Source organism: Variovorax sp. RA8, assembly GCF_901827175.1.
Lineage (GTDB): Bacteria > Pseudomonadota > Gammaproteobacteria > Burkholderiales > Burkholderiaceae_C > Variovorax.
Window position 1 is genome coordinate 224,873 of sequence record NZ_LR594662.1, and the last position, 110,211, is coordinate 335,083.

Sequence of the window (110,211 nt, forward strand, 5' to 3'; positions counted from 1 at the left end):
TGCGTTTGGGCTGCACGCTCTCACCGCGGGCGCCGAGCGCGTCGAGCTCGGCCAGCCGCTCCTCTGCTGCCGCGGGGAGCGTGAGCTCGCGCGCCAATACGCGGCCGAGCACCCGCGCGATGAGATCGCCGTTCATGCCGCCCTCGACGGGGAACAGCTCGCTGCCGTCGGCATCGTGCTTGCCGAGCACCTGGACCGGACCGATCTCGCACAGTGCGTGCCCGAGCTGGCGCTCGATGAAGTCGCGCTTCTCCTCGACGACGATGATGCGCGGCAGGCCCTGGCCGAACCTGCGCACGAATGCGCGCTCGAGCGGCCAGGACATCCCGATCTTGGCGAGGCGAATGCCGGCGGCGCGCAGGCTGTCGTCGTCGAAGCCCATGTCATGCAGCGCCTGGCGCGTGTCCGCGTAGCTCTTGCCGGCGCTGACGATGCCGATGCGATCGGTCGGCGTGGAAACGACGACGCGGTTCAGCTCGTTGAGCTCCGCGTAGGCGCGCACCGCCGCATGCCGTTCCACGTAGAGCTGGCGCTCGGTGGCGATGTTCTTCACAGGAAAGAACTGGAAGTTCGCAATCTTCCTGAAAGGCTTGCCGTCCAACGAGAGCTGCGGGATCCGGGGAAGCGCAGGTTGCGGCGAGAAGCGAACCACCTCGCCGCCATCGCACAGCGGCCCTACCAGCTTGAGTGCGACCCAACAGCCGCTGTAGCGCGACAGCGCGGCCGCGTGCAGCCCGTACTCCACGAACTCCTGCACCGACGACGGATACAGCACGGGAATGCCGTGGTGCTCGAAGGCGTGCTCTTGCTGGTAAGGCACGGTCGAGCTCTTCGCCTCGTGGTCCTCGCCGCTCAGGATGACGACCGCGCCGTGCGTGCTGGTGCCGGCGAAGTTGCCGTGCTTCAGGGCGTCGCCCGAACGGTCGAGGCCGGGCCCTTTGCCGTACCAGTAGGCGACGACACCGTCGAGATCCGGGTGCGGATGCTCATCGAGCATCTGTGTGCCCATCAGCGTGGTGGCGGCCAGTTCCTCGTTCTGGCCCGGCCGGTGCATGACCCCGTGCGCTTCAAGCGCCGAGGCGGCGCGGTTCAGCGCAAGATCGTAGCCGCCGAGCGGCGAGCCCGGATAGCCGCTGATGAAGGCGCGGGTGCGCAGGCCGGCCTGGCGGTCTCGCCGCATCTGCTCGATCGGCAGGCGCACCAGTGCCTGGATGCCGCTGAGAAAAACAGCGCCGTCTTCGATCTCATAACGGGCGTCGAGGGAGGGCGTGGAGGGCACGGGGATCCCGAGTGTCGTCATCGATGGCCGTCGCTCTCAGTCCGCCACGATCGAGGTTCTGTCCACGACGGCCTTCCACCGCGCCAGATCGGTCTTCAGCAGTTCGGTGATGTCGGTCGTCTGCCCGGGCTTCACCTGGATCCCCAGTTCGCGCAGGTTCTCGGCAAAACCGGGCTGGGCGATGGCGGCCCGGCTCGCATCGCGCAGCTTGCGCACCACCGGTTCGGGGGTGCCCGCCGGCGCGAACAACGCATACCAGATGTCGTATTCCATGCCTGTCAGGCCCGTCTCGGGTACCGCGGGCAGGTTGGGCAGCAGCGGGGAGCGCTCGGCGCTGAGAACGACCACGCCGCGCAGCTTTCCCGACCGGATGTGGGGGGCGACGGCGCTCGCGGGCGCGACCACCATGTCAATCTGGCCGCCGATCGCGTCGGTGATCGCGAGCCCCGTACCGCGATAGGGGATATGGACGAATTTGGCCTTGTTCGAGAAGCTCACCATCTCGGCCAGCAGGTGCGGCGAAGTGCCGATGCCCGGAGTGCCGTAGTTCAGCGGCGTGGTCCGCGACAGCGCCAGCAGCTCCGGCAAGGTCGCGGCCTTGACGTTGGGGTTGACGGCGATCGCGATCGGAATGGTGGCGACCATGCCCAGCGGAACGAAGTCCTTCAGCGGGTCGTACTTGATGTTCCTGTAGACATTCGGGTTGGTGGCAAGGTTGTCGTTGCCGAACAGCAGCGTGTAGCCGTCGGCTGCCGAACGCACGACCGACTCGGCGCCGATGTTGCCGCCTGCGCCGGCGCGGTTCTCGACCACCACGGCCTGGCCCAGTGCGCCGCCCAGCTTCTCGGCGAAGGGGCGAGCAATGGCATCGAAGCCGCCGCCCGGCGGGAAGGGCACGACCATCTTGATCGGCTTCGAGGGATAGGCATCGGCCAAGGCCGCGCCTCCAACGCAGGCCACGATCGCGACCACTGCCGGTGCGATGGCCCGCCCCACTCTGTGCTGAAAGAGTCGCATCTTGGTTCCTTGGTGCTGTCGTGTTGTCGGTTCAGTGGCGGGGCAGCTGCACTTCGAGCAGCTCGCAAAGGCTGTGCGCCGTGATGCGCGAGCCCGACGCGCCGCTGTACATCGCCGAGTGAGTCTCCCAGGCCTTTCCCCCCGCGCGGCCTTCGCCACCCAGAACAAACAGCACGGTGCGGTCCCGGACGTCGCAGCTGACGTCCGAAGCCAGGCGAAGCATTGCGATCTGCGTACCGCCTTCGGAGAAAGTGCCCAGGTGCTTGCGTTCGACGCCGGCAGTGTCGGTCGGCCGCCACCGGAACGCCGAGGGGCGCATGAACAAGGGCGTCAGGTAGCGGTCTTCCGGATAGTGCAGCGGCCTGCCGTTGACGTGTTCCCACACGGCCTCATAGCCGTCCTGGTTGCGCTTGGTGGCATTGCGATCGTGGGTCTTGTACACGCCCTTCTCGAAGGTGCCGGTTTTCCTGAGTTCGGCCATGCCCTGCTGCAACCTGGCTTCCGCCACGTAGCCGCTGCCGCTGGCGCCGCCGTATTGCAGCACCAGCACCTTCGACTTGCCCTTGGGCACGCTCTGCGGACCGTAGTACACGCCTTCGGGAAAGTACCCGACCGTCCCCGGCGCCATCACGCCATTGCGGGCGAAGTCGACCTCGCCCTCGAGTTGCAGTCGCACCTGGTCGAAGTTGTGCCTGTGACGCGGCGAGTCGAAGTCGCCGTACGTGCTTGCCAGCTGCAGGTAGAAATTCTCCGGGGTGCCGTCTTCGCCGTGCAGCAACGAGTAGTTGTGGAACAGGCCGCCTCGCGCGTGTGGCCGATCTTCCAATGGAACATCGCGCAGATTGGTGACGTGGTGCATGGCTTTCCGGGTCTCCTGTGGAACATGGAAGGGAAGTATGGGGAGCGCTTCAAGCCAAGTCGATTAACATTTCTGCACCGAGGCATTGCCCAAACGTCACGCCCGGAAGATCCTTGAAAAGCACGGCCCGGTACCAGATGCGACCCTGCCAGTTTCCCGCTGCGACAGCCGCGTGTTTCCAACCTCAGAGGATGCAATGAAGCGAGCAGCCCCTTCCCGGCTCTATGACGTGTTGAGCCTCAGGGTTCTCAAACTGATCGCCGCGCTGGAGGCGGCAGGCAGCTTGGCGGGCGCTGCTGCGCAATCGCACATCGTGCCCTCGGCAGCGAGTCGACGCGTACGCCATCTCGAGGAAGCGATTGGGTTCGAGCTGCTCGACAGAGTCCCGCGCGGCGCCGTTCTGACGCCAGCCGGCCGCGCGGTAGCCCGCTATGCACACAAGATCGTCGCGGATGTGCAGGCGCTGGACTGGGAGCTGCAGGACCTGCGCCATGGAGTGAGCGGGCATGTCACGCTGCTCGCGTCCGCCTCGGCCATCGTGCAGCATCTTCCGGAAGACCTGGCGCGCTTCCTCCGCGCGCAACCCAACATCCGGGTCGACCTGCAAGAGCACTCGAGCGACAGCATCGTCGAGAAGCTGCTGCAGGGCGGCGCTGACGTCGGCGTGCTGGTGGTGCCCGATCAGGTGCCGGGTCTGAAGATGCAGAACTATCGACACGAGCGGCTGGTTGCGGTATTGCCAGAGTCGCATCGGCTGAGCGCCAGCGCGAGTGTGCGTTTCGATGAGCTGATCGATGAGGACTGGGTAGGCCTCCCCGCCGGCACGGCCCTGGCCGAACTCCTCGCACGGCAGGCGCAGTCGCGCGGCGTGCATCTGCGGCAGCGCCTTCAGGTGAAGGGGATGGACTCGACCCGCCGCATGGTGCAGAACGGTCTCGGCGTCAGCGTGCTGCCGCAGGCGAGCCTCGAGCAGCAGGGCCGCTTTCAGGGCTTGGTCGCGATTCCCCTGGACGAACCGTGGGCCGAGCGAATCAGCAAGATCGCCTGGAACAGCAGGGTGCCTTTGTCGGCTGCCTCGACCGCGCTGATCGACGCGCTCGTCGGTCCCCATGGACAAAAGGGGGAGCTAGATGGTGCACACCAGTGAAAGGTCGAAGGTGATTGCTCCCGGTGTTGATTTGCCGGTAGCTGCCAAGGTTTAGCGCAGGTCGGACCTTTCGACATTGCGGCATCCTCCAGGGATGCCCCTCGAATACCTGCTCTTCGACATGACCGACGAGGAGACCGGCGCCTGCAGCTTCGACGCGATGGCGTCCGTCCTTGCCGATCGCTTGCCGGCCCTGATCCATGAGGTCGAAACCGTGCTCGCTTGGGCCTGTCGCAACTTCGGCGCACCATCTTCTGTCGAAGAAAGCGGCGAATGGGACTTCGAGTTGCAAGCAGTGGCCGAGCATGATGTCCCGCTTGAGGTCACCTACGACCGCGAGCGCGCAACGGTTTCCATCCCGCGCGTGCCTGGGCGAGTGACCCTTGCCCTCACCCTGACTGGCTCCCGTGCCTTTGCGGCAGCCTTCACGGAAACCTTTCCTGATCCGGATTGACGGGGCCGCGACCACGCAAGCTAATCAGGCACGAACTTCGCCTTGAACCTCGCGATGTCATCCGCCTCTTCGAGGGTGACGAGCTGGCCCATCTTGCCGTCGGAGAGCCGGCAGGCGGCGAACAGGCTGTAGCGGCCCTTCAGGCCGTAGCTTGGCAGGTCGATCAGCGCGTACGGCTGCGGCACGAACACTTGATGTTCGAACACGACCCGGTGCACGTTGCGTGGCGAAGGGAAGAGCTTGTAGTCGGTGGTCTCGAAAGACCTTGCGGTAGCCATGCCCCATTCTCGCTGCAACGTTCGCCATGGAGGCCTTCCGCCATCCGAAGAGCAGCCACGCCTTGGCCTTCACATCGCGGGCCCACCCGGCAGGCAGGCAGAATGAGCCATGAAAGCACCCCCTCGACTACAGACGCTGATCGACGAAGGATTGATCGACAGCGTGGTTCGCCAGCTCATGAGCGGCAAGGAAGCAATGGTCTACGTGGTGCGCTGCGGGGACCAGACGCGCTGCGCCAAGATCTACAAGGAAGCGACCCAGCGCAGTTTCCGCCAGGCGGTCGATTACACCGAGAACCGCAAGGTCAAGAATACGCGTCTGCAGCGCGCGATGGCCAAGGGCACCAAGTTCGGCCGCCAGGCCACCGAGGCAGCTTGGCAAAGCGCCGAGGTCGATGCGCTCTACAGGCTGGCGGCGGCGGGCGTGCGCGTGCCGGAGCCCTACAACTTTGCCGACGGCGTGCTGCTGATGGAACTGGTCACCGACGAGCACGGCGATGCCGCACCGCGCCTCAACGACGTCATGTTCACCCCAGAGGACGCGCGGCTGCATCACGCAACGCTGCTGGTGGAGGTGATTCGCATGCTCTGCGCGGGTGTGGTGCACGGCGACCTTTCCGAGTTCAACGTGCTGCTCGCTGCCGACGGCCCCGTCATCATCGACTTGCCGCAGGCCGTCGATGCCGCGGGCAACAACCACGCGCGGCGGATGCTGTTGCGCGATGTGGGGAATCTTGCGGACTTCTTCGGGCAGTTCGCGCCCGAGCTGCTTTCCACCCGCTACGGCGAGGAAATATGGAACCTCTACGAGCGTGGCGAGCTTCACACGGGCTCGGCGCTCACGGGCAGCTTCGCACGTCCGAGCGGGCCGGTGGACTTGGGCGGGGTGCTGCGCGAGGTGGAAGACGCGCGCGCCGAAGAGGCGGCGCGGCTTGTGCGCATGGCCGTGCGCTGATGCGGCTGCCGGCTTGCAGTGCCTTCAAGTGTCGAGGCTCGACACCAAGGCAGGAAGCCCCACGCCTGCCTCGATCTGCCAATCCATGGCGCAGCGACCCGTCATGCTGGAGGCATCAGGATTGATGACCGACACAGCGCAGCCGCGGCTGCGCGCAGCGTCTGGCAGGCCCGCTGCCGGGTACACCAGGCCGGATGTTCCGACCACCAGCAACAGGTCCGCACGCTCGATCGCGCGACGTGCCTCGAGCCAGACCGCCTCCGGCAAGCCTTCGCCGAACCAGACCACGCCAGGACGGATCAGGCCGTTGCAAGTGGCGCACCGTGGAGGGGCCAAGCGCGTGGTGACGTGCTCGGGTTCATTCCCCAATGTGTCCGCGAGGCCGACGCACGCGCGTCCGCAGTCGAAGCAACGGGGCGCGAACAGGCTCCCGTGCAGATGAAGGACAGCCTTGGCGCCCGCGCGTTCGTGGAGGTCGTCGACGTTCTGCGTCACGATGGTGAACGCCTCTACCTCTGGCCGGGCGGCCAGTGCGGTCAGCGCGAAATGGCCCGCATGCGGTACGGCGAGGGACGCATGGCGGCGCCGCCACTCGTACCACGCCCACACCGTTTCGGGATCGCGTGTGAACGCCTCTGGCGTCGCAAGCGCCTGCGGATCGAAGCGCGACCACAGCCCGCTCCCCTGGTCCCGGAAAGTGGGGATTCCGCTTTCCGCCGACATTCCGGCACCGGACAAGACCACGATGCGTCGTGCGGTGCGCAGATGCGTAACCAGCGATGCGGGCGGAACAGCTTGGCGGTTCATGGCGCGTCTTCAGGAGGGAAGAGATGGGTCTTGGTTCATGGTTCGGGGGGGCCGGCACGCAGCTCGCTTACGCTCCTGTGAGCCACAGCCCTACTCGGTCATGCCGACCACTGCGAACAATACAAGGTTCCAACAAGGAAGCCTCCATGCTCAAGTGGGCCATCATCTTCGCCATCGTTTCGGTCGTCGCAGGGGTCTTTGGTTTCACCGGGATCAGCGCCGGTGCGGCAAAGATCGCGAAGATCCTGTTCTTCATCTTCCTGATCGTCGCCATCGTGTTCGTAGCGCTGGCGGTCCTGGGTATCGGCGCCATCGCGTCGTAGGCTGGGTGGTTTGGCCGGCTGCCTTGATGGCACCGGACAAGACCACGATGCGGCGTGCGGTGCGCAGAGGACGCCGGCTGCTTGGCAAGCAGGACCTTCCGCTGCCCTCCGGATGGCGTCAGAATTGAGGCGAACGCTCGCTTCCAGGCGATGCGATTCGGAGCCGAAGCCATGAGACGCTGGTTGATCGCCCTCTTCGTGCTGCTGCTCGCCGGCTGCACCATGCTGCCGCCGCGCATCGCGCCGCCTGCCAGCAGCGCCATCGCCGATACCGGCGACACGCCTCTCGGGCGCATTGCTGCGGCGAGTCTGGCTGAGGCACCCGGTGGCAATTCGGGCTTCATGCTGTTGCCGAGCGGCGAAATGGCCTTCGATGCGCGCCTCGCGCTGGCCGAGGCCGCCACACGTTCGATCGACGCGCAGTACTACCACATCCATGACGATACCGCCGGCGCAGCCTTCCTGGCGGCGCTGCGCGATGCCGCGGTGCGCGGCGTGCGTGTGAGGCTGCTGGTGGACGACTACCACGCCGGCGATCTGTACCCCATGCTGCGGGGCCTGGCCGCGTTTCCCAACGCCGAAGTGCGCCTGTTCAACCCGCTGCCCGAGCGCTACGGCACGCCGATCCGTCGCTTGCTGCTGTCGCTGCACGATTTCACGCGCGTCAACCGTCGCATGCACAACAAGCTCTTCGTCGCCGACAACCAGTTCGCCGTTTATGGCGGGCGCAATATCGCCGACGAATATTTCACGCGCCACGGCGAGGCCAACTTCATCGACCTCGACGTCCTCTCCGCCGGGACCGTCGTGCGCGATCTGTCGGCAAGCTTCGACCGCTACTGGAACAGCGAACAGGTGTGGGCGCTGGAGCAGAGGCTGCACGCCTTGGAACGCGCCGCCAAACCCGCCGAGCGGCGCGCCGACTTCGACGTGCAGCTGAAAGGAATCGCCGGCCCACCGCCGGTGGTGCCACCGCGGGACTACCTGGGCCAGAGCACGGTCCGCGTGCAGATCGCGCAGGGCCGGGTGCGACTGCTGGGCGGCAGTGCCCGCGTGCATGACGACCCGCCCGACAAGGTGCTCCAACCCGTGGACCCGAACAAGGCCAGCCCGGCGATGCGCGCCAAGCTCGACGTGATCGCCGCCGCGCGCGAGGAAGTGGTCATCGTCAATCCTTACTTCCTGCCTGGCCCGGTGGGCCTGCGGATGATGGGCGAGGCCCAAAAGCGCGGCACGCGTGTGTTGATCGTCACCAACTCGCTCGGCTCCACCGACGAACCTCTGGTGTACCGCGCCTACTCACGCTACCGCGCCGACATGCTGCGGCTGGGTGTGCAGGTGTACGAGTTCGGTCCCGACCTGGTGCGGCGGTCGAACACCTTCGGGGTCTTCGGCAAATCCACGCCGCGCCTGCACGCCAAGGTGGCAGGCGTGGATCGGCGGCGGATGGTGGTGGGTTCGGTCAACCTCGACCTGCGCTCGGCGACGCTGAATACCGAACTGGGCGTCACCATCGACTGCGCGGCGCTCACGCAGCAAGCGCTCGGGCTGCTGCGCGCCGATGCCTTCGGCAGCATGTACCGGCTGCAGCTCGGCGAAGACGGCGCGCTCGAATGGCATTTGCGCGGCGACGACGGCAAGACACAGGTGCGGCGCGACGAGCCGCACGCGAGCCTGGGGCTCGACTTTTCGCTGTGGCTGCAATCGTTATTTGTGTCCGAGGACGACTTGTAGCGGCCCTTCAGCGCGCGATGCACACGATGCGCGCCGCGCCGTTGGCGGTCACTGCCATCGCCTGCTTCGTATCAAACAAGGCGGGCGCGCGCACGATGGTCGATGTGCCGGCTTGCTCGACCTGCACGTTGCCCAGCAGCACGAGCAGCATCTCCCCGGCGCTCACTTCGGCGCGCTCGCCCGCGGCCAGCAGCCGGTGTTGCCCCGCGTCGACGACCGCCAGCCGCGCCGCGCGCTCCAACGTCTTCCACGCCGGCAGGCCGCGCACGCAGTCGTCGAAGCGCCGCGCCGCGAAGTTCTTCCAGAGGACCTCGCTCAGTTTCGGGTGCGCTTCGAGGATGGAGAACAACGCCTCGCGCGAAATCTGGATGAGCAGCGTGGCGGTGGCGGTGCGCAGAGTGGCACTGCGCCGTTCGCCGCTGAGCATGGCGATCTCGCCGAACATGGCGCCGGTGGCCAGCTGGTCGATGATGTGGTCTTCGCCTTCGCTCTCGCTGCCGGCCAGCACATAGGCGGCGCCGCGCGCGATCACGTAGAGCTCGTTGCCGGGGTCGCCGGCACGGAAGATTGTTCTTCCCGCGGGGAGCGCAACGATCTGCGCGCTTTCTGCCAGCGTGGCGAGGCTGGGTGCGTCGAATGAGCCGAACAGTGCGGTCGCCTTGAGGCGCCGGATGACCTCGGCGGGGCGCAGCAGCTGGCCGCCGATCGGCAGGCGGTACAGCGTCACCATCAAGCCCTCCTTGCGCCGTGTGTAGCGCTCGGCGAAGAAGGCCGAGATCGCGTGCCAGAGGTTGTGCGCATCGACCCTGATCAGCGTGACGAGTCCATCGCCTTCGCTGTAGCCGGGGTTGGCTTCGATGAAGAAGCGCGCCGCGGGCTTGTCGCAGTTGCGCCAATAGCTGCGCTCGACCTCGGAGTCGCGCGTGATCCAGTGCACTTGCCGCGTCAGCGGGTTGTCGGGGCTCACGCGCTCGAGGCCGAACGAGTTCGCCAGCTCGTCCATGAAGGAGAGCACGGCCGGCGGCGGCGGATGCCGGGTGCTCGGCCAGACCACGTCGAAGTGCTTGGCAAACAGGCTATAGCTCGAAGGGTGCACCAGCGAGCCGAGGTAGTAGACGCGCCGCCCGGGGTAGCGCAGGAGGTAAGGCACGCCGAGCTTGAGACCGAAGCGTGTGTTGGTATTGCCACCCCGGTAAGCGCGCAGCGTACCGGCCTCGGCGCGAAAGATGGCGCTCGCCTGGCCGGCCAGTTCACGCTCGAAGATGTGCAGCGCGAAGTAGCCGACGATCTCGCCTGCGTGGTTGCGGTGCACGTTGATCCAGGTGTGCTCGGCCGGGGACTCGACCACGTACTTCGCGAACGAGTCGCGGCTGACGCCGTCGAACACCTCGCAATGGACCCTGTAGAGCGCATCGATGAACTCTTGCCGCGCGGCGGGGTCGAGCCTGCTCGGGACGACGATGGCGGATTTGGCGATCTTCGGCATGGGTGTCGGGTGCGAAGGCCGGCGGGTTGCAAGCGTGGCGGATGGGACGAACGATTTTGCCCCACGGCACGCCCGACCCGATCACCCCGGCGCCCTCGCGCCGCGGCATACTGGCGGCCATGCTCGCCGAACCGCCGCCCGAGAACGTCGCGCGCCGGGACGCCCTGGTGCCCGGCCTGGCACGATGACGCCTGCGCTCGCCCTGCACCCGCTGTTCGCCGGCATTTCGTCCGAGGCGCTCGCCTCCCTTGAACGATGCCTGCAAACGCGCCGCTTCCAAGCGGGCGACATCATCCTGCGCGCCGGCGTGCCGTCGGCCGAGCTGTTCGGGCTGATGGACGGCGCTGTGCGCGTCGATCTGGCCGGCGGTGGCCGGCGGCTGCTGCTGTTGCCGCCCCAGTGCTTCGGCGAGCTGTCGGCGCTGACCGGAGATCCGGTCTCGGCCAACGTCGTCGCCCAGCGCGATGTGAGAACCTGGGTCCTCTCGGCCCCCGTTCTCCTGGAGGCGATGGCGCAGGAGGTCGCGTTCTTCCGCAACGTCGCGACCTTGCTGGGGCTGCGCCTTCGCGAGCGGACGCGCCGTGCGCCGGCGGCGCGGCCGCGCGTCGTGCTAGTGCCGACGGGGGAGGAAGGCAACCCGATCCTGCTGGCGGCGCTTGCCCGCGGTTTGCAGCACTACGCGCCCGGCTCCGAGCACGACGAGTCGCGCGACGACGCGGAAAGCGGCGCGCAGCGCATCCGCCGCTGGCGGGACGTTGGGCCGAGCGACGCAGTGCTGCTGCTCGGTACCGGCCAGGCCGGCAGCGCGGCGTTGCTGGCGGAGCTCGATGCCGATGACGCGTTGCTGGTCACCGCAGAAGATCTGCGCCGCCTCCCGGATACGCACGCCGACCCCGTCATCTGGCGCCCGGGTGCGCTCTCCGGGGCGGCGGCACTGCAGCGCTGGTGCCACGCGGTGCCGCGCGACGAGGTCGACGCTGCGGCATCGGGCGGCGACTGGTCGCGGGCGCGCCAGCCGGCGCTCGATCACCTCGTGCGGCGGCTTTGCGGCCGGGAAGTGGGCGTGGCCATGAGCGTGGGCGCGGCTGCCGGGCTGGCGCACCTGGGGGTGCTCGAGGTCCTGGAAAGCGACGGGCTGCCGATCGACTTCCTTTGCGGCTCGAGCATGGGGGGTGCCGTGGCACTGGCCTTTGCCCGATTCGGCAGCGCGCGCGCGGCGACCGAGAACGTCCTGCGCGTAGTCGCGGACTTCGCGCGCGCCAGGGGCATGCAATGGCTGCCACGCGCCTCGCTCATCTCCGCATCGCGCATGACGACGCTCACCCGCGAGCTGTTTGGCGATGCCACGTTTGCGCAGTTGCGGTTGCCGGTCGCGGTCGTCGCGGCCGACCTGACGATGGGCAAGCGTGTCGTGCTCGACAGCGGCGCCGTGGCGCCGGCGGCACGGGCCACGGCGGCCATCCCGGGCGTGTTCGCCGCGGTCCGGCTCGGCGACTCGGTACTCGTCGACGGTGCGGTCGTGTCGCGCCTGCCGGTCGACCTGCTCGCCGCGCGCGGCTGCGGCTTCAGGCTCGCCACGCTGGTCCGACCCACCTATCCCGAGGCGCCCTCCGATGCTGCGCGCGCCGCCGATCGCTTCGAACAGCGACTGCGTCGCCCGTTCGGCCTGCGCGCCGCGATGGGCGGTGCCTGGCGCTTGCAGGGCTGGTGGGACGCCGCCGCCCAGGCCAATCGCGCCGACCTGTCGCTGACCGTGCCGATCCCGGTCGGCGAAGGCTTCAACTTTGCGGCGGCCGAGGCCATGGTCGACTGTGGCCGGCGCACGGCGCTGGAGCGTCTGCCGCAGATCCGCCTTGCGATGCAGCAGGTGCTGGCGCCAGGGGTGCCTTGACCCTCTCTCCTCGACCAACGAGATCTCGGCCCTCAGGGCGGTCTGGCGGCGGACAGGCTGCCGGCCGCTCTCCCCACATACTCCCGACATGACCGACGCCTCTACTTCGCCTCCCGTCCGGAAGCGCTCTTCGCGCTGGTTACGTTGGCCGCTGATGTTCCTGGGCCTGGTCGCACTGTTGATGCTCGGCCCGGTGGGTGTGCTGGCGTCCGGCGACCTGGACTTGAACACGCCTTGGTACATGATGAGTCGTGAGAGCACCCAACAGGCGCCCGACCCTGCGTCCGAACGCGGTGCGGTCGTGCAGGTCTACGGCGCTCGCATCGTGCGGTGGCGCGGCGCCTTCGGCATCCACCCCTGGATCGCGGTCAAGCGCGCTGGCGCGGAACGCTACACCACCTATCACATCGTCGGCTGGCGGGCCCGGCGCGGCGGTGATGCCCTGGTCACCAGCGAAGTCGACGATCCGAGCGTTCAATGGTTCGGTGCCAATCCGCAGCTGCTGGCTGACCATCGAGGTGCCCGGGCAGAAGCCATGATCGACCAGATCGAATCTGCAGTGGCGGCTTATCCTTGGCGCTCGTCCTATCGCCTGTGGCCGGGCCCTAACAGCAACACGTTCGTGGCTTGGGTGGCCCGACAGGTGCCCGAGCTGCGACTGGACCTGCCAACTACCGCCATCGGCAAGGACTACCTCGGGATGACCACCTTCATCGACCGCGCACCTAGCGGCACCGGGTGGCAGCTGTCGTTGCTGGGCTTGGCGGGGGTGACGGTGGCACGCGACGAGGGCCTGGAACTGAATCTGCTGGGGCTGGGCTTCGGCGTCGATGTGGACGACAGGGCCTTGCGGGTGCCGGGTTTTGGCCGGCTGCCTTGACGAACGGACCCGCCGACCACCGGAATTGTGAACCCGCACCAGGCTGCCAACGCCCCCAAGCCAACCAGGGCCCGGCCCGCCCGATGTCGAAGTGGCAGCCGCACGCGTTCAGCCCGGTTTGGGCCGGGAGAATTCATCCAGTAGCGCAGGGTCGCGCTTGTCAGCCCATTACATTAGCCACGCGCTGCACCCCCGGCAGCCTTCGACGACCGGCCAAGGTCGCGTGTATCGATCGAGTTTGGAAGGAAGCAACCATGGGCCTACTTGACGGAATGCTTGGCAACGCAGCCAAGATCGACCCGGCGAAGATCCAGCAGGAGTTCAGCCAGATCCTGGCGAAGGGCGAAGTGGTCGAGCACGCCTACCAGCTCATCCGCGACTACTTCGTGTTCACCGACAAGCGCCTCGTGCTGGTCGACAAGCAGAGCATGACAGGGAGCAAGATCGACTACCACTCCATTCCCTACAAGAGCATCACGCACTTCAGTGTGGAGACGGGGGGCACCTTCGATCTCGATGCGGAACTCAAGATCTGGATCTCGGGGACTGCTGCGCCGGTACAGAAGCAGTTCAATAAGAGGCTTAGTATTTATGAGGTGCAGAGTGTGCTGGCGAGCTATGTGCTTCGGTGAAGTGGTTTCGTCGAACATGCACGTGCGCTTCGTGCCTGCTCCCGCCTCAATGGGGCGGGCCGAACTTCGGCTCCGCAGCGTTTGCCGCCCTTCGCATCGCCGCGACCTACGACTCAGATCGGCCATATCCAGTCATTCGCCACTAGCTGCTTTCTGGTGCCAGCTTCCCGTTGAGCGAGACGATCGTACCGCTAGTGCTGCTGGCCTGCCGGCCGGCTGTAGACGGTACCCTGAACCGTTTCGAGTAGCGATCTCGACCATCAAAATCTTCAAGCTGTGCCCCAATAGAGACGTGCGGGATTCGATACAAGGATTCGGTCTAGCGAGGCCTGATCCTCGACCCACGAAAAGAGCTTCTCCATCAAGAGAGCTGCGTCTGGTGGTTGTTTCAACGAGGTATGGGGCCAGTCGCTTCCCCAGACGACACGCTCGGGCGCTACCTTGATCCAATGCCTGGCTGCGCAATCCACATCCGCGTAAGTCCCATCGCTGCCGACGAGCGAATCCAGGTATGGAGCCGAAAGTTTCATCCATGCGCGACAGTCGCGCATCAACCTTTCGATGATCGCCGCGGCAGGGTGATCGAGCCCACGCGCAACAGGCAGCCTGCCCAGATGATCAAACACGATGTCCACTGGGAGCCGGTCAAGCAGTTCCTCATGCGCAACGACCTGATCAGCGGTCCAATGGAGTTGCACGTGCCAGCCAAGATCTTTGATCCGCGCCGCAATTGGCTCGATCATGTCGAACGAGGTCGGCGCGTGCTCTGGCGTGTAGAGGGTGAAACGGACGCCACGAATGCCCTGCGCGTTGAGTCGGACAAGCGTGGAATCATCTACGTCCGGACGCAACACCGCGACACCACGCGCACGGTCAACGCCGATTTGGGCGATTGCGTCCAAGGTGACGGCGTTGTCCGTGTCGTAATTTCTGGGCGTGACCACTACGGCGCGATCGACCTTCAGTGCTCGTTGCACCCTTGCATAAGCAGACGCAGTGCACGAAATTGCGCCCATGTCGTCTGCAGATAGGATTTCTCTGAACCGAGGATCGAAGATGTGAAGATGTGAATCGCAGGCGTGAGGCGGAACCGACAACTGGGTGGCCATGATTGAGTTGATGTCAAGTGACTGCTTGTTATGAAAGACGCCTCGCACTCAGGATCGCCAGGGTCAGCAATCGTTCGCGCGCAAGTGGTTTGGATGAAGGCATCGCCAGTCCGCTGCAGCGCACCTAATCTACTTTGATGTTCCGCGCCTTCACCAAAGCATTGGCTCGACTTGTTTCGTTCTGCACGAACTTGGAGAACTCTTCGGGCGTAGTGTTGCCCGGCTCTAGGCCGAGTTGCAAAAGCTTTTCCTTGACCTTCGGGTCGTTCAACGCCGATTGAAGAGCCTTGCCCAGGCGCTGCACGACGTCAGGCGGCGCTCCCTTGGGCAAGAACACGCCGTTCCACTCCGACGTGTTGAAGCCCGGCAGACCCTGTTCAGCCAAAGTGGGAACCTCGGGTAGCAACGCCAGACGCATGGGAGAAGTGACGCCAATGGCCCTCACCTTGCCGCCCTTGATGTAGCTCAGGCTAAAGGCCACATTGCTGATGCGCTGCCCCCGGAAATTCGTAGAGCTTAGGTCTAGAGTCCGATCAACCCGAAATGGAGATCGGACCGATGAAGAAGCGATACACCGAGGAACAGATCATTGGCTTCCTGCGTGAGGCCGATGCGGGCATGCCGGTCAAGGAGCTGTGCAGGAAGCATGGCTTCAGCGAGCCGAGCTACTACGCCTGGAAGGCTAAGTTCGGTGGCATGAACGTCTCGGACGCGCAGCGCCTGAAGTCGCTGGAGGCAGAGAACACTAAGCTGAAGAAGCTGCTGGCCAACTCGATGCTCGAGATCGACGCCATGCGCGAGGTGCTCAAGGGAAAGTGAAGGCCGTGGCGGCGCGGCGCGAGGTCGTGCGGCAGTTTCGGGGTCTGGGCCTGAGCGAACGCCGGGCCCTCAGGCTGGTGGGCATGAGTGCCAGCACGCTGCGCTACGAACCCCGCGACGACGGCAATGCGGCCTTGCGCGAGCGCCTGAAGGAGCTCGCGGGGCAGCACCGCCGCCACGGCTACCGCATGCTGCACAGCCGGCTGCAAATCGACGGTTGGGCCATCAACGTGAAGCGCACCTACCGGATCTATCGCGAAGAGGGCTTGATGGTGCGAAAGCGGCGGCGCAAGAAGCTGCCGGTGCCAGAGCGCCAGCCACTGGTACGCCCGACACAACCCAACGAGGTGTGGAGCATGGACTTTGTGTTTGATGAGCTGGCCAATGGCCGGCGGGTAAAGACGCTGACGGTGGTGGACGACTGTTCCAAGGAGTCGGTGCAGATCGTTGCCGACACATCGATCCCCGCGCTGTACGTGACGCGCGTGCTAGACCAGGCCAAGGCCGAGCGGGGCTTGCCCAAGGTGATCCGCACCGACAACGGCCCGGAGTTCGCCGGACGCACGATGCAGACCTGGGCGGCGAAGAACGGCGTGGAGCTGCGCTTCATCCAGCCCGGCAAGCCGGTGCAGAACGCCTACATCGAGAGCTTCAACAGCCGCTTCCGCGACGAGTGCCTGTCGCAGCACTGGTTTGCCAGCTTGAGCCACATGCGCAGCGTCATCGACAACTGGCGCGAGGACTACAACCATCGCCGGCCGCACAGTACCCTGGGGTACGTGCCGCCGGCCGTGTTCGCCGCGCGTTGCTGCCAGCTCGCTGGCAGCAACGCGCAAACAGTCGCATCAACTACGATGCAAACCCCTGGACTCTAGATCGAAGTGCTACGAATGCCGGGGGCAGCGCACTGAAGTACATCGACACCCGTTCGCCCATCAGGTCGGTGATCGCAGGCGCACCCCCTTTGTACGGCACGTGCATCACGTTGAGCTTGACTTGCTGGTTGAACGCTTCTGCGGCCAAGTGCGAGCCGGAGCCGGATCCGGCCGATGCGAAGTTGAACGCGCCGGGATTCTTGCGCGCGAAATCAAGCATTTCGGGCACCGTCTTATATGGCGCAGCGGCAGGCACCAACAGGACTTGCGGCGCCGTGGCAACCAGTGACACCGGGATGAAATCCTTGGCGGCGTCGAACGGCAACTTGTAAAGCGACGGGTTGACCGAGAAGGCTGACGCGTCGTACAGCACGGTGTAGCCGTCGGCGGCCGACTTGGCAACGGCGTCGGCGCCGATCACTCCCCCTGCGCCCGGCTTGTAATCGAGGACGATCGGTTGGCCCAGCACAGCGCTCATCTCCTGCGTCACGATGCGCGCGGTGATGTCGGCGCCCCCGCCGGCAGCGTAGGGCACCACCATGCGTATCGGCTTCTCTGGCCATGCGGCCCAACCGCAAAGAGGAAGGCTGACGGCCAGCGCCGCGATGGTTCCAAGGATTTGTTTTTTCATGGGTAACTCTCGATCGGGGGGTTGAGGGAACATTGCTCTTCTCATGAGCGATTTGCCTAGTGGGGGAGGCAGATTGAGTTGGATGGCGGCCAGCCAAAAGGCTCGAGTCCTTCCAATGCGGCGACGGCTACCCTCACGGGTTTACTTGGTGATGCGTTCGATCTCACTCATCTCAGACCTGAACACGTTCTCGAACTGCTCGCCTGGAAGACCGAGCGACATGTCCGTGAGGTTGTTCTTCTGGATGTAGTCCGTCATGGCCGCCCCGCTCCTGGCCTTGAGGAATGCCTGCTGCAATGCCTGGTAGCCGTTCGGGTCCTTCTTCACGAACTCGGCGGACACGACGTAAACACCGTAGCGCGAGAGGAAGTTAGGCGACGGCATGGAGTGGCCCAGCTTTGCGAGCTGGCTTTGCAGGGTCTGCGCCTCGTCCCATCGGGGGCTCTTGCGGTCCGAGCCGATGAAGAGCGCCGTTGTCTTCGGGCGCAGCACCGAGCGCACGAAGTCGTCGCCCAAGTTGGCGGTGACGTCGCCTGCCAGAAGAGCGGTGGCACTTTCGGCGCCGCCCTTGTAGTTGACGACGAGAACGTCGATCTTCAGCGTGTCGACGAGCCACTTGGCCAGGACCTCCTGAGCCGTCCCGCCTGTGACCGAGATGGAAAGCTTTCCGGGGTTGGCCTTCGCCTTGTTGACAAAGTCCACGAAGTCGCGGATGCCGGAGTCATTCTTGACGAGGAAGACCCGCGACTCGTGCAGGTCAGCCATCATGACCCGAAAGTCGGTCCCCTTGAACCCTGCGTTTCCGCGGGCAATGGCAAGGTTCAAGTCCGGCTGGTTGATCGCCAGCACCGCCGAGCCGTCGCGGCCCTCACGAAGCAATGCACTGGCACCCAACTGACCACCGGCGCCCGGTTGATTGCGCACCACGACAGTCCGGTTCATCACCTGCTGCAGCGGAACCGAGATCAGCCGCGCGAAGGCATCGGTGCTGCCTCCTGGCGGGTAGCCGACGATGATCTGCAATGGCTTGTCGCCCTGGGCAATGGCGATGCGAGGCAGTGCCACGCTTGCAGCCGTCATTCCGAGGGCACGGGAGAACAGGCGGCGGGACATTTGAGGACAGGGCATGTTCAGAACTCCAGGGTTGGTTGAAGGTGTGACCGGCGTGGCGGTCCGCAAGAGCAAGGGTTTCCAGCCCCGGACTCGAGCTTCCCCGGTTGGCTTAAAGGGCATCAGCCCAGCAGACGTGCGTCGTAGGGCGTGGTGTTGAGTTGCTCGCAGCCGGTTGCGGTCACCACCACCACGTCTTCCAAATGGGCGCCGCCCACGTGCGGCTGGTCGGGCAGAACGATGCGTGGCTCCAGGCACATCACCATGTTCTCCTCGACGACGAAGTCGACACGGCGGTCCACGAGAGGCTCGCCGTGCAGTCCGTAGCCGAGTTGGTGGCCCGTATTGCCGGTGTAGGTGTAGTCGCCCCAGCCGCTGTCCGCGATGACCTCACGCGCGCGCGCATCGATGGCCTTGCCCGTCACACCAGGGCGAATCATCTTCTTGGCCTCCTGCAGAGCAAGGTAAGTGGCCTTGTAGATGGACCGCTGCGTTTCCGTCGGCTCGTCGCCGCACAGGACAGTGCGGCCAAGGTCGGCGGTGTAGCCTTTGACGACCGCGCCGAGGTCCACGATGACCATCTCGCCGGAGTTGATGACCTTCTCGGTTGCGATGCGCTCGAACATCGAGGCATTCGCGCCGGAGGCGATCAGCGGGATGAAGGGCTCGAACTCGGATCCTGCGCGGCGCATGGCGGTCACCGCGGCCGCAGAGACCGACTGCTCGGTCACTCCGGGCCGGATGGCATCAATGGCGGCCAGCGCGCCCAGGTCGGCCACACGCAGCGAATTGCGGATGAGCTCGATCTCGATGGGGTGCTTGACCGCCGTCAGCTGCAGCCACATCGGCGTGACGTCGCCAATCTGCAGCGCGGGGCAGCGCTTCGTGAGCCCCTGAAACACCATGTGCGGCATGATGTCCGTGGCGATGCGTCCTTCGCTCACGCCGTAGTCCGCGAGCATCTTTTCGATGACCTCATGCCACTTCGATACGTGGGGCAGCCGGCGAGCGTCCTCGATGTCCGACTTGAAGCGGATGCGCAGGTCGTCGCTGCCGGAGATGTAGCCGACCACAGGCGGCCGGCCTTTGACGACCAAAGCTACGTACTCTGGCTCCAGGAAGGGGCGAAAGCCTTTGACGTAGAAGTCGGTTGCCCATCGCACCGCTTCGGCCTTGAAGAAGAGGAATGCGTCGAAGCCTGACTTCTCCAGTGCGTTCTGCAGCTTTTGCTGCTTGATGGCATGCAGTTCGTCGCCTGCGTAGTAGCTGGGCGGTTGTTTGGCGAAGTTGATGTCCTTGTTCATGGCTGAGTGGTCCGTTTGGTGGTGGTGGGGCGCGCGCTTTCAGGAGCCGCGTACGTGGGTGCCGCGTTCGGCGGCAACAGCTTTGAAGACTTCCACGGCAGTTCTGATGCCGCTTTCCGAGACATGACGATGGGTGACACACCGCATCAGGGTGGGCCCCCACGGGCGGACCAGGACACCTTGACTGCGCAGAGAGGCCTCCCATTGCTGGGCAGTGCGCCCCGTCGCCAGCACGTCCACCTGGACGATGTTGGTCTGCGGGTGCTTGATGCGCAAAGTTGCAACGCTGGCCAGCCCGTCAGCCAACAGCCGTGCGCAGGCATGGTCTTGCGACAAGCGGTCCACCATCGACTGCAGTGCTTCCAGGCCTGCTGCCGCGGCAATGCCAACCTGGCGCTGGCTTCCGCCCAGCAGCTTGCGCAGCCAGCGCGCGCGCTGGATAGTCTCGACAGGGCCGACAAGAACGGCGCCCATGGGCGCGCTCAGTCCTTTGGATAGACAGACAGAGACCGTGTCGGCCTGCGCGGCAATGCTCGATGCAGGAACGCTCAGCGTGAGAGCCGCGTTGAACAGGCGCGCACCGTCCAAATGGACGCGAGCGTCCGCAGCGCGCGCCAACTCGAAGACCTGGCGCATGTGGTCCAGGGAAGCCACCGCGCCACCTTCGTTGTTGTGCGAAGTTTCAACACACACGAGGCGGACCTTCAGGCCTCCCTTCGTGGACGCAAGCGTTGCTTGCAGTGAGGCCAGGTCAAGCGCGCCCTCAGGGTCAGGGATGGGCTGGTAGAACGCCCCCGTGATGGCTGCTGCGCCGCGTTCGGCGGTGTAGATGTGGGAACCGCTGCCTGCGATGACGACGTCCTGCCGGCTGGCTTGCGCCAGGATGGCCAGCAGGTTGGCCATCGTGGCGCTCGGCGCATAGAGCCCGGCGGGCTTGCCCAAGAGCTTAGCGGTGTACTGCTCAAGCTCAACGGCAGTCGGGTCGCCGTCCAGTCCATCGTCGCCCAATGGCGCCTGGCGCATGCGGTCGTACATCGACTCGGTCGGCAGCGTGACGGTGTCGCTACGCAGATCGACGGTATTGGAAAAAGCGGTGATGCTCATGGACTTGATTAGTTGCGTTTGGTGACTGGTACGTGAACGCCGCGTCGCCGTGGAAGTAATTTATGCAGTTCACGCTGTGAAGGGAATTGATAAGATCCGATTTCAGTTTTGAGAAATCCTCGTGAATCTTTCCGCTCTGAACACCCTTCGCGCCATCCTGGTGCACGGAAATTTCACGGCCGCGGGTGTGGCGGTCGGGTGTACGCCTAGCGCCGTGAGCCTGCAGATCAAACAGCTGGAGCAGTTCTTCGGACAGCCACTGTTCGACCGCAGCACACGTTCCGTGAGACCCACACCGTTCGCCTTGGAGATCGCGGGAGCGGCCACGGACTTCATCGCCAAGGTGGAGTCGCTGCGGTCGCGGCCGTCGATGACAGTGGAGGGCCTGTTCCGCCTCGGCGTCATCACGAGCATGCAAAGCGATGTTCTGCCGCTCGCGCTTCGCACGCTGCGCTCCCGTCACCCTTTGCTGAGCGTGCGCATCCCGCCGCTGAACGACTCCGACGAGCTGCTGACTGAATTGCGGGCAGGACGCATCGATGCCGCGCTACTCGTGCGCCCTGACAACGGGGGCTCCACTCGGATGGTCTGGCGCGAGGTCTATCGGCAGCCCTACGTGATGCTTGCGCCTGCAGACGCAAAATCGTCAGACCCGAGGGTGCTGCTGCGCACCTACGGCTGGATTGCCTACGACATGAGCTTGGCTGGTGGCAGGACGGCAGCCAGACAGGTGCGCGGCTTGGAGCCCAACATTCAAAGCACCATGGAGCTGCGCTCGGTCGATGCCATCGTCTCGATGGTCTCCGAAGGGATGGGCGTAACGGTCTTGCCGCTGCCGCGCCGCCCGATGCTGCAGGCGTACGAATTGAAGGAAATCGGGCTGGGCCGCACCACGCCCTTCCGCCGCATTTCGCTGGTCTGGCGGCGTGCTGATGATGACAACAGAAAAGTCGCAGCCGTAGCGGATGCGTTCAACAGCCATCAGTCGCCGCAGCGCTGAGCCATGGCATCCCGGCACGCACGGTTTTGGCGTATGTGGCGCAGCGCATGCAGCGCCATGAGCCAAGGCCCCGGCTCATACCAACTTGCGATAAGCGACTCCCGTGTTGCGCAAGTCCGCGCAGCAATGGAGTGTGGGTTGGCCACGTCGGCGCTGCTGTCATTTAATGCAGCTGCGGCTGCACGCCAGCGCGGATGGTCGGTCCACCACGGACTATCCATGCACTAGCTAAATGACCGCTTGCCGGCGCCGAAAAGTGGCGGTCGTCCGTCAGCATTGGGCCCTGAACCGCCTTGCGGCCGATCACGCCGAAGGTCCGAGATCAGTCTTAAGCGGGTATTCACGAAGCCTTAGCTTCCCGATCCGGAAGGCGCCAGTCCCAGAAGCAAAGAGCAAGCGCGCAGTTTGTGACTCAAACGCGGCTGACATGAGAGAGTCGGGCGAAGAGACTGGTGAATCCGCCTTTCCCGCTCTCATGCCCCTCACACTCCTCCACCGCATCGCCCACCACCCCCTCCCCCTCGTCCTCACCTCCGACCCCGACATCCAAGCCATCCTCCCCCTCATCCACGCAGGCCACGTCAAGGCCGCGATGCAGGTGACGCTCGATCCTTGGGGCGGAGGTCCGCAGCCGGGGATCGTGGTGACGGAGCTCACGGCGGCGGGGAGGGCGGCGTTGGAGCGGTTGGCCAGGGAAGGAGAGTGAGGGGCGACCTCTGGGCAGGGCGCCGGGCGATCGGGTGCCTTGAAGCAGGCTCCTCAACACTTCAGTTCGAAGTACCTCTTCGCGCAAGCTCCCCCTGTGTTGCTTGAAGCGTGCAACGCCATGAGCCGGCAGCCAAGCGCCTCGAGTGCTTGAGGGCGGCGCGCGCGCGCAAAGAGCCAGCTGCGACGTACATGGGGCTGCAGCGCGCCCAGCCTGCCGGGTCCGATCCGCTAACGGACGCCGGCAGCCAGGCACGCTGCCAACTGCCGCGCGGTTCGCGCGCTGGCGCCCTTGCCGGTAATCGCCAGCGCCGGGGGGTGGGCCAGCATCGTCCCGAAGACCGCCCGCACTTCTTCGGCGCCGATGTCGTCGATCATGGCAATCGCTCCGGCCATCGGCGTCACGGTTCCAGTGGCGAAGAGCTCTTCGACCGCCTGCTCCATCGTTGCGTAGGTCCGCTCTCCGGCGCGCACACGCGACACGGTCAGCTGATTTTTTGCCCGCTCCAGGTGCACAGGATCGATGGCCGTGGCCTGCGCGCGCAGCAGGCCGCCCGTCTCCGTCACCAGCGCCTCGAGCTGGTCCGGGGTCGTGACCGCATGCACCACGAAGTTGGCCCAGACGTCTCCGCTGTCCATCGTGGAATGGGCCGTGTAGGCCAGGCCGAGTTGCTCCCGGATCCTGTCGACCAGGGGCGCCGACATCCCGCCTCCAAACAAGTTGGCCGCCAGCATTGCGGCAAGCCGCCAGCGCTGCTGCGACATCTCTTCTTGCCGCGCGGGCGCCAGCGGGTAGGCGAGGTTGAAAAACACCTGCGACACCTGCGTGAAGCGCCGGGCCATGGCATGACCGACGTACTTCGCGGGCGCCGGCCGTAGCGGCACGTGTGGTTCGGCCGATCGGGGCATCGCTGCAAAGAGTTCCCCGGCGAGCGCCACCCAGGCTTCGACGTCGAAGTCCCCGGCCGCAGCGACGACGGTCTTTTCCGCGACGTAGTGGGACCGCACGTGGCGGACCAGATCGTGCCGTGTAAAGCCTTCGATGTTCCCGACGGTGCCGATCACCGGCATGCCCATCGGGTCGTCGCCCCAGATGGCGCGGTCGAGCAGCTCGCTGGAGCCATCCTCCGGATCTTCCTCGTACTCGATGGCCTCCTGGCGAATCACTTCCAGCTCGCGCTGCAATTCATGGGCGGGAAATGTGCTGTTCAGGACGATGTCGGCCGTCATGCGCAGCAGGTGCTCCGCGTGCCGGCCCAGGCCTGTCATGAAGTAGCCGGTGGTGTCCTTGCCGGTGAAGGCGTTGACCTCCGCGCCCAGCCGCTCCGCATCCAGATTGATGGCCTGCACGGAGCGGGTGGTGGTCCCCTTGAACGCCATGTGCTCCAGGACATGGCCGATGCCGTTTGTGCCCGGCGTTTCGTCGCGGGAGCCGACGCGCAGGAACACGCCCACACTGGCGCTCTGCACGTGGGGCATTGGGATGGCGAGCAGCCGCACCCCGTTGGCAAGCGTGTGAAGGGCGAAGGTGGCGCGCTTCGCCGGCAGCCGGCCCATGGCTCAGCGGCCTTCAGGCTGCTGCAGCCTGACGCCGATGCCGTAGAGCGCGAGCAGGCCCAGCACGTGCCCGATGGCCACGCCGGGCTCACCCGCTTCGATGCGGCCGATGGTCTGGACATGCACGCCCAGGCGCGCGGCCGCGGCGGCCTGACCCTCCCCGGCCGCCGTCCGGGCCAGCCTTGCCGCTGCCCCCAATTCACGGATTGAACGCAAGGCGTCGCCGCCGATGTCTGCCGAAATTCTCTTGCCTTGCGCCATGGCAGCATTGTCGCCGCGCCCGCCGCTCGGCTCGCGTCAGGGCCCGGTGCCCACGAGCGATCCGCGGTCAGACCTCTCCTGCTCTCCTGCTCTCCGCATGCGCAGGACATCTGGCGCGCCAACCCTCTCGGTTGAGCCTAGCGCCAGCTCTCGTCCACGCAAGCCTTGGGCGCCTCGCCGCGCTCCTGCGCCAGGCTGGGGTAGTCCGTGTAGCCCTTCTCGCCGCCGCCGTAGTAGGTGGACCCGTCGTCCGGATTCAAAGACGCGTGCGCGCGCAGCCGTTCCGGAAGGTCCGGGTTGGCGATGAACTTGCGGCCGATGGCAATGAGGTCGGCTCGGCCCTCCCTCAGCCATTGTTCGGCCGTCTCGGCGTCGAAGCCGCCGGCGAGCATGAGCGGGCCGCTCCAGGCCTGGCGAATGCGCTCCAGCATCTGCATGGCCGCCGCACTGGGAGTCGACTTGCTGTCCAGCGCGGCCATGGCCGGGTTGACGACGTGCAGGTAGGCCAGCTTGCGGGAGTTCAGCTCGCGCGTGGCATGGGTGAAGGTGGTCAGGGGATCGTCGTCGCGGATGTCGTTGGCCGTTGCCATCGGCGACAGGCGCACCCCGACCGCGTCGGCGTCCCAGACCTGCGTTACCGCGTCGACGACTTCCAGCAGCAGGCGCACGCGGTTCTCGACCGGACCACCGTACGCGTCGGTTCGGCGGTTGGTGCCGCTGCACAAGAACTGGTCGAGCAGGTAGCCGTTGGCAGCGTGGACCTCCACGCCGTCGAAACCAGCCTTGATCGCGTTGCGCGCCGCGCGCTCGTACTGGCGCACGAGGTAAGGCATTTCCTCGAGCTGCAGCGCTCGGGGCGTCACGAAGGGCGCCAGCTGGCCTTCGCCCTTGTCGTTCTCGATGAAGGCCATCCCCTCCGGCCGCACGGGGGAGGGCGCAACCGGTGGCATGCAGTCGGGTTGCAGCGAAGGATGAGAGATCCGGCCCACATGCCACATCTGCAGGACGATGCGTCCGCCGGCTTCGTGCACCGCATCGGTGACCAGGCGCCACCCCTCTACCTGCTCACGGCTGTGGATGCCCGGAGTCCAGGCGTAGCCCTGCCCCTGCATCGAGATCTGCGTCGCCTCGGAAATGAGCAACGCGGCCGAGGCGCGCTGCTGGTAGTAGCAGGCGTTCAGCGCCCACGGCACGTTCCCCGGTTGGCGTGCACGCGACCGGGTCAGCGGGGCCATGACGATGCGGTGCGGCAACTGGAAGCGACCGACTCTGATGGGCTGGAACAACAGCCGCTGCTCCGCGTCCGGGGGCTCGGCGGCCTGGTTTGTCGCGGCGGGCGACTCGATGGTGGCGGACATAAAGAACTCCTTCTTCCGGGGGGCATGACGAGAGTGTCGACCCTGGGCCGGCGGCGAAACCGGGCGCCGCGTGTCCAGGCTCCAATATCAGCCGGCGGCCGCCATGGACAGCAGGAAAACGGAATAAACGCCCGCGGCGCGGGGCTAACTTCGGTGGATGAACAAACTCACCATTCCCATCAACGAGCGCGACCATCTGCGCGGTTCACCGGACGCACCGGTGCTGCTGGTCGAATACGCCGATTTCGAGTGCCCGTACTGCGGTGCGGCCTACCGGGTCGTGAAGAAGCTGGAGCAGGACCTGGCGGACACGCTGGCCGTCGTGTTCCGCCAGTTCCCGCTGGTCAACGTGCACCCGCACGCGCAAATCGCGGCCGAGGCCGCGGAAGCGGCGGGGGCCCAGGGCCGGTTCTGGAAGATGCACGACCTGCTCTTCGAGCACCAGGACGCACTGGCGCCCGCCGACTTGTTGAAATACGCCGCCGCCCTGCACCTGGACCTGGAGCGGTTCGCCAGCGACCTCTCCGGCCACGCGTTCCTGTCCAAGGTCCAGAACGACATGACGGGCGGGCTGCAAAGCGGCGTCCAGGGAACGCCGGCCTTCTTCATCAACGGCGTGCTCCACCGGGGCGGGTACGACGAAGCTTCCCTGCTCGCCTCGATCATGCTGGTCGCGGCGGCAGCCTCCTGAGCTCCGCAACCATGGCGCGCGAAAGGGATACCAGCGGCTGGATGTGGGGGCAGGCCTGCGACCTGATGGACCAGGCCGAGCGGCTGCACCGCCAGTTCTTCCGTCCCGCGGCGGTGCAGCAGGCCCAGGTGGTCTGGGAGCCGCCGGTGGACCTGCTGGAAAACGAGCGCGAGATCGTCCTTGTGGTCGCCATGCCGGGCGTGAGCGCCGAACGCATCCAGGTGGCCGCCGAGCCCGGCGCCATCGTCGTGCGCGGAACGCGCCCGGTGCCGCTGGTGCCCGGCTTGTCTGTGCGGCGGCTGGAAATCCCGTACGGCATCTTCGAGCGGCGCATCCTCCTGCCCTCCCGCGGCCTGGAGCTCGAGCCGCCCGAAGTGCAGCAGGGCTGCCTGATCGTGCGCCTGCGCAAGGTGGGAGGAACATGAGCGAAGCGCCGCGCCCGATCCCGGAGGACGCGCTCATCGTCCTGCCGATGCGCAACCTCCTGTTGTTCCCGGGCACGCTGCAGCCGCTGGCGATCGGCCGCCAGCGCTCGCAGGCGGCGGCGCAGGAGGCGGTGCGGCTGGAGCGGCCGCTAGGCGTCCTGCTGCAGAACAAGCCCGAGGTCGAGGATCCCTCTGCCGAGGACCTGCATTGGGTGGGCACCAGCGCCGCGGTGCTGCGCTACGTCACCACGCCCGAGGGCGTGCACCATGCCATCGTCAAGGGACTGCGGCGCTTTCGCGTGCTGCAGTTCCTGGATGGCTATCCCTTCCTGATGGCGCGCGTCGCATACGTCGAGGAGACCGGGCAAGCCGACGCCGAGATCCAAGGACGCGCGCAGGCCCTGAAGCAGCAGGCGCTGCAGGCGCTGCAGCTGCTGCCGCAGGTGCCCATGGAAGCGGTGGCCGGCATCCAGGGCCTGGAAGAGCCGGGAGAGATCGCCGACGTGGTGGCCAGCGTGCTGGACCTCCCCAACGCGGACAAGCAGGCCCTGCTGGAAACCTTCGACCTGAAGCTGCGCCTGGAGCGGCTGCTGGAAAAGCTGGCGCACCGCATCGAGGTGCTGAAGATCCAGCGCGAGGTGAGCGACCGCACGCGCGAGTCCATCGGCGACGTCAACCGCAAGCACCTGCTGCGCGAGCAGATGCGCACCATCCAGAAGGAGCTGGGCGGCGACGACGAGCAGGCGGCAGAGATCCAGGAACTGGAGGGCGCGATCGCCGACGCGGGCATGCCGCCGGAAGTCGACGAGGCGGCGCGCAAGGAGCTCAAGCGGCTGCAGCGCATGCCCGATGCGGCCGGCGAAGGCTCGATCATCCGCACCTACCTGGACTGGCTGGTCGGCCTGCCCTGGAAGTCCGAGGCGGAGCCGCAGGTCGACCTCACCGAGGCCAGGCGGATCCTGGACGAGGACCATTTCGGGCTGGAGAAGATCAAGAAGCGCATCCTCGAATACCTGGCGGTGCGCAAGCTCAACCCCTCCGGGCGCAGCCCCATCCTGTGCTTCGTCGGGCCGCCCGGCGTGGGCAAGACCTCGCTCGGGCAGAGCATCGCCAAGGCCACCAGCCGCAAGTTCGTGCGGGTCAGCCTGGGCGGCGTGCACGACGAATCCGAGATCCGCGGCCACCGGCGCACCTATGTCGGCGCCATGCCCGGCAACATCGTCCAGGCCATCCGCAAGGCCGGTACGCGCAACTGCGTGATGATGCTGGATGAGATCGACAAGCTGGGCGCGGGCGGACAAGCTCGGCATCGCGCCCGGCGTGTTCGACAAGACCGACATCCACATCCACGTGCCGGCCGGCGCGACGCCGAAGGACGGCCCGAGCGCCGGCGTCGCGATGTGCGTGGCGCTGACCTCGCTGCTCACGTGCAGGCCCGCCCGGGCCGATGTGGCGATGACGGGAGAGATCAGCCTGCGCGGGCTGACGCTGCCTATCGGCGGGGTCAAGGAGAAGGTGCTGGCCGCGCAGCGTGCCGGCATCAGGACCGTGATGCTGCCGGCGCGCAACCGTCGCGACCTGGAGGACATCCCGGCCGATGCGCGCGCCGGGCTCACCTTCGTGTGGCTGGAGACGGTGGACGACGTGCTGGAGGTGGCGCTGGCGCCGGAGCCGCAGTTGCAGGAGGCGTGACAGCCGTATCAGGAGACAAGCCATGAGCGACACAGCAAGTTCTCTCGCCACGATGCGTGGCTGGAGCATCCGGGCCTATGGCGAAGAGATGGTGCTGAGGGACGACCTGCCCATTCCGACACCGGGTCCGCACGACATCCTGATGCAAATGCGCAGCGCCGAAGTCGGCGATTGGGACGAACTGGTGCGCACCGGCGAATGGGACATGCAGCGGCCGTTTCCGTTGATCCTCGGCCTGGCCGGTGCGGGCAGGATTGCCGCGGTCGGCGCCGCGGTCACCGATTTCTTCGAGAACCAGCAGGTCTACGCCTACAGCTATCCCTTGCACGACAACGGCGCCTGGGCCGAGTTCATGCTGGTGCCGCAGACCTATGTTGCGCCGATACCGGCGTCGCTCACGCCGATCGAGGCAGGCGGCGTGCCGATCGCCGGCCTGACCGCCCATGAAACCCTGATCGACGTCCTGCGCGTGACCCGGGACGATGTGGTGCTGATCAACGCGGCCGCCGGCGGCGTTGGCCACCTCGCCGTGCAGCTCGCTTCCGGCCTCGGCGCCCGGGTGGTGGCCGTCGCCAGCTGCCGCAACCATGACTTCGTGGCCAGCCTCGGCGCCGCCGCAGTGATCGACTACGACACCACCGGCGACGTGATCCAGGCCATCCGTGAGAAGTATCCGGGCGGGGTCGACAAGGCCCTCAACTGCGTGACGGGCAAAGCGGCGAACGACTATGTGGCGGCGCTCAAGGATGGCGGAAGGATGGTCGACCTGCCGGGCGCCGTATCGGTGCAGCGACCTGGCGCGGAAATCATCTCGGACTACGTCGTGCGCGGGAGCCGCGCGCGGCTGGCCGACCTGACCCAGCGGTTCGATACTGGTGCGCTGCGCCTGGTCGTTCACGAGATCGTCCCGTTCGACGAGGCGCAGCGCGCGCTCGACCTGGTGCTTGGCCGTCACGTGCGCGGCAAGGTCGTGCTGAAGATCGTGTGAAGGTCACTTGCGCAACAACCCCAGCAGCGCCGCCGCGGCCGCTTCGGATGACTGTGGATTCTGCCCCGTGACGAGCAGCCCGTCCGTCACTGCATATGAGCTCCAATCTGCGCCCTTCGAATAGATGCCGCCTCTTTCCTGCAGCATGTCCTCGACGAGGAATGGCACGACCTTGGTCAAGCCGACGGCTTCTTCCTCGGTGTTGGCGAAGCCGGTCACGCGCTTGCCGCGCACGAACGGTGTGCCGTCGGCGCCCTTGACGTGACGGAACACGGCAGGCGCATGACACACGGCACCGATCGGCTTGCTCGTGGCGGCGGCGCGCTCGATCAATGCGATCGAGTTCTTGTCTTCGCTCAGGTCCCACAAGGGGCCGTGGCCGCCCGGGTAGAAGACGGCGTCGTAGTCGTCGATCGAAACCTCAGACAGCTTCTTCGTCGTGGCCAGCTGCGCCTTCGCTGCGGCGTCGGCCTCGAAGCGACGGGTGGACGCTGTCTGGGAGTCGGGCTCATTGCTTTTGGGATCGAGCGGCGGCTGGCCGCCCTTGGGCGACGCGAGCGTGACCTCGACCTCGGCATCCTTGAAGTGGTAGTACGGCGCTGCCAGCTCCTCGAGCCAGAAGCCGGTCTTGCGCCCAGTGTCGCCGAGTTGGTCGTGAGAAGTCAGGACAAGCAGGATCTTCATGTGGATCTCCTCAGGTGATAGGGCCGTTCACTTTCGAAAGCCCGCCGTGGCTTGGCCGAGGTGCTTCTCTATCTCACACGGCGTCTGCAAGCCGCGAGCGATCGGAGAGCATTGTGCGAACGGTCGCGAGGTTTTTGCAAATCAAGCGTCGGGCGAGTTGCCGCGCGCGCGGCAAGCCCGACAGGTCGAAGCTGGCCCACCAGCCGCTCGGCGGCTGCATACTCCCCAAAAACACCTCGCCAGCCGATGCCCACCCCACTCCCCGACCCCAAGCAGAACCGCCTGCTCGCCGCCCTCCCGGACGCCGAGTGGCAGCGCTGGCTGCCCCAGCTCGAATGGGTCCAGATGCCGCTGGGCCAGGTGCTGTACGAATCCGGCGGCACGCTCGGCCACGTCTACTTCCCCACCACCGCCATCGTCTCGCTGCTGTACGTGCTGGAGAACGGCGCCTCGGCCGAGATCGCGGTGGTCGGGAACGAAGGCATCGTCGGCGTCTCGCTGTTCATGGGCGGCGAGTCGACGCCGAGCCGGGCGGTGGTGCAGAGCGCGGGCGAAGGCTTCCGGCTGAAATCCCAGCTGATGAAGGACGAGTTCGACCGGGCCGGGCCGGTGCTGCATCTGCTGCTGCGCTACACGCAGGCGCTGATCACCCAGATGGCGCAAACGGCGGTGTGCAACCGGCACCATTCGCTGGACCAGCAGCTGTGCCGCTGGCTGCTGCTGAGCCTGGACCGCCTGCAGGGCAACGACCTGGTGATGACGCAGGAGCTGATCGCCAACATGCTCGGCGTGCGCCGCGAAGGGGTGACGGAAGGCGCGCTGAAGCTGCAGCAGGCCGGGCTGATCCGCTACGCACGCGGCCGCATCTCGGTGCTGAACCGCGCCGGGCTCGAAGAACGCACCTGCGAGTGCTATGGCGTGGTCAAGAAGGAATACGACCGGCTGCTTCCGGCGAAGCTGGCGACCTGAGAAGGCTCGGCAGCGGGGGCGGCCCAGGTGGATCGGGTATCGAGCGCAAGCCTAGTTTGCCGCTCTGTGCGCTAGCAGACAGTCGAGGCGCGGCGCTTGCCGCAGACTGGCAGCGCGGTCGGACAGGCGTTCGATGGCAAAAGCGATCCTGCGTCACCTGAAAGTGGCCGCAACACGCCGGAGAACCCGTGGCCACCGTCGAGAACCATCTCATCGAACTGCTTCCCCGCCACGATCGGCGAAGCCTGCTGGCCCTGTGCGAGCCGATCCAGCTGAAGATGGCCGAGGTCCTGTGCGAGCCCGGCGAGCCGACCCGGCATGTCTACTTCCCCATCGATGGCTTCATCTCGCTCGTCGCGCAGATCGGCGAGCATGCATCCCTGGAGGTCGGGTTGGTCGGCCGCGAGGGCATGGTGGGTGCGCAGCTGGCGCTGGACGTGTCCACGGTGCCGCTGCACGCGGTGGTGCAAGGTCCGGGCGCGGCATGGCGCATCGCCGGTGCGGATTTTCGGCGGGAGCTTGTGCGCAGCGCGGCACTGCGACGCAGCCTGAACCGCTACATCTACGTGTTGATGTCGCAACTGGCGGGCACGGCCGCATGCCTGCGCTTTCACCTGCTCGGGCCTCGCCTGGCGCGCTGGCTGCTGATGAGCCAGGACCGTGCGCATTCCGACAGCTTCCGCGTGACGCACGAGTTTCTCGCGCTCATGCTCGGCGTGCGCCGGGTCGGGATCACGACGGCCGCCGGTGCCCTGCAACGCAGCGGGCTGATCCAATACCACCGCGGCGACCTGAAGGTGCTCGACCGCGGCGGGCTCGAGGCGATGGCGTGCGGGTGCTATGCCGCCGACCGGCGCACCTACGCCGAGCTGCTGCGCTGACCCGGCGCCCTCGCGCTCAGATCGTCAGCAGCAGGCGGTGCGGCTGGCCGTCCAGCGGCACACGCACGCCGTGCTCGCCAAGCGGGACCAGCTCGTCGTCCAGGAGCATCCTGGAGATGCCGCGGCCGCGACGCGACGGGTGGAGCACCCGGATGGCGTAGACGGTGGCTTCGATGGTCACGGTCGCCTCGAAGCCTGGCCAATCGGCCGGGATGCACGGGTCGATCAGCAGGCACGCGCCTTGGCGGCGGATGCCCAGGATGCCCTCGATGCCGGCGCGGTACATCCAGCCCGCCGACCCGGTGTACCAGGTCCATCCGCCGCGTCCCGTGTGGGGCGCGGTGGCGTAGACGTCGGCCGCGACGGCATAGGGCTCGACCCGGTAGCGGCCGACCTCCTCGGGGGTGCGTGCGTGGTTGATCGGGTTGAGCAGGCTGAAGAGCGACGCGGCCCGCTCGCCGTCGCCCAGCTGCGCAAAGGCAAGAATGGCCCACATCGCGGCATGGCTGTACTGGCCGCCGTTCTCGCGCAGGCCGGGCGGGTAGCTCCTGATGTAGCCCGGGTCGGGGTTCATCTTGTCGAAGGGGGGCGCCAGGAGCAGCGCGAGGCCGTCGTCCTGCCGGACCAGGTGCTCCGCCAGCGAGTCCATGGCGGTGGCCGCACGGGTGGGGTCCGCGGCGCCGGAGAGCACGGCCCACGATTGCGCGATGGCATCGATGCGGCATTCCTCGTTGGTCTGCGCGCCGAGCCAGGTGCCGTCGTCGAAGGTGGCGCGGCGGTACCAGGCACCATCCCAGGCTTCGCGCTCGATGGCGGCGCGCACCGATTCGGCATGCGCGCGCCAGCGGGCGGCGCGCGCGTCGTCGCGCCCCTCGGCGAGCGGCGCGAAGAGGGCGATGGTGCGCAACAGCAGCCAGCCCAGCCACACGCTCTCGCCCCGGCCGCCGGCGCCGACGCGGTTCATGCCGTCGTTCCAGTCGCCGGTGCCCATGAGCGGCATGCCGAGGGGGCCGGTGAGGGCCAGGCACTGGTCCAGGCCCAGCGCGCAATGCTCGAACAGCGTGGCCGAATGGCTTGACGGCTCGGGCAGGAAGAAGGCGTCGTGCTCGCCCGGCCGCAGCGCCGGTCCTTCGAGGAAAGGCACGCTCTCGTCGAGGACCGCCGCGTCGCCGGAGGCGGTCACGTAGGTCGCCGCGGCATAGGCCAGCCACACCCGGTCGTCCGAGATGCGGGTGCGCACGCCCTGGCCTGAATGCGGCAGCCACCAGTGCTGCACGTCGCCCTCGGTGAACTGCCGGCCGGCCGCGCGCAGCAGGTGCGCCCTGACCTGGTCGGGGTGGGTAAAGCTCAGCGCCATGCCGTCCTGCAGCTGGTCCCTGAAGCCGTAGGCGCCGCTGGCCTGGTAGAAGGCCGCGCGTGCCCACAGCCGGCAGGCGATGGTCTGGTAGAGCAGCCAGCCGTTGAGCATGATGTCCATGGCGCGGTCGGGCGTGCGCACCTGCACCGCGCCGAGCGTCTTGTCCCAGTAGGCGGCTACCTCGGCCAGCACGGCATCGAGGTCCGCTGCGCGGTAGCGGGCGATCAGCGCCTGCGCTTCTTCCTTCGAGGCGCCCTGGCCGAGCAGGGCGACGACCTCCACCGATTCGCCGGGGGCCAGCTCCACGACGCACTGCAATGCGCAGCAGGGGTCGAGCCCCGCGCCGGTGGTGTCCGACAGCGGCACCGGGCCGGTCAGCGCCGCGGGGGCGCCCGGGTCTCCGTGGCGTCCGAGGAACTCGGTGCGATCCCCGGTCCAGGTGGTCTGGCGGCCGCCGAGGTCGGCAAAGGCGACCTTGCCCTGGAACGCCGTGGCCCAGGGCTTGGTGGCCAGCATCGCGCCGGTGGCCGTGTCGATCTCCGTCAGGATGAAGGGGGCCGATGCGCCGCGCGAGGTGCCGAGCACCCATTCCGCATAGGCGGTCACCGTCAGGCAACGCACCTCGTCCGAGTTGTTGCGCAAGCTCAGGCGCGAGATCTTGACCGGGTCGGCCAGCGGCACGTACTGCAGCAGCTCGAGCACGATGCCATGGGCGGTGTGCGCGAAACGGCTGTAGCCGCGGCCGTGCCGGGCCTCGTAGCGGCCGGTGCCGCGCATCGGCTGTGCGGTGGGGGTCCACAGCTCGCCGCTCGCCTCGTCGCGCACGTAGAAGGCCTCGCCGGGCGCATCGGTGACGGGGTCGTTGGACCAGGGCGTGAGCTGGTTCTCGCGGCTGTTGCCGCACCAGGTCGCGCCGCCGCCTTCGGCCGGCACCTGGAAGCCGAAGCCGGGGTTGGCGATGACGTTGATCCACGGCGCGGGCGTGGTCTGCCCGGCATGGAGGCGCACGACATACTCCCGGCCGTCGTGGTCGAAGCCGCCCAGGCCGTTGAAAAATTCCAGGTCCTGCGAGGCCTGGGCCGCCGGCACGGGCCGGACCACGGCCGGCGGCGGCGGCGAGCGCTCGTCGGTCGAGCCGAGACGCGGAGGCGCCAGGCGGGCGAGCCGGTCGGCGATGGCGCCGTGGCGGGCGATGAGCTCGATCCGCGCGACCGATCGCAGCAGGGCGCTCGATGGGGCGCCGATCAGGTCCGCGCGCAGCGCATGGACGGCGCCCTGCGCGAGCTCCGCATTGAGGCGCGGACGCGACTGGCTGCTGCGCACGGCGGTCTCGATGGCAACCTGGAGATCCTGCACATAGGAGAACGCCCGCTCGTTGAGGATGACGAGGTCGACCCAGAGCTGCTTCATCCGCCAGTATTCGTGGGCGCGCAGCAGCTGGCGGACCTGTTCCATGTCCTCGATCTCGTCGATGCGCAGCAGGACGATGGGCAGGTCGCCCGACACCGCGTGCGGCCACAGGCCGGACTGCGGCCCCGCCCCGCGCAGGATGGCATCGGGCGATGCGCGCAAGCGCCGGTCGGCATACAAGAGGGGCGCTGCGAGGCGCTGGAAGTCGGCGGCCTCCTGCGCATCGGCGCCGATGTGGCGCAGCTGCACCTGGGCCTGCGTCCACGCCAGCGTCGCCGCGCGGTCGAAGGCGTTGCGGTCATGATGCTGGTCGATCAGGTCCAGCAGCTCGAGGCGCGACCGCGCGACCACGGTCCAGAACGAGACGCACACCAGCCCGCCCGGCGGGACCAGCACGCGCTGGCGCAGCGAGAACACCGGGTCGAGCACGGTGCCCGCCGTGTTCGACAGCGGCTGGCCGTCCAGCACGGCGGCGGCCGAGCCCGCATGCCGGCCGCGGCCCAGGAAGCGCGCCCGGTCGGATTCGTACTGCGGCTCGGCCGTGATCTCGCCTTCGACCACCGCGAAATGCGCGGCCCATGCCTGCGGCTCTTCGGGCGTGCGGGTGCGCCGGCTCGCGATCAGGGCGCCGAACTCGGGCAGGTACTCGGTGATGACGAAGAGCTTGGAGAAGGCGGGATGGGCTTCGTCGGCCGACTGGGCGGCGAGGACCACCTCGGCGTAGGAGGTGAGGTCGATCTCGCGCGCACGCCGCCCCGCGTTGGCGAGCGACACGCGGCGCACTTCGCCGTCGTTCTCGCCGGAGACGAGCACTTCGAGCGTGGTGCTGAGGCTGCCCTCGCGGTGGGTGAAGGTGGCGTGGTCTTCGCTGAACAGCACCTCGCACTGGCGCGCACCGACCGACAGCGGCTGCGCGGTGGCAGACCAGGCGCGGCCGCTGCGCACGTCGCGCAGGTAGACGAAGGCGCCCCAGGGGTCGCGGGTCACGTCCTCGCGCCAGCGGGTCACGGCCAGGCCGCGCCAGCGGCTGTAGCCGCCGCCCGCGGCCGTCAGCATCACGGTGTAGCTGCCGTTGGACAGCAGGTGGGTGGCGGGCGCCGGGCCCGGCACCGAGGCGAAATGGCGCCGCACCGCCGGTGCCTGCGTGCCGCTCTCTTCGCGCGATGCATGGACCTCCTCGGCGCGCGGATGCTCGATCGCGATATTGCGCGGCAGGCGCTCCTGCAGCAGCAGCTCGCAGGACTGGATCATCGGCTCGCGGTGGAAGCGCGCACGCATGATGCCGCCCTGCAGGATGTTGGCGATGGCCACGATGGTCATGCCCTGGTGGTGGGCCATGTAGCTGCGCACGATCGCCGCCGTCTGCCCTTGCGGCACGCGCGCGGGCGTGAAGTCGAGCGCTTCGTAGAAGCCGTGGTGGCCGAGCGCGCCCATCGCGGCCAGGCGGGCGTAGTTGCGGCAGGCAGCCTGCGGGTCCACCATGGCCGCGAGGCCGGTGGCATAGGGCGCAATGACGCGGTTGTCGGCCAGCCCGCGCTTGAGTCCGAGGCCGGGTACGCCGAAGTTGGAATACTGGTAAGTGAACTCCAGGTCGCGCGCGTTGTAGGCCGACTCCGAGATGCCCCAGGGGATGCCCAGCGAGTCGCCATAGGCCTCCTGCCGCTGCACCACCAGGCGGTTGGTCTGTTCGAGCAGGCTGCCGGCGGGCGCGCGCATCACCAGCGATGGCATCAGGTACTCGAACATGGAGCCCGACCAGGAGATCAGCGCCGAGCCGCTGCCGATCGGGGTGGCGGCCCGGCCGAGGCGGAACCAGTGGCGCGTTTGCGCATCGCCCTTGGCGATGGCGAACAGGCTCGCCAGGCGGGCTTCGGAGCCGAGCAGGTCGTAGCAATTGAGGTCGAGGCGCTGCTCATTGGGCGCATAGCCGATGGACAGCAGCTTGCGCTCGGGATCGACAAGAAAGGCGAAATCCATGGCGAGCGCCATCTCGCGCGCCGTGTCGGCGAGCGCCTGGAGGCGGGCCGCGAGCGCCTCTGCCTGCGGTGCATCCCTGTGGAGCCGGTCGCGCGCATGCGCGGCGGCGCAGCGGCCCAGCGCTGCGATCCAGAACACCAGCTCGTCCGCCGCGTGGTCTTCTTCCGTCTCCCGCAGGCCGCGGGCCGAGGCGGCGGCCTTGTCCGCCAGGCGACCCAGCGCCGGCGCGATGGCGTCGATGGCGAGCGGCCCGGCAAGCTGCGCAGCCATGTCGTCGAGCAGCGCGACGATGCGCTTGCCCCGGCCGCTGTGCGCGGCGGGCAGGTTGCCGGCGGCCTCGCGGGCCAGCTGCAGGGCATCTTCCATGCCGGCCCTGGCATCCATCACGGGCGCGTGCTGCCGCCACTCCTCGCAGGCATTGGCCAGCGCGATCAGGTGGCCCGCGAGGTTGCCGCTGTCGACCGACGAGACATAGGGGGGCTCGAGCACGCGAAGATCCTCGGTGCCATACCAGTTGAAGAAGTGGCCCTTGACGCGCGGCAGCGTGCGCAAGGTATCAAAGGTCGCCTCCAGGCGCTCGACGGTGTCCACCATGCCTGCCCAACCGAAGTCGCGGGCCGCCGCGGCAGCCAGCAGGTAGAGCCCGATGTTGGTGGGCGAGGTGCGCCGCGCCAGCACCGGCCGGGGATCTTCCTGGAAATTGTCCGGCGGCAGCATGTGGTCCGCGGGGGTGACGAAGGTCTCGAAGTAGCGCCAGGTGCGCCGCGCGATCAGGCGCAGCGCGTGGGCGTCGGCTGGCCGGAGAACGCGCCGCCGCGCAACGGCTGGCGGCGTGCTCGCCCAGAAGGCCAGCGCCGGCGCCGCCCCCCACAGCAGCATGAAGGGCAGCACCCATGCGAGCGCAGCGGGCGGGGAGGGCGCGAGCAGCAGGGCGCCTCCACCGAGGACCAGCCCGAGTGCCGTGCCGCCGGCCATCTGCCGGTAGAAGCCCGGCAGGTCGGGCCGCGGGCACCGGGCCGACTGCGCGGCCGTCGTCCATTCGAGCAGGTGCCGCCGCGTGACGAACAGGCGCGCGAACGTGCGGACGATGGCGTCCACCGCGCGCCACGCCTGGTCCGGCAGCAAGGCCAGCGTCGCGCCTGCCTGGAGCACGGCCAGCTTCAGGTCTGCCGCCAGCGCAATGAAGTAGCTGCGCAGGTGCACACGGAAACGCGGCGGCCACAGGGCGAGGACCGCCGGCAGCAGGACGGGGATCGCCAGCGCCGCGAGCACCAGCAGCACGGCCGTGGGCGCAGCGGGCGCGGGCATCAGCCAGGCCGCGCACAGGGCCACGAGTGCGGACGGCGCTACCAGCGAGCGTCGCAGGTTGTCGAGCATCTTCCAGCGGCCGAGGGCGGGCACGGCCTGCAGGCCTGCGCGATGCCCGACGATCCATGGCAGCAGCTGCCAGTCGCCGCGGGTCCAGCGGTGCTGGCGGCGGGCCGCGACGTCGTAGCGCGCGGGCGCTTCCTCGACCAGTTCGACATCGCTGGCCAGGCCGGCGCGCGCGTACACGCCCTCGAACAGGTCGTGGCTCAGCATGGCGTTGTCGGGCACGCGCGCGCGCAGCGAGGCCTCGAAGGCATCCACGTCGTAGATGCCCTTGCCCGTGTAGGAACCCTCGCCGAAGAGATCCTGGTAGACGTCCGAGACCGCCATCGCATACGGGTCCATGCCGCCGCGGCTGGAGGAGATCTGCTGGTAGACGGAGCCTTCCCGGCCCACGGGCAGGGCCGGCGTGATGCGCGGCTGGAGAATCGCGTAGCCGCCCACGACACGCTGCAATGCGCTGTCGAAGCGCGGCCGGTTCAGCGGATGCGCCATCTTGCCGACCAGCCGCAATGTGGCATCGCGCGGCAGGCGCGTGTCGGCGTCGAGCGTGAGCACGTAGCGTACGCCGGCCGGCACCAGCGATGCGCCGCCGTGCGACACGAAGGTGGTGTCGGTCGCGCCGCGCAGCAGCCGGTTGAGTTCGTGGAGCTTGCCGCGCTTGCGTTCCCAGCCCATCCAGGTGTTCTCGGCCTCGTTGAAGACGCGGCGCCGGTGCAGCAGCAGGAAGCGGGGGCCTTCGGACGCGGGGCCGTGGCGCTGGTTCAGCGCCGCGATGGCCTCGGTGGCAATGGCGAGCAGCGGTGCATCCGAAGGCAGTTCTTCGGTGTCCGCATCGGGCCCGTCGGTGAGCAAGGCGAAGACGATGTCGCCGCCGCCGCCGGCGAGGTGGTGGACCTCCAGCCGCTCGATCTGCTCCAGCAGGTCCGCCTCGTTCGTCAGCAGCGTGGGCACGGCCACCAGGGTGCGCAGCGACGCGGGCACGCCGCCGGCGAGCTCCAGGCCCGGCAGGGGAGTGGCGCCGAAGCGCCAGGTCGCCGCGCGATTGACCAGGGCCGTCGCCAGCTCCGTTGCCGGCAGCAGGAGCCCGAGCATCCACAACGCCAGCACGCCGGCGCTGCTGCCGCCGGGAACCAGGAACAGCGCCAGCCCGAGCAACGCTGCCGCACTCCCGAGGATCGTGCCGGCATAGGCGCCGACGCCCATCTTGCTGTGCCAGCGGCGGATGCGCAGGTGCGGCGGCGGGCGGAAGCCGATGGCTTTCTCGAGCGCGCGCCGGCCTTCCGCGATCAGGTGGTAGCCGGGGTCTTCGACCCTCGCGCGTTCGTGCGCGTCGGCCTCGCCGGCCGAGGCGGCCCGCGCCGCCGCCAGCGCATGGCCCGCGATGTCGAGTTCGGAGCAGGACGAGCCGCGCGCCAGTTGTTCGATCGCGCTGCGGTAGAGATTGCGGGTCTGGAAATCCATGGCCGCGAAGCCGCTGTCCGCACGCAGCCGCGCGTCGACGAGGCTGACGCTCTCGAAGAGGTCGGCCCAGTCGATGTCCGACATCAAGCGCAGGCTGGTGATCACGTTGCGCACCGTGACGTTGGAGGCCCCCTGGCGCTGCTGGGCATGCGCGACCGCGTCGTCGATGGTGGCGCCCTGCCGTCCGAGCCGCTCCTCCAGCCAGCCGAGGGCCGGCATGGTGTGGGGGTCGTGGTCCCTCAGTCGCTTGGCCAGCTGGGCGGCGAAGAGCTCGGACAGCGCCAGCGGCGAGCGCGCGACGATGTCTTCCTCGAGTGCGGCACGCGCCGAGCCCGGCAGCGTGAGGCGAGTTGCAAGCAGGTCGGCATCCGCCCGCGCCGTACGCCCGACCGTGATCTGGTCGGCCAGCCGGCGCAGGTTCTCGATGAGCACGATGCGCAGCGTGATCGCGACGGCCCACAGCTCGCCGATCGTCAGCGGCTGGACCCGCTGGTAGGCGGCGACGAAGCGGCGCAGCACGGCCGCGTCGATGTGGCTGTCGGTGTGCGCGACGAAGGCCCAGGCCAGGCCGAAGACCCGCGGGTAGCCGGCGAACGGTCCCGTCGCGAGCTTGGGCAGTTGCCGGTAGTAGTCGGCGGGCAGGTCGCTACGGATCTCGCGGATCTGCTTCTCGACCAGGTGGTAGTTGTCGAGCAGCCATTCGGCGGCGGGTGCGACACGCCGGCCCGCCTCGATCTCGGCGGCGCTGGCCCGGTAGGCTGCGAGCAGCACCCGGGCGTTTTCGTCCAGCCTGCTGCGCAATGGGCGCGCGGCGGTCGGCTTCGGCGTGACGGTCTGCGCCACGGCCAGGCTTTGCGCGTGCTGCTCCAGGCGCTCGATGCCGAAGAGCTCTTCTCGAACCGGTGCCCTGTCGGCCCATGGGGTGGATGGGGAGCCACGCCAGAAGGCGAGGGGGGAAAGAATGAAGTCCATGAACGCCTTTCCGCGAACTCGGGTGCGCGGGGGCGACCCCTTGCATAGCTTGACAGGCCCTAGGCCACAGGAAGGTCGAACTCTCGCAGCATCACCGGCTCCTTGGCGCCTTGAGCCACCCTGCGGCGCACGGCGGCCTCGATGTCCGGTGCGTGGCTGTGGTAGGTCTCCATCGGATCATCGTCCTGGCCATCGGGACGGTAGCGGTAGTGCAGGGTTTCCTTGCCGACGCTGGCACCGATCCACTGCGTATCGACTTGGACCCAGAAGCGCACGGTGCGGGACGCCTCGTGGAAGAAAGGGGGCTGTGACATGACTGAACTCCAGAAGGAACGGATCGACCGCCCGCCGTCGGTTCACGCCTGGAAGCGGCCCTGTGGCGAGCCACGAAGGCGCCTGCACTCGAATCGCCTCGCCGGCATTCCGGTGGTGCGCCCTTTGCGATCGAGGGTAGGGGCGGGCAGGTTGCGCGTCTGTGCGGTAGCGCACGTACGCCTCGCGCCGCCGGACGGACGACAGGGACAGTCGCCGGCATCGAGGAACCGCCCATCGCGGGCGAGTGCCGAAGCGACCTCTACCAGCGCCGGCAGACTGCCAACCCGGAGCATGGGGCGATCCATTGCCCCCGTCCGTGCGCCACCGCACAGTGCAAATCGTTCCCGGGCGGTACCGTTGCAGCTCTGTATACCTCCCTGACCGAGAGGACTGCCATGACTCCCTTCGAAAATACCGCCGAATCGCTGGTTCGCATCTACCTGGACGGCCGCACGATGCCTCGGGTCCTCCAGGACGCCGTGGTGTGGGTCGTCGCCTCACGACTGACCAGGGGCGAGGATCCGGTTCTCGACGAAACCTTGCGAGGCGACATCGACAACCAGGCCATTGCCTCTCCGGTTGGCGTCGAGGCTGCTGCAGCGCAGCCGGCGTTGTGCGCCCTGCTGCAGCGCTGGCATCCGGCCGCGCTCAGCGCCCGCGCAGGTTCATCCGAAACGCAATCAACGCCACGTCGTCTTCCACAGGCGCCAACCCAAGGATGGCCGTGGCACGCAGGTCATGTTCGGGGCAGCGGATGAAGCCCATGCGGTGGTACAGCTTGCACGCCGCCGTCATGAACGACGAGCTGTGGATGCCCAGTGTCAGTGCGCCGAGCTCGTGCGCGCGTTCCACGCAGTGCCGCGCGAGCCGGCGCCCGAGCCCGCGGCCGCGGGCGTCCGGGTGCACCGCGAGCTTGCGGAAGCCGGCCCAGCCCTTGGGCAGGCCCAGGCCCTCCAGGCCCGCGTCGGGGTAGAACACCACGCTGCCGACCACCCGGCCCTGCCATTCGGCAACCAGCAGCTGCGTGCCGTCCCCCGGCTTCTCGACATGGCGCAGGTCGTCGAGGTAGGCCTCGAAGACGGCCGGCTGCACGCTTTTTCTGTACTGGGAATAGGCGGCCATGCGGATCGATGCGATCGGCGTGGCCTCGTGGCGCGCGGCGGCGCGGATGCGGCAGCCCGCGGCCGTGGCAATGGCCCCATCGAAGTCGTGCATGGCTCTCTCCTTCATTCCTTGGGCGGTCGGATGACCGGTGAAGGAGCCCAGCTTAGGCGCGGGAGCGTGTCCCATATTGAAGGAACGCGACATCTTGTCCGACACGGGCATAGGCCATGCGGCCGATGTCCGCGGCCGTGCTCGGTGGCTAGATTGCTGGAGAAATCGCAGACTAAAGAGGATCTCCATGCTCGACACTGCCCAGAAGGCCAGCCTGCTGCGCTGCAACGGCGTTGCCGTCCCCGGGTTGCCGGCGGAGGGCACGCAGCCCTGGCGGGCAGCGGTCGATGCGCTTTTCGATGAATACGTTGCCTTGCGTGCTGCCAGGAGCCTGCGCGAAGCGGAAGAGGCGCGCGAGCTCGAGCTGCTGAGCCGCCTGGCCGCCACGTCCTACCCGCGACGGCGCATCACGAACTACGCCTGATGGTCATCGCACGCTTTTGCGTCGCGCGTCCTTGCCTCGCGGCAGTGGCGCTGGCCTTCGCAGGCACCGCGCATGCGGTCGGCTGCGAGGAATTGGCGGCCGAGATCGACGCGAAGATCCGCGCGTCCGGCGTCGCAGAGTTCACTCTCACGACGGTGGATGCCGCGGCCGATGCCGGCGGGCGCGTCGTCGGCACGTGCGAGCTCGGCACGAAGAAGATCGTGTACGAGCGGGGGGCCACGCATGGCGCGGTCTCGGCTACGCGTCCGGCGCAGCAATCGGCCCCGGCGCCGGCGCGGTCGCGCGACGAGCAGATGCTGACCGAGTGCAGGGACGGCACGGTGAGGATGGGCGGCGACTGCCGCAGGTAGCGCAGCGATCCAGGCCGCCGCAGCGTGGGCGGAAGCAACGTGGCGGATCACGTGGCCTGTGCCTGCGCGGTCCCACCCGCTGCCCGCGCGCTGCGCCGGATGCTCTGCGGCGGCTGCCCCAACGTGCGCAGGAAGGCCCGGCGCATGCGTTCCGGATCGCCGAAGCCGGCTTCGCGCGCGACCACGCCGAGCGCGAGCTCGCCAGCTTCGATCAGCGTGCGGGCGGCTTCCACGCGCAGGCTCTCGATCGCCTGCGCCGGCGACTGACCGGTCTCGGCCTTGAAGGCGCGGCTGAACTGGCGCGGGCTGAGGTGTGCGACTTCGGCCAGGTCGTCGACCGACAGCGGTTCGCGCAGATGCGCGCGCGCATGGGCCAGCGTCTTCTGGATCCGGTCCGACCGGGGCTCCAGCTCCAGCATCGCGGAAAACTGCGACTGGCCGCCCGGCCGGCGGTAATAGACCACCAGCTTCCTGGCGACGGCGCGGGCGAGTTCGGCGCCCAGGTCCTGCTCCACGAGCGCCAGCACGAGGTCGATGCCGGCCGTCATGCCGGCCGAAGTCCACACCGGGCCGTCGCTGATGAAGATGCGGTCGGGCTGCACCTGGACCTGCGGATGGCGGCGCTGCAGCTCCTGCGCGAAGGCCCAGTGCGTGGTGGCGCGCCGGCCGTCGAGCAGGCCGGCCTCTGCCAGGGCGAAGGCGCCCGTGCAGATGCTGGTCACGCGCCGCGCATGCCGCAAGCCCGAGCACAGGAAGCGGCACAGCCTGGGAGTGGTGGGGGCGGGAGCCAGCGCGCCGGTCATCACCAGGGTGTCGAAACGGGCGGTGGTGAAGCGGCGGGAATCGACCGCCGCGCCGCTGGAGCTCGCGACCATGCCGCCATCCTCCGACAACAGCTCGACGCGGTAGTGCGGCTCGCCGAGCAGCATGTTGGCCAGCTCGAAAGCGGCGATGGCCGCCAGGTCGAGGATCTGGAAACCGGGAAAGACGAGGATGCCGATGCGACGCATGGCGCGCAGGGTACGGGCAGCGGTGCGGATGGTCAATGGATTCGGATGTCCTGAAAGGTGGGATATACGTCATTCGGGACAGGAGGCCACGGCGCACACTTCGATGGACCGTCGGCCCTGCGACGGGCCCGCATCCACCGAAAAAGGACTCGACGCCATGACTTCAGCAAACACCCGGGGCACCGCCCTCATCACCGGCGCTTCATCCGGCATCGGCGCGCTCTACGCCGACCGGCTGGCACGCCGCGGCCATGACCTGGTCCTGGTCGCGCGCAACCGCGAGCGGCTGCAAGCGCTGGCCGACCGGCTCGTCCGCGACACCGGGCGCCGGGTCGAGACGCTGGCCGCCGACCTGACCGACAAGGCCGACCTGGCGCGCGTCGAGGAGGTGCTGCGCAGCAACGAGAAGATCAACATGCTGGTGAACAACGCCGGCGTCGGGGCGACCGCGCCGCTGCTGGCCTCGGACATCGGGAAGATGGAAGCCATGATCGCGCTGAACGTGAACGTGCTCACGCGGCTCACCTACGCGGCGGTTCCGGCCTTCGTGAAGCGCCCGGGCGCGACGCTGGTGAACATCGCCTCCATCGTGGCCGTTTCGCCGGAAACGCTGAACGGGGTCTACGGCGCCAGCAAGGCCTATGTGCTTGCGCTGGGGCAGTCGCTGCAGCACGAGCTGGCGGGCCAGGGCGTGCGCATCCAGACGGTGCTGCCCGGCGCGACCGCCACCGAGTTCTGGGATACGGCGGGGCTGCCGGTGCAGCATCTCCCGAGCGAGATCGTGATGACGGCCGAGAACCTGGTCGACGCCGCGCTCGCCGGGCTGGACCTGGGCGAGACGGTCACGATCCCCTCGCTGCCGGACCAGGCCGAGTGGGATGCCTATGAGGCGGCGCGGCGGGCGATGTCGGGGCGGCTGTCCAGCTCCCAGGTCGCGGCGCGCTACGCCTAGTTGCCCCCTTCCCGGGGAGGGCGCAATGCCTCAGGACGACGCGCGGCATGCGCGGTCGACATGGAGCTCGATCCGCGCCGCCCCGAGCCGGCTGCCCGCCGTGTGGATCAACAGCGCCCCCACCACCATCCCCATGCCCAGCAGTTCGCTCGCCGAGGGCAGCTTGCCCAGCGCCACGCTCATCAGCAGCGCCGAGACCGGCACGAAGTTGATGAAGGCGGTGCCGGTCACCGGCCCCAGCTTGCGCACGCCGAAGTTGTAGGCCAGCACGGCAACGGCGGAAGGAACCAGCCCCACGTAGAGCAGCGCGTGCCAGGACGATTCCAGCCCTTGCACCTGCGGAAGCTCCGCCAGGCCAAGCGCGGTCGCACCCAGCGCGCCCATCAGCAGCAGGGGCCAGGCGGCCAGCACGGTCAGCGCGCTGTATTCGACGACGTCCAGCCGGCCCGCGAACTGCGCGGCGCCGCGGGTGTACCAGACCCAGCCCAGGGTGCCGGCCAGGGCGATGGCGTCGCCCCACGCGGTCGATGCCGCATCGCCGTTCGATGAAACCAGCACGCCCGAGACGACGACCACGCCCGCCAGTGCGAGCGCGCTGGTCAGCAGCGTGATGCGGGTGGGCCGCACGCCGTCCAGCAGCCAGCGCAGCAGCTGCGTGGTGATCGGGGTGGTGGCCATGATGATGGCGCCGTGCGAGGGCACCGAATGGGCCAGGCCGGTCAGCACCATCACGCTGAACACGCCGAAGCCGGCCACGCCGCGCAGCGCGAGCGGGCCGGCGTGGCTGCGCAGCTGGTGCCACGGCGCGGCCCCGCGCGGGACCAGCAGCGCGGCGAGGAACAGGGCGGAGAGGCTGTAGCGGATCAAGGTGAACCAGAAGGGGTCGACGTGCTGAAGCACCTCCTTGCTGACGAGGAACATGGCACCCCACGAGGAGGTGGCGGCGAGCAGCGCGGCGATGCCGAGCCAAGGGGAAGACGTACGCATGAAAACAGGTCCTGAAGATGGGTGGATGCCCGGAAGAATGGGCGCCGGCGCCGCGGAAAACCATTCGTTTCTTTGGACGGGGGCCTCAGGATTTGCGAATGGCCTCGCGCGCGCGGGACGCTCACAATCGCCGCCATGGAGCTCTACCAACTCAAGACCTTCGTCGCCATCGCCCGCGAAGGCAGCCTGACCCGGGCCGCCGAGCGGGTGTTCACCAGCGCGCCGGCGGTGAGCGCTCAGCTCAAGGCGCTGGAAGACGAGCTCGGGGTCAAGCTCTTCGAGCGCACGCCGCGCGGCATGGTGGCGACCGAGGCCGGCCAGACCCTGCTCGAGGAAGCCGAGCGCACCCTGGCCTCGGCGATGCGCATGCGCTCGGCCGCCGAGCAGATCCGCGGCGCGGCGCAAGGGGTGGTGCGCTTCGGCACGGTGGTGGACCCGGTGGCGTTGCGGCTGGGCGAGGTGCTGGTGAAGCTGGCGCAGCGCCATCCGCAGGTCTCGCTGCAACTGCAGCAGGGCTTGTCGCACCAGACGCTGGCGGCCGTGCAGCGCGGCGAGCTGGACTGCGCCTATTCGCTCGGCGACGCCGAGGCGATCGACGGCCTGTCGTTGCATCGGCTGGGCGCCGTCGACCTGGTGGTGACGCTGCCGGTGCCGCTGGCCGAGGCGCGGCCTGGGCTCCAGCTGGAAGAGCTCACCGAGCTGCCGTGGGTGGGCACGCCCACATCCTGCGTGATGCGCAGGCACCTCGACAGCCTGTTCGCCGGCGTCGGCCGCGAGTACCGCCCGAACCGCACGGCCGACAGCGAGAGCGCGATACGCAGCATGGTCGCCAGCGGCCTGGGCCCGGGCCTGCTGCGACGGGACCAGGCCGAGCAGGCCGAGCGCAACGGCGAGCTGCGGATCTGGCCGGGCTGGCGCTCGCACACCTGGCTGTGCTGGGTGGAACCCGAGGGCCGGCGGGCGCCCGCCGTCGACGCGGTGCGCGCAGCCGTGCTGGAGACCTGGGCCTGACCTGCCGGGACTGACAGCGTCCGCCTTTGGCGGGTAGGACGATGCAGGCTTTTCCTACGAGCCCGGGGTGCGGGCGAGGGCACGCTCTGATCCAAGATCCACCTTCACCCACCATCTCCATGCCCGAAGTCGTGACCTCCCCCGCCCGCTTGTTCATTCCGTCCGTCGCCGACGCGAATGTGCGCCTCATCGACGTGACCGACCCGAGCGACGTCGACCACTGGACCGAGGCGCTCTGCGTGAGCGAGACCGAGCTGCGGCTCGCGGTGGCTGCGGTCGGCAGCTCAGTGCAGGACGTGCGCGACCACCTCGGCAAGTGAGGCCTGCTGCGCCTTGGGCGGCTGCGGCTTGGGGTCGCAGCCGGCGAGGGCCGCGAATGCCAGGGAGGCCAGGAGCAGGCAGAGTGTCCGAAGCTTCATGATCGTCTCCTTCAGGTGGGCCGGGCGGGTGCGCACGCGGGGGGGGCCGGTGAATCATTTTGTTGCCGTTGGCGCGAAGCGCTTGTCAGCCGACACCGCGCGCCGACACCTCGCGCCTGTCACAGCGCCGCCGCGGTCAGCTCCAGCTGCGTCAGCCTTCGCGCCATCCGCCCCACGAAGTTCTGCGTCACGTGCGGCAGCGCGCGCTGGGTCGGCACCACGATGCCCACCTGCAGCTGGTTCAGTGCCGGCAGCGCGAAGGGCCGCCACAGCAGATCGCCGCGCCGAAGCTCCTCGATGAAGGCGATCTTCGAGAAGCAGGAGATGCCCTTGCCACCCATGATCAGTCGCTTGAGCAAGGGGGTGGAGTTGCAGGTCGCGGCCGGCTCCATGTCGTCCCAGAACGCCGCGAACTCGGCCGACAGCGTGGCGCTGATCACCGGGTGCGAGCTGGAGCGCAGGAAGGGATAGCCCGCGCAGTCCTTCAGCGCAATGCGCTCGTGCTTGGCGAGCGGATGGCCGGGCGGCAGCACGATGCCGATCGGCAGGTTGGCCAGGCTCACCGCTTTCACGCCGCCCGGCAGCCGGCTCACGAAGCTGAGGCCCACGTCGGCCTGGCCCGACATCACGAGTTGCGGCACCTCCATCGGCTGGGTCGAGGTGATGGTGTACGTCACCGCGGGGAAGATCTGCAGGAACTCCTCGACGGCGGCCGGCAGCAGCTCCTCGAAGAAAGAGTCCATCGACGCGACCTTCACATGGCCGGTGCGCTCGCCCTTCAGCGCATCGAGTTCGGTGCGCATCACCTGGAACTGGTGCAGCGTTTCCTGGGCATGCTTGAGCAGGCGTTCGCCGGCGGGGTTGAGGCGCAGCCCGTTCGGCATGCGGTCGAAGAGCTCCACGCCCAGCTCGTCCTCCAGCTTGTGGATCTGGCGGTTGACCGCGCTGGCCGCGACGAACAGCCGCTCGGAGGCCTTGCGCACCGAGCCGCAGCTCGCCACCTCGATGAAGTACTTCAGGACGCTGGCGTGCATGGCTGCACCCTCCCGGAGAAGAAGCCGCCGGCGTTCTTATCCCGCGGCGGCCGCGTCCGGCACTTCCAGCGCGATGCGCGGATGGTCGCAGGCGACGCGCCGCCCCTCGGCCCCGCCGGGGGAGCCGAGGCCGCTGACCTCGGCACCGAAGAACTCGCGGTTGATCGCGATATAGCGGGTGAGCTCGGGCGGCAGCCGATGTTCCTCGTAGATCGCCTGGACGGGGCAGGCGGACACGCAAACGCCGCAGTCGATGCATTCATCAGGCTGAATGTACAGAGTGCGCTCGCCCTCGTAGATGCAATCGACCGGGCAGCACGGCACGCAGGCGCCGTCCTTGCAGTCGATGCAGGCGGTGGTGATGACGTGGGCCATGGCGGCTGCTGCGCTGCCCAGGCTCAGCGGCCCAGCCACTGCGGCTTGCGCTTCTGCTGGAAGGCGAGCACGCCCTCGTTGGCGTCTTCCGATCGCAGGGCCGCCATCAGGGCGGGCAGGCGCTGGCCGTGGGCCTGCGTGGGCGACAGCGTGCCGGTTTGCCGCACCACCTGCTTGATGGCCTTGAGCGAGAGCGGCGCGCAGGCCAGCAGCTGCTGCACCCAGCGCTCGACGGCGGTCTCGAGCTCGGCGCGCGGCACCACTTCGTTGATCAGCCCGATCTCGAGCGCACGCCGGGCGTTGACGCGCTGGCCGGTGAGCATCATCCCCATCGCATGGCGAAAGCCGATCTGGCGCTGCAGCAGCACCATCCCGCCGTCCAGCGGCAGGCGGCCCACCAGCGGCTCGGGCAGGCCGAAGCTCGCTTCCTCGCAGGCCACGACGAGGTCGCAGCCCAGCACCATCTCGAGCCCGCCGCCGAGCGCGAAGCCGTTGACGCGCGCGATCACCGGCACGTCGAGCGTCTCGCGCAGCGCGATGCCGCCGAAGCCGCCGGGGCGCGCTGCGCCCCAGTACTCGACGCCCTTCAGGTTCGAGGTGTTCTTGAGGTCGGCGCCGGCACAGAAGGCGCGTTCGCCGGTGGCTGTGAGTACCACCACGCGCACGTCTTCGCGGCGCTCGATCTCGTCCCAGATGCGCAGCAGCTCGGCCTCGGTGGCCATGTCCACGGCGTTGAGCACCTCGGGGCGGTCGATGATGACGGTCGCGACGTGGTTCGCGACTTCGAACAGAACACCACTCATGCGTCGGCCTCCTCGATCAAGGCCCGCGCCTCGGCGAGCAGCTCGGCGGTGTGCTCGCCCAGCCTGGGCGGCGCGCGGCGCAGTTCGGCCTGTGCGCTCGACATCTGGATCGGGCTGGCGATGAACTTCAGCTTGCGGCCGGAGGGGGAGTTGCCCTCCAGGATCATCTCGTTGTGCAGCGTCTGCGCATCGACCAGCGCCTCGCGCATGTCGCGCACCGGCGCCGAGAGCAGGTCCTGCGCTTCCAGGCGTGCCAGCCAGTGTTCGCGTGTGTGGCTCGCGAAGCGCTCGCGGAAGATCGCGTGCAGCTCGGCCTTGTGCGCGAACTGCGCGGCGAGGTCGGCGAAGCGCGCATCCTGCGACAGGTCCTCGATCTCCAGCGCCGCGCAGATGTCGCGCAGCGGGTTGGCCTTGAAGGCGCCGACCAGCACCAGCGGCCCGGTCTGCGTCTCGAACACGCCCGACAGCGGCATCGCGGCCCAGTTGACCTCGGAGTCCTCCATCATGACCATGGCCGCTTCCTGCATCTGCATGGCGAGCATGGAGTTGTAGAGCGAGACGGCGATCTTCTGGCCTTCGCCGGTGCGCTCGCGCTGCAGCAGCGCGAACAGGATGCCTTGCACCATGTGCATGCCGGCGGTGTAGTCGGCCAGCGCGGTCGGGTAGATCGAGACCGGCACGGAAGCATCGGCGCGGCGCGCCATCACGCCGGTCAGGGCCTGCGCCAGCACGTCCTGTCCACCCTTGTGCGCGTAGGGCCCGGTCTCGCCGAAGCCGGTGCCCACGGCGTAGACGATGCGCGGGTTGATGCGCCGGCAGTCCTCGTAGCCCAGCCCCAGGCGCTCCATCACGCCGGCGCGGAAGTTGTTGCAGACCACGTCGGCATCCGCGATCAGCGCCTTCACCAGCTCCATCTGGGCCGCGTCGCGCAGGTCGATCTCGACGCTGCGCTTGTTGCGGTTGAGGCTGCAGAAGATCGGGTTGTCCTCGCCCGCGACCGGCGCGAAGGTGGAGCGGCTCAGGTCGCCCGCGCCCTTGCGCTCGACCTTGATCACGTCGGCGCCGTGATCGGCCAGCATCTGGGTGCAGACCGGACCCATCATGACCTGCGTGAAGTCGATCACGCGGATGCCGGCCAGCGGCAGGTTGTTGCCATTCGTCATGCGGCCTCCGCGAAGGAACGGGCAAGGGCGGGGGTGTCGGCGTTCGGCCCCTTCTGGTCGCCGGGGTCGGCGCCTTGCGCGCGCAGGGTGCGCTGCAGCTTGGCGATGTCCACGTCGCGCACCGCGACGCCGGCATCGAGCGACAGTGCGGCGGCGGTGCCGGCGGCCTCGCCCATCGCCATGCAGGGCGGGATCTCGCGCGAGATCTTCTGCGCGGCCGAGGTCGACGAGTAGTGACGCCCCGCCACCAGCAGGTTCTCCAGGCTGCGCGGCACCAGCGTGCGGTAGGGGTAGTAGTAATCGCGGCCGCGCGCCACGCTGTCCTCGAAGCGGGCACGCTGCGCCACGTCTTCCTTGGTCATCACGTACTCGCCCTCCAGCAGGCGCGTCTGGCGGATGCCGGTCTGCGGCGCCAGGTCGACGAGGTAGCAGTCCTTGAAGCCGGGCAGCCTGGCGCGGATGAACTCGATCACCTTGTGGATGGTGGCGCGGCCCTGTATTTCGGCACGCGTCAGGTCGGCCACCTTGAGGCCGTCCAGGCCCGACATGTGCGGGCAGTTGCACCACACCACGCCGGGCAGCGGGGTCTTGAGCCACCACGAATCCCAGGCGCCGCCCAGGATGTGCTTGACCTCGCGGTCGATCGCCGCGAAGGCCTCCGGCTCCTCGTGCTCGAAGCGCTCGGCCTCGTCGGTGTCGACGCCGCCGAGGCGGAACACCGTGGTCACGATGTAGGCGCCGCTGATGTGCGGCGCACCGGCCGAGGCCGCGACGTCCAGGTCGCCGGTGGCATCGATCACCACCTTGCCCAGGATGGCTTCGCGCCCGCTCTTCGATTCGACCACCACGCCCTTGACCTGCCCGTCTGCCACCAGCGTGCGCGAGAACCAGGAGTGCAGGCGCAGGTTGATGCTGGCCTGCTGCACCATCTCGAGCGAGGCGCGCTTGAAGGCGTCCGGGTCGAAGGCCGCGGCAAAGCAGATCGGGTGCGGCTTCGACTTGCTGTGGAAGTCGAAGGTGCCCCAGCGCTTCCAGCGGCGCACCGACTCGGGCAGGGTGCCCCAGTCCTTCTGCCTGGGGTATTCGGCCAGGCCGCGTTCGGCCATGCGCTCGATCATCTCCAGGCAGATGCCGCGCACCGAGATCTCCCGCAGGTGGCTGTCCCACATGTCGTCGAGCACCAGCACCATGCCGCCCGAGGCCAGGCCGCCCAGGTGGTTGTAGCGCTCCAGCAGGGTCACGCTGGCGCCGTTGCGCGCAGCAGCCACGGCCGCCGCCTGGCCGGCGGGGCCGCCGCCGACCACCACCACGTCCGATTCGGCTGCGACGCGAATGTCGTGCGCAGGTTCTTGCATCCAGTCGCCAATACGGCTCATAGGGGTCTCCTAGTGAAATCTGACAGTTCGGGAACACCGCGGAACTGGCTTCGCCAGGCCGCTGGTGTTGCCCCCTCGAGGGGGTACTCGGCTACACGAAGTGAGCCGATACGGGGGTGGTCTCAATTCGTGCTCTCGGGGTGCCAACGGATGACCCAGCGCTCGGCCAGGGTGACGAGCAGGAAGAACAGGCCCGAGAGACTCGCGCTCATGACGATCGCGGCGTACAGCAGCGGCGAGTCGAAGTTGAAGGTGGCCTGCAAAATCATCGCGCCGATGCCCACCGTGGCGCCGACCCATTCGCCCACCACCGCGCCGATCACGCACATCGAGGCCGCGATGCGCAGCGCCGAGAACAGGTAGGGCAGGGCGTTGAGCAGGCGCAGGCGGAAGAAGATCTCGGTCTTGCTCGCCGACAGCACGCGCATCAGCTCCATGGCCTGCGGGTTCACCGACTCGAGGCCGCGCACCATGTTCACCAGCGTGGGGAAGAAGCACACCAGCGCGGCGATGGTGATCTTCGGCTCCATGCCGTTGCCCATGATCAGCACCAGCACCGGGGCCTTGGCGACCAGCGGCACGGCGTTGAACATCAGCACCACGGGGAAGAAGATGTCCTGCAGCGTCTTGTTGTGCACGAAGACGGTGGCGATGGCGATGGCCGCCAGGTTGCCCAGCAGGAAGCCGCCGGCCGCCTCCATGGCGGTGGGCAGCAGGTTGTCGAGCAGCACCGCGCGCTTGGCGTAGAGCGTCTCCAGCACGGCCCAGGGCGTGGGTGCGATGAAGGGCTTGACGTCGAAGGCCGCGATCACCGCCCACCACAGCACGATCAGGCCGGCGATGCCGGCCGCGGGCAGGATGCGGCGGCGCCAGAGGCGCCGCTGGCGCGCGGTGGCCCAGGCCTGGTACTCGGTGTCCGGGGCGGCAAGGGTGGCCGCGGATGCGCTGCTCACGTCGATGGAAGATGTGTTCATGGCTCGGGCCTCGCTCAGCAGGTTTCCAGCACGCGCCGCAGATGGGCGGTGAGGCGCACGAACTCGGGGGTCTCGCGGATGTCGAGGGTGCGGTCCTCCGGCAGCTCGACCGGGACGATCTCGCGCACCCGGCCCGGGTTGGCCGCCAGCATCAGCACGCGCTGGCCCAGGTAGGCGGCCTCGTGGATGCTGTGGGTGACGAAGAGGATGGTCACGCCGGTTTCCTTCCACACGCGGCGGATCTCCTCGTTGAGGCGGTCGCGGGTGATCTCGTCGAGCGCGCCGAAGGGCTCGTCCATCAGCAGGATCTTCGGGTCGCTGGCGAGCGCCCGCGCAATCGACACGCGCTGGCGCTGGCCGCCCGACATCTCGTGCGGCCAGGCGTTGAACTTGTCCTTGAGGCCCACCAGCTCCAGCAGCTCCTTGGGCGAGCGGCGGCCCTTGCGGCTGGCGCCGCCGCCCACCTGCAGCGGCAGCTCCACGTTCTGCAGCGCGGTGCGCCAGGGCAGCAGCGCCGCGTCCTGGAAGACGAAGCCGATGTCGCGGTTCCTGCGTGCGGCCTGCGGGCTGGTGGAGAGCACTTCGATGCGGCCGCGGCTGGGCTCCAGCAGGTCGGCCACCACGCGCAGGAAGGTGGACTTGCCGCAGCCCGAGGGGCCGAGCAGGGTCAGGAACTCGCCTTGCGCGACGTCGAGGTCCAGGCTCTTGATCGCGGTGACATCGCGGCGCTCGGTGAAGAAGCGCATGCCGATGTCGCGGCAGGAGATCGCCGGCGCGGCGTTCATGACGGCGGCCATGGGGTCAGGCCTTTCCGATGCGCGAGGCGGAGGTGGCTTTCAGCGCGTCGAGCGTGATCACATCCTCCACCTTCGGCGTGCGCGCCGTGAACTGGCCCAGCTCCGAATAGGTTGCGATCTGCTGCTGCCACACGGCGGGGTCCATCGCGCCCCAGCCCTGCGTCTGCGCGAGGCCGCCGAAGCTGTAGTCGAGCATGACGTCGACCGCCACGCGCTCGTCCTCCGCCTTGAGGTTGGGGTACTCCTTGACCAGCAGCTCCACCGCCTGGTCGCGGTTGGCGCGCACGTGCTGCCATCCCTTCGCCGTGGCGCGTACGAAGGCCTCGATCACCCTGGGCTGCGACTCCAGCGTCTTGGTCGAGGCGTAGTAGGGCAGGGCGTAGAGCTGCACGCCGGCGTCCCACAGCGTGAGGTCGACGCGGTCGGGGCCCAGCACCTTGAGGGCGGTGGTGCTGGTGAGCCAGCCCGTGACGACGTCGACCTGGCCGGTCAGCAGCGGCGCCATGTCGGAGCCGACGGTGATGACCTTGACGTCCTTCTCGGCAATCTTGTTCTTCGCCAGCAGCGCGCGCAGCAGGATGGCCGCGGTGGACGGGATGCCCACCTTCTTGCCGACCAGGTCGGCCGGCTTGCGCACCGGGTTCTTGGCCAGGGAGAAGAAGGTGAAGGGATGCTTCTGCGCGCCGACTGCGAAGCACTTGATGGGCAGCCCTTGCGAGACGGCCAGCATCACCGACGGGCTGGAGGACACCTGCCCCACCTCGTAGCGCCCGGACGCGACGATGGCCACGCCGTCGATGTTGGGCCCGCCGGGCTGGATGGCGAAGTCGATGCCCTCCTGCTCGTAGAAGCCCAGCCGCTTGGCCGCCACTTCGCCGATCTGGTTGACGCCGACGATCCAGCCGAGCTGCATGTTGATCTTCGCCTTGCCCTGCGCCAGCGCGTCGATGGACAGCAGCCCGCCGCTGGAGAGGCCGGCGGCCATGAGCGAGGTCTTGAGAAGGCGGCGGCGACCGGGGTCCCGGAGATTGGCCATGGCAGATTCCTTTGAAGGCAAGAAAAATGAGAGCGCGACCTGGGCCTTCGTGTCGCAAAAGCTGCGGCGGTGAAGGCTTTGTGACAGGAATGCTAGGAGGTGAAGGCGTTGCCTCCAAGAACCGTTTTTCGCAACCGGTGGACGAAAAATTAGCTCGCCCGGACACTGGAAAACCCTGTGTGCCAACAAGACAATTGACTGGAATCAAGGCATTTCGGTTGCTTGAATTTCAGTCTTGAGAGGCAGCTTCCCAATGAAAATTGTCAACTGCACTGGGGCTTGGGCGATGGCATGAACTGTGCAAGTTCCAGCCATCGTTTTCCGGAGACACCCCATGGATGCTGGTCAAGCCACCGCAGTCCGCCCCGCGACCGAGTCGCTGCTGGATGCCGACATCGAAGTCCTGAAGCTCTCGCTTCGCACCACGAACGTGCTGCGCCTCAACCAGCTGCACACGGTGCGCGATGTGACCCGCGTGCCGGCAAGAAAGCTCTTCGTGCTCTCGCGGCTGGGCCGCAACTCCCTGCGGGAGATCGTCGAGAGCGTGAACCGCCGGGGGCTCCAGCTCGCGGACTGAGCGCCTTCAGGCGCGACGGAAGAGCAGCACCGAGTTCGTACCGCCGAAAGCGAAGGAGTTGCTGATCGCGGCTTCGAGCTGCGGCGCCGCCACGCCTGGCTGCGGCACCAGGTTCAGCCGGCATTCCGGGTCCATGGCCGTGCAGTGCGCATTCGGCGGCAGCTGGCGCCGGTGCAGCGCCAGCACGGTGATCACCGCTTCGAGCGCGCCGCCGGCGCCGAGCAGGTGGCCGTGCAGGGCCTTGGTGGAGCTCACCTGCAGTTCGTCGAGCGCGGCCTCGCCCCAGACCTCCGCCAGCGCGTTGCGCTCGACCACGTCGCCGATGCGGGTGGCGGTGCCGTGGGCATTGCAGTAGCCGATGTCGCGCGGCGCGAGCCCGGCCGATCGCAGGGCGGCGCGCATCGCGCGGGCCTGCCCCGGCGTGTCGGGCTTGGTCAGATGGGTGGCGTCGGAGCCGATGCCCCAGCCGGCCAGCCGCGCATAGCTGCTTGCGCCGCGGGCGCGGGCGCGCTCGGCCGATTCGAGCACCATGAAGGCGGCGCCTTCGCCCAGCGCGAAGCCGCTGCGGTCGCTGGCGAAGGGGCGGATCGCGCGCGCCTCCTCGCCGGGGGCGAAGGTGGCCAGTGTCTGCATCGCCTGCCACGCGAGCACCACGCCGGGCACGATCAGCGCCTCGCTGCCGCCGGCGATGGCCACGTCGACCTCGCCGCGCGCCACCGCTTTGGCGGCCTCGGCCAGCGCCACGCTGGATGACGCGCAAGCGACCGAGTAGGTGAGCACGGGCCCCTGCGCCTGCTGGCGCATCGCCACCTGTGCGGCCGGCGCATTGGGCATGAAGGAGGGAACGGTGAGCGGCGGCATGCGCGTGCTGGCGCCGCGGTAGGCGGTCTCGACCGCCGCGGCGCCGCCCATGCCGCAGCCGACGTAGACGCCGATGCGTTCGGGGTCGGCATCGCCGAGCGTGCCGGCGTCGCGCACCGCCAGGTCGGCGGCGGCCACGGCCATCTGGCTCACGCGGTCCACCCCGGCCAACTGCAGCTTGGTGAACCAGCGCGCCACGTCGAAGGGTGCGAGCGCGGCGGCAGTGGGCTTGGGCAACTCGGGAAGTACGGGCCGCAGCGCCGACTCGCCGCGCATGAGCGCGTCGAACATCGCGCCGGGGTCGTCGCCGTGCGGGCTCACGACGCCCAAGCCGGTGACCACGACCTCCACGGCGCTCACTTGGCCTGGGCTGCCTGCGCGGCCAGGGTCTTGTCGACCATGGCCGCCAGCTCGGCCAGCGTGTCGACGTTGACGTCCTGGTCGGGCATGGAGATCTTGAAATGGTCCTCGACGGCGAACACGAATTCGACCAGCGTGAGCGAATCGAAACCCTTGTCGCGCATGGAGGCGTTGGGGTCGAGCGCCGCCGGGTCGAGGCCGTACTTTTCCTGGATCAGGTCCTGTAATTCTTTCAGCGAACTCATTGGGCGATGTGCGTCTTCACGCGGGCCATGGGTCATCGATGGGGGATGATATCCGCTCCCCCGAAGGCGACGGCGGCCGCCCGGCCCGGCATGGGGCGCCAGCGCATCGAGGGCCATGCAAAGGCGATGCCCAGCAGCGCACCGGCCAGCGCGTCGAGCAGCACATGCTGCTTGACCGCGAGCGTCGAGTACGCGATGGCGGCGAACCAGAGCCAGTTGGCCAGCCGCAGGGCCTGGGGCGCGCGCGTGCGGCGCAGCACGTCGTCCACCCGGATGGCGGTGAAGATCGCGACCGCCACGTGCATCGAGGGGCAGGCGTTGCCGGGCGCATCGACGCCCTGCAGCAGCGCGAAGCCGGGGAAGTCCGAGCCGCTGGCCATCAGCGGCGGGACCTGGGTCGGCCAGAAATGGAAGAAGCCCAGGCCGGCGAGGCACAGGGCGCCGACCCAGAGGCCGTAGACCACCAGCTCCCTGAAATTGAGCTGCAGCCCCGGCGCGAGCCCCACGTAGAACCACAGCGAGAAATAGGCGACCAGCATCTCGGGCTGGAACGGGACCAGGTGGTCGAGCGCGGTCAGCGGCATCACGGTCATCGGGTAGGCCGGATGGCGCAGCAGCTGGAAGTAGCCGATGAAGAAGAGCCAGGTGAAGACCGTGACGCCGACGATCTTCAGGGCCAGCAGGTGGCGCATGCGGAACAGGAGCTCGGCGCGCCAGTGCGGGGGATGGGAAGGGGGCATGTGAGCGCCGAGCATGCCTGTTTTCGCGCCGGTGCGGAACCCTGGGCCCAGGATTGCCGCTTGCATGACCGGCCCCGGCCTGTGCTTTCCCGCATTGAAGCCACGGGCACCGGCGCGTTAGGCTGCATCCGTGAAACCCATCTCCTCCCCCTTTGTTCCCCAGATCCGCCTCTACCAGGACTGGCTGCGCGAGCAGCACGGCCTGGACTTCGATTCCTACGATGCGCTGTGGCGCTGGTCGGTCACCGACCTCGAGGCCTTCTGGCGCAGCGTCTGGGACTGGAGCGGCGTCCGCTCGCCCGTGCCGCCGACGGTCGCGCTGGCCGATGCGCGAATGCCGGGCGCGCGCTGGTTCCCGGGTACGCAGGTCAACTACGCGCACGAGGTGCTGCGCCACGTCGATGCCGCGCACGCGGCCGGCATGCCGGCGATCGTCAGCGAGAACGAGTTGGGCGAGGTGCGGGAGATGTCCTGGCCCGAACTGCGCCGGCAGGTCGCGTCGTGCGCGCTCACGCTGCGCGCGCTGGGCGTGCGGCGCGGCGACCGCGTCGCGGCCTACCTGCCGAATGTGCCCGAGACGATGGTCGCCTTCCTCGCCTGCTCGAGCCTCGGCGCGGTGTGGAGCGTTTGCGCGCCCGACATGGGGACGGCCGCAGTGGTCGACCGCTTCCGCCAGATCGAGCCCAAGCTGCTGATCGCCGCCGACGGCGTGCACTATGGCGGCAAGGCGCTGGACCGCAGCGCCGTGGTGCAGGAACTGCGCGCTGCGCTACCCAGCGTCGAGAAGCTGCTGCTGCTGCGCACGCCCTTCGCGGCGCAGCAGATCCCCGCCGAGGCCGAATGGACCGGCGCCATCGCGCGCGACGACGGCGAGACCGCGGCCTTCGAACCCGAATGGCTGCCCTTCGACCATCCGATCTGGATCGTCTATTCCAGCGGCACCACCGGCCTGCCCAAGCCGATCGTGCACGGCCAGGGCGGCATCCTGCTCACGATGTACGCCTGCGGCCTGCATCACGACCTGGGCCCCAGCTACGGCGCGAACAACTTCGGCGAGCGCTACCACTGGTACAGCTCGACCGGCTGGGTGATGTGGAACTCGCAGTTGTCGGGGCTGGCCTTCGGCACGACCGTGTGCATCTACGACGGCAATCCCTCCGGCAGCAAGGAGAAGCCCGACTGGGGCGTGCTGTGGCGCTTCGCGGCGCGGCACAAGGTCACTTTCCTCGGCGCCGGCGCGGCCTATTTCGCAAACTGCATGAAGGCCGGCATCGAGGCGAAGGCCTGCGGCGATCTCTCTCGCGTGCGTGCGCTCGGCAGCACCGGATCGCCGCTCTCCGAGGAGGTGCAGCGCTGGGGCACGGCGCAGTTGCTCGCGGCCGGCTCGCCTGCGGTGTGGTGGTACAACATTTCGGGCGGCACCGACTTCTGCGGCGCCTTCGTCGGCGGTAACCGCGAATTGCCCGAAGTGCCGGGGCAGATGCAGTGCCGCTTCCTCGGCGCCGCGGTCGAGGCCTGGAACGAGCAGGGGCAGCCGGTGATCGGCGAAGTCGGCGAGCTGGTGTGCACGAAGCCGATCCCGGCCATGCCGCTGTACTTCTGGGGGGACGAGGGCAACGCGCGGTACCTGTCGAGCTATTTCGACACCTATCCGGGCGTGTGGCGCCACGGCGACTGGCTCAAGATCGGCGAGGACGGCGGCTGCATCATCTACGGCCGCAGCGACGCCACCATCAACCGCCAGGGCCTGCGCATGGGCACCAGCGAGATCTACAGCGCGGTCGAAGGCCTGCCCGAAGTGCTCGACTCGATGGTGGTCGACCTGGAGTACCTGGGCCGCGACAGCTACATGCCGCTGTTCGTGGTTCTGCGGCCAGGCCTCGCGCTCGACGCGGCGATGCGCGCGAAGATCAACGACGCGATCAAGACCCGGCTGTCGCCCCGTTTCGTGCCCAACGACATCTTCCAGGTCGCGGAGATCCCGCGCACGCTCTCGGGCAAGAAGCAGGAACTGCCGATCAAGAAGCTGCTGCTGGGCCAGCCGATCGAGAAGGTGGTGAACCGCGAGGCCATGGCGAACCCGGGCAGCCTGGACTGGTACGTGGACTTCGCCGCGCAGCGGGCGCAGGGTGGGGCGCCATTGTGATGGACGTGGCGGGCGACGCGCAGCCCCTGGCCGCGGCGCTCGAGCCCTCTGCCGCGCTTACAGCCAGTTGCCGCCGTCCGGCATCTGGATTGTCGTGGCCGGGTCGCCGCCGCCGACCAGCGCGCCGAACACGATGCTCAGAAGCGAAACGAAGAGGCTGGCGAACAGGGCGGTCCAGAAGCCCGAGACCTTGAAGCCCTTAACCAGCGCCGCCACCAGCAGCAGCACCAGCGCGTTGATGACCAGCAGGAACAGGCCGAAGGTCAGCAAGGTCAGCGGCAGGGTGAGCAGGACCAGGATCGGCTTGACGATCGCGTTGGCAAAGCCGAGCAGCAGCGCGGAGACCACCAGCGCCGAGGTGCTTTCGAAGCGGATGCCGCTGAAGATGTGGCTGGCCACCCACAGCGACAGGGCGATGATGGCCCAGTGGAGGAGAAAGGGCGCCAGGGTGCTCAGCATCGGATCGGCCTCAGCGCTCGGTTTCGCCGGTGCCGGTGCCGGTGCGCGGCGCAGCGCCGGTAATGAAGCGCCGCACCCAGGCGCCCAGGCCCGGGCGCCGTGCCTGCTCGGCGTGCGCAGGTCGCCCCCCGTAGTAGGTGTCGCGCTCGTGCTGCAGGACGGAGACCAGGGCCTCGAGGTTCGCGGGGTTGTACTCCCACAATCCACTGACGATGAAGTGGCCCATGTGCTCGGCGTTGGGCTTCGGCGCGATCACGATGTTGCTCGCGCCCAGGCTCTGCAGGAAGGCCGAGCGGGCGCCGGCGAGCCGCATGCCGTCGCCGTAGCCCTCGACCTGGCGGCTCAGCGACAGGCTGATGGCCTGTACCGAGGTGAAATTCTCGGCGATGAAGTAGACCATCTCGACCAGCGCGAGCTTGCTGATTTCCAGCTTCTGCTGCGTGACGGTGGCCGTCGGCGCGAAATGCTCGATGTGGACCTCAGTGCCTTCGCGATTGACCGGGACCGGGTCCAGGGTCGCAATGTGCAGCGAACCGTCGTACAGGTACATCGGCTCGCCCAGCACATAGGGGCTTGATTTGGGTCCAGTGATTCGCAGTTTCGCTCTGGTCATGATTCCCTTGAGTGCCCCACTGTAGATCGGCGCGTTGCTTGCAGGCGCACTGTTTCATCGATTTAGTCGATTTTTGCGGGCAATTGCGGATGATGGAGGGCCAATTAAACGGCGTCTTCCGCCATATGGCGTATGGCGCCGGCGGCCATGTATGGCTTTGCCTACAAGCTGGGGGTTTACGCCGTTGCCGGCGCCGCGATGCGGACATGACTGACGGCTGCGCCGGGTCGCACGGCGTACGTTGGGGCTCCTCCAAGGCGCACAAAAGTACTACCACGAATTCGGCAAGTACAAAAATGTGATTACTTCACGTAACACTTTGTACTATTTGCCCCACTGGTTTTTGGACGAGCGTCACATACAACTTGCGTCGTAGCTGCGCAAGTGGAGTAATGCGCAATCTGTCGTCGGAATGCTCCAGGGCACCCTGGCTGCGAATGAACCAGACCAACTAATGCCATCACCTGAAGGACCCGTCATGCAACTCTCGGAGATCAAGGAATACCAGGATCAACTCGTGCAGCAGCTGGAGGAATCCGGCCTGACGGTTAGTTTCGGCGACGATCTGTCGGTGCTCCTGAAGACCTACGAGGCTGCGACCGGCACCGGCTATGTGCAGCTGCCCTTCGTACTGGACGATCCGAAGGACGCCAACCCCTACAACTTCTGGGTCTGCTTCGACGACGGCACCGCACCCGTGGCGCTGAGCGGCTTCCGGACCATGCAGAACGACCACACGGTCCGCCGCGTCGGGCAGGCCTACGACCAGGGGGCGCTCTACCGCTGCAAGCAGAAGGAAGGCTGGCTGCCGGACACGGGCCCGAAGCTCAACGCGCACGCGCTCTTCGGCTACATCGGCGCGGGCTGGGTGCATCCGCGCTATCGCGGCCACAACCTCGCCGGCTTCATCGCCCGGATCACGCAGGCCGAGGCGCTGCTGCGCACCCGCGGCACGCTGGCCATGTCCACGGCCATGACGGCCGAGGCGCTCTATCTCTCCGGCATGAACCTGCGCGCCAGCGGCCTGCATCACCTGCATGTCGAGCTGGTGCTGGACGGCTACCTGGGCATCGCCGAGCACGACATGCGGCTGTATCTCTCGCACAGCACGGGCACCGAGCTGATGAGCTTCTACGAGCGCGAGCTGGCCATGCTGCGCAACGACGAGACCATTCCCTGGCTCCATGGGCACGACAAGATCCACGCGGCGGCGGTGCTGGCAGGCGCGGAGAGCGCCCTCCCCGACGCCGACGCGCCGACGAGCAGCATGGCTGCACTCGCCTGAGCCCGGGGGCTCAGGGGCTGCCGAGCAGGTGGTGCAGCAGCAGCTGCGCATTGGCCGGCAGCGACTCGCGCCGGCGCATGCAGACCACCAGGTTGCGCAGCGCCCAGGGGTCGGTCAGCGCAATGCGCGCGATCGCCATCGACTTCGCGCAGCGCATCGCCACCGCTTGCGGCACCACGCCGACGCCCACGCCCTGCTCGACCATGCGGCATACCGCTTCCAGGTTGCGCACACGGACGCGGTAGGCCAGCCGCCGCCCCAGCCGGCGGGCGTTGTGCGAGACCAGCTCCTGCAGGGGGCTGGTGCCGCCCAGCCCGACGAACTCGCGCTCCAGCACCTCGTGCAGCCCGGCGCGCCTGCGCCCGGCCAGCGCATCGCCCTTGGGCACCACCAGCACGAGATGGTCCTGCCGGAAGGTGAAGGCTTCGAGTCCGGCCAGGTCGACCGCATCCGAGACGATGCCCAGGTCGCCGAGTTCATGGCGCAGCGCCTCCACGATGTCGGGGCTGGTGCGCTCCTCCAGGTCCACCGAGATGCGCGGGTGCCGCGCCAGGAAGCCGCTCAAGGCCTCGTACAGGTGCTCGGTGAGGGCCGAGGTGTTGCACATCAGGCGCACATGGCCCTTGAAGCCCGCGCCGTACTCGCCGAGCTCGCGGCGCATCTGCTCCATCTGCAGCAGCACCGTGCGTGCGTGATGCAGCAGCGTGCGGCCGGCCTCGGTGGGCTGCACCCCGCGCGGGTCGCGCAGCAGCAGCGCGACGCCGATCTCGGCCTCCATGGCACGCACCCGCTCGCTGGCCGATGCCAGTGTCATGTGCGTGCGTTCCGCGCCGCCGGTGATCGTGCCGGCTTCCACCACGTTCAGGAAGAGGCGCAGGTCGATGAGGTCGAATCGCATGGCGCCCGACCGTAGCACGCAGGCCTGAGGCGTGGCCTGGGGCGGGGTTCGGGAGGTCCGGATCTCAGCCGCGGCCCGGCGCAGCAGGCTGCGGTCGATCGGCCACGTGCCGGCGGTGGCCCACCTCGAAGTCGTTGCGCCCGCTGCGATCCACGCCCCGCAGGAGCCACAGCGGCCGCTGCGCGAAGTTCACCGCGACCCCCGTCTTGCCGTCGGCCGGCCGCAGGTCGCGCTCGAATACCGAGGTGGACGGCATGTAGCGCAGCGCGACGCCGGTACGCCGCTGGTTCGAGGTGTTGGCGCGGGCGCCGTGGATCATGTAGACATCGTGCAGCGACATCTGGCCCGGCTGCAGTTCCAGGTCCACGGCCTCGCTTTCGTCGAAGCTGCCGGCTGCCATGCGCTGGTTGAGCGTGAGATCCTCGCGCTCCTCGTGCAGGTGCGGATGCAGCACGCCGCCGCGGTGCGAGCGCGGGATCACGCGCAGGCAGCCGTTGGCGCGCGTCGACGGCTCCAGCGCTACCCACACCGTGCAATTGGCCAGCGGCCGGATCGGCCAGTAGTGGCCGTCCTGGTGCCAGGGCGTCTCGAAGCCCTCGCTGGCCGGCTTGCAGAAGACGTGGCAGCCCCAGAGGATCACGTCCTCGCCGACCACGCCGGAGACCAGCTCGACGATCTCCGGGTCCATCGCCAGCTCGAGGAACTGCCTGCTGCCGCGCACGCCCTCGCCGTTGTCGCCCTCGATATGGGCCGAGACCAGCTTCTCGGGCCGCACGCCGGGGTTGCGGCGGATCAGCTCGCCCAGCGCGTCGTGCATTTGCGCCACGCGGCGCGGCGGCAGGCGGAACTCGGGGATGACCCAGCCTTCGCGCTGGTAGTGGGCGATCTCGCCGGGGGAAAGTCGAGCCATGTCTGTTGTCTCTGGTTGTCGTGGGCTGCGCGCGGCGCCGGGTCGCCGATGGACTAGGGTTCCTTGCCGACCTTGAGTGGGTAGCCCGCCTCGCGCCACGCCTTCATGCCCCCGTCGAGCGCGACCGCGTGTTGGAAGCCCATGTTGCGCAGTGTGGCGGCGGCCAGTGTCGAGATGTACCCCAGCTCGCAGCAGCTGAGAATGCGGCGCGTGGGATCGGGCAGGTCCTGGTTGACGCGCAGCTCCAGCTGGCCGCGCGGCAGCAGCCGTGCGCCGGGCACATGGCCGGCCTCGTAGGCTTCGCGCTCGCGCACGTCGAGCACGATCAGGTCGTCCTCGCCGGCCTCCACGCGCGCCTTGAGTTCGGCGAGCGACATGAAGGGCACCGTCGCGGCTGCCTCGGCCAGCAGCCGCGCCACCGTCTTGCCGCCGCTCATGTTGGTCCGCAGCGCCTCGGTGACGTGGGTGGGCATCGTGAGGTTCAGGCTCCTCATCATCTCGACGAACTCGGCGCGCTCGCGCTTCTGCAGCCGCGGGTTGTTGGCCAGCTCCTCGCCGATGGTCGAGTGCGTGCGTCCCTTGTAGTCGTGCGCCGGGCAGACCTTGAGCGCGGGGTCCAGCCGCAGCACGCGGTTGAACAGGCTGTCGTAGAGCGCCTCGGGGTCGCCGCCGGGCAGGTCGGTGCGGCCGGTGGCGCCGATCAGCAGGGTGTCGCCGGTGAAGAGCCGGTCCTCGACCTGCAGGCACATCGAATCCGCCGTATGGCCCGGCGTGTGCAGTACCGACAGCCGGAGCTTCCCCAGCACCAGCATCTCGCCGTCGGCCAGCCGTAAATCGACGAAGGGCGCCGGGCTGGCGCGGTGCATCACCACCGGCACCTGGAGCTGCCGCGCGAGTTCGCGCGTGGCCGAGAAATGGTCGGCGTGGGTGTGGGTATCGATCAGGTAGCGGATTCGCACGCCGTGGCGCGCGGCCAGGCCGAGGTAGTGGTCGATCTGGCTCAGCTCCGGATCGATCAGTGCGGCGGCACAGCTCTGCTCGCAGCCGATCAGATAGGACTGGCAGCCACCGGTCGCGACCTGCTCGAAGACCATGCGGCTGCCGGGCTCACCCGGGCTGCTTGACCACGCGCAGGTAGGGCCTGGGCGCCTCCCAGCCGCCGGGGAACAGCTTCTTGGCATCCTCGTCCGAGACCGAGCCGGCGATGATCACGTCCTCGCCCTGCTTCCAGTTCACCGGCGTGGCGACCTTGTGCTTGGCGGTCAGCTGCATGGAGTCGAGCACGCGCAGGATCTCGTCGAAATTGCGGCCGGTGGTCATCGGGTAGGTCAGCATCAGCTTGATCTTCTTGTCGGGACCGATGACGAAGACCGAGCGCACCGTCGCGTTGGTGGCCGCGGTGCGGCCCTCGGAGCTGCCCGGCTCCTCGGCCGGCAGCATGTTGTAGAGCTTCGCCACCTGGAGGTCGGTGTCGCCGATCATCGGGTAATTGGGGCGGGCACCCTGCGTTTCCTCGATGTCGTCGCACCAGCGGTCATGCGCGTCGACCGGGTCGATGCTCAGGCCGATCAGCTTGGCGTTGCGCTTGGTGAACTCCGGCTCGATCTTGGCCATGTAGCCCAGCTCGGTGGTGCACACCGGCGTGAAGTCCTTGGGATGCGAGAACAGGACGGCCCACTGATCGCCGATCCATTGGTGGAAGTCGATGTCCCCCTTCGTGGTCTTGGCCTTGAAGTTGGGGGCCTCGTCGTTGATGCGCAGTGACATGGTCGCTCCTCGAAGAAAAGAACTGAGTGACAACAAAAGCTGCCGGTGTCGCCCGTGCGGCGAGAACGACAGCATAGAAGACTGACGCGCCGGATGCCAGCATCGGAAACGCGGCCCGCGCTGCCCCGTCTTTTGCCGCGGCGCACCATCGCGCCCAGGCCCGGGCCCGGACCGTTCAGCTCTTCTTGGAAGTCTTCGCGAAGAACTGCGTCGGCTTGTGCTCGATCGACTCGCTCCCGCATTTGGGACAGCGCAGCTGGACGGTCGCATGTTCGGCGATGTGCTCGGCGTGCTCGAACACCTCGCCGCACTTCTGGCAACGGTACTGGTAGGTAGGCATGGCGCGCGTCTCCATCGTGACGGCCGGAAGCGGCGCTGCGCCCCGCGGGCGAGCCGGCTCCGATGCCGGGGGGGAATGCTAAACCCAAAGGCCCTTCGCGGGCCAGCCGTTCAGCGGCGTTCCGCGGGGGGTGCTTCGCCCGAGGCCTGCGCGACCAGCCAGTCGCGGAAGGCCGAGAGCGCGGGCCGCTCGTCCGCGCTCGCCGGGGTGACCAGGAAGTAGCCCCGCTGCGCGCGCAACGGCCGGTCGCAGGCCACCGCCAGCTCGCCTCGCGCCAGCTCCGGCTCGATCAGCATGCGCGGCATCAGCGCCACGCCGAGGCCGTGCGCGGCGGCCACCGCGATCATGGAGAACAGCTCGTAGCGCGGCCCGCTGCGCGCGCGCGGCGCGTCGACCTGCTGGGCGTCGAACCACTGGCGCCAGCCATCGGGCCGGGTGCTCTGCTGCAGCAGCGGCATGCGTGCAACCGCGGCCGGCGACAGTTGCGCCCTCGCGCCGAGCAGCGCAGGGCTGCAGACCGGCACCACATCCTCGTTCAGCAGCAGCACCGAGCGCGTGCCGGCCCAGTTGGCCGCCTGGGCGGGCGTGCCGGTGTAGACGGCGGCGTCGAAGGGCGTGTCGTTGAAGAGAAAGGGACGGGTGCGGGTCTCGATGTGGACCGTGATGTCGGGCTGGCGCCGGGCGAAGTCCGGCAGGCGCGGGATCAGCCAGCGGGTGGCGAAGGTGGGCACCGCAGCCAGCTGCAGCGAGCCGCCCACGCCCTGGCGCGCCATCGCGTCGAGCGTGTCGCGCTCCATACTGTCGAGCTGGCGCGCGATCTGGCGTGCGTAGTCGGCGCCGGCCGGCGTCAGCGCCACGCCATGGCGGGTGCGGCGGAACAACGCCATGCCGAGGAAGTCCTCCAGCACCGTGATCTGGCGCGAGACTGCGCTCTGCGTCAGCGCGAGTTCCTGCGCGGCGCGGGTGTAGCTCTCGTGGCGGGCGGCGGCCTCGAAGCAGATCAGGGCCTGGGTGGAAGGCAGTCTACGGCGCATGGTATGCGGGGCTTACATGGATTGACGAGCGACCTTCCCAATGAGAATTGGTGGGGCATTGTGCGATGAAGTGAGCAAAGCGCATAACTGGTTGCCGAATCTTCGTTTGCGCTCGAAGGGGCGGCAGCTTAGGATCGCACTCAGCTTCCCCCGCCACCTACACCGGAGACCGCCATGGCCCACGCCGCATTTCATTGGGACGACCCGCTCCTGCTCGACCAGCAGCTCACCAGCGAAGAGCGCCAGGTGCGCGACGCTGCGAATGCCTACTGCCAAGGCCAGCTCGCGCCCCGCGTGCTCGAAGGCTTCCGCACCGGCGAGACCGATCCCAAGATCTTCCGCGAGATGGGCGAGCTCGGCCTGCTCGGGCCGACCATCCCCGAGCAGTACGGCGGCCCGGCACTCAACTACGTCTGCTACGGCCTGATCGCGCGCGAAGTCGAGCGCGTCGACTCCGGCTACCGCTCGATGGCCAGCGTGCAGAGCTCGCTGGTGATGGTGCCCATCAACGAGTTCGGCACCGAGGCGCAGAAGCAGAAGTACCTGCCCAAGCTCGCCACCGGCGAATGGATCGGCTGCTTCGGCCTGACCGAGCCCGACCACGGCTCCGACCCCGGCAGCATGGTCACCCGCGCCAAGAAGGTGCCGGGCGGCTATGCGCTCACCGGCGCCAAGATGTGGATCAGCAACAGCCCGATCGCCGATGTGTTCGTGGTCTGGGCCAAGGAAGTCAGCGAGGGCGGTGCGGTCGGCCCGATCCGCGGCTTCGTGCTCGAGAAGGGCATGAAGGGCCTGTCGGCCCCTGAGATCCACGGCAAGGTCGGCCTGCGCGCCAGCATCACCGGCGAGATCGTGATGGACAACGTGTTCTGCCCCGAAGAGAACGCCTTCCCCGAGGTGCGCGGCCTGAAGGGCCCCTTTACCTGTCTCAACAGCGCCCGCTACGGCATCTCCTGGGGCGCGCTGGGCGCCGCCGAGGACTGCTGGCACCGCGCGCGCCAATACACCCTGGACCGCAAGCAGTTCGGCCGCCCGCTCGCTGCCAACCAGCTGGTCCAGAAGAAGCTGGCCGACATGCAGACCGAGATCACGCTGGGCCTGCAGGGCTGCCTGCGCCTGGGCCGCATGAAGGACGAGGGCACCGCCTCCGTCGAGGTCACTTCGCTGCTCAAGCGCAACTCCTGCGGCAAGGCGCTGGACATCGCCCGCCTGGCGCGCGACATGATGGGCGGCAACGGCATCAGCGACGAGTTCGGCGTCGCGCGCCACCTGGTGAACCTCGAGGTGGTCAACACCTACGAGGGCACGCACGACATCCATGCGCTGATCCTGGGGCGTGCGCAGACCGGCATCGCGGCGTTCTCGAACTGAAGGCCGGGTACGGACAGCCCCCAAGTCAAATGACCCCAGCAGCACTCGACGGCATCAAGGTTCTCGATCTTTCGCGCGTCCTCGCCGGCCCGTGGTGCACGCAGATCCTCGCGGACCTGGGTGCGGACGTGGTCAAGATCGAGCGGCCCGGCGTCGGCGACGACACGCGCACCTGGGGCCCGCCCTTCCTCAAGGACGAGCACGGCCGCGACACCGACCAGGCCACCTACTTCACCTCGTGCAACCGCAACAAGCGCTCGGTCACGATCGACATGGCGACGCCCGAGGGTCAGGACCTGCTGAAGAAGATGGCGGCGCAGGCCGACATCGTGGTCGAGAACTTCAAGACCGGCGGACTCAGGCAATACGGGCTGGACTACGAGAGCCTGCGCGCCATCAACCCGCGCCTGGTCTACTGCAGCGTGACCGGCTTCGGCCACGACGGGCCGCATGCCTCGCGCGCCGGCTACGACCTGATGATCCAGGCGACCAGCGGCATGATGAGCATCACCGGCCGCCCCGACGGCGAGCCCGGCGGCGGTCCGCTGCGCGTGGGCGTGGCGCTCACCGACCTGTTCACCGGCGTCTACGCGGCCACGGCCATCCTGGCCGCGATCGAAGTGCGTCACCGCACCGGCGAAGGCCAGCACATCGACATGGCGCTGCTCGACGTCGGCATGGCCATCCTCGCCAACCAGGCCAGCGCCTTTCTCAACACCGGCGTCGCGCCCCAGCGGCAGGGCAACAGCCATCCGAGCCTCGCGCCCTACCAGGACTTCCACACGAAGGACGGCGCCATGCTGCTTGCCATCGGCAACAACGGCCAGTTCACGCGCTTCTGCGAGGCTGCCGGCCAGGCCGAGTGGGCGAGCGACCCGCGCTTTGCCACCAACACCCTGCGCGTGCGGCACCGCGAGGTGCTGATCCCGATGATGGAGGCCGTCACCCGCACCCGAACCACCGCCGAGTGGATCGCGCTGCTGGAGGACAAGGCCGTGCCCTGCGGCCCGATCAACAACATTGCCCAGGCCTTCGAGGACGCGCAGGTCAAGGCGCGCGGCCTGGCGGTGACGCTGCCGCGCGACGCCGGCGACGGCATCTCGCAGATCGCCGGCGTCGCCAGTCCGCTGCGCCTGCAGGGCACGCCGCCGGTACTGCGCCGGGCGCCCCCCGCGCTGGGGCAGCACACCGACGAGGTGCTGGCCGAGATGGGGCTCGGGGAGTCGCAGCGCGCAGCGCTGCGCGATGCGGGGGTGATCTAAGCGGTCCTGCGGCGAATGTGGCGCTATTCACCGCATTACTTGCGGCAAATGAGGCTCCCACTTGCGGCGAATAGGCGCACAATCTCCGCATGAACAGCGGAGAAAGCGACGAGGGCCTTTACATCTGGGAGAACCCAGACTGGCCGCGCCTGCGTTACGACCTCTCGGTTCTCGCCGCGCCGCTCGCCGCGGTCCATGCCGCGCAAGGCTACCTGCTGGGCCGGATGGCGGACCTGGGGCTGTCCCAGCGCGACGCGACCACGCTGCGGGTGCTGACGGACGACGTCGTCAAGACCAGCGAGATCGAGGGTGAGAGGCTCAACTCCGAGACGGTGCGATCCTCCATCGCACGCCGGCTGGGGCTGGACATCGGCGCGCTGGCGCCCGCGGACCGGCATGTCGACGGCGTGGTCGACATGGTGCTCGACGCCACCGGTGCGCATGGGCTGCCGCTCACGCGTGAGCGCCTCTTTGGCTGGCATGCGGCACTGTTTCCCACTGGCTACAGCGGGCTGGCGCCGATCCGCACGGGCGCGTGGCGCGACGACGCATCGGGGCCGATGCAGGTGGTCTCCGGCCCGATAGGCCGGCGAACGGTGCACTTCGAGGCACCGCCTGCGGCGCGGCTCGAGGCGGAAATGGCTCGGTTCCTCGAATGGTTCGAGCAGTCCACCGAAGGCGATCGGCTCGTGCATGCAGGCCTTGCGCACCTCTGGTTCGTCACTCTGCATCCGTTCGACGATGGCAACGGCCGCATCGCACGCGCCGTCGGTGACATGGCGCTGGCTCGCGCCGAGCGCTCCGGGCAGCGCTTCTACAGTCTCTCGGCCCAGATCCAGCGCGAGCGCAAGGACTACTACGAGATGCTGGAGCGTACCCAGAAGGGTCCGCTGGACGTGACACCCTGGCTGGACTGGTTCCTGGGCTGCCTGCTGCGCGCCGTAGAGGGGGCGGAAGCGTCGCTGTCCGCGGTGCTGCTGAAGTCCCACGCCTGGCAGCGCTGGGCAGAGTTGCCGCTCAACGAGCGGCAGATCAAGCTTCTCAACCGCCTGCTCGACGGCTTCGAGGGCAAGCTCACGAGCAGCAAGTGGGCTGCCATCGCCAAGTGCTCTGCCGACACGGCCTTGCGCGACATCGGCGACCTGGTGGAACGCGGGGTGTTGAAGAAGTCCGCGTCCGGTGGGCGCAGCACCAGCTACGAGCTGGTCACGCAGCCCTGAGGCGCGACATCAGAAGACGCGCCCGACGATCGCCAGCGCGAACACCGCCACGCCCAGCGCGAGGTTCAGCTCCACCAGCCGGCGGATCATGTTGAGCTGGGCCGCTGCCACCGGCCATTCGCGGCCGGCCACGGCGCGCAGCAGGCGCGGGTAGGGCGCGAAGCGGATGTGCAGGAACACCGCCATCATCACCAGCCCGAGAACCAGCATGCCATGCACGCTCCAGTGCACGCGCGCGAAGCCGCCCGCCAGCCAGACCATGCCCAGGCCGCTGGCCAGCAGCACGGCGATGGCGGCAGAGACGCCGGCGAAGAAGCGCGACAGCGCCTGCGCCATCAGCGGCAGCCGCAGCGGCGGCTCCAGCACCGCGACGGCGGAGGGACGAACGGCGAAATGCATCACCGCCATGCCGCCCACCCAGAAGGCGGCGGACAGCAGGTGCAGCAGGAGCAGGACGGCTTGGGTCATGGCGGCGCAGCTTAGACCACAAAGAGCGCATCGCGCAGCCTGGCTACGAGAAGATGCGCCTCGGCTTGCGAGGCGATGTTGGTGAAACCCATGAGCAACCCCTCGATCCCGGGCTTGCCGGCGTAGCGCTCCGACAAGGCGCGGCAGTGGAGCCCGGCTGCCTGCGCGCGCCGGCTCAGCGCGGCGTCGCTGCCCAGGCCTTCGAAGCGCGCAATGAGGTGCATGCCGCCGCTGCGCAGTTCGACGTGCACCGCCTTGCCGAAGGCCTGCTGCAGTTCGGCCGCGAGCATTGCGCGCCGGCGCGCGTAGAGCAGCCGCATCTTCTTGATGTGCCGCGCGAAATGGCCTTCCCGGAGGAAGTCGCAGACGATCGCCTGCGAAAGCTGCGGGCATCCGTTGGACGCGACACCCGCGGCCTGCGTGCAGCGCTCGACCAGCGGCTCCGGCACGACGAGGTAGGCCAGCGCCAGGCCCGGATGGAGGACCTTCGAGAAGGTGCCGGCGTACAGCACCCGGTCCTGCCCGTCCAGGCTCTTCAGCGCCGGCAGTGGATGCCCGGCGTAGCGGTACTCGCCGTCGTAGTCGTCCTCGACGATCCAGGCCTTCGCATCCTCGGCCCACGCGAGCAGCTCGAGGCGGCGCGCCATGCTCATCGAATAGCCCAGCGGTGACTGGTGCGAGGGCGTGACGACCGCCAGCTTCGCACCGGCCGCGCGGCGCCGGCCGTCGGCGACGCGCAGGCCCTGCGAGTCGACCGGGACCGAGACCACGCGCTGGCCGGCGGCCTGCAGCACCTCGCGCGTCGGCGGAAAGCCCGGGTCTTCCACCCAGGCGCTGTCGTTGCGGGCAAGCAGCGCGCGCGAGACCAGCGCGATGCTCGCGCGATGCCCGGCGGTGACGAACACCTGGGCCGGGCTGCAGGCCACGCCGCGCGACACCCGCAAGTACGCCGCGATGGCCTCGCGCAGCGGCGCGTAGCCGGCCGGGTCGCCGTAGTTCATGTCGGCGATGGTGGTCGCGCGCATCCGGCGGGCCGCCAACCGCGCCCAGAGCTTGCGGGGAAAGGCGTCGAGCGCCGGGATACCGAGCTGGAAGGGCGGTGGCGCGCCGACCGGTGCCAGCGTCAGCAGGCTTGTCGTGCTGCCACGGTCCACGCGCGCCGACGCCCGCGGCGGCAATCGAGGCGAGACCACCGTGCCGGCCTGCCCGCGCGCGAGCAGATAACCCTCGCCGGCCAGCTGACCGTAAGCCAGCTCCACCGTGGCGCGCGCCACGCCGAGCTCGCCCGCCAGGCTGCGGGCCGAGGCGACCCGCGCGCCGGGCCGCAGCAGCCCCTGCTCGATGGCGTCGCGCAGCCGCTGAACGATCTGCCGGTACAGCGGCTCCGATCGGCTGCGATCGAGCTGCAGCAGATCGGCGCGAAAGGCGCTTTCGGTGCTCATCATGGCTTGGTCGTTTTCGCGATTCTTGGATCTTTTGGGCGGTGCATGGTAGCCCTAAGCTGAAGCCTCGAGATCGCAGGAAAGGACACGGAGGACCCATGACCCAGAACAGGATATTCCTCGCCGGCGCCACCGGCGCGATCGGCTCGGTGCTGGCGCCCCTGCTGGTGGACGCCGGCTACGCGGTGTACGGCAGCACCCGCCGCGCCGACCGGGCCAGCGCGCTCGAGGCGCAGGAGGTGGCGCCGGTGGTGGTCGACATCTTCGACGCGGCGGCGCTGGCCTCTGCGCTGAAGCGCGTCGCGCCGGATGTGGTGATCCACCAACTCACCGACCTGCCGCGCGACCTGGACCCCGCGCGAATGGCAGAGGCGGTGGTGCGCAATGCGCGCATCCGCAGCGAAGGCACACGCAACCTGGTGGCCGCGGCGCTCGCAGCCGGCTGCCAGCGCCTGATTGCGCAGAGCATCGCCTGGGGCTACGCGCCCGGCCCGAAACCCTGGCGCGAGGAGCAGCCGCTGGACGTCACGGCCGGGGACTCGCGCGGCATCACCGTGCGCGGGGTGGCGGCGCTGGAAACACTGGCGCTCGAAACGCCCGGCCTGGCGGGGACCGTGCTGCGCTACGGGCAGTTCTACGGCCCCGGCACATCGACGCCAACCCCGCGCGGCACCACCCCGGTCCACGTCGAAGCAGCCGCATGGGCGGCGCTGCTGGCCGTTCAACGCGACGCGCGCGGCATCTACAACATTGCCGAGGAGGGCCCCGAGCTCAGCACCGAGAAGGCACGGCGCGAACTCGGCTGGCATGCGGCGCTGCGCTGGCCGGCGGAGATCCTGCAATGAGCGCCCTGTTCGTTGCCCCGCGCCGCAACGCGGCGATCATGGCCATCGGGCTGGCCGCCGGGTGGATGCTGCTTGCGCCCGCTGCGCCGCGTGCGGCCGCACGGTGGTTCGACGATCTGTGCAGCAGCCTGGGCCGGCCAATGTTCGCCTCGGCCCCCGCCGCCGCCGCCGATGGCGCGGCCGCGCGCCCGGCGACCGTGGTGAAGCCGCTGTCCTGCGAACCCCTGCCCAACGTGCCCGGCAAGTCCCAGACCACCGTGCTGGTCGAGTTTCCGCCGCTGGCCTACTCGCCGGCGCATCGGCATCCGGGCTCCGTCACCGCGGTGGTGGTCGAGGGGACGGTCCGCTCCCAACTGCAAGGCACGCCGGCCGCGGACTACCAGGCCGGCCAGAGCTTCTTCGAGCCGCCCGGCACGCTGCACGTGTTCGCCGAGAATCCGGACCCGGCGCGCACCGCGAAGCTCATCGCCTTCTTCGTCACCGACGAGAACTGCGGGCCGCTGACGCTCTACGAGTGAGCGCCTCGGCCGACTGCCGGCGCATCTCCCGACGGCGTCATGGCCATCAATCGACCTTGATGCCGGCGGCCTTCACCACCTGCTGCGCCTTGGCGGTCTCCTCGACGATGAACTTGTCGAACTGGGCCGAGGGCATGACGAAGGGCTCGGCGCCCAGCTTGTCCAGCCGCTCCTTGAGGTCGGGCGCCGTCATGATCTTCGCGACCTCCGCCTGCAGCCGCTCGATGGCCGGCTTGGGCGTCTTCGCGGGCGCGAACAGCCCGACCCAGAACAGGTACTCCGAGCCCGGCACGCCGGCCTCCACCGTGGTGGGCAGCTGCGGCATCACGCCCGAGCGCTTGCCGGTGCCCACTGCCAGCGCCTTGAGCTTGCCGTCCTTCACCAGCGGCAGGGCCGACACCATGGGCGCGAAGAACCAGTCGATGCGCCCGCCCATCACCTCCGTCATCGCCTCGGGCGTGCCGCGGAAGGGCACGTGCTGCGCCTGCACGCCTGCGGCCAGGCGGAACACCTCGGCGTTCATGTGCGTGGCCGAGCCGTTGCCCGCCGAGCCGTAGTTGAAGCTGCCGGGCTTGGCCTTGACCTGCGCGACCAGGTCTTTCACGTCGGCAAAGCGATTGGGCGCGACCACCAGCATGTTGGGCAGGCTGGCCATCGGCGTGATGCCCGCGAAGTCCTTCAGAGTGTCGTAGCTGAGGTTGGGATAGATCGAGGGGTTGACCAGGTGCCCCGCCGAGTGGACCAGCAGCGTGTAGCCGTCGGCCGGCGCCTTCGCCACCTGGGCGGCGCCCAGCGTGCCGCCGGCACCGGGCTTGTTGTCGATGATCACGTTGGTGCCCAGCGCGGGGCCGAGGCGCTCGGCCACCAGCCGCGCCACGATGTCGGTGCCGCTGCCGGCGGTGAAGGGCACGATCAGCTTGATGGTCTGGCCCTTGGGCCAGTCGCCCTGGGCGTGCGCGCCGGTGAAGGCGAGGGCGGCCAGCGCCCCGGCGAGGAGCCGGCGGCGGGCGTGAATGAATGGCGTCATGGTTGTCTCTGCTTTTCGATGGGTGAAGGGGAAGGAATGAGCTCAGTGCCGGCGGGTGGCGCGTTCGCCATCACCAGCGCGACCAGCACCGGCCGCGGGCTGCGGTTGACCAGCTGCCGCTTCTCGCCCGGCGCGAAGCGGCAGGAGTCGTAGGGGCCGAGCACCTGCTCGTCGCGCTGGCCCTCGAGCTCGGACACGACATGCAGCTGGCCTTCGAGCACCAGGTAGAGCTTCTCGATGGGCGAGCCGTCGAGCCCGGTGTGGCCACCGGGCAGGATCTGGCTCATGCCCATCCACATCTGCGCGCTGGGCCCGGCTTCCTTGCCCTGCAGGCGCAGGCAGCGCATGTCGAAGTGGTTCGGCGCCTCGTAGGCGGGCGCCTGGTCGAGTCGGGTGACGTGCATGGCCACTCCCTCAGGGCCGCAGTACGACGCGGTCGGTGCTGCCGGAGAGCACCAGGCGATAGGCGTCCGCCGCCTGGTCGAGGGTGAAGGCGCGCGCGACCGGGAAGGGCTTCAGGGTGCCGCGCTCGAAGCCCTCCCGCATCGCATCGAGCTGCGCGGTGGCGGCCACGCAGTCCAGCGCCAGCGAGTCGATGCCCACGTAGGTGTGCATGCCCCGGTAGAAGGCAAAGATGTCGAAGGGCACCGCGCGGTCGTGCGTGGCGATGAAGATTTGCGTCGCACCCTTGGCCATCGCCTTGTTGCCGGCCTCGAAGTAGGCGCTGCCGACCGTGTTGTAGACGATGTCGGCGCCGCGCCCGTTCGTAAGCTCGCGCACCTGCGCGGCCACATCGCCCGCGCCGGCGTCGACCACGTCGACCGGTCCGCAGGCGAAGCCTTCGAAGGGCCCCGCGCGCCGCTGCACCGCGATCACGCGCGCCCCCCCTTGCGCGGCCAGCTGCACCGCGGCCTGGCCCACCTTGCCGTTGGCGCCCAGCACCAGCACCGTCTGCCCCGCCTGCGGCATGCCGCTGCGGCGGAAGCCCTCGAAGGCGGTGACGAAGGGCACGCCCACGGCGCCGGCCTCGTCCATCGAGATGCTGCGCGGGCGAGCATGCAGCGCGGCCACCGGCAGCGAGAGGAAGCGCGCGTGCGAGCCGTCGCGCGTGATGCCGATGTCGCCGCCCGAGCCGTAGACCTCGCGGCCCACCCACTCGGTCGGGCCCGCGACCACCACGCCCGCGAAGTCGCGGCCCGGGGTGCGCGGCCACACGGCCTGGGGCATCAGGCCCAGGCTGGCCTTCACGTCGCTGGGGTTCACCGCCGCCGCGCCGACGCGCACCACGGCGAAGCCGGGCCTGGCGGCAGGCTCGGATTGCGCCGCGATGTCGAGCTTCAAGGCGTCGAGCGTCGCGGCCTTCTCGTGCACGCGCACGGCGCGGGCGGCCGTCGCCGTGTTCAGGACTGCGCTCATCGGCCGGTTCCTCCCGCCAGCCCGAGCATCGTGCGAGCCTCGCGCGGGTTCGCGATCTCGCCGCCGAGGCTTTCGATGATGTCGCGCGCCTTTGCCACCAGCTGGGCGTTGCTCTCGGCCAGCACGCCCTTCTCGAGGTAGATGTTGTCTTCCATGCCCACGCGCACATGGCCGCCCAGCAGCCAGGCCTGGGCCACGATCGGGAACTCCATGCGGCCGATGCCGAAGGCACTCCAGAAGGCGCCGCGCGGCAGCATGTCTCGCGCGTACATCACGGTCTGCGGCGTGGGCATGAAGCCGTACTTCACGCCCAGCACCAGCGTCCACATCGCCGGGCCCTCGAGCGTGCCGTCGGCGATCAGGTCCAGTGCCATGTGGATGTCGCCGGAGTCGAAGATCTCGAGCTCGGGCTTCACGCCCGCCTCGCGGATCACCTTCGCCATGCGGCGCACGTTCTTCGGCGTGTTGATGACCACGTCGGGGCCCGAGTTCATGGTGTTGAGGTCCAGCGAGCACACGTCGGGCTTGATCAGCGCGATGTGCTCAACGCGCTTCTCCGGAGGCAGGAGGCTGGTGCCGGGAGCGTAGACCTTGGGGTCGTCCTCGCTCGGGATGAAGCGGCCGCCGGGGCCGGTCGTGAGATTGATGATCAGCTCGCGGTTCTGCTTGCGGATGCGGTCCACCACGTCGCGGTAGAGCTCGACCTGCATCGAGGGCCTGCCGCTCTCCGGATCGCGCACATGGATGTGCACCTGGCCCGCGCCGGCCTCGGCCGCGGCCAGGCACTCGTCGGCGATCTGCGCAGGCGTGATCGGAAGGTGCGGCGTCTGCTCGGGCTTCACCAGGTTGCCGGTGACCGCGCAGGTAATCAAGGTTTTGGCCTTCACAAGTGTCTCCCGCCATCCACCACGATCCGTGTGCCGGTCACGAAGCGCAGGGTGGTCGCCAGCGCCTCGACCGTGGCCGCCACATCCTCGGGCTTGCCGATGCGCCCGAGCGGCGTCGTCGTCGCCATCTTGGCCTTGAAGTCCTCGCCGCGGCCCGCCACGAAGCCGGATTCGACCGCGCCCGGCGAGACCGAGACGACCCGCACCGCGGGCGCCAGCGCCTTGGCCAGTGCGTCGCCCACCACGTCCAGCCCGGCCTTGGCCGCGACATAGGCCAGGTTGCTGCCGACGCCGGTGAAGCCCGCGATCGAGGAAATGTTGACCACCAGCCCGTCGCCGCTGGCCTTGAGCAGCGGCGCGAAGGCGCGGATGGTGGCGAAGACGCCGCGGAAGTTCGCGCGCATCAGGTCGTCGATGAGTTCGTCGGTCAGGCCGTCGAGATCGGCCGCGGGCACGGGCTGGGTGTGGCCCGCGCTGTTGACCAGGATGTCGCAGCGTCCGAGGCGCTCCTTCACGTCGGCTGCGGCCTTCTGCAGGCTGGGCGTGTCGACGATGTCGGCGCGCAGCGCGGCGTGGCGCTGGCCGCTCGCGGCAGGCAGCGCGGCGGTGCGCTGGGCCGCATCGCCGGTGCCGCGGTGCAGCAGCACGCAGCTGGCGCCGAGCGCCGCGAGGCGCTGCGCCGTCGCGTAGCCGATGGCGCCTAGGCCGCCGGTGATGACGGCCACCTTGCCGTCGAGTCGGGGTGTGGGATCGAAGCTCATGCGATGCAGGTGATTAAGAAGGAAGGAATTCAGGGAATGGGCGGACGGGGAAACTTCATTTCGCCGGGTTCCAGCACGAAGTCGTGCGCGAGGGTGGCGGCCTGGCCGTCTCGCTGCGCCTCGAACCGGCCGATCAGCCGGCGCGTGACGCCGAACACCGGGTCGCTCTCGAGGTTCTCGTCGTCGTCGGCGAAGACCTGCGTGATCAGCACCTTGTGGCCGGGCTTGCTCACCATGAAGTGCAGGTGCGCGGGCCGGTTGGGATGCCGCTGCTGCGCGCGCAGCAGGACGCCGCAGGGGCCGTCGGTGGGCACCGGATAGCCCGCCGGGCGGACGGTGCGGAAATGGAAACGGCCCTCGGCATCGGTCTCGAATCGGCCGCGCAGGTTCATGTCGTCCTGCTGCGGATCCTGGTTCTCGTAGAGGCCCACGGGGGAGGCCTGCCAGGCATCCACGATGGCGCCGGCGATCGGGCGGCCCTGCGTGTCGCGCACGACGCCCGTCACCTCCAGCGGTACGCCGGGCGTTTCGCAGCGCGCAATCGACTCGCCGGCCCCGCACAGCGGTGCATTGGCGCGCCAGAAAGGGCCGAGCAGCGCCGCGTGCGATTCGCCCTGCGGGTCCTGGTTGTTCAGCAAGGCGACCAGCGTGGAGACGCCCAGCAGGTCGGCGGCCAGGACCACCTCGTTCTTGTTCTCGCCGGTCGCCTGGCCGATGCCGACGATGAATTCCAGCGCCTGCTCGAACTCCTCCTCGGTCAGGCGCACTTCCTGGACGAAGGCGTGGAGGTGGCGCGTGAGGGCCTCCATCACGGTCCTCAGGCGCTCGTCGGGCGTGCGGGACATGGCGGCGGTCGCCATCCGGAGCACGGAATCGGGGGTGGTCACGATGTTCATGGGGGTGCCTCTGGTGGTCTGCAAACGTTTGCAATTATGGGGGAGGCAAGATTTCCAGCAAAATCGGGGTTTGCGAGAATCCCCAATGACAATAAGGCGATGCTTGCACCAGCCTTTGCATCAATCGTTTGCATGAAATGAGCACCCATTTGTCTTCCCCGGTCACGATCCGCGACGTCGCGCAGGCCGCCGGCGTGCACGTCTCGACGGTCTCGCGCGCCCTCAACCCGGACAAGCGCGGGATGATCAGCGAGGAGGTGCTGCGCGTGGTCGAGGAGGCGGCGCAGCGGCTGGGCTATCGGCCCAACCGTGCCGCTTCGGCGTTGCGCACCGGCCGCACCCACACCATCGGCGTTCTGGTGCCCGACATCACCAACCCGGTGTTCCCGCCCATCCTCCAGGGCATCGAGGCCAGTGCCGCGGCGCGCGGCTACTTCGTGTTCGTGACCAACGTGATGGATCACGCGCTGGCGCGCCCAGTGGTCGAGCGCATGCTGGCGCAACAGGTGGACGGGTTGGTAATGGCGATCGCCACCCGCGACGACCCGCTCGTCGACTACCTGCAGAAGGCCGGCATGCACACGGTCCTGGTGAACCGCGCCGACGAGAGCGGACGCCTGCCGGCGGTGGTCAGCGATGACCGCCTGGCGATGAAGCTGGCGGTGGATCACCTGGTCGGGGCCGGCCACCGGCGCATCGCGCACCTGGCCGGGCCGCAGAACGTGCCCACCGGCGTGGCCAGGCGGCAGGGCGTGGAGCAGGCGCTGCGCGATCGCGGCCTGGAGCTTGCCTCGGTCGTCGAATGCGAGAGCTACAGCCGCGAGGCCGGTCGACAAGCGATGGGGGAACTGCTCGCCCGGCACGAGCGGCCCGACGCCGTGGTGTGCTGCAACGACCTCGTTGCCCTGGGCGCCTACGACGTGCTGCGCGCGCAGGGCCTGCGCGTGCCGCAGGACATCTCGATCACCGGCCACAACGACATGCCGCTGGTCGACATGGTCGATCCGCCGCTCACCACCATCCGCCTGCCGCACCGGGAGCTGGGCTGGCGCGCCGCCGAGATGCTCTTCGACGAGATCGAGGGAAAGTCGCTGTCGGCTTCCACGGTGGTGTTGCGGCCCGAGCTCGTGGTGCGCGAGTCGACGCGGCCGCGTTCGACGTAGCCAGCCGCGCTGGCACCACATTGGTGCGAAATTTCGTGACGGAGATCACGATGCAACTTGCAAGCTATGTAAAAAGACGTACGTGCCATTTCCTAAAGGATTAATACTTTTAGGCATGCAAGAACACGAAACAAATACCGGTTGGTGGACCGAGAAACCTGGAAGGGTCGAGCGGCCTTCCTCGTACGCGTCGTTGGGCGGCAGTTCGATGCGCGCAGACAGGGAAAGGGTATGGCTCAAGGCGCTGCTGGTGATTGCGCTGACGGCGTCCTTCGGCTTCGCACTTCTCCGGCTGGCGGCTGCTTGAGCCGCCAGGGCTTCGACCCGGTGCGTACACGTCATGTCCGCCACGCCGCTGTCGCCTGAAGCCGCCCGCCCAAGTCCCCGGATGGAGGCGATCTGCCCGAGCTGCGGAGCCGCAAATCGCGTGGCGGCAAGGTTCTGTATGGGCTGCGTCAGGCCGCTGGAGCATGCGCCCCTGCGTGCGCAGACTCGAACCGTGCTGCAGCCCGCGTACACGGCCACACTCCCGGACACAAGGGTGGAAGCCGCCGGCGAGAGAGACCGGCGATGGACCAGCGCGCTTTCGAGGCAGGCACTGCTCGAGGGAACAACGATCGAGGGCTTCCAGATCCTGCGTCCCTTGGGCGAAGGCGGATTCGGCATCGTCTACCTGGCCTGGGACCCGGTGTTGGAGCGGCACGTGGCGCTCAAGGAGTACATGCCCTCGACGCTGGCGATCCGCGGCGAGGACTTTCTGGGCGTGTCGATGCGCTCCGAGCGCCACCGAGGTACCTTCGACGCGGGCCTGAAGAGTTTCCTGAACGAAGCCCGCCTCCTCGCCCGGTTCGACCATCCCGCGCTGCTCAAGGTACTGCGGTTCTGGGAAGCGAACGGAACCGCCTACATGGCGATGCCCTACTACGAGGGCCCGACGCTGAAGGAGATGCTGGCCGGCGAGCAGACTGCGCCTTCGCAGGACCAGCTTTGCGAATGGCTGCATCCACTGCTGGATGCGCTGGCGGTCATCCACCGCGAGAACTGTCTGCACCGCGACATCTCTCCGGACAACATCCTGCTCACCAGCGCTGGGCCGGTCCTGTTGGACTTCGGCGCCGCCCGGCGCGTGATCAGCGACATGACCCAGAGCCTGACCGCGGTGCTGAAGCCGGGATTCGCGCCCATCGAGCAGTACGGCGGCGCCATGGCCCAGGGTCCCTGGACGGACATCTACGCATTGGCCGGGGTCGTCTACTACGCCATCTCCGGCCAATTGCCGCCGGCCTCGGCGGGGCGTGTGGTGAGTGACAGCTTCGAGCCCCTGGCGGACACCTATGGCGGCCTCTATAGCGATCAGTTCCTGCGCACCATCGACGCCTCCCTTTCGCTGCGCCCGGAAGCCAGGCCCCAGGACGTGGCGCAGTTCCGGGCATCGATCGATGCGCAGCCGATCGTCGCGATCCGGCCATCCTTGACGCCCGCCGAAGCGCTCGCTTCCGAAGCGGGGGCAGCACTTGCGGCCAGCGTCACCGCCGTGGCAGCCGCGGAGAGTCCCGCTTCGCAGCCGGCCCCAACTGATTTCGCGCCTACCGGTGGGGCAGTGCTCATGGCGCCCTTGCCGCGTCGCACCGGATTCCGCGCGCTGATGCTCCTCGCGCTCGTCCTCGCCTGCGGCGCCGCATGGTGGGTGGGCGCTCGGCACGGTCCTGTGCAGGCGGAGGCGTCCGCGCAAGTCGTGCCGGCCGCGGCAGCGGTTCCCGAGCCGCAGTCCCCTGCGGTGCCGCCCAGGCAGGACGTTGAAAAACTCACGCCGGTCCTCTCGAATCTGGCCCCGGCGGAGTCGTCCGAAGCCGCAGCTCGGGGATCGGCGAATTCGGGGGCGCCCTCAAAACCGGTCCCTGCCGTAGCAGCTCGCCCTGCTGCACCGCGAGCCAAACCCGCGGTCTCCGCGCTGCAGCCCGCTGAAACCGGGCCGCGCGCTGCGCGCGCGAACGCCGATCCGGTGCCAGCCCTCGCGGCGGCAGGCACGGTGCAGCGATGCAGCGACCTCGTCCTGAAATCGTCGCTGGACAGCTTGAGTCCCGACGAACTCACCTTCCAGAAGAGCCAATGCAAATAGGAACCCGTGTCTTCACCTTGCCGCTGCTGTCCAGCCTGTTGCTGGGCATTGGCGCATCGACCCTGGTGGGCTGCAGTACCCCGCAGGTGGCCGCCGAGGCCCTGCCCTTCGACCGCGCCATCCGCGCTGCCGCCGACGCGCTGCTCGACGAGGCGCAGCCGTTCTCCAGCATGCTGGCCGGGTCGGACCGGCGAGCGGTCGTGCTCGACCCCACCCTCGATGCCGACAGCGGACAGCAGACGTCCGCCACGCAGCAGCTGGACGTTGCCATCAGCGAGCGCGTGCAGCAGGCCCGGTACTTCGAACTCGTCCCCTTCGAGGCGGCCAACCTCAAGTCCGCGAAGTACCTGATCGTCGGGTCCATGTCGCGCGCCCAGGGCGGGCATCGCCTCGACCTTGCGCTGCTGGATCTCAAGACCGGCGGCGTGCTGGCCCAGACTTCGGTCCTGGCGCGCCTGGACGCTGCCGACATGAAGCCGATCGGCTACTACCGGGACAGCCCGGTGCTGATGAAGGACGAGACGGTAGAGGGCTACGTTCGCACGACCCTTACGCGTCCCGGCAACCTGGCCGACGCGGGCTATCTGGGCCGAATCGGCGCGGCAGCGTCCATCAACGACGCAGCCAGGCTCTACAACAGCGGCCGCTATCGCGAGGCGCTGGTCGAATACCGAGGACTGGCGGCGACACCGGCCGGCAACCAGATCCGGGTCCTGAGCGGGATCTACCTGAGCAGCGTCAAGCTCGGGCGCACGGCCGAGGCCGAGAGCGCGTTCGGGCGCCTGGTCGCCTACGGGCTCGCGCAGAAGAACCTGAGCGTGAAGTTCCTCTTCAATCCGGGGAGCACGGAGTTCTGGGCCGACCCCCGTCTCACCACCGCGTATGGCATGTGGCTGCGCCAGATTGCCAGGCAGGCGAGCAACGCCAAGATCTGCATGGACATCGTGGGCCACACCAGCAGAACCGGCCCGGAGGAGGTCAACGACAGCCTGTCCGCCCGGCGTGCCTTGTTCATCAAGCAGAAGCTGAGCGCGGAGGCCACCGAACTGGCGGCACGCACCCGCACCATCGGCATGGGCTCCAGGCACAACCTGGTGGGCAGCGGCACGGACGATGTCGTCGATGCGCCGGATCGCCGTGTCGATTTCGCGATCGTCGATTGCGCAGCCTGAGGAAAACGTCATGAACACGATGCTGAACATCGAACGCGCCCTGGCTGAACTCGACCAGGCCGTGGGCAGCGGCAAGCCGGACCGGCGCGCCATACCCTTCTACGGACCGACGCTTCTCGCCGCCATGAGCGAAAAGGACCAGGCCATGGCAGTGCACGCCGAGCGGGCGAGGTATCAACAGGACCCTGAGGAGTCGGCGGTCCACTTCTGCCTCACGGCCGCGATTTCCCTGCTCGAAGTGAGCCAGGTGCTGCTCAAGCAGGGCACTTCCATGACTCCTCAGGAGCGCGAACGCCAGTGGAAGACGTTGGTGGTCTACACGAAGACCGCAGGCCGCTCCGCGTACAGGGCGGCATCGATCCTCGCGGATCAGAAGGACTACGAACCGGTGCGGCCCGGCTGATCCCCGCGCTCCGCCGGGCCGCGCAACAGGGCCGGCACTTCGCTGCGGCCAATGGCGAGGTCGCGCAGCTCGTATTCGCTCATGGCCTTCAGCTGCAGCGCGTGCCGCATCGCGCGGCGGCGGGACATGGCTTTTGCCAGCCAGCTCCTCATTGCTTGCAGAGGCTCGCGGCCCAGCCATTGCATCTTCAGTTCCATCGCGCCTTCTCCTGTCATGGAGGCCGATGGTGCGGCGCCACGTGCTATTGTGGAAGTTGAGATTTCTGAAGCCACCAATCAGCATTCCTGATGCGACAGCTCAACCTCGATCAAGTCCGCACCCTCGTCGCCATCGCCGACCTCGGCACCTTCTCCGCTGCCGCGCAGGCGCTGCATCTCGCGCAGCCCACCGTGAGCCTGCACGTCAGCGAGCTGGAATCGCGCCTGGGCGCACCGCTGGTCGTGCGCGGCGCGCGCCGTGTCATGCCCACGCCCGCCGGCGCTGTTCTGGTGGAGCGTGGCCGGCGCCTGTTGCGCGACGCCGACGATGCGATCGACGCAGTTCGGCGCCAGCACCAGGGGCTGGCCGGCCGGGTGCGCATCGGCTGCAGCACCACCAGCGTGGTCGTCGACCTGTTGCCGCCGGTGTTCCACGCCCTGCTGGAGCGCTACCCTGACATCGTGCTCACGCCGAGCTTCCTGGGTTCCGAGTACTCGGTGTCAGGCATCCTGGCCGGCACGCTGGACCTGGCCATCATCGCGCTGCCCCAGCCGGCAATGCCGGGCCTGGCGCTCAAGCCCTGGCGCCAGCATTCGATGATGGCCTTCCTGCCAGCGCGCTGGCAGGTGCCGCGCCGCGTCACGCCCGCGTGGCTGGCACAGCACCCGCTGATCATGAACGAGCCGGGTTCGCGCATGTACGCGCTGACCATGGAATGGTTCGCCCGCGGCGGCTTCGCGCCGCGTGCACGCATCGAGCACGACTACGACGTCGCGATGCGCGGGCTGGTCGCCGCCGGCTACGGCGTGGCGCTGCTCCCGGCGCCCGACAAGGGGACGGTCGCCGACGCACATGTGCAGACGCGGCCGCTGAGCCCGAAGCTCACGCGCCAACTCGCCATCGCGTACCGCGCACAGGCCACGCTCGACGGTGCCACGCAGCGGGTCATCGAAACGTTGCTGGAGTTCGGCTAGCCGTTGCAGCCGATGGCGCTTCTGCGGCCCGGCGCGCGCGGGGCCGGGCAACGCTCAGAACACCGACAGCCCCGTCTTCGCGACGAACAGCTCCAGCGCCTCCCGCCCCAGCAGCGAATTGCCCGTCGCGTCGAGCGCCGGCGACCAGACGCACAGCGTGAGCCGGTCGGGCACCACCGCCACGATGCCGCCGCCCACGCCGCTCTTGCAGGGCAGGCCGATCGAGAAGGCGACATCGCCGGCGGCGTCGTAGGTGCCACAGGTCAGCATCAGCGCGTTGATGCGCCGCGCATGGCGCTCGGTGGTGATCTCGGCCTCGCCAGCGCGCGGGTGGCGGCCGTCGCGGCACAGGAAGCCGGCCGCGCGCGCCAACTGCACGCTGCTCATGCGTAGCGCGCACTGGTGGAAGTAGAGGTCCAGCACCGCGTCGACTGCGTTGTCGAGTTTGCCGAAGCTCTTCATGAAGTTGGCGAGCGCGTAGTTGCGGTAGCCCGTGGCCGCCTCGGAGGCCGCGACCTCGGCATCGAAGCCGATCGGCTCGCCGCACAGGCTGTGCATGAGCGCCAGCAGTTCCGCCTTGGCATCGCCGCCGCTCAGCAGGCGGTCCGCGACCGCGATGGCGCCCGCATTGATGAACGGATTGCGCGGCTTGCCTTGCTCGCTCTCGAGCTGCACCAGCGAGTTGAAGGGATTGCCCGAGGGCTCGCGGCCGATGCGTTCCCACAGCGCATCGCCGAGGTGCCGCATCGCCAGCGTGAGGGTGAAGAGCTTGGAGATGCTCTGGATCGAGAAGGGCGTGGCGGCATCGCCGGCCGCGGCCTCCTCGCCCTGGCAGGTGCGCAGCGCGATGCCGAACTGCCGCGCCGGCACGCGCTCGAGCGCGGGGATGTAGCTGGCGACCGTGCCGGCCTCGCCGAGCATCGGGCGGATCTCTTCGTTGATCTCGTCGAGGAGAGGCTGGAAGTTCATCGCTGGAGTCTCCGCATGTCGTGCAGATCGAAGAACTCTTCAGTTTGCACGGCGCACGGTTTCGGCTTGCACCGTGGGGCTCGTGCGCCGGTTCACCAGCACGATGCCCAGGGCCACGCCCGCCAGCGCCAGCACCAATTGCAGCGTGAGCGGTTCGTCCAGCAGCACCACGCCGAACACCAGCGCGAACAGCGGCGTGAGGAAGGTGAAGGAAGAGATGCGCGTGGCCGGGTAGTGCCTGAGCATCCACATCCACGCCAGGTAGCTCGCGAAGGCGCCGATCGCGGTCTGCACCGAGATCGAGAACCACGCATAGCTCGAGTAGGCGAAGCCCCAGCGTTCGCCGAGCGCCAGCGACAGCACTGGCGACACCGCCGCGGTGACGGCGATCTGATAGAAGAGCGTCTTCTCGGCGCTGGCGGTGGCGAGCCGCGTGGTGCGGATCGCAAGTGTTGTCAGCCCCCACAGCACGCCGGCCGCGAGGCCCAGCGCGTCGCCCAGCAATTGGCCGGAGCTGCTGTGGCCGAAGCTCTCGCTGAAGGCCGCCACCACGCCCGTGAAGGCGATCGCGAGGCCCAGCCACTGCACGCCGCGCAGCCGCTCGGCATGCACGAAGCGCGGCAGCAGCAGCGCCACCACGAAGGGCGCGGTGTAGAGAAACACCGTGAGCCGCGACGCCGTGGTGTGCTGCAGCCCGATGTAGATGCAGACGAACTCGCCCGCGAACAGCAGCCCGGCTAGCAGGCCGCCACCGAGCGTGCCATCGCGATCGAACAGCGGCACGCGGCGCCACAGGCACCACAGCCACAGCAGCACGACCGCGCCCGCCATGCGGATCGAGGCCTGCCACAGCGGCGGCACTTCGGGCACCGTGGTCTTGATCAGGATCTGCTGCAGGCCCCAGAAGGCGCAGCAGGCGAGCAACAGGGTGGTGGCGCGGGTGTCGAGGTGGTTCTTGCGATCGGTCATTGTTCTTGCTCTGTAATGTCTCTTGTTCTGCACGTCTCTGATTCTCTGCCGATGACGTCAGGGGCTTGCAACGGGATACGGCGGCTTGTCGCGCGTGCCGACCATCAGGTCGTCGACGACCAGCTCGACTTCGGGCACGGCGCGCGCGGCCTGCTCGAGCCTGCGCGCCAGCACCCGCGAGGGCACGCAGCCCTGCAGGTAGACCCAGCGCCGCTGTACCACGGCCCACACACTGGCGCGGCCAACCCCGGGCACGGCGGCGAGGGCGGCCTGCACCTGGGGCGCGATGACCTTGTCGTAGCGGTAGGCGTTGCTGTCCTTGCAGCGGCCCTCCAGCCAGCAGCTGGTGCCGCGCTCCAGCCGCGCATGCATCTGGGAGCGGCGCTCCTCGGCGGTGTACAGCGGGCCTTCCGGCACGGGGCAGCCGCGCGCGCCCGACGACACCTGGAAGAAGGGATCGTCGAACCAGTTTTTCTTCTCGGGACCGGCCCAAGCCGCTGTGCAGGCCAGCGCGAGCAGTGCCGCCAGGGTGTCGCGGGGCGAGCGTGAAGGCATGGGCCGATCGTAGCCCGCCCGTATGAAAGCTTCAGGCGGGATTGCCGGGGCGCTGCCGGGCGCGGTGCAGATCGGCGACCGGATGCACGCGCTGGATCGGCGCGCGGCTGACATCGCGACGTGCGATCTCCGCCACTTCGCGCATCAGCGCGCGGGCGTCCCAGTCGACCGGCCAGCCCTTCCACAGGCGCAGCGCGCCGTGCACGAACACCGCCTCGATCTGGTCGCGGTTCGCCAGGCGCACCAGCTCCCAGCTCAGGTCCCAACTCGGGACGAACTCCGGCACGTCCAGGTCGAGGAGCAGGAAGTCGGCGGCCAGGCCGTCGGCGATGCGGCCGGTGAGCGCGCCCAGCCCCGCGGCCTCGGCGCCGCGGTGCGTCGCGTGGTCGAGCCAGAGCCAGCCCCCGCCGCAAGAGGAGTCCCCGTTGGCCAAGCCGTGTGTGAGGCGCTGCGTGGCCTCGGCGGCGTCCATGAGGCGGAAGCCATCGGCGCGCGTGCCGTCGGTGCCCAGGCCGAAGGGCACGCCGAGCACTTCGAGCAGGCCAGCGTCGAGCACGGCGTTGCCCTTCCATTGGCTGGCGACGGGGTTATAGGCCACCGCGGCACCGCTGTCGCGCAACAGGCCCAGTTCGCGCGGGGTCAGCAGCGTGGCATGGGCCAGCAGGGCCGAGGCGTTGAGCGCGCCGCAGGCCTGCAGCACCTCCAGCGGGCGCAGGCCGCGCGCGACGAGCGAGCGCTCGACGGCCGCCAGGTGTTCGTTGACGTGCGTCTGGAAGCGCCGGCCGCTTTCGAGCGTCAGCGCGGCGACCGCGCGCAGCATGCGGTCGGTCGCGGCCTCGGGGATCGAGATCGCGAGCGAGGGGTGCACCAGCGGGTCGTGCTCGAGGCGCGCGAGGAAGGTGGCGGCGGCATCGAGAATGCGGCGCCCGGCGGCCTCGTCGCCTTCCAGCCCTGCATCGTTGCAGATCATGCCCAGCACGCAGCGGATGCCGGCGTCGCGCGCTGCGCTCGCCACCGCATCGAGCCCGGCTTCGGAGCGCGTGCCCGCATCGACCACCGTGGTGAAGCCGCCGCGCAGCGATTCCAGTGCCGAGAGCTTGGCGGAGAGATAGGCCGCGTCGGCGTCGAGCGTGGCCTCCATCGGCACCCAGATGCGGCGGAAGATTTCCGACGGCTCGCCGAAGGCCAATGCCTTGCCGAAGGACTGGGTGAGATGGGTGTGGGTATCGACCAGGCCCGGCATCAGCAGGCGCTGCGGGAGATCGATCGCTGCCAGGCCCGGATGCGCGGCGCGCACCTCGGCAAGCGGGGCCACCTGTGCGAAGTACCCGTCGCGCACCAAGACGCCGAGGCCCTGGCGCGGGCCGTCGGTCAGCATCACCCACTCGGGCGCCAGCAGCAGCGGCCGGCCTGACTGCAGGAGTTCGGGAGACAGCATGGCGTTTTCCTTGAATGATCGATCAGGCCAGCAGCAGCCAGGCAAACCAGGCGCCCACGGCCAGCAGCAGCAGTGAGACGAAACGTTGCAGCTGCCGCATGTCGAGCCCGGCGGCGGCGCGCTGCCCGGCGATGGAGCCCGCCAGCATCAGCAGGCCGCACAGGGCGGCCAGCCGGAGGTCGAGGCGGCCTTCGATCGCATGAACCGCGCTGCTGGCCAGGGCCACGGGCAGTTGCACGGCCTGCGCGGCCACCACCGCAAAGCCGACGGGCTGGCGCAGCAGCATCAGCAGCGGCAGGACCAGCACCGGGCCACCGGTGCCCGTGAGCGCGGAGCCGAGGCCGACCGCTACGCCGAGTGCAAGCAGCACCGGCGTGCCGAGCGGTGCCGCGGGCTGCGATGCCTTCGCCGAGGAACGCAGCCCGCGCCAGCCCGAGAACAGCACCAGCAGGGTCACGCCGGTCATCAGCGCGGCGGCGGGCAGCCAGCGCACCAGCAGCGCGCCCGCGCACGCGCCGGCCAGGGCACCGGCCAGCAACGGCACGCAGCGCGCCGCCTCCGCCCGCTGGCGCGCAAGCGGGCGCAGCGCAACCAGTGCCGGCAGCGCGAAGCCCAGCGAGGCGGCAGCGATGGCCTGCGGCAGCGGCACCGCGCCCAGCTTGGTCAGCACCGGCACCAGCAGCACGCCGCCGATGCCGCTCGCGCCGATCAGGCCGCCGGCCAGCAGCACGGCGGGCAGCACGATCCAGGCACTGGCGAGCGACATCAGCATGGGGATGACTTCTTTCTATTCGACCTTGATGCCGGCGGTCTGCACCACGCCCGCGATGGTCTTGCGTTCCTTCGCCAGGTAGTCGGCGAAGGCGGGGCCGGCGATCAGCTGGGGCTTGACGGCGATTTCGCCGAGCTTGCGGATGACTTCCGGATCCTTGAGGGTCGCATCGAGGGCGCTGACCCAGGCCGCCGTCACCGCGGCCGGGGTGCCGGCCGGGGCGAGGACGCCGAGCCAGGCATCCATCTCCATCCCCTTGAGCTCGGGCGACTCCGCGAGTGTCGGGATCGCCGGTGCGATCGCCGAGCGAGCCAGCGAGGTGACGCCGAAGGCCTTGACCTTGCCGTCCTTCACGAAGGGCAGCGCCAGCGACAGCGGCAGCACCGCGAGGTCGACCTGCCCGCCGGCCACGTCGGTCAGCACCTGCGGGCCGGACTTGTAGGGCACGTGCATCAGGTCGATGCCCGCGCGCTGCTTGAACATCTCGGCCGTGATGTGCAGCGACGTGCCGACGCCGTCGGTGCCGAAGTTGAGCTTGCCGGGCTGCGCCTTTGCCAGCTGGATCAGCTCGGCGGTGGTGCGGGCGGGCAGGGCGGCCTTGCCGATCAGCACGAAGGGCGAGGTGCCCACCGTCGCGACGGGGACGAAATCCTTGAAGCTGTCGTAGCGCACTGCAGACGGCGCCACCAGCGGCGCCACGTTGAGCGGGCTGGCCACCGCGAAGAGCAGGGTGTAGCCGTCGGCCGGCGCGCGCGCCACCCGCTGCGTGCCGATGGTGCCGGCCGCGCCTGCCACGTTCTCGATGACCACCGGCTGCTTGAGCTGCTCGCCCAGCTTGGCGGTGAGCAGGCGCGCCGTGGCATCGACGCCGCCGCCGGCGGCGAACGGCACAATCAGCGTGATCGGCTTGGCGGGATAGCTCTGCGCCTGGGCGGCGGCGGTGCCGGCGGCGAGCGCCAGCGCGGCGGCGGCGGAACGGAATAAGAAGGCTCGGGCTGCGGACATGATCGTTTCCTTGGTCGGTGAATGAACGGAAAGAAGCACCCTGGCGGTGCAGAATCTACTTGTTATGACAAGTTATGACAAGCGACGCAAGTCGCATGCCAGCGTCGGCAGCAAGGCCATCGATGTCTGAGCTTCCCCAGTCCTTGCACGCGCAGCTGCGCGATGCACTGCGCGCGCGCATCCTCGACGGCGAGCTGGAACCGGGGGCCAAGCTGCCTTCCGAATCCGAGCTCACGGCTGCGCACGGCGTGAGCCGCATCACCGTGCGGCAGGCGCTGGGCGCGCTGCAGGCCGAGGGCCTGATCGTCAAACTGCACGGGAAAGGTGCCTTCGTGTCCCATTCGAAGGCGTCCCAGAGCCTCAACCGGCTCCAGGGGTTGAACGAGGCGCTCGCGCTGGAACAGCACGCGGTCAGCAGCAAGCGGCTCGTATGGCGGGAGGTGAAGGCGCCTGCCATGGTGGCGCGCCAGCTGCAGCTGCCGGCCGGCGAGACGGTGTACCACCTGCAGACGCTGCGCTACCTCGACCGCGAGCCGCTCTCGGTCAACAGTTCCTGGCTGCCGCGCTTCCTGGGCGAGCGGCTGGCGCGCGTCGATTTCTCGCAGCGCGACCTGATCGAGGTGTTCGAGCACGAGGGCGGCGTCGAGATCGGCGAGGCCCAGCTCGAGATCGGTGCCGGCCTGGCCAAGCCGCAGGAGGCGAAGCTGCTGCAGCTCAAGCCCGGCGCGCCGGTGTTGCAGGTGGAGCGGCTGCTGCACCTGGCCGGCGGCGGCCCGGTGCATGTGGAGACCGCGGTCTACCGGGCCGACACCTTCCGCTACAAGCTCAGCCTCCGGCGCTGAGCCCTAGAGGGGGTGCTCTGTGTAGAAGCGCCCGCCGTGGAACAGCAGCGGCGAGGCACCGGCGCTGTGCGTGCAGCGCTCGACCTCGCCGACGAAGATCACGTGGTCGCCCTCGTTGTAGCGGCTGCGGTTGAAGCATTCGAAGCTCGCGGCCACGCCCGCCAGCACCGGCGCCCCGCCGAGGCCCTCGGTGAAGGCGACATCGGCCCAGCGGTCCACGTCCTTGGTGGCGAAACGCTCGGCCAGGTCCTTCTGGTTGGAGGCCAGGATGTTGATCGCGTAGTGCGAGCCGGTGCTGAGCGCGGCCATCGAGGCCGCGCTGCGCGCCAGGCTCCACAGCACCAGCGGGGGGGCCAATGACACGGAGTTGAAGGAGTTGGCGGTGAGGCCGACCAGCCGCCCGTTGGCAGCGCGCGCAGTGACGATGGTCACGCCGGTCGCGAACATGCCCAGGGCTGCGCGGAATTCGTCGGTCGTGAAGGAGGGCGGTTTCGCCTGGGCGGGAGCGGTCACGGGGGAGCTGCGAAGTGAGGGGCTATTCTGGCCGATCGCTTCGGCGGGCGCCGTGGCGCGGGTTCAGCCGAAGAACCAGTAGCCCACGCCGATCGCGCCCAGCACGCCGGCGAGCTCGGCCAGCAGCGCGCAACCCACGGCATGCCGTGCCCGCTGAATGCCGACCGCGCCGAAGTAGACGGCCAGCACGTAGAAAGTGGTTTCGGTACTGCCCTGGATGGTGGCCGCGAGCTTCGCGGCGAAGCTGTCGACACCGTGGCTCTGCATGGTCTCGATCAGCATCGCGCGCGCGGCGCTGCCGGAGAAGGGCTTGACCAGCGCGGTGGGCAGCGCGTCGATGAAGCGCGTGTCCCAGCCCGTCAGGCCGACCGCCCAGCGGATGCCCGACAGCACCAGGTCCAGCGCGCCCGAGGCTCGCAGCACGCCCACCGCGCACAGCATCGCCACCAGGTAGGGCAGCAGGTTCTTCGCCACGTCGAAGCCTTCCTTGGCGCCCTCGACGAAGCACTCGTAGACCCTCACGCGCCGCAGCGCGCCGGCCAGCAGGAAGACGAGCACGATCCCGAACAGCGTGAGGTTGCCAAGCAGCGAGGAGAGCGAGGCGAGTGCCGCGGCGGAGAGCGTGGCCAGCAGTGCGATGAAGCCGGCGAGCAGCAGCGCGCCCGGCACCAGGTAGGCGAGCACCACCGGGTCCCACAACCTGAGCCGCTGCATGAAGGCCACCGAGAGCAGGCCCAACAGCGTCGAGCAGCTGGTAGCGAGCAGGATCGGCAGGAACACCAGCGTCGGGTCGGCCGCGCCCTGCTGCGCGCGATACATGAAGATGGTGACCGGCAGCAGCGTGAGAGAAGAGGCGTTGAGCACCAGGAACAGGATCTGCGCATTGCTGGCCGTGGTCGCGCTCGGATTGAGGCTCTGCAGCTCGCGCATCGCCTTCAGCCCGATGGGCGTGGCCGCGTTGTCCAGCCCCAGCGCATTGGCCGCGAAGTTCATGGTGATCAGCCCCAGCGCCGGATGACCCGCAGGCACGTCGGGCATCAGTCGCCGGAACAGCGGCCCCAGCAGCCGCGCAAGCCCGGCGACCAGGCCTGCCGCCTCGGCGATGCGCAGGAAGCCCAGCCACAGCGTGAGCGTGCCGAACAGCAGAACCATCACTTCGACGGAGAGCTTGGCCATGCCGAACAGGCTTTCGACCAGGGCAGCGAACACCGCCGCATCACCGTCGATCAGCCAGCGCGAGAATGCCGCCAGCGCTGCCGCCAGAAAAAAGCCGAGCCACAAGCCGTTGAGCACGCGTATCCCTTGCTGATGCTTCGAAGATGCGCGCGATCATAGGCGGCGATGCCGCGTCGCCCGTCCTGTAGAAAAGCCATGAACCTTCACCGTCGAGATCTGAACCGCGCCGCACTGTGGCTCGCCCTGTGCGGCTGGGCGGCGGTGCGGCCCACGCGCGCGCAGCCGGCGCCGCGCTGGCGTTCGAATCCCTTCACGCTCGGTGTCGCCAGCGGCCAGCCGCGGCCGGACAGCGTCGTGCTCTGGACCCGGCTGGCGGCCGAGGACGAGCCGGGTTTCGACGCCCTGCAGCGCTGCGCCGTGCGCTACGAGATCTTCGGCGACGCCGAGCTCAGGCGCCCGGTCGCGGAGGGCGCGGTGCAGGCCGAGGCCGCGCACGCCTTCAGCGTCCACGTGCATGCGCAGGGCCTGGCGCCGCAGCGCGAGTACTGGTACCGCTTCAGCTGCGGCGATGCGCAGAGCCCGGTCGGCCGCACGCGCACGGCGCCTGCCGCGGATGCGGCGGTGCCGCGGCTGCAATTTGCGCTCGCCTCCTGCCAGAACTACGAGCATGGCTACTACGCAGCCCATCGCGAGATCGCAACGCGCGAGCTCGACTTCGTACTGTTCGCCGGTGATTACATCTATGAGGGCAGCAGCCAGGGCCCGGCGCCGCGCCGGCATGGCGCGCCCATCCCGCTCACGCTCGAGGCCTACCGTGCGCGTCATGCGCTCTACAAGCGCGATGCCGACCTGCAAGCCGCGCATGCGGCTCACCCGTGGATCCTGACCTGGGACGATCACGAGGTGGTCAACGACTACGCGAACGATCGCGACCCGGCGTATACCGAGCCCGCGCTGTTCCTGCAGCGTCGCGCGGCCGCCTACCGTGCCTACTTCGAGCACATGCCGCTGCTGCTGCCGCCGCAAGGGGCCGCGATGCGCATCCACGACCGCTTTGCCTGGGGCCGGCTGGCCGAGCTCTGGACACTCGACACGCGGCAGTACCGCAGTCACCACGCTTGCCCGGACCCGGCGCGGGACTGGGGCCGCCTGGTGATCGGCTGCGAGGCGCTGGCGGACCCGTCGCGCACCATGCTCGGTGCCGATCAGGCGCAGTGGCTGGCCAAGGGCCTGGGGGCATCGGGACGGCAGTGGAAGCTGCTGGGCCAGTCCACCCAGATGAGCCCCACCAGCCTCGAGGCGCCGCGGGGCCGCCAGTTCTGGACCGACGGCTGGGACGGCTATCCCGAGGCGCGTCGCCAGCTGCTGCAGGGCATCGGCGAGGGCGGCATACGCGACGTGGTGGTGCTGGGCGGCGACGTGCATCGATTCGTGGCGGCCGACCTGCGCGTGGTGCCCAACGATGCGGCGTCGCCGGTGGTCGCCAGCGAGTTCGTGGGCGGCTCGATCAGCTCGCGTGGCGCCAGCCTGACGTCCATGGAATGGCTGCGGCGCGACAACCCCGACGTGGTGCATGCGCGCGGCGACGAGCGCGGCTATGCCTTGATCGAGGCCACGCCGAAGGCGATGCACTGCGAGTTCCGCGCGACCGCGCATCCCGCGGTCGCCGACGCGCGCTTTCACTCCCAGGCGCGCTTCGCCGTCGAAGCCGGTCGCGCCGGCGTGAAGCCGGCCTGATCCTGCTTTAGGCGATGCGATCCGGCCGCTTCGGCGGGACCTCGATGAGCAGGTCGGGCCTGAAACCCTCCTGCTCGCCCTTGGTCATGTACCCCAGCGGGTTCGCCACCACCCGGCAACCGTCCTTCACATAGTCGAAGGCGCAATGCAGGTGCCCGTGCAGCCACAGGTCGGCGCGGGGCAGCAACTCGTCGAGCGAGTTGCAGAAACCCGCGGTGCCCGGGCTCAGTCCGTAGCGCGGATCGGCACTGGCCAGCGTCGGCGCGAAGTGCGTGACGGCCACGGTCGGACCTTCGAAGTCCTGGGCCAGCGCCTGACGCAGCCACGCCTGGCACGTCAGTGAGTGCTCTCTCAACGCCTCGGCGAGAAAGATTTCGCCGGCGCGCATCGTCCCTGCTTTCTCCAAGTAGAAGTTGGCGGCGCGCATGGCTTTGCCGCGCTTCTTCAGGGCTTCGCTCATGCTGTCGCCGTGCTCGACCAGCGCATCGAAATCGGCCCACAGGGTGGTGCCGATGAAGCGGATGCCGTCGATCACGCGGGTTTCGCGCTCCAGCCACTGGATCTCCAGGGCTTCGCACAACGCGCGCAGGCGCTCGTGGGTCAGGTCGAAATCGGCGACGTCGTATTCGTGGTTGCCGGGCACATAGAGCACCGGCGTCGGCCAGCCGTGACGCGGTGAAAAGCGGGTGAGACCGAAGTCGGGTTCGAGCAAGCGCGAGCCCGATTGGTAGGAGCCGATATCGCCGGCCAGGACCAGCAGATCGGCGCCGGGTGCCGGCGCAATCCGGAGCTGGGGATGCACTTCCAGATGCAGATCCGAGAGCAGCTGAAGCTTCATCCCGAAAGTCTAGGCGAATCGCCCCATGCATAAAGCGCATGAGAGCCCTCTGGAAATATTGGGGAAAACCCTTAATCTTGTTTCATCACCACTTCAGCGGCGGCCTTGCGCCCCGCACACACCATGTTCAGCCTTGTTGCCCAAGTGGCACGCCTGTTTCGCTCCAATCCACTCGAGGCTTCGAGCCCGGCCGCTGCCCTGATGGAAAGCGCCGACTCCCGCGCCGGCCTGGACGCCCATGACGCCCGGGAATTGCGCGCTGCCGCAAGCGCCTGGCTCAGCGTCGTTCGCTAGGCCGGTCCACCCGGCGCGCCGGCAAAGGCAGCCTTCGCCGAGCGCAGCAGCGCCTGCCGCAACCAGCCATGAGCGTGCCCGTGCTGCGCCCGGCGATGCCAGATGGCGTCGACATGCACCAGCGGCTGCTGAAAAGGCAGTTCCTGCAGCACCAACTGCTCGTCGATCCCGGTCACCTTGACGAAATGGCGGGGCAGCACGGTCAGCAGGTCCGAATTGGCGACCACCCGCCCGGCCGTGAAGAACTGGTTCACGGTGACCACGATGCGTCGCTCCCGCCCCAGCGCACCGAGCGTCTGGTCGATGAAGCCGTAGGGCCGGCCCGAGAAGCTCACCAGCAGGTGCCGCGCGGCGCAGAACGCGTCGAGCGTCAGCGGCTGCTTCGCCAGCGGATGGCCGCGCCGCATCACGCAGACGTATTCGCCCACATAGAGCCGCTGGGTGTCGAAAGGCAGCAGGGCGGCGTCGGACTGGCCGCGCGCCGCCAGGTTGGCGATCACGGCCGGGAAGTAGCCGATGGCCATGTCCACCTCCTCGCTCTCGAGCAGGCGCCGGGGATCGCGGGTGGTCAGGGGCAGGACCCGCAGCGAGATGGCGGGCGCCTCTTCCTCGACGATCTTGACCAGTCCGGGAATCAGCTCCGCCGCAGTGGCATCGGCCATGGCGAGCACGAAGGTGTCGTCGGCGATGGCGGCGTCGAATTCACCCGGCGCGAGCGTGTGCTGCAGTTGCCGCAACGCACCGCGCACGGTCGGCCACAACGCCAGCGCGCGCGGGGTGGGTTCGACCCCCGGCCCTGAACGGCGCACCAGTTCGTCGCCCAGCGTTTCGCGCAGGCGGCGCAGCGCATTGCTCACGGCCGGCTGCGTGATCGAGAGATTGCGCGCGGCGCGTGTGAGATTGCGCTCCGCCATCACCTCGTCGAAGACGCGCAGGAGGTTCAGGTCCAGTGTGCGAAAGTTGACATCCATCATCATCGTGAATGATAGACATCATGAAGCTAAAGTGGAAAAGCATTAGGGAAACCACTAATATCACTGCATCGACTTCAGTACCGTTCCTAGGAGGGACCTCACCATGACCAGCTTTGTACACGTTGAACAACCGGCCACTCACCCGGGCGTTGCCCGCGCGGAAGCCGTCATTGACCACATTCGCGCTGCCCGCCGCCGCTTCGACGGCGCCCGCGGCTTGGCGGCTCTGCTGCTGGCGGCCATCGTCGCCTCGCTGCTTGTCGTCGCCGATTCGCTCATCTCGACCTGGAACGACGGCGGCTTGCTGGTCGCCTGGCTTGTCCTGTGGGGCGTGGCCTTCGCCGCGATCGGACTTTTCGCAGGCACCGCGCGCGGTCTGGCCGTTCGCGCTGTAACCGCGGTTCGCGCGGCGGCCCGCCGCCGCGCCGCGGCCCGCGCCGACGAGCAGTTCCTGGCCTATGCCAAGCAGGACCCGCGCATTCTTCGCGACCTGCAGGCAATCAGCACGCGCCAGGAGGCAGACTCGGCCGACGTGCCGACCCTGTACTCCGCGCTGCGCCGCGTGAACCTGGGCCAGCACTACTGATTCCGCCGCACCGATAAAAAAAGCCGCCCGAGGGCGGCTTTTTTCTTTTGGGGGCCTCGTCAGGCAGCAAGCCGCTGCTCGATCGCGGCCTTGGTGGCCGGCAGTTCCTTCGGCAAATGATGCGCCAGCTGCTGGAACAGCTCCGCATGCAGCTTCAGCTCGGCCTGCCAGGCGGCCTTGTCGATGTGGGTGACCGTGTCGAACTGCTCGGCGCTGAAGTCCAGGCCGGACCAGTTGAGGTCTTCGTAACGCGGGCTGACGCCGAACACGTGCTCGGTGCCTTCGCCCTTGCCCTCGATGCGATCGATCATCCACTTCAGCACGCGCATGTTCTCGCCATACCCCGGCCAGACGAACTTGCCGTCGGCGCCCTTGCGGAACCAGTTGGTGGTGTAGATCCGGGGCAGACGCGCGCCCGCGGCGTCGAGTTTCTCGCCCAGGTCCAGCCAGTGCTGGAAATAGTCGCTCATGTTGTAGCCGGCGAAGGGCAGCATCGCGAACGGATCGCGCCGCACCACGCCCTGCTGGCCGCCGGCGGCCGCAGTGGTCTCGGAACCCATGGTCGCGGCCATGTAGACGCCCTCGACCCAGTTGCGCGCCTCGGTCACCAGCGGCACCGTGGTCGAGCGGCGGCCACCGAAGATGAAGGCGTCGATGGCCACGCCCTTGGGATCGTCCCAGGCCTCGTCGAGCGCCGGATTGTTGGACGCGGCGACCGTGAAGCGCGCGTTCGGATGGGAGGCCTTGGCGCCGGTCTCCTTCGCGATGGCGGGCGTCCAGTCCTTGCCCTGCCAGTCGATCGCGTGGGCCGGAGGCTCGCCCATGCCTTCCCACCAGACGTCGCCGTCGTCGGTCAGCGCCACGTTGGTGAAGATCACGTCGCGGTCCAGGCTGGCCATGCAGTTCGGATTGGTCTGGATGTTGGTCCCGGGCGCAACGCCGAAGTAGCCGGCTTCCGGGTTGATGGCGCGCAGCTTGCCGTCGGCGCCGGGCTTGATCCAGGCGATGTCGTCGCCGATCGTCGTGACCTTCCATCCCTCGAAGCCGGCCGGCGGGATCAGCATCGCGAAGTTGGTCTTGCCGCAGGCACTGGGGAAGGCCGCAGCCACGTGGTATTTCTTGCCCTCGGGGTTGGTGACGCCGAGGATCAGCATGTGCTCTGCCAGCCAGCCTTCGTCGCGGCCCATGTTCGAGGCGATGCGCAGGGCGAAGCACTTCTTGCCCAGCAGCGCATTGCCGCCGTAGCCCGAGCCGTAGCTCCAGATCTCGCGCGTCTCAGGGTAGTGGACGATGTACTTGGTCTTGTTGCAAGGCCAGGCCACGTCCTTCTCGCCAGGCTGCAGCGGCGCGCCCACGGTGTGAACGCAAGGCACAAACTCGCCCTCGGCGCCCAGCACGTCGTACACGGCCTTGCCCATGCGGGTCATGATCTTCATGTTGACCGCCACGTACGGGCTGTCGGACAGCTCGATGCCGATGTGCGCGATCGGCGAGCCCAGCGGGCCCATGCTGAAGGGCACGACGTACATCGTGCGGCCCTTCATGCAGCCGTCGAAAAGGGGCTGCAGCGTGGTGCGCATCTCGGCCGGCGCCATCCAGTTGTTGGTGGGGCCGGCGTCTTCCTTTTTCTCGGAGCAGATGAAAGTGCGGTCCTCGACACGGGCCACGTCGCTCGGGTCGGAGCTCGCGAGGAAGGAGTTGGGCCGCTTCGCGGGGTTCAGCTTCTTGAAGGTGCCGGCGTCCACCAGCAACTGGCACAGGCGTTCGTATTCCTCCTGGCTGCCATCGCACCAGTGGATGGCTTCGGGCTTGCACAGCGCGGCCATGTCCGCGACCCAGGCGACCAGCTTCGCGTTCTTGACGTATGAGGGTGCCTGTACGGCAAGGCCCTTCAATGGTGCGTTCATAGAGGCTCCTAAGTTGAAAAATCGTCTTTTCGAACGGGGCTCGGGCGCCGGGCCGTCGAGGTCCGTTGGAAAAAACGTTTCAGCCTCGGGAGGGGGATCGCACCCCGAGACGGGGCTCGCAATCCTCGAACGGCGGCAGCCGGCGGGGTGTCCGCCCCTGCCGCAGCCGGATGTCAGGCCAAGTAGACGGCTATGGAGGCCAGCAGGAGCATCAGCACCCCGCCCGCCACGGGCAGCACCAGGGGCATGAGATGGACGATCGACTCGACCGCGTCGGCCTCGACAGCGGCGGCCTTGGCCGGATCGACAGGAGTGGGATTGGACATGGTTATTCCTCAGGTACGCAAACTGAGGCCATTTTACCGACGGACCCGCGCGCCGCAGTCTAGGGGCTTGCCAGCCCCTCAGCGCTGCTCGTCCGCTTCGAAGCCGGCCTTGCGCAGGGCCTCGAGCACCGCCGTCAGATGCGCGCGCCCGCGGGTCTGCAGCACCAGTTCGATGTCCACGTTCTGCGCCGCCAGCATGGTGAAGGCACGCTGGTGATGCACCTCGTCGACGTTAGCGCCCGCTTCCGCCACAGTGGCCGTGATCTGGGCCAACGAGCCCGGTACGTCGCGTGCGCTGACGCGCACGCGCGCCAGCCGGCCGGCGCGCACCATTCCGCGCTCGATGATCGCCGCCAGCAACAGCGGGTCGATGTTCCCGCCCGAGAGCACCAGCCCGACCCGCTTGCCCTTGAAGCGCTCGGGATGCCGGATCAGCGCCGCCAGCCCGGCCGCGCCCGCGCCCTCGACCAGCGTCTTCTCGATCTCGAGCAGCATCAGCACCGCCTGCTCGATGTCGCCCTCGTCGACCAGGAGCAGGTCGTTGACTTGCGCGCCGATGATGGCCTGCGTCAGCACGCCCGGCGTGCCGACGGCGATGCCCTCGGCGATGGTGCTCTGCCCTGAAGGATGATGCGTGCCCTGAACGGCATTGACCATGGCCGGGAAGCGCCGGGTCTGTACGCCCACGATGTCGATCCCGGGCTTGCGCGCCCGGGCAGCGAGCGCCATGCCGGCGATCAGGCCGCCGCCGCCCACCGAAACCACCAGCGCATCGAGCTGCGGCACCGCGGCCAGCATCTCGAGTGCCACCGTGCCCTGGCCGGCGATGATCGCCTCGTCGTCATAGGGATGCACGAAGGCCAGCCCTTTCTGCTGCGCGAGCGCCAGCGCATGGGCGCTGGCCGCTTCCAGCGTGTCGCCATGCAGCACCACCTCGGCGCCGAAGCCGCGGGTGCGCTCGATCTTCACGCCTGGCGTGAAGCGCGGCATCACGATCAGGGCCCGCATGCCCAGACGCTGGGCATGGTAGGCCACCCCCTGGGCATGATTGCCGGCCGACATCGCGATCACGCCCCGAACGCCGTTCTCCGAGAGGTCGACCAGCTTGTTGCAGGCACCGCGCTCCTTGAAGGAGGAAGTGAACTGCAGGTTCTCGAACTTGAGGAAGACCTGCGCCCCGACGATCTCGGAAAGCGTCCGTGATTCCACGCACGGCGTATCGAGCACCTGCCCCCGCAGGCGCTCGGCGGCGCATTCGATGTCGTCGATCCCAAGCATGGGCGGCATTGTGGACGGAATCGCAACATCCGGGTTTTTACGGTGCCCGAGTCTTCCCGAAGCCAAAACTCTGCGCTATGGTCGCGATCAGTTTCCGATTCTGGTTTCCTAGCTGGAGGTTGCTCGATGGTCAAGCGTTCCGGTGCCGATGTCGTGGCTGCGGCTTCCCGCGGTCATGCATTGCCGTCGCCCGGACTCAAGGAGGCGCCGGTGCTCGAGCTCATGTGCTCGCACTTCGTCCTCACCCTCGCGGCCAAGCAGGGCCCGCGCTTCAACGTGCGGCGCGACCTCAATGGCCTGCTCTCGCTGACCGGGCGCCACCTGGTCTGGCCGCTGGCCGTGCTGCAGCGCCTGCGCGAATTCCTGGGCCGGCGCTGCGCCGGCAACGAAGTCTGGAAAGGCGTCGAGCACTTCGATGGCCGCACGCTGCTGGAGCGTCATGGCGTGTGGCGCGGCCCCTACGAGGAAGGCACGCTCTTCTTCTATCTCGACGAGTACGCCAAGGACCAGCCGAAGGATTTGCTCTCGGTGCTCTCGGCCACGCGCGACTGGCTCACCCATGCGCTGCGCAAGCAGTCGACCCTGGTCGAGAAGAACATCGACGCGCTCGCAGGCCTGCTGCAGCTCAACAAGGCCGAGCGCGCACTCCTGCTCTACGGCACGCTCGCGCGCTACCAGCGTGACCTGCGCTCCCTGCTCGTCGAATTCAAGGTCAACAATGCGCCGGAGGCCTATGCCGCCATCGCCGAGGTGGCCGGCGTCGATGCCAGCGACGTGGGCGAGGCGCTGCGCGCCGGCTCGCGGCTGGAGCGAATCGGTTTGGTCGAGAACCTGATCTCCGAGCACAACATCACCGACCTGGCCGACCTCATGAAGGTCAGCGAGAAGCTGCCACCGGTGCTGATGCGCGAATATCGCGACCACAACGAGCTGATGGCCGTGTTCACGCGGCCCTCTGCCAAGAGTGCGCTCGTCGTGCAGGACTTCAGCTTCGTGCAGGAGGACGCGCAGATGCTCATCACCCTGCTCTGCGCCGCGGTGGCACGCAAGGAGCCGGGCGTGAACGTGCTGCTCTACGGCCCGCCCGGCACCGGCAAGACCGAGCTCGCGAAGGTCGTGGCGCAGGCCGCGGGCCTGGAGCTGTTCGAGGTCGAGTACGCCGACCGCGACGGCAACTCGCTTTCGGGCCGCGACCGCTACCGCTCGCTGCAGATCGCGCAGGTCTTCCTCAAGGGGAGCGCGCAGGCGGCGCTGCTCTTCGACGAGGTCGAGGACGTGTTCCCGCCGATCAGCACCGAGGCGGCCCAGCTCATGGCGCGCGCCGAGCAGATTCCCGCATCCGCCAGCGGCAGCGTGAGCGGCAAGGCCTGGGTCAACCAGATCCTCGAATCGAACGCCGTGCCCACGATCTGGGTGACCAACCGCATCGAGCAGATCGACCCCGCCTTCCGGCGCCGCTTCGCCTACCACCTCGAGCTCAAGTCGCCGCCGCCTGGCGCGCGCGAGCAACTGGTACGCAAGACGCTCGAGGGCGTGGCCGTGTCCGATGCCTTTGCCGCGAAACTGGCCGCCCGCAAGGGCCTCACGCCGGCCCAGATCCGCACGGCGGTGCGCTTCGCGGGGCTGGCCGCGTCGGAGGGGACTTCCATCGAGAGCCTGATCGAACGCCAGCTGCGCAATGCCGACCTGGCACTCGGCACGCAGGGCGGCCTGGGCGCGCGCCGCAGCGTGACCACCTACGACCTCGACATGCTCAACGTCGAGAGCCGCTTCGAGATCCCGCGCATCGTCGAGGCACTCAAGGTGCGCGGCCACGGCACCCTTTGCTTCTACGGCGCGCCCGGCACCGGCAAAACGGCGCTGGCCGAGCACATGGCACGTGCCATCGGGCGGCCGCTGATCATCAAGCAGGCGAGCGACCTGATGAGCAAGTACGTCGGCGAGACCGAGCAGAACATGGCCGCGATGTTCAAGGAGGCCGAGGCCGAAGAGGCGATCCTCCTGCTCGACGAGGCCGACAGCTTCCTGCAGGACCGCCGCGGCGCACAGCGCACCTACGAGGTCACCGAGGTCAACGAGATGCTGCAAGGCATGGAGCGCTTCGACGGCATCTTCGTCTGCACCACCAACCTGCTCGACCGCCTCGACCAGGCGGCGCTGCGGCGCTTCACCTTCAAGATCAAGTTCATGCCGCTGACGCCGGTGCAGCGCGAGCGCATGTTCCTGACCGAGGCGCTGGGCGGCGATGCTGACGGCCTGACGAGCGAGCGACAACAGCGCTTGGCCAGGCTGCAGCAGCTGTGTCCCGGCGATTTCGCGGCCGTCAAGCGGCAGACCGATATCCTCGGGGTCGCGTTCTCGGCCGACGAGTTCCTGGACCAGCTCGAGGCCGAACACCGCATCAAGCCGGAGGTGCGCGAATCGCGCGGCATGGGCTTCGTTCACTAGACTGCGACGGTCGCGCCGTGCCGGCGCGCGAGGGAGGTTTCTTCATGGAGCTTCGAATGCAGCGGCGGGCTGCACTGATCGTCGTGTGCGCGGCCGCCGTGGCGTTGACGGCCTGCGGGGGCGGTGGCGGAGGCGGCGGCGCCTTCCTGCCTCTGGCCACGGCACCACAGCGCCCGGCCGAGCCGGCGGCCGAGGACGACGCCATCCTTGCTTCCGCCAGCGTCGCGGGCCTGTGCGCCGCGCCGCGCACCGGCATCGACCCGGACACCGGTGCCGCCTTCCCCGACCGCAGCGGCACCACCGTCGACGAGAAGCGCTGGGTGCGCGGCTGGATCGACGAAACCTACCTCTGGTTCGACGAAGTGCCGACCACGCTGGCGCAAAAGGACTACGCCACGCCGATCGCCTGGTTCAACGTGCTCAAGACCCCTCGGCTCACCCCTTCCGGCCGAGCCAAGGACCGCTTCCACTTCACGCAGGGCACGGCCGCCTATCGAGCGCTGTCGCAGGGCGGCGTGGATGTGAGCTACGGTCTGGAGTTGGCCTTCCTGAGCGCATCGCCGCCGCGTGATGTGCGCGTGGCCTACACCGAGCCCGGCTCGCCTGCTGCGCAGGCGGGCATCGTGCGAGGGACGCGCGTCGTGGAAATCGATGGCGTCGATGTCGCCAACGGCAGCGACACGGCCACGCTCAACGCAGGCCTTGTACCCGCCCGCGAAGGGGAGACCCACAGCTTCAGGCTGCGCGCCCCCGACGGCACCGAGCGTTCGCTCGCGCTGGCCGCGGCGCGCGTCACCCGTCTTCCGGTGCAGAACGTGAAGACCATCGCCACCGCGAGCGGGCCGGTAGGCTATGTGCAATTCAACGACCATCTGGCAACGGCGGAGGCCGCCTTGATCGCGGCCGTGAACCAACTGCAGGCTGCAGGCATCGTCGACCTGGTGATCGACATGCGCTACAACGGCGGCGGCCTGCTCGATGTCGCGAGCGAGCTGGCCTCCATGGTCAGCTCGGCGGGCGCGACCACCGGCGCCGTGTTCGAGCGCCTGGTCTTCAACAGCAAGAACCCGTTTCGCCTGGCGCCCGCGCAGGCTACCGTGCCCTTCCACGCAACTTCGCGCGGCTTCTCCACGCCGGCCGGGCAGGCGCTGCCGCGCCTGGGCCTGTCGCGCGTCACCGTGCTCGCGGGCCCCGACACCTGCTCCGCCAGCGAATCGGTGATCAACAGCCTGCGCGGCGTCGGCGTCGCGGTCCACCTGATCGGCGGCGGCACCTGCGGCAAGCCCTATGGCTTCCTGCCGCAGGACAACTGCGGCACCACCTATTTCGCGATCCAGTTCCAGGGCGTCAACAACCAGGGCTTCGGCGACTACGGCGACGGCTTTGCGCCCACCTGCGCCGTGGCCGACGACTTCGATCACGCGTTGGGCGATCCCGCCGAGGCGCGGCTCGCAGCGGCGTTGACTTTGCGCAGCAGCGGGGCGTGCCCGGCGCCGGGTTCGAGCAAGGCGGAGGTGGCGCTGCGCAAGGCGGAGGCGCAGGGCACGCCTTACCTGATGCGATCGCCGGTCCGTGAAAACCGGCTGGTCGCCACGCCGCGCGCGACGCAGCCCTGAAGCGGCGCTCACGGCTGTGCAGTGTCGCGGCCCGTCAATGGCGGCGATGCCCCTGCCTTCTCCTTGTTGAAGACCTGCCCAACTGATCGCAGGTGCTCCGATGGATCGTGGACCCCCCTCCGCATTCTGAAGAAATGTCGTTGCGAGAACTTCTTGGACCGGAGTGTTCCTAGCATCCCCCACTGCAAAGCGACAGCAATGTCTCATCGGAGGAAGCATGGGGAGAGTTCACGAAAAGAAGTTCGCGCGATGCGCGCTCGGCCTTGCATGGATCGTCGCGCTGGCGGCATGCGGCGGTGGTGGTGGCGGTGGTGGTGGCGGCGGTGGTGGGCCTGTCTTGCTGCCTGTCGCCACGGCACCCTCCGCACAGGGCACTTCCGATCCAGCGCCAGTGCCGCCGCCACCCGAGGACTCGGCGGTGCCCCCGCCGCATGCGACGCCGCTGGATCCCGCAGCACCGCTGTCGCCCGCCAACCCTCCTTCGCCCGCCAACCCTCCTTCGCCCACGCCGGAGACGCCGAGCGTCCCTCCAGTGCCCTTCGCGCCGGACATTCGGGAAGAGATCGTCAAGTCCTCCGACGTAGCCGCTCAGTGCGCCGCGCCGCGCACCGGCATCGATCCTTCAACCGGTGCTGCGTTTGCCGATTTGCCAGGCACCCTGACCCTCGAAAAGAACTGGGTGCGCGCATGGATCGACGAGACCTATCTGTGGTACGACGAAGTGCCCACCAACCTGCTGGCGAAGGACTACGCCACGCCCGTCACCTACTTCGATGTCTTGCGGACGCCGAAGCTCACGGCGTCCGGCCGCGCCAAGGATCGATTCCACTTCACGGCCGACACGGCCCAGGCCCAGGCCCTTTCACAGAACGGCGTCGAGGCGGGCTACGGCATGAACCTGGCGTTTCTCAGCGCCGCCCCGCCGCGCGATGTGCGTGTCGCGTTCATCGAGCCGGGCTCGCCTGCCGAAACGGCCGAGGTGCATCGCGGCGACCGGTTGATCGAGATCGACGGCGTCGACGTCGAGAACGGGGCCGATGTGGCAGCGCTCAATGCCGGGCTCGCGCCGCAGCTGGAAGGCGAGACGCACAGTTTCAAGCTGCGCGCCATCAATGGCACCGAGCGCACCGTCAGCTTGACATCCGCTTCGATCACGAGCGATCCGGTGCCGCTGCGAGATGCGTACTACTACGACAGGGGGCAGCGGCGCATCGGCTACATGGTCTTCAACAGCCACATCGCAACGGCCGAGTATGGCCTTGCCTATGCGATCGGCCTGTTTCGCAGTATCGGAACGACCGACATGGTGATCGACATGCGCTACAACGGTGGCGGCTATCTCGACATCGCGAGCCAATTGGCATTCATGCTCAGCCCACCTGGGGCAACCACGAGCAAGACCTTCGAGCAGCTTCAGTACAACAACAAGAACCCGTTCCAGTTGACGCCTGACCAGCTGAAGATGCCATTCCACGACCAGACGCTCGGGTTCTCCGCGATGCCGGGGGCGACCCTGCCGCAGCTGCAGCCCTCGAGCGTCACCGTGCTGACGGGGCCGGACACGTGTTCGGCCAGCGAATCGGTCATCAACGGGCTGCGCGGCATTGGCGTGGCGGTGAACGTGGTCGGCGGCGCCACCTGCGGCAAGCCCTATGGATTCACCCCGCAGGACAACTGCGGCACCACCTACTACGCCATCCAATTCCAGGGTGTCAACCATCAAGGCTTCGGCGACTACGGCGACGGCATCGCACCGACCTGCGTGGTGCCGGACGATTTCGGGCACTCGCTCGGCGACGAGAGCGAAGCGCGACTGGCGGCAGCATTCAGCCTGATCGAGAACGGCACGTGCCCTGCGCCTCCGCTCGGCAAGGCGAACACCGCTCTTCGCAAGGCCGAGGCAAGCCGCACGCCCTATCTTGCACGCTCGCCCGCATGGAGCAACAAATGGCTGAGGCGCCCTTGATTTGATATCTGGACGCCCGCCCCCCGGGAAGTGTGTGGATCCGTTCCTGTGGTGACGGCCGTACGCGATGAGCCCGACGCCGCCGGATCAGAACGCCGCGCAGACTCGCAGCACGTCGGTCCCGTACGCCTCCAGCTTCTTGCTCCCGATTCCGCTCAGCCCTTGCAGGTCCTCGAGCGTGGCCGGCGCGCGCTCGGCAATGGCTGCCAGCGTCGCGTCATGGAAGATCACGTAGGCCGGCAGGTTGTGCTCGCGCGCCACCTCGGCGCGCCAGGCCTTGAGCGCGGCGAAGCGTGCCTGGCCCGCCGTGTCCAGCGTGGCTGCGGCGGGCGAGGGTGCGCCGCGCGCCGGCTTGTTGCGCCGTGACTTCTTGCGCTCGGCGGGTGACGACACCGACTCGCGCAACAGCACCGGCAGCTCGCCCTTGAGCACCGCGCGCGAGCCTTCGGTGAGCTGCAGCGTGTTGTAGGCCTGCGCATCGACCGACAGCGCGCCGGTGGCGATCAGCTGCCGCATCACGCCGCGCAATTGCGCTTCGCTGAACTCGGCGCCCAGGCCGAAGGTGCTGAGCCGCGCATGGCCGAACTGCGTGACCTTCTCCGTCGTCTTGCCGCGCAGGATGTCCATGATGTGGCCTGCGCCGAAGCTGATGCCGCTCTGCTGCTGCACGCGATAGATGGTCGAGAGCAGCTTGCGCGCCGCGTCCGTGCCGTCCCACACCTGAGGCGGATTCAGGCAGTTGTCGCAGTTGCCGCAGGCCCTGCTGTGCTCGCCGAAGTAGTTCAAGAGGCGCACCCGCCGGCAATCGCTGGCCTCGGCCAGCGAAAGCAGGGCGTCGAGCTTGTCGCGCATCACCTGCTTGAACTCCTCGCCGGCAGGGCTCTCGTCGATCATGCGGCGCTGGTTCACCACATCCTGCAGACCGTAGGTCATCCAGGCGTCGGCCGGCGCGCCGTCGCGGCCCGCGCGGCCCGTCTCCTGGTAGTAGCCCTCGATGTTCTTCGGCATGTCCAGGTGGGCCACGAAGCGCACGTCCGGCTTGTCGATCCCCATGCCGAAGGCGATGGTCGCCACCATCACGATGCCCTCGTCGCGCAGGAAACGATCCTGATGCTTCTGGCGCACCGCGGCATCGAGGCCGGCGTGGTAGGGCAGGGCCTCGACCCCGGCGTCGCGCAGGGTCTGGGCCGTGTCCTCGACGCGTTTGCGCGATTGGCAGTACACCACGCCCGCGTCGCCCTCGTGCTCGCGTTCGATGAAGCGCAAGAGCTGCGTGGTGGGATCCTTCTTCTCGACGATCGTGTAGCGGATGTTCGGCCGGTCGAAGCTCGAGACGAACTGGCGTGCCTCCTCGAGCTGCAGCCGCTCCACGATGTCGGCGCGCGTCAGCGCGTCCGCGGTGGCGGTGAGCGCGATGCGCGGCACGCCGGCATAGCGCTCGTGCAGCACCGTCAGCGCGCGGTACTCGGGCCGGAAGTCGTGCCCCCACTGGCTCACGCAGTGCGCCTCGTCGATCGCGAACAGCGACAGCTTGCCGCGCTCGTGCAACCCGTCGAGCTGCGAAAGAAAGCGTGGCGTCGTCACGCGTTCGGGTGCCGCGTAGAGCAAGGTGATTTCGCCGCGCAGCATGCGGCGCTCCACGTCCTGCGTCTCTTCCCAGTCGAGTGTGGAATTGAGAAAGGCCGCATTGACGCCGGCCTCATGCAGGGCGCCCACCTGGTCATGCATCAGCGCGATCAACGGCGACACCACCACCGTCACGCCACGGCCCGCGCGCTGCCGCGCGATCGCGGGAATCTGATAGCACAGCGACTTGCCGCCGCCAGTAGGCATCAGCACCAGCGCGTCGCCTCCGGCGGTGACATTTTCGATGATGGCTTGTTGATGGCCGCGGAATTCGGTGTAGCCGAAGATGTCGCGAAGAATCTGCGACAACTCGCGATCGGATGATGGGGACGGCAAGACGGACACGGGCGTGGCACCGATGGCGTGAAGATTTTCGGGGGAGGACTGACCGGCACCGCATTGGGCGCCGAAAGCTGATTGTCGCTTCAGCTGCCGTCACAAAAAGTCAGGCTTCTGGCGGAGTACCAAGGACACCATTGTTACCAACTAGCCAAGTGGATTTCCTTTGTTCGATCTGATGAGGAGACGGCCCATGAGTCGGGAAGACTATGTCGAGCTGGTTCAGGATCTTTGCGAGGAGCAGGAGCTCGGCGACGCCGGCGAGTTCCTGGGTCGCGGCTTGCTTCAGGTGAACGACACCCTGATCGCCATCGAGTACCTCGAGGAGCGCGATGAGATCCGCCTGCTTGCAGACCTCGACGAGGTCGAGGAATGCGTCGACGGGAGCGCGATGCTCGAACTGCTGCTGAAGCTGAACCTGGGCAACACCAGCTTCTATTTGCCCACCTTCAGCATGCGCCCCGAGAGCCATCGCCCCGTGGTGGCCTACCACATCCCTTTGCCGGCATTGCTGGAGGAAGACGTCGATCTCGCATTCGTGCTCACTGAGCGGCTGCCCTCTTTGCTGGACGATTGGAAGCTCAGGTTGCGGGAGGCGCTCGATGGGGATTCTTCCGGTGCCGCCGCCCTGCCTCTTCCTGGCTCGTTGGTTTGAAAAGCAAGGGGACTCGTGTGAGCAGGGAAGACTACGTCGAGCTGATAGGGGATTTCTGCAAAGAGATCGGCTTCGAAGAAGCAGGCGAGTTGTTGGACCAAGGTGTTCTGCAACTGGACGACACGCTCATCGGCATCGAGTACCTGGATGAGAGAAAAGAGATTCGCCTGCTCATGGACCTCGGGGACCTGGAGGCGGAAGAAGACAGGACAGCGCTGTTCGCTCTGCTGCTGGAATTCAATTCGGCCAACAACGGCCTGTACTTGCCGATCTTCAGCATTCATCCCGAG

Annotated in this window: 108 protein-coding genes and 1 pseudogene (2 of these 109 only partly in view); 45 read left to right on the forward strand and 64 right to left on the reverse strand. The window is 68.3% G+C overall.

Going from position 1 to position 110,211, the window contains the following annotated elements; all coding sequences use genetic code 11:
• The 3 genes in view from E5P3_RS01015 to E5P3_RS01025 are tightly spaced (at most 31 nt apart) and all read right to left on the reverse strand, a layout consistent with a single transcriptional unit that may run on beyond the window.
• Positions 1-1,300, reverse strand: the beginning of a protein-coding gene (locus E5P3_RS01015; RefSeq protein ID WP_162584290.1) for an indolepyruvate ferredoxin oxidoreductase family protein. Its footprint begins 2,297 nt before the window's first position; 1,300 of the gene's 3,597 nt are visible here — the first part of the coding sequence; its start codon is at positions 1,298-1,300; its stop codon lies beyond the left edge, outside the window.
• Positions 1,301-1,315: 15 nt separating this feature from the next.
• Positions 1,316-2,296 (reverse strand): Bug family tripartite tricarboxylate transporter substrate binding protein, encoded by a 981-nt coding sequence (locus E5P3_RS01020; RefSeq protein WP_162584291.1) that lies wholly within the window; start codon positions 2,294-2,296, stop codon positions 1,316-1,318.
• 31 nt (positions 2,297-2,327) lie between these two features.
• Positions 2,328-3,155 carry a hypothetical protein gene (locus E5P3_RS01025; RefSeq protein ID WP_162584292.1) on the reverse strand — a complete coding sequence of 276 codons (828 nt, stop codon included), beginning with the start codon at positions 3,153-3,155 and terminating at the stop codon, positions 2,328-2,330.
• A gap of 196 nt (positions 3,156-3,351) precedes the next feature.
• Here E5P3_RS01025 and E5P3_RS01030 point away from each other — a divergent pair, with 196 nt between their 5' ends.
• Both E5P3_RS01030 and E5P3_RS01035 read left to right on the forward strand, forming a co-directional pair.
• Complete coding sequence (locus E5P3_RS01030) at positions 3,352-4,302, forward strand: LysR substrate-binding domain-containing protein (RefSeq protein WP_162584293.1); 951 nt, start codon at positions 3,352-3,354, stop codon at positions 4,300-4,302.
• 94 nt (positions 4,303-4,396) lie between these two features.
• On the forward strand, positions 4,397-4,756 hold the full coding sequence (locus E5P3_RS01035; protein ID WP_162584294.1) for a hypothetical protein: 360 nt from the start codon (positions 4,397-4,399) through the stop codon (positions 4,754-4,756).
• 20 nt (positions 4,757-4,776) lie between these two features.
• Here E5P3_RS01035 and E5P3_RS01040 read toward each other — a convergent pair whose 3' ends face one another.
• The gene (locus E5P3_RS01040; protein WP_162584295.1) at positions 4,777-5,034 is read right to left on the reverse strand and encodes a hypothetical protein; all 258 of its coding nucleotides are present in this window, start codon (positions 5,032-5,034) and stop codon (positions 4,777-4,779) included.
• Between the two features lie 109 nt (positions 5,035-5,143).
• Between E5P3_RS01040 and E5P3_RS01045 the strand changes: the two genes are divergently transcribed.
• The gene (locus tag E5P3_RS01045) at positions 5,144-5,989 is read left to right on the forward strand and encodes a PA4780 family RIO1-like protein kinase (protein WP_162584296.1); all 846 of its coding nucleotides are present in this window, start codon (positions 5,144-5,146) and stop codon (positions 5,987-5,989) included.
• Positions 5,990-6,013: 24 nt separating this feature from the next.
• Here E5P3_RS01045 and E5P3_RS01050 read toward each other — a convergent pair whose 3' ends face one another.
• Positions 6,014-6,796, reverse strand: a complete 783-nt coding sequence (locus E5P3_RS01050) for an SIR2 family NAD-dependent protein deacylase (RefSeq protein ID WP_162584297.1) — start codon at positions 6,794-6,796, stop codon at positions 6,014-6,016.
• A gap of 146 nt (positions 6,797-6,942) precedes the next feature.
• Between E5P3_RS01050 and E5P3_RS01055 the strand changes: the two genes are divergently transcribed.
• The gene (locus E5P3_RS01055; RefSeq protein WP_162584298.1) at positions 6,943-7,119 is read left to right on the forward strand and encodes a DUF1328 domain-containing protein; all 177 of its coding nucleotides are present in this window, start codon (positions 6,943-6,945) and stop codon (positions 7,117-7,119) included.
• Between the two features lie 171 nt (positions 7,120-7,290).
• On the forward strand, positions 7,291-8,853 hold the full coding sequence (locus E5P3_RS01060; protein ID WP_162584299.1) for a phospholipase D family protein: 1,563 nt from the start codon (positions 7,291-7,293) through the stop codon (positions 8,851-8,853).
• Between the two features lie 7 nt (positions 8,854-8,860).
• Here E5P3_RS01060 and E5P3_RS01065 read toward each other — a convergent pair whose 3' ends face one another.
• On the reverse strand, positions 8,861-10,339 hold the full coding sequence (locus E5P3_RS01065) for a Crp/Fnr family transcriptional regulator (RefSeq protein ID WP_162584300.1): 1,479 nt from the start codon (positions 10,337-10,339) through the stop codon (positions 8,861-8,863).
• Between the two features lie 41 nt (positions 10,340-10,380).
• Between E5P3_RS01065 and E5P3_RS01070 the strand changes: the two genes are divergently transcribed.
• From E5P3_RS01070 to E5P3_RS01085, 4 genes are all read left to right on the forward strand, one after another.
• The gene (locus E5P3_RS01070) at positions 10,381-10,527 is read left to right on the forward strand and encodes a hypothetical protein (RefSeq protein ID WP_162584301.1); all 147 of its coding nucleotides are present in this window, start codon (positions 10,381-10,383) and stop codon (positions 10,525-10,527) included.
• Positions 10,524-12,230 (forward strand): cyclic nucleotide-binding and patatin-like phospholipase domain-containing protein, encoded by a 1,707-nt coding sequence (locus E5P3_RS01075; RefSeq protein WP_162584302.1) that lies wholly within the window; start codon positions 10,524-10,526, stop codon positions 12,228-12,230. The genes E5P3_RS01070 and E5P3_RS01075 overlap by 4 nt, the downstream gene beginning before the upstream one ends.
• A gap of 88 nt (positions 12,231-12,318) precedes the next feature.
• A complete protein-coding gene (locus tag E5P3_RS01080; RefSeq protein WP_197893927.1) occupies positions 12,319-13,110 on the forward strand; it encodes a DUF3750 domain-containing protein in 792 nt (263 codons plus the stop codon).
• Between the two features lie 254 nt (positions 13,111-13,364).
• A complete protein-coding gene (locus tag E5P3_RS01085) occupies positions 13,365-13,742 on the forward strand; it encodes a PH domain-containing protein (RefSeq protein ID WP_162584303.1) in 378 nt (125 codons plus the stop codon).
• 269 nt (positions 13,743-14,011) lie between these two features.
• On the opposite strand, the gene E5P3_RS01090 is transcribed toward E5P3_RS01085, so the two are convergent.
• Together E5P3_RS01090 and E5P3_RS01095 are read right to left on the reverse strand one after the other, a co-directional pair.
• Complete coding sequence (locus E5P3_RS01090) at positions 14,012-14,851, reverse strand: amidohydrolase family protein (RefSeq protein ID WP_162584304.1); 840 nt, start codon at positions 14,849-14,851, stop codon at positions 14,012-14,014.
• Positions 14,852-14,975: 124 nt separating this feature from the next.
• Entirely contained in the window at positions 14,976-15,332 is a 357-nt protein-coding gene (locus tag E5P3_RS01095) for a Bug family tripartite tricarboxylate transporter substrate binding protein (protein WP_232072941.1), read from the reverse strand.
• 77 nt (positions 15,333-15,409) lie between these two features.
• Here E5P3_RS01095 and E5P3_RS01100 point away from each other — a divergent pair.
• Positions 15,410-16,545 (forward strand): IS3 family transposase gene (locus tag E5P3_RS01100; RefSeq protein ID WP_162584305.1). Its coding sequence is split into 2 segments (ribosomal slippage): positions 15,410-15,662 and positions 15,662-16,545, totalling 1,137 coding nucleotides; the frame shifts between segments, so codons are not numbered across the junction.
• Here the strand turns inward: E5P3_RS01100 and E5P3_RS01105 are convergent.
• The 4 genes from E5P3_RS01105 to E5P3_RS01120 form a co-directional block, all read right to left on the reverse strand.
• Positions 16,520-17,176, reverse strand: coding sequence for a Bug family tripartite tricarboxylate transporter substrate binding protein (locus tag E5P3_RS01105; RefSeq protein ID WP_162584306.1), 657 nt, complete (start codon positions 17,174-17,176; stop codon positions 16,520-16,522). The genes E5P3_RS01100 and E5P3_RS01105 overlap by 26 nt on opposite strands.
• 141 nt (positions 17,177-17,317) lie before the next feature.
• Complete coding sequence (locus E5P3_RS01110; protein ID WP_162584307.1) at positions 17,318-18,355, reverse strand: Bug family tripartite tricarboxylate transporter substrate binding protein; 1,038 nt, start codon at positions 18,353-18,355, stop codon at positions 17,318-17,320.
• A 53-nt stretch (positions 18,356-18,408) separates the two neighbouring features.
• Positions 18,409-19,590, reverse strand: coding sequence for a M24 family metallopeptidase (locus tag E5P3_RS01115; RefSeq protein WP_162584308.1), 1,182 nt, complete (start codon positions 19,588-19,590; stop codon positions 18,409-18,411).
• A 39-nt stretch (positions 19,591-19,629) separates the two neighbouring features.
• Positions 19,630-20,694, reverse strand: a complete 1,065-nt coding sequence (locus tag E5P3_RS01120; RefSeq protein WP_162584309.1) for a threonine aldolase family protein — start codon at positions 20,692-20,694, stop codon at positions 19,630-19,632.
• A gap of 121 nt (positions 20,695-20,815) precedes the next feature.
• On the opposite strand from E5P3_RS01120, the gene E5P3_RS01125 reads away from it, so the two are divergent.
• A complete protein-coding gene (locus E5P3_RS01125; RefSeq protein WP_162584310.1) occupies positions 20,816-21,694 on the forward strand; it encodes a LysR family transcriptional regulator in 879 nt (292 codons plus the stop codon).
• A 427-nt stretch (positions 21,695-22,121) separates the two neighbouring features.
• Entirely contained in the window at positions 22,122-22,400 is a 279-nt protein-coding gene (locus E5P3_RS01130) for a hypothetical protein (protein WP_162584311.1), read from the forward strand.
• A gap of 230 nt (positions 22,401-22,630) precedes the next feature.
• Here the strand turns inward: E5P3_RS01130 and E5P3_RS01135 are convergent, their stop codons facing one another.
• From E5P3_RS01135 to E5P3_RS01145, 3 genes are all read right to left on the reverse strand, one after another.
• Complete coding sequence (locus tag E5P3_RS01135; protein ID WP_162584312.1) at positions 22,631-23,956, reverse strand: M16 family metallopeptidase; 1,326 nt, start codon at positions 23,954-23,956, stop codon at positions 22,631-22,633.
• 3 nt (positions 23,957-23,959) lie between these two features.
• Entirely contained in the window at positions 23,960-24,217 is a 258-nt protein-coding gene (locus tag E5P3_RS01140) for a helix-turn-helix domain-containing protein (RefSeq protein ID WP_162584313.1), read from the reverse strand.
• Positions 24,218-24,354: 137 nt separating this feature from the next.
• On the reverse strand, positions 24,355-25,575 hold the full coding sequence (locus tag E5P3_RS01145) for an alkene reductase (protein WP_162584314.1): 1,221 nt from the start codon (positions 25,573-25,575) through the stop codon (positions 24,355-24,357).
• Between the two features lie 157 nt (positions 25,576-25,732).
• On the opposite strand from E5P3_RS01145, the gene E5P3_RS01150 reads away from it, so the two are divergent.
• From E5P3_RS01150 to E5P3_RS01165, 4 genes and pseudogenes are all read left to right on the forward strand, one after another.
• Entirely contained in the window at positions 25,733-26,266 is a 534-nt protein-coding gene (locus tag E5P3_RS01150; protein WP_162584315.1) for a DsbA family protein, read from the forward strand.
• 11 nt (positions 26,267-26,277) lie between these two features.
• Positions 26,278-26,691, forward strand: coding sequence for an Hsp20/alpha crystallin family protein (locus tag E5P3_RS01155; protein WP_162584316.1), 414 nt, complete (start codon positions 26,278-26,280; stop codon positions 26,689-26,691).
• Positions 26,692-26,738: 47 nt separating this feature from the next.
• Positions 26,739-28,383: pseudogene (locus E5P3_RS01160) on the forward strand (S16 family serine protease).
• Positions 28,384-28,405: 22 nt separating this feature from the next.
• A complete protein-coding gene (locus E5P3_RS01165) occupies positions 28,406-29,371 on the forward strand; it encodes an NADP-dependent oxidoreductase (RefSeq protein WP_162584317.1) in 966 nt (321 codons plus the stop codon).
• 3 nt (positions 29,372-29,374) lie between these two features.
• Here the strand turns inward: E5P3_RS01165 and E5P3_RS01170 are convergent, their stop codons facing one another.
• Positions 29,375-30,055 carry a type 1 glutamine amidotransferase domain-containing protein gene (locus E5P3_RS01170; RefSeq protein WP_162584318.1) on the reverse strand — a complete coding sequence of 227 codons (681 nt, stop codon included), beginning with the start codon at positions 30,053-30,055 and terminating at the stop codon, positions 29,375-29,377.
• 246 nt (positions 30,056-30,301) lie between these two features.
• On the opposite strand from E5P3_RS01170, the gene E5P3_RS01175 reads away from it, so the two are divergent.
• Entirely contained in the window at positions 30,302-31,024 is a 723-nt protein-coding gene (locus tag E5P3_RS01175; RefSeq protein WP_162584319.1) for a Crp/Fnr family transcriptional regulator, read from the forward strand.
• Positions 31,025-31,212: 188 nt separating this feature from the next.
• Positions 31,213-31,905, forward strand: coding sequence for a Crp/Fnr family transcriptional regulator (locus E5P3_RS01180; RefSeq protein WP_162584320.1), 693 nt, complete (start codon positions 31,213-31,215; stop codon positions 31,903-31,905).
• 16 nt (positions 31,906-31,921) lie between these two features.
• Here E5P3_RS01180 and E5P3_RS01185 read toward each other — a convergent pair whose 3' ends face one another.
• From E5P3_RS01185 to E5P3_RS01195, 3 genes are all read right to left on the reverse strand, one after another.
• Entirely contained in the window at positions 31,922-40,453 is an 8,532-nt protein-coding gene (locus tag E5P3_RS01185; RefSeq protein WP_162584321.1) for a GH36-type glycosyl hydrolase domain-containing protein, read from the reverse strand.
• A gap of 59 nt (positions 40,454-40,512) precedes the next feature.
• Positions 40,513-40,767: a DUF1488 family protein gene (locus tag E5P3_RS01190; RefSeq protein WP_162584322.1), complete on the reverse strand. Its 255-nt coding sequence runs from the start codon at positions 40,765-40,767 to the stop codon at positions 40,513-40,515.
• A gap of 649 nt (positions 40,768-41,416) precedes the next feature.
• Complete coding sequence (locus E5P3_RS01195; protein ID WP_162584323.1) at positions 41,417-41,983, reverse strand: GNAT family N-acetyltransferase; 567 nt, start codon at positions 41,981-41,983, stop codon at positions 41,417-41,419.
• Positions 41,984-42,170: 187 nt separating this feature from the next.
• Here E5P3_RS01195 and E5P3_RS01200 point away from each other — a divergent pair, with 187 nt between their 5' ends.
• Together E5P3_RS01200 and E5P3_RS01205 are read left to right on the forward strand one after the other, a co-directional pair.
• Positions 42,171-42,407, forward strand: coding sequence for a hypothetical protein (locus E5P3_RS01200; protein ID WP_162584324.1), 237 nt, complete (start codon positions 42,171-42,173; stop codon positions 42,405-42,407).
• A complete protein-coding gene (locus E5P3_RS01205) occupies positions 42,407-42,778 on the forward strand; it encodes a DUF1161 domain-containing protein (RefSeq protein ID WP_162584325.1) in 372 nt (123 codons plus the stop codon). The genes E5P3_RS01200 and E5P3_RS01205 overlap by 1 nt, the downstream gene beginning before the upstream one ends.
• Positions 42,779-42,825: 47 nt before the next feature.
• On the opposite strand, the gene E5P3_RS01210 is transcribed toward E5P3_RS01205, so the two are convergent.
• On the reverse strand, positions 42,826-43,788 hold the full coding sequence (locus E5P3_RS01210; RefSeq protein ID WP_162589472.1) for a GlxA family transcriptional regulator: 963 nt from the start codon (positions 43,786-43,788) through the stop codon (positions 42,826-42,828).
• 157 nt (positions 43,789-43,945) lie between these two features.
• On the opposite strand from E5P3_RS01210, the gene E5P3_RS01215 reads away from it, so the two are divergent.
• Entirely contained in the window at positions 43,946-44,740 is a 795-nt protein-coding gene (locus E5P3_RS01215; protein WP_162584326.1) for an SDR family NAD(P)-dependent oxidoreductase, read from the forward strand.
• A gap of 30 nt (positions 44,741-44,770) precedes the next feature.
• Here E5P3_RS01215 and E5P3_RS01220 read toward each other — a convergent pair whose 3' ends face one another.
• On the reverse strand, positions 44,771-45,727 hold the full coding sequence (locus tag E5P3_RS01220) for a DMT family transporter (protein ID WP_162584327.1): 957 nt from the start codon (positions 45,725-45,727) through the stop codon (positions 44,771-44,773).
• A gap of 135 nt (positions 45,728-45,862) precedes the next feature.
• Here E5P3_RS01220 and E5P3_RS01225 point away from each other — a divergent pair, with 135 nt between their 5' ends.
• Positions 45,863-46,738 carry a LysR family transcriptional regulator gene (locus E5P3_RS01225; protein WP_162584328.1) on the forward strand — a complete coding sequence of 292 codons (876 nt, stop codon included), beginning with the start codon at positions 45,863-45,865 and terminating at the stop codon, positions 46,736-46,738.
• Between the two features lie 131 nt (positions 46,739-46,869).
• A complete protein-coding gene (locus E5P3_RS01230) occupies positions 46,870-47,058 on the forward strand; it encodes a DUF3606 domain-containing protein (RefSeq protein WP_232072942.1) in 189 nt (62 codons plus the stop codon).
• Here E5P3_RS01230 and E5P3_RS36105 read toward each other — a convergent pair.
• The 9 genes from E5P3_RS36105 to E5P3_RS01270 form a co-directional block, all read right to left on the reverse strand.
• Complete coding sequence (locus tag E5P3_RS36105) at positions 47,023-47,157, reverse strand: hypothetical protein (RefSeq protein ID WP_269473966.1); 135 nt, start codon at positions 47,155-47,157, stop codon at positions 47,023-47,025. The genes E5P3_RS01230 and E5P3_RS36105 overlap by 36 nt on opposite strands.
• A gap of 119 nt (positions 47,158-47,276) precedes the next feature.
• Positions 47,277-48,191, reverse strand: coding sequence for a LysR family transcriptional regulator (locus tag E5P3_RS01235; protein ID WP_162584330.1), 915 nt, complete (start codon positions 48,189-48,191; stop codon positions 47,277-47,279).
• Between the two features lie 36 nt (positions 48,192-48,227).
• The gene (locus E5P3_RS01240) at positions 48,228-48,566 is read right to left on the reverse strand and encodes an indolepyruvate ferredoxin oxidoreductase subunit alpha (protein WP_162584331.1); all 339 of its coding nucleotides are present in this window, start codon (positions 48,564-48,566) and stop codon (positions 48,228-48,230) included.
• Positions 48,567-48,589: 23 nt separating this feature from the next.
• Positions 48,590-49,369, reverse strand: a complete 780-nt coding sequence (locus tag E5P3_RS01245) for an enoyl-CoA hydratase-related protein (protein WP_162584332.1) — start codon at positions 49,367-49,369, stop codon at positions 48,590-48,592.
• Positions 49,366-50,532 carry a CaiB/BaiF CoA transferase family protein gene (locus E5P3_RS01250; RefSeq protein WP_162584333.1) on the reverse strand — a complete coding sequence of 389 codons (1,167 nt, stop codon included), beginning with the start codon at positions 50,530-50,532 and terminating at the stop codon, positions 49,366-49,368. The genes E5P3_RS01245 and E5P3_RS01250 overlap by 4 nt, the downstream gene beginning before the upstream one ends.
• A complete protein-coding gene (locus tag E5P3_RS01255) occupies positions 50,529-51,908 on the reverse strand; it encodes an FAD-dependent oxidoreductase (RefSeq protein WP_162584334.1) in 1,380 nt (459 codons plus the stop codon). The genes E5P3_RS01250 and E5P3_RS01255 overlap by 4 nt, the downstream gene beginning before the upstream one ends.
• A 122-nt stretch (positions 51,909-52,030) precedes the next feature.
• Complete coding sequence (locus tag E5P3_RS01260) at positions 52,031-52,882, reverse strand: ABC transporter permease (protein WP_162584335.1); 852 nt, start codon at positions 52,880-52,882, stop codon at positions 52,031-52,033.
• Positions 52,883-52,896: 14 nt separating this feature from the next.
• Entirely contained in the window at positions 52,897-53,679 is a 783-nt protein-coding gene (locus E5P3_RS01265) for an ABC transporter ATP-binding protein (protein WP_162584336.1), read from the reverse strand.
• A 4-nt stretch (positions 53,680-53,683) separates the two neighbouring features.
• Entirely contained in the window at positions 53,684-54,715 is a 1,032-nt protein-coding gene (locus E5P3_RS01270) for an ABC transporter substrate-binding protein (protein ID WP_162584337.1), read from the reverse strand.
• Positions 54,716-55,049: 334 nt separating this feature from the next.
• On the opposite strand from E5P3_RS01270, the gene E5P3_RS01275 reads away from it, so the two are divergent.
• Entirely contained in the window at positions 55,050-55,292 is a 243-nt protein-coding gene (locus E5P3_RS01275) for a DNA-directed RNA polymerase subunit alpha C-terminal domain-containing protein (protein ID WP_162584338.1), read from the forward strand.
• Between the two features lie 6 nt (positions 55,293-55,298).
• On the opposite strand, the gene E5P3_RS01280 is transcribed toward E5P3_RS01275, so the two are convergent.
• From E5P3_RS01280 to E5P3_RS01290, 3 genes are read right to left on the reverse strand one after another with little or no spacing between them, the layout of a single operon-like run.
• The gene (locus E5P3_RS01280) at positions 55,299-56,513 is read right to left on the reverse strand and encodes a beta-ketoacyl-[acyl-carrier-protein] synthase family protein (RefSeq protein WP_162584339.1); all 1,215 of its coding nucleotides are present in this window, start codon (positions 56,511-56,513) and stop codon (positions 55,299-55,301) included.
• Positions 56,510-56,758, reverse strand: coding sequence for an acyl carrier protein (locus E5P3_RS01285; protein ID WP_162584340.1), 249 nt, complete (start codon positions 56,756-56,758; stop codon positions 56,510-56,512). Before E5P3_RS01285 ends, E5P3_RS01280 begins: the two co-directional genes overlap by 4 nt.
• A gap of 32 nt (positions 56,759-56,790) precedes the next feature.
• Entirely contained in the window at positions 56,791-57,498 is a 708-nt protein-coding gene (locus E5P3_RS01290; RefSeq protein WP_232072943.1) for a phosphatase PAP2 family protein, read from the reverse strand.
• Positions 57,499-57,628: 130 nt separating this feature from the next.
• Here E5P3_RS01290 and E5P3_RS01295 point away from each other — a divergent pair, with 130 nt between their 5' ends.
• Positions 57,629-59,644: an acetoacetate--CoA ligase gene (locus tag E5P3_RS01295; RefSeq protein ID WP_443083225.1), complete on the forward strand. Its 2,016-nt coding sequence runs from the start codon at positions 57,629-57,631 to the stop codon at positions 59,642-59,644.
• 57 nt (positions 59,645-59,701) lie between these two features.
• Here E5P3_RS01295 and E5P3_RS01300 read toward each other — a convergent pair whose 3' ends face one another.
• Both E5P3_RS01300 and E5P3_RS01305 read right to left on the reverse strand, forming a co-directional pair.
• Complete coding sequence (locus tag E5P3_RS01300; protein ID WP_162584341.1) at positions 59,702-60,103, reverse strand: phage holin family protein; 402 nt, start codon at positions 60,101-60,103, stop codon at positions 59,702-59,704.
• Between the two features lie 10 nt (positions 60,104-60,113).
• Positions 60,114-60,716, reverse strand: coding sequence for a hypothetical protein (locus tag E5P3_RS01305; RefSeq protein WP_162584342.1), 603 nt, complete (start codon positions 60,714-60,716; stop codon positions 60,114-60,116).
• Positions 60,717-61,194: 478 nt separating this feature from the next.
• Between E5P3_RS01305 and E5P3_RS01310 the strand changes: the two genes are divergently transcribed.
• Positions 61,195-62,001, forward strand: a complete 807-nt coding sequence (locus E5P3_RS01310; RefSeq protein ID WP_162584343.1) for a hypothetical protein — start codon at positions 61,195-61,197, stop codon at positions 61,999-62,001.
• A gap of 10 nt (positions 62,002-62,011) precedes the next feature.
• Here E5P3_RS01310 and E5P3_RS01315 read toward each other — a convergent pair whose 3' ends face one another.
• From E5P3_RS01315 to E5P3_RS01340, 6 genes are all read right to left on the reverse strand, one after another.
• Complete coding sequence (locus E5P3_RS01315) at positions 62,012-62,899, reverse strand: LysR substrate-binding domain-containing protein (protein WP_162584344.1); 888 nt, start codon at positions 62,897-62,899, stop codon at positions 62,012-62,014.
• A gap of 64 nt (positions 62,900-62,963) precedes the next feature.
• On the reverse strand, positions 62,964-63,809 hold the full coding sequence (locus E5P3_RS01320) for a phytanoyl-CoA dioxygenase family protein (protein WP_162584345.1): 846 nt from the start codon (positions 63,807-63,809) through the stop codon (positions 62,964-62,966).
• A gap of 53 nt (positions 63,810-63,862) precedes the next feature.
• Positions 63,863-64,903 (reverse strand): MBL fold metallo-hydrolase, encoded by a 1,041-nt coding sequence (locus E5P3_RS01325; RefSeq protein WP_162584346.1) that lies wholly within the window; start codon positions 64,901-64,903, stop codon positions 63,863-63,865.
• A 13-nt stretch (positions 64,904-64,916) separates the two neighbouring features.
• On the reverse strand, positions 64,917-65,576 hold the full coding sequence (locus tag E5P3_RS01330) for a peroxiredoxin (RefSeq protein ID WP_162584347.1): 660 nt from the start codon (positions 65,574-65,576) through the stop codon (positions 64,917-64,919).
• Between the two features lie 175 nt (positions 65,577-65,751).
• Complete coding sequence (locus E5P3_RS01335; protein WP_068686286.1) at positions 65,752-65,916, reverse strand: FmdB family zinc ribbon protein; 165 nt, start codon at positions 65,914-65,916, stop codon at positions 65,752-65,754.
• A gap of 110 nt (positions 65,917-66,026) precedes the next feature.
• Positions 66,027-66,950: a LysR substrate-binding domain-containing protein gene (locus tag E5P3_RS01340; RefSeq protein ID WP_162584348.1), complete on the reverse strand. Its 924-nt coding sequence runs from the start codon at positions 66,948-66,950 to the stop codon at positions 66,027-66,029.
• 174 nt (positions 66,951-67,124) lie between these two features.
• Here E5P3_RS01340 and E5P3_RS01345 point away from each other — a divergent pair, with 174 nt between their 5' ends.
• The 3 genes from E5P3_RS01345 to E5P3_RS01355 all read left to right on the forward strand — a co-directional run bounded on the left by E5P3_RS01345 (position 67,125) and on the right by E5P3_RS01355 (position 70,803).
• Positions 67,125-68,321 carry an acyl-CoA dehydrogenase gene (locus tag E5P3_RS01345; RefSeq protein ID WP_162572384.1) on the forward strand — a complete coding sequence of 399 codons (1,197 nt, stop codon included), beginning with the start codon at positions 67,125-67,127 and terminating at the stop codon, positions 68,319-68,321.
• 29 nt (positions 68,322-68,350) lie between these two features.
• Positions 68,351-69,583, forward strand: coding sequence for a CaiB/BaiF CoA transferase family protein (locus E5P3_RS01350; RefSeq protein ID WP_162584349.1), 1,233 nt, complete (start codon positions 68,351-68,353; stop codon positions 69,581-69,583).
• An 89-nt stretch (positions 69,584-69,672) separates the two neighbouring features.
• Positions 69,673-70,803, forward strand: a complete 1,131-nt coding sequence (locus tag E5P3_RS01355; RefSeq protein WP_162584350.1) for a Fic family protein — start codon at positions 69,673-69,675, stop codon at positions 70,801-70,803.
• A gap of 9 nt (positions 70,804-70,812) precedes the next feature.
• Here the strand turns inward: E5P3_RS01355 and E5P3_RS01360 are convergent, their stop codons facing one another.
• Both E5P3_RS01360 and pdxR read right to left on the reverse strand, forming a co-directional pair.
• Positions 70,813-71,271 (reverse strand): CopD family protein, encoded by a 459-nt coding sequence (locus E5P3_RS01360; protein WP_162584351.1) that lies wholly within the window; start codon positions 71,269-71,271, stop codon positions 70,813-70,815.
• Positions 71,272-71,282: 11 nt separating this feature from the next.
• Positions 71,283-72,716 carry a MocR-like pyridoxine biosynthesis transcription factor PdxR gene (gene pdxR, locus E5P3_RS01365; protein ID WP_162584352.1) on the reverse strand — a complete coding sequence of 478 codons (1,434 nt, stop codon included), beginning with the start codon at positions 72,714-72,716 and terminating at the stop codon, positions 71,283-71,285.
• Between the two features lie 95 nt (positions 72,717-72,811).
• Between pdxR and E5P3_RS01370 the strand changes: the two genes are divergently transcribed.
• Positions 72,812-73,558 (forward strand): NAD-dependent epimerase/dehydratase family protein, encoded by a 747-nt coding sequence (locus E5P3_RS01370; RefSeq protein WP_162584353.1) that lies wholly within the window; start codon positions 72,812-72,814, stop codon positions 73,556-73,558.
• Positions 73,555-74,076, forward strand: coding sequence for a cupin domain-containing protein (locus E5P3_RS01375; protein WP_162584354.1), 522 nt, complete (start codon positions 73,555-73,557; stop codon positions 74,074-74,076). Before E5P3_RS01370 ends, E5P3_RS01375 begins: the two co-directional genes overlap by 4 nt.
• Positions 74,077-74,122: 46 nt before the next feature.
• Here the strand turns inward: E5P3_RS01375 and E5P3_RS01380 are convergent, their stop codons facing one another.
• Genes E5P3_RS01380 through E5P3_RS01405 form a run of 6 tightly spaced genes read right to left on the reverse strand, consistent with a single transcriptional unit; the run spans position 74,123 to position 79,063 of the window.
• On the reverse strand, positions 74,123-75,103 hold the full coding sequence (locus E5P3_RS01380; RefSeq protein WP_162584355.1) for a Bug family tripartite tricarboxylate transporter substrate binding protein: 981 nt from the start codon (positions 75,101-75,103) through the stop codon (positions 74,123-74,125).
• Positions 75,100-75,507, reverse strand: coding sequence for a cupin domain-containing protein (locus tag E5P3_RS01385; RefSeq protein ID WP_162584356.1), 408 nt, complete (start codon positions 75,505-75,507; stop codon positions 75,100-75,102). Before E5P3_RS01385 ends, E5P3_RS01380 begins: the two co-directional genes overlap by 4 nt.
• A 10-nt stretch (positions 75,508-75,517) precedes the next feature.
• Positions 75,518-76,519 (reverse strand): quinone oxidoreductase family protein, encoded by a 1,002-nt coding sequence (locus E5P3_RS01390; protein ID WP_162584357.1) that lies wholly within the window; start codon positions 76,517-76,519, stop codon positions 75,518-75,520.
• Positions 76,516-77,406 carry a 3-keto-5-aminohexanoate cleavage protein gene (locus E5P3_RS01395; protein WP_162584358.1) on the reverse strand — a complete coding sequence of 297 codons (891 nt, stop codon included), beginning with the start codon at positions 77,404-77,406 and terminating at the stop codon, positions 76,516-76,518. Before E5P3_RS01395 ends, E5P3_RS01390 begins: the two co-directional genes overlap by 4 nt.
• Positions 77,403-78,167, reverse strand: coding sequence for an SDR family NAD(P)-dependent oxidoreductase (locus E5P3_RS01400; protein WP_162584359.1), 765 nt, complete (start codon positions 78,165-78,167; stop codon positions 77,403-77,405). Before E5P3_RS01400 ends, E5P3_RS01395 begins: the two co-directional genes overlap by 4 nt.
• A gap of 29 nt (positions 78,168-78,196) precedes the next feature.
• Complete coding sequence (locus E5P3_RS01405) at positions 78,197-79,063, reverse strand: dioxygenase family protein (RefSeq protein ID WP_162584360.1); 867 nt, start codon at positions 79,061-79,063, stop codon at positions 78,197-78,199.
• Positions 79,064-79,200: 137 nt separating this feature from the next.
• On the opposite strand from E5P3_RS01405, the gene E5P3_RS01410 reads away from it, so the two are divergent.
• The 5 genes from E5P3_RS01410 to E5P3_RS01430 all read left to right on the forward strand — a co-directional run bounded on the left by E5P3_RS01410 (position 79,201) and on the right by E5P3_RS01430 (position 83,920).
• Positions 79,201-80,226 (forward strand): LacI family DNA-binding transcriptional regulator, encoded by a 1,026-nt coding sequence (locus E5P3_RS01410; RefSeq protein WP_162584361.1) that lies wholly within the window; start codon positions 79,201-79,203, stop codon positions 80,224-80,226.
• 115 nt (positions 80,227-80,341) lie between these two features.
• Entirely contained in the window at positions 80,342-80,533 is a 192-nt protein-coding gene (locus tag E5P3_RS01415) for a hypothetical protein (RefSeq protein WP_162584362.1), read from the forward strand.
• Between the two features lie 234 nt (positions 80,534-80,767).
• Positions 80,768-82,345 (forward strand): serine/threonine protein kinase, encoded by a 1,578-nt coding sequence (locus E5P3_RS01420; RefSeq protein WP_232072944.1) that lies wholly within the window; start codon positions 80,768-80,770, stop codon positions 82,343-82,345.
• The gene (locus E5P3_RS01425) at positions 82,336-83,517 is read left to right on the forward strand and encodes an OmpA family protein (RefSeq protein WP_162584363.1); all 1,182 of its coding nucleotides are present in this window, start codon (positions 82,336-82,338) and stop codon (positions 83,515-83,517) included. The genes E5P3_RS01420 and E5P3_RS01425 overlap by 10 nt, the downstream gene beginning before the upstream one ends.
• A 10-nt stretch (positions 83,518-83,527) precedes the next feature.
• Positions 83,528-83,920, forward strand: a complete 393-nt coding sequence (locus tag E5P3_RS01430; protein WP_162584364.1) for a hypothetical protein — start codon at positions 83,528-83,530, stop codon at positions 83,918-83,920.
• Here the strand turns inward: E5P3_RS01430 and E5P3_RS01435 are convergent.
• Positions 83,896-84,117 carry a hypothetical protein gene (locus E5P3_RS01435; RefSeq protein WP_162584365.1) on the reverse strand — a complete coding sequence of 74 codons (222 nt, stop codon included), beginning with the start codon at positions 84,115-84,117 and terminating at the stop codon, positions 83,896-83,898. The two genes, E5P3_RS01430 and E5P3_RS01435, sit on opposite strands and share 25 nt — an antisense overlap.
• Positions 84,118-84,207: 90 nt before the next feature.
• On the opposite strand from E5P3_RS01435, the gene E5P3_RS01440 reads away from it, so the two are divergent.
• Positions 84,208-85,092 carry a LysR family transcriptional regulator gene (locus tag E5P3_RS01440; protein WP_162584366.1) on the forward strand — a complete coding sequence of 295 codons (885 nt, stop codon included), beginning with the start codon at positions 84,208-84,210 and terminating at the stop codon, positions 85,090-85,092.
• Between the two features lie 54 nt (positions 85,093-85,146).
• On the opposite strand, the gene E5P3_RS01445 is transcribed toward E5P3_RS01440, so the two are convergent.
• Genes E5P3_RS01445 through E5P3_RS01470 form a run of 6 tightly spaced genes read right to left on the reverse strand, consistent with a single transcriptional unit; the run spans position 85,147 to position 90,800 of the window.
• On the reverse strand, positions 85,147-86,061 hold the full coding sequence (locus tag E5P3_RS01445; protein WP_162584367.1) for a glutaminase: 915 nt from the start codon (positions 86,059-86,061) through the stop codon (positions 85,147-85,149).
• A gap of 39 nt (positions 86,062-86,100) precedes the next feature.
• Positions 86,101-87,030, reverse strand: a complete 930-nt coding sequence (locus tag E5P3_RS01450) for a DMT family transporter (protein WP_162584368.1) — start codon at positions 87,028-87,030, stop codon at positions 86,101-86,103.
• A gap of 57 nt (positions 87,031-87,087) precedes the next feature.
• Positions 87,088-87,585 carry a BON domain-containing protein gene (locus E5P3_RS01455; RefSeq protein WP_162584369.1) on the reverse strand — a complete coding sequence of 166 codons (498 nt, stop codon included), beginning with the start codon at positions 87,583-87,585 and terminating at the stop codon, positions 87,088-87,090.
• Positions 87,586-87,616: 31 nt separating this feature from the next.
• Positions 87,617-89,023 carry an amidohydrolase family protein gene (locus E5P3_RS01460; RefSeq protein WP_162584370.1) on the reverse strand — a complete coding sequence of 469 codons (1,407 nt, stop codon included), beginning with the start codon at positions 89,021-89,023 and terminating at the stop codon, positions 87,617-87,619.
• Between the two features lie 22 nt (positions 89,024-89,045).
• Entirely contained in the window at positions 89,046-89,795 is a 750-nt protein-coding gene (locus E5P3_RS01465) for a sulfite exporter TauE/SafE family protein (protein WP_232072945.1), read from the reverse strand.
• A gap of 15 nt (positions 89,796-89,810) precedes the next feature.
• Positions 89,811-90,800, reverse strand: coding sequence for a Bug family tripartite tricarboxylate transporter substrate binding protein (locus tag E5P3_RS01470; RefSeq protein WP_162584371.1), 990 nt, complete (start codon positions 90,798-90,800; stop codon positions 89,811-89,813).
• Between the two features lie 122 nt (positions 90,801-90,922).
• On the opposite strand from E5P3_RS01470, the gene E5P3_RS01475 reads away from it, so the two are divergent.
• Positions 90,923-91,642: a GntR family transcriptional regulator gene (locus E5P3_RS01475; protein ID WP_162584372.1), complete on the forward strand. Its 720-nt coding sequence runs from the start codon at positions 90,923-90,925 to the stop codon at positions 91,640-91,642.
• Between the two features lie 3 nt (positions 91,643-91,645).
• Here E5P3_RS01475 and E5P3_RS01480 read toward each other — a convergent pair whose 3' ends face one another.
• Together E5P3_RS01480 and E5P3_RS01485 are read right to left on the reverse strand one after the other, a co-directional pair.
• A complete protein-coding gene (locus tag E5P3_RS01480) occupies positions 91,646-92,089 on the reverse strand; it encodes a flavin reductase family protein (RefSeq protein ID WP_443083274.1) in 444 nt (147 codons plus the stop codon).
• A 129-nt stretch (positions 92,090-92,218) separates the two neighbouring features.
• Positions 92,219-93,448, reverse strand: coding sequence for a nucleoside recognition domain-containing protein (locus E5P3_RS01485; protein WP_162584374.1), 1,230 nt, complete (start codon positions 93,446-93,448; stop codon positions 92,219-92,221).
• Between the two features lie 78 nt (positions 93,449-93,526).
• Between E5P3_RS01485 and E5P3_RS01490 the strand changes: the two genes are divergently transcribed.
• Positions 93,527-95,068, forward strand: a complete 1,542-nt coding sequence (locus E5P3_RS01490; RefSeq protein ID WP_162584375.1) for an alkaline phosphatase D family protein — start codon at positions 93,527-93,529, stop codon at positions 95,066-95,068.
• Positions 95,069-95,075: 7 nt separating this feature from the next.
• Here the strand turns inward: E5P3_RS01490 and E5P3_RS01495 are convergent, their stop codons facing one another.
• Together E5P3_RS01495 and E5P3_RS01500 are read right to left on the reverse strand one after the other, a co-directional pair.
• Positions 95,076-95,906: a metallophosphoesterase gene (locus E5P3_RS01495; RefSeq protein WP_162584376.1), complete on the reverse strand. Its 831-nt coding sequence runs from the start codon at positions 95,904-95,906 to the stop codon at positions 95,076-95,078.
• A gap of 290 nt (positions 95,907-96,196) precedes the next feature.
• Positions 96,197-97,171: a LysR family transcriptional regulator gene (locus tag E5P3_RS01500; RefSeq protein ID WP_162584377.1), complete on the reverse strand. Its 975-nt coding sequence runs from the start codon at positions 97,169-97,171 to the stop codon at positions 96,197-96,199.
• A gap of 106 nt (positions 97,172-97,277) precedes the next feature.
• Between E5P3_RS01500 and E5P3_RS01505 the strand changes: the two genes are divergently transcribed.
• Positions 97,278-97,760, forward strand: a complete 483-nt coding sequence (locus tag E5P3_RS01505; protein WP_162584378.1) for a hypothetical protein — start codon at positions 97,278-97,280, stop codon at positions 97,758-97,760.
• Positions 97,761-97,819: 59 nt separating this feature from the next.
• Here the strand turns inward: E5P3_RS01505 and E5P3_RS01510 are convergent, their stop codons facing one another.
• From E5P3_RS01510 to E5P3_RS01520, 3 genes are all read right to left on the reverse strand, one after another.
• A complete protein-coding gene (locus tag E5P3_RS01510; protein ID WP_162584379.1) occupies positions 97,820-99,667 on the reverse strand; it encodes a phosphoenolpyruvate carboxykinase (GTP) in 1,848 nt (615 codons plus the stop codon).
• Between the two features lie 173 nt (positions 99,668-99,840).
• Positions 99,841-99,993, reverse strand: coding sequence for a hypothetical protein (locus tag E5P3_RS01515; RefSeq protein WP_174262778.1), 153 nt, complete (start codon positions 99,991-99,993; stop codon positions 99,841-99,843).
• Positions 99,994-100,071: 78 nt separating this feature from the next.
• Positions 100,072-101,271 carry a threonine ammonia-lyase gene (locus E5P3_RS01520; protein ID WP_174263021.1) on the reverse strand — a complete coding sequence of 400 codons (1,200 nt, stop codon included), beginning with the start codon at positions 101,269-101,271 and terminating at the stop codon, positions 100,072-100,074.
• A gap of 126 nt (positions 101,272-101,397) precedes the next feature.
• Between E5P3_RS01520 and E5P3_RS01525 the strand changes: the two genes are divergently transcribed.
• From E5P3_RS01525 to E5P3_RS01535, 3 genes are all read left to right on the forward strand, one after another.
• Positions 101,398-103,719 (forward strand): ATP-binding protein, encoded by a 2,322-nt coding sequence (locus E5P3_RS01525; protein ID WP_162584381.1) that lies wholly within the window; start codon positions 101,398-101,400, stop codon positions 103,717-103,719.
• Positions 103,720-103,763: 44 nt separating this feature from the next.
• Positions 103,764-105,335, forward strand: coding sequence for a S41 family peptidase (locus E5P3_RS01530; RefSeq protein WP_197893928.1), 1,572 nt, complete (start codon positions 103,764-103,766; stop codon positions 105,333-105,335).
• Positions 105,336-105,552: 217 nt separating this feature from the next.
• Positions 105,553-107,301, forward strand: a complete 1,749-nt coding sequence (locus E5P3_RS01535; protein WP_232072946.1) for a S41 family peptidase — start codon at positions 105,553-105,555, stop codon at positions 107,299-107,301.
• Positions 107,302-107,388: 87 nt separating this feature from the next.
• Here E5P3_RS01535 and recQ read toward each other — a convergent pair whose 3' ends face one another.
• Positions 107,389-109,236, reverse strand: coding sequence for a DNA helicase RecQ (recQ, locus tag E5P3_RS01540; protein ID WP_162584382.1), 1,848 nt, complete (start codon positions 109,234-109,236; stop codon positions 107,389-107,391).
• A gap of 223 nt (positions 109,237-109,459) precedes the next feature.
• Between recQ and E5P3_RS01545 the strand changes: the two genes are divergently transcribed.
• Positions 109,460-109,921: a hypothetical protein gene (locus E5P3_RS01545; protein ID WP_162584383.1), complete on the forward strand. Its 462-nt coding sequence runs from the start codon at positions 109,460-109,462 to the stop codon at positions 109,919-109,921.
• 17 nt (positions 109,922-109,938) lie between these two features.
• Positions 109,939-110,211: the 5' portion of a CesT family type III secretion system chaperone gene (locus tag E5P3_RS01550; protein ID WP_162584384.1), read on the forward strand. The gene runs 192 nt beyond the window's last position; 273 of the gene's 465 nt are visible here — the first part of the coding sequence; the start codon lies at positions 109,939-109,941; its stop codon lies off the right edge, out of view.

Coding starts and splice junctions, on each gene's coding strand:
- E5P3_RS01020 (WP_162584291.1), bottom strand. CDS start 2,296: ATGCGACTCTTTCAGCACAGAGTGGGGCGGGCCATCGCACCGGCAGTG.
- E5P3_RS01025 (WP_162584292.1), bottom strand. CDS start 3,155: ATGCACCACGTCACCAATCTGCGCGATGTTCCATTGGAAGATCGGCCA.
- E5P3_RS01030 (WP_162584293.1), top strand. CDS start 3,352: ATGAAGCGAGCAGCCCCTTCCCGGCTCTATGACGTGTTGAGCCTCAGG.
- E5P3_RS01035 (WP_162584294.1), top strand. CDS start 4,397: ATGCCCCTCGAATACCTGCTCTTCGACATGACCGACGAGGAGACCGGC.
- E5P3_RS01040 (WP_162584295.1), bottom strand. CDS start 5,034: ATGGCTACCGCAAGGTCTTTCGAGACCACCGACTACAAGCTCTTCCCT.
- E5P3_RS01045 (WP_162584296.1), top strand. CDS start 5,144: ATGAAAGCACCCCCTCGACTACAGACGCTGATCGACGAAGGATTGATC.
- E5P3_RS01050 (WP_162584297.1), bottom strand. CDS start 6,796: ATGAACCGCCAAGCTGTTCCGCCCGCATCGCTGGTTACGCATCTGCGC.
- E5P3_RS01055 (WP_162584298.1), top strand. CDS start 6,943: ATGCTCAAGTGGGCCATCATCTTCGCCATCGTTTCGGTCGTCGCAGGG.
- E5P3_RS01060 (WP_162584299.1), top strand. CDS start 7,291: ATGAGACGCTGGTTGATCGCCCTCTTCGTGCTGCTGCTCGCCGGCTGC.
- E5P3_RS01065 (WP_162584300.1), bottom strand. CDS start 10,339: ATGCCGAAGATCGCCAAATCCGCCATCGTCGTCCCGAGCAGGCTCGAC.
- E5P3_RS01070 (WP_162584301.1), top strand. CDS start 10,381: ATGGGACGAACGATTTTGCCCCACGGCACGCCCGACCCGATCACCCCG.
- E5P3_RS01075 (WP_162584302.1), top strand. CDS start 10,524: ATGACGCCTGCGCTCGCCCTGCACCCGCTGTTCGCCGGCATTTCGTCC.
- E5P3_RS01080 (WP_197893927.1), top strand. CDS start 12,319: ATGACCGACGCCTCTACTTCGCCTCCCGTCCGGAAGCGCTCTTCGCGC.
- E5P3_RS01085 (WP_162584303.1), top strand. CDS start 13,365: ATGGGCCTACTTGACGGAATGCTTGGCAACGCAGCCAAGATCGACCCG.
- E5P3_RS01090 (WP_162584304.1), bottom strand. CDS start 14,851: ATGGCCACCCAGTTGTCGGTTCCGCCTCACGCCTGCGATTCACATCTT.
- E5P3_RS01105 (WP_162584306.1), bottom strand. CDS start 17,176: ATGAAAAAACAAATCCTTGGAACCATCGCGGCGCTGGCCGTCAGCCTT.
- E5P3_RS01115 (WP_162584308.1), bottom strand. CDS start 19,590: ATGAACAAGGACATCAACTTCGCCAAACAACCGCCCAGCTACTACGCA.
- E5P3_RS01120 (WP_162584309.1), bottom strand. CDS start 20,694: ATGAGCATCACCGCTTTTTCCAATACCGTCGATCTGCGTAGCGACACC.
- E5P3_RS01130 (WP_162584311.1), top strand. CDS start 22,122: ATGAGAGAGTCGGGCGAAGAGACTGGTGAATCCGCCTTTCCCGCTCTC.
- E5P3_RS01135 (WP_162584312.1), bottom strand. CDS start 23,956: ATGGGCCGGCTGCCGGCGAAGCGCGCCACCTTCGCCCTTCACACGCTT.
- E5P3_RS01140 (WP_162584313.1), bottom strand. CDS start 24,217: ATGGCGCAAGGCAAGAGAATTTCGGCAGACATCGGCGGCGACGCCTTG.
- E5P3_RS01145 (WP_162584314.1), bottom strand. CDS start 25,575: ATGTCCGCCACCATCGAGTCGCCCGCCGCGACAAACCAGGCCGCCGAG.
- E5P3_RS01150 (WP_162584315.1), top strand. CDS start 25,733: ATGAACAAACTCACCATTCCCATCAACGAGCGCGACCATCTGCGCGGT.
- E5P3_RS01155 (WP_162584316.1), top strand. CDS start 26,278: ATGGCGCGCGAAAGGGATACCAGCGGCTGGATGTGGGGGCAGGCCTGC.
- E5P3_RS01165 (WP_162584317.1), top strand. CDS start 28,406: ATGAGCGACACAGCAAGTTCTCTCGCCACGATGCGTGGCTGGAGCATC.
- E5P3_RS01170 (WP_162584318.1), bottom strand. CDS start 30,055: ATGAAGATCCTGCTTGTCCTGACTTCTCACGACCAACTCGGCGACACT.
- E5P3_RS01175 (WP_162584319.1), top strand. CDS start 30,302: ATGCCCACCCCACTCCCCGACCCCAAGCAGAACCGCCTGCTCGCCGCC.
- E5P3_RS01185 (WP_162584321.1), bottom strand. CDS start 40,453: ATGGACTTCATTCTTTCCCCCCTCGCCTTCTGGCGTGGCTCCCCATCC.
- E5P3_RS01190 (WP_162584322.1), bottom strand. CDS start 40,767: ATGTCACAGCCCCCTTTCTTCCACGAGGCGTCCCGCACCGTGCGCTTC.
- E5P3_RS01195 (WP_162584323.1), bottom strand. CDS start 41,983: ATGCACGACTTCGATGGGGCCATTGCCACGGCCGCGGGCTGCCGCATC.
- E5P3_RS01200 (WP_162584324.1), top strand. CDS start 42,171: ATGCTCGACACTGCCCAGAAGGCCAGCCTGCTGCGCTGCAACGGCGTT.
- E5P3_RS01205 (WP_162584325.1), top strand. CDS start 42,407: ATGGTCATCGCACGCTTTTGCGTCGCGCGTCCTTGCCTCGCGGCAGTG.
- E5P3_RS01210 (WP_162589472.1), bottom strand. CDS start 43,788: ATGCGTCGCATCGGCATCCTCGTCTTTCCCGGTTTCCAGATCCTCGAC.
- E5P3_RS01215 (WP_162584326.1), top strand. CDS start 43,946: ATGACTTCAGCAAACACCCGGGGCACCGCCCTCATCACCGGCGCTTCA.
- E5P3_RS01220 (WP_162584327.1), bottom strand. CDS start 45,727: ATGCGTACGTCTTCCCCTTGGCTCGGCATCGCCGCGCTGCTCGCCGCC.
- E5P3_RS01225 (WP_162584328.1), top strand. CDS start 45,863: ATGGAGCTCTACCAACTCAAGACCTTCGTCGCCATCGCCCGCGAAGGC.
- E5P3_RS36105 (WP_269473966.1), bottom strand. CDS start 47,157: ATGAAGCTTCGGACACTCTGCCTGCTCCTGGCCTCCCTGGCATTCGCG.
- E5P3_RS01235 (WP_162584330.1), bottom strand. CDS start 48,191: ATGCACGCCAGCGTCCTGAAGTACTTCATCGAGGTGGCGAGCTGCGGC.
- E5P3_RS01240 (WP_162584331.1), bottom strand. CDS start 48,566: ATGGCCCACGTCATCACCACCGCCTGCATCGACTGCAAGGACGGCGCC.
- E5P3_RS01245 (WP_162584332.1), bottom strand. CDS start 49,369: ATGAGTGGTGTTCTGTTCGAAGTCGCGAACCACGTCGCGACCGTCATC.
- E5P3_RS01250 (WP_162584333.1), bottom strand. CDS start 50,532: ATGACGAATGGCAACAACCTGCCGCTGGCCGGCATCCGCGTGATCGAC.
- E5P3_RS01255 (WP_162584334.1), bottom strand. CDS start 51,908: ATGAGCCGTATTGGCGACTGGATGCAAGAACCTGCGCACGACATTCGC.
- E5P3_RS01260 (WP_162584335.1), bottom strand. CDS start 52,882: ATGAACACATCTTCCATCGACGTGAGCAGCGCATCCGCGGCCACCCTT.
- E5P3_RS01265 (WP_162584336.1), bottom strand. CDS start 53,679: ATGGCCGCCGTCATGAACGCCGCGCCGGCGATCTCCTGCCGCGACATC.
- E5P3_RS01270 (WP_162584337.1), bottom strand. CDS start 54,715: ATGGCCAATCTCCGGGACCCCGGTCGCCGCCGCCTTCTCAAGACCTCG.
- E5P3_RS01275 (WP_162584338.1), top strand. CDS start 55,050: ATGGATGCTGGTCAAGCCACCGCAGTCCGCCCCGCGACCGAGTCGCTG.
- E5P3_RS01285 (WP_162584340.1), bottom strand. CDS start 56,758: ATGAGTTCGCTGAAAGAATTACAGGACCTGATCCAGGAAAAGTACGGC.
- E5P3_RS01290 (WP_232072943.1), bottom strand. CDS start 57,498: ATGCCCCCTTCCCATCCCCCGCACTGGCGCGCCGAGCTCCTGTTCCGC.
- E5P3_RS01300 (WP_162584341.1), bottom strand. CDS start 60,103: ATGCTGAGCACCCTGGCGCCCTTTCTCCTCCACTGGGCCATCATCGCC.
- E5P3_RS01305 (WP_162584342.1), bottom strand. CDS start 60,716: ATGACCAGAGCGAAACTGCGAATCACTGGACCCAAATCAAGCCCCTAT.
- E5P3_RS01310 (WP_162584343.1), top strand. CDS start 61,195: ATGCAACTCTCGGAGATCAAGGAATACCAGGATCAACTCGTGCAGCAG.
- E5P3_RS01315 (WP_162584344.1), bottom strand. CDS start 62,899: ATGCGATTCGACCTCATCGACCTGCGCCTCTTCCTGAACGTGGTGGAA.
- E5P3_RS01320 (WP_162584345.1), bottom strand. CDS start 63,809: ATGGCTCGACTTTCCCCCGGCGAGATCGCCCACTACCAGCGCGAAGGC.
- E5P3_RS01325 (WP_162584346.1), bottom strand. CDS start 64,903: ATGGTCTTCGAGCAGGTCGCGACCGGTGGCTGCCAGTCCTATCTGATC.
- E5P3_RS01330 (WP_162584347.1), bottom strand. CDS start 65,576: ATGTCACTGCGCATCAACGACGAGGCCCCCAACTTCAAGGCCAAGACC.
- E5P3_RS01335 (WP_068686286.1), bottom strand. CDS start 65,916: ATGCCTACCTACCAGTACCGTTGCCAGAAGTGCGGCGAGGTGTTCGAG.
- E5P3_RS01340 (WP_162584348.1), bottom strand. CDS start 66,950: ATGCGCCGTAGACTGCCTTCCACCCAGGCCCTGATCTGCTTCGAGGCC.
- E5P3_RS01345 (WP_162572384.1), top strand. CDS start 67,125: ATGGCCCACGCCGCATTTCATTGGGACGACCCGCTCCTGCTCGACCAG.
- E5P3_RS01350 (WP_162584349.1), top strand. CDS start 68,351: ATGACCCCAGCAGCACTCGACGGCATCAAGGTTCTCGATCTTTCGCGC.
- E5P3_RS01355 (WP_162584350.1), top strand. CDS start 69,673: ATGAACAGCGGAGAAAGCGACGAGGGCCTTTACATCTGGGAGAACCCA.
- E5P3_RS01360 (WP_162584351.1), bottom strand. CDS start 71,271: ATGACCCAAGCCGTCCTGCTCCTGCTGCACCTGCTGTCCGCCGCCTTC.
- pdxR (WP_162584352.1), bottom strand. CDS start 72,716: ATGATGAGCACCGAAAGCGCCTTTCGCGCCGATCTGCTGCAGCTCGAT.
- E5P3_RS01370 (WP_162584353.1), top strand. CDS start 72,812: ATGACCCAGAACAGGATATTCCTCGCCGGCGCCACCGGCGCGATCGGC.
- E5P3_RS01375 (WP_162584354.1), top strand. CDS start 73,555: ATGAGCGCCCTGTTCGTTGCCCCGCGCCGCAACGCGGCGATCATGGCC.
- E5P3_RS01380 (WP_162584355.1), bottom strand. CDS start 75,103: ATGACGCCATTCATTCACGCCCGCCGCCGGCTCCTCGCCGGGGCGCTG.
- E5P3_RS01385 (WP_162584356.1), bottom strand. CDS start 75,507: ATGCACGTCACCCGACTCGACCAGGCGCCCGCCTACGAGGCGCCGAAC.
- E5P3_RS01390 (WP_162584357.1), bottom strand. CDS start 76,519: ATGAGCGCAGTCCTGAACACGGCGACGGCCGCCCGCGCCGTGCGCGTG.
- E5P3_RS01400 (WP_162584359.1), bottom strand. CDS start 78,167: ATGAGCTTCGATCCCACACCCCGACTCGACGGCAAGGTGGCCGTCATC.
- E5P3_RS01405 (WP_162584360.1), bottom strand. CDS start 79,063: ATGAACATCGTGACCACCCCCGATTCCGTGCTCCGGATGGCGACCGCC.
- E5P3_RS01410 (WP_162584361.1), top strand. CDS start 79,201: ATGAGCACCCATTTGTCTTCCCCGGTCACGATCCGCGACGTCGCGCAG.
- E5P3_RS01415 (WP_162584362.1), top strand. CDS start 80,342: ATGCAAGAACACGAAACAAATACCGGTTGGTGGACCGAGAAACCTGGA.
- E5P3_RS01425 (WP_162584363.1), top strand. CDS start 82,336: ATGCAAATAGGAACCCGTGTCTTCACCTTGCCGCTGCTGTCCAGCCTG.
- E5P3_RS01430 (WP_162584364.1), top strand. CDS start 83,528: ATGAACACGATGCTGAACATCGAACGCGCCCTGGCTGAACTCGACCAG.
- E5P3_RS01435 (WP_162584365.1), bottom strand. CDS start 84,117: ATGGAACTGAAGATGCAATGGCTGGGCCGCGAGCCTCTGCAAGCAATG.
- E5P3_RS01440 (WP_162584366.1), top strand. CDS start 84,208: ATGCGACAGCTCAACCTCGATCAAGTCCGCACCCTCGTCGCCATCGCC.
- E5P3_RS01445 (WP_162584367.1), bottom strand. CDS start 86,061: ATGAACTTCCAGCCTCTCCTCGACGAGATCAACGAAGAGATCCGCCCG.
- E5P3_RS01450 (WP_162584368.1), bottom strand. CDS start 87,030: ATGACCGATCGCAAGAACCACCTCGACACCCGCGCCACCACCCTGTTG.
- E5P3_RS01455 (WP_162584369.1), bottom strand. CDS start 87,585: ATGCCTTCACGCTCGCCCCGCGACACCCTGGCGGCACTGCTCGCGCTG.
- E5P3_RS01460 (WP_162584370.1), bottom strand. CDS start 89,023: ATGCTGTCTCCCGAACTCCTGCAGTCAGGCCGGCCGCTGCTGCTGGCG.
- E5P3_RS01465 (WP_232072945.1), bottom strand. CDS start 89,795: ATGCTGATGTCGCTCGCCAGTGCCTGGATCGTGCTGCCCGCCGTGCTG.
- E5P3_RS01470 (WP_162584371.1), bottom strand. CDS start 90,800: ATGTCCGCAGCCCGAGCCTTCTTATTCCGTTCCGCCGCCGCCGCGCTG.
- E5P3_RS01475 (WP_162584372.1), top strand. CDS start 90,923: ATGTCTGAGCTTCCCCAGTCCTTGCACGCGCAGCTGCGCGATGCACTG.
- E5P3_RS01480 (WP_443083274.1), bottom strand. CDS start 92,089: ATGTTCGCGACCGGCGTGACCATCGTCACTGCGCGCGCTGCCAACGGG.
- E5P3_RS01490 (WP_162584375.1), top strand. CDS start 93,527: ATGAACCTTCACCGTCGAGATCTGAACCGCGCCGCACTGTGGCTCGCC.
- E5P3_RS01495 (WP_162584376.1), bottom strand. CDS start 95,906: ATGAAGCTTCAGCTGCTCTCGGATCTGCATCTGGAAGTGCATCCCCAG.
- E5P3_RS01500 (WP_162584377.1), bottom strand. CDS start 97,171: ATGGATGTCAACTTTCGCACACTGGACCTGAACCTCCTGCGCGTCTTC.
- E5P3_RS01505 (WP_162584378.1), top strand. CDS start 97,278: ATGACCAGCTTTGTACACGTTGAACAACCGGCCACTCACCCGGGCGTT.
- E5P3_RS01510 (WP_162584379.1), bottom strand. CDS start 99,667: ATGAACGCACCATTGAAGGGCCTTGCCGTACAGGCACCCTCATACGTC.
- E5P3_RS01515 (WP_174262778.1), bottom strand. CDS start 99,993: ATGTCCAATCCCACTCCTGTCGATCCGGCCAAGGCCGCCGCTGTCGAG.
- E5P3_RS01520 (WP_174263021.1), bottom strand. CDS start 101,271: ATGCTTGGGATCGACGACATCGAATGCGCCGCCGAGCGCCTGCGGGGG.
- E5P3_RS01525 (WP_162584381.1), top strand. CDS start 101,398: ATGGTCAAGCGTTCCGGTGCCGATGTCGTGGCTGCGGCTTCCCGCGGT.
- E5P3_RS01530 (WP_197893928.1), top strand. CDS start 103,764: ATGGAGCTTCGAATGCAGCGGCGGGCTGCACTGATCGTCGTGTGCGCG.
- E5P3_RS01535 (WP_232072946.1), top strand. CDS start 105,553: ATGGGGAGAGTTCACGAAAAGAAGTTCGCGCGATGCGCGCTCGGCCTT.
- E5P3_RS01545 (WP_162584383.1), top strand. CDS start 109,460: ATGAGTCGGGAAGACTATGTCGAGCTGGTTCAGGATCTTTGCGAGGAG.